This is a genomic window from Prevotella vespertina (genome assembly GCF_009728485.1).
GTDB lineage: Bacteria > Bacteroidota > Bacteroidia > Bacteroidales > Bacteroidaceae > Prevotella > Prevotella vespertina.
On sequence record NZ_VVIQ01000003.1, the window covers coordinates 1 to 115343 of the forward strand.

The 115343-nt window shown below is 41.8% G+C and carries 97 protein-coding genes, 1 tRNA gene, 1 pseudogene and 1 riboswitch (1 of these 100 running past the window's edge); of the genes and pseudogenes, 58 read left to right on the forward strand and 41 right to left on the reverse strand.

All coding sequences use genetic code 11. The features are described 5' to 3' along the window. Positions 1 to 101 precede the first annotated feature (101 nt). From F0475_RS03260 to F0475_RS03275, 4 genes are read left to right on the forward strand one after another with little or no spacing between them, the layout of a single operon-like run. Entirely contained in the window at positions 102 to 1205 is a 1104-nt protein-coding gene (locus F0475_RS03260) for a 3'-5' exonuclease (protein ID WP_155715350.1), read from the forward strand. A gap of 12 nt (positions 1206 to 1217) precedes the next feature. Next, complete coding sequence (locus F0475_RS03265; RefSeq protein WP_155715351.1) at positions 1218 to 2699, forward strand: hypothetical protein; 1482 nt, start codon at positions 1218 to 1220, stop codon at positions 2697 to 2699. 2 nt (positions 2700 to 2701) lie between these two features. Continuing rightward, positions 2702 to 3046: a hypothetical protein gene (locus tag F0475_RS03270; RefSeq protein WP_155715352.1), complete on the forward strand. Its 345-nt coding sequence runs from the start codon at positions 2702 to 2704 to the stop codon at positions 3044 to 3046. After that, positions 3046 to 3300 carry a zinc-finger-containing protein gene (locus F0475_RS03275; protein ID WP_234422944.1) on the forward strand — a complete coding sequence of 85 codons (255 nt, stop codon included), beginning with the start codon at positions 3046 to 3048 and terminating at the stop codon, positions 3298 to 3300. Before F0475_RS03270 ends, F0475_RS03275 begins: the two co-directional genes overlap by 1 nt. A 329-nt stretch (positions 3301 to 3629) precedes the next feature. On the opposite strand, the gene F0475_RS03280 is transcribed toward F0475_RS03275, so the two are convergent. Beyond that, a complete protein-coding gene (locus F0475_RS03280; RefSeq protein ID WP_155715353.1) occupies positions 3630 to 4121 on the reverse strand; it encodes a 3'-5' exonuclease in 492 nt (163 codons plus the stop codon). Between the two features lie 126 nt (positions 4122 to 4247). Between F0475_RS03280 and F0475_RS03285 the strand changes: the two genes are divergently transcribed. The 6 genes from F0475_RS03285 (at position 4248) to F0475_RS03310 (ending at position 11978) form a co-directional block, all read left to right on the forward strand. Continuing rightward, positions 4248 to 6938: a 3'-5' exonuclease gene (locus F0475_RS03285; protein ID WP_155715354.1), complete on the forward strand. Its 2691-nt coding sequence runs from the start codon at positions 4248 to 4250 to the stop codon at positions 6936 to 6938. A 104-nt stretch (positions 6939 to 7042) separates the two neighbouring features. Beyond that, positions 7043 to 7357, forward strand: a complete 315-nt coding sequence (locus F0475_RS03290; protein ID WP_008822231.1) for a hypothetical protein — start codon at positions 7043 to 7045, stop codon at positions 7355 to 7357. A 67-nt stretch (positions 7358 to 7424) separates the two neighbouring features. Continuing rightward, positions 7425 to 7685, forward strand: a complete 261-nt coding sequence (locus F0475_RS03295; RefSeq protein ID WP_008822230.1) for a membrane protein — start codon at positions 7425 to 7427, stop codon at positions 7683 to 7685. Between the two features lie 160 nt (positions 7686 to 7845). Continuing rightward, the gene (locus tag F0475_RS03300) at positions 7846 to 8418 is read left to right on the forward strand and encodes a GNAT family N-acetyltransferase (protein WP_040559369.1); all 573 of its coding nucleotides are present in this window, start codon (positions 7846 to 7848) and stop codon (positions 8416 to 8418) included. Positions 8419 to 8647: 229 nt separating this feature from the next. Further along, positions 8648 to 8840: riboswitch (cobalamin riboswitch) on the forward strand. Positions 8841 to 8871: 31 nt separating this feature from the next. Next, positions 8872 to 10848, forward strand: a complete 1977-nt coding sequence (locus F0475_RS03305; protein WP_155715355.1) for a TonB-dependent receptor plug domain-containing protein — start codon at positions 8872 to 8874, stop codon at positions 10846 to 10848. A 65-nt stretch (positions 10849 to 10913) separates the two neighbouring features. Then, positions 10914 to 11978 (forward strand): YncE family protein, encoded by a 1065-nt coding sequence (locus F0475_RS03310; protein WP_025791601.1) that lies wholly within the window; start codon positions 10914 to 10916, stop codon positions 11976 to 11978. Positions 11979 to 12075: 97 nt separating this feature from the next. Here F0475_RS03310 and nhaD read toward each other — a convergent pair whose 3' ends face one another. Beyond that, a complete protein-coding gene (gene nhaD, locus F0475_RS03315) occupies positions 12076 to 13461 on the reverse strand; it encodes a sodium:proton antiporter NhaD (protein WP_155715356.1) in 1386 nt (461 codons plus the stop codon). 146 nt (positions 13462 to 13607) lie between these two features. Between nhaD and ligA the strand changes: the two genes are divergently transcribed. The 4 genes from ligA to F0475_RS03335 all read left to right on the forward strand — a co-directional run bounded on the left by ligA (position 13608) and on the right by F0475_RS03335 (position 18394). Then, positions 13608 to 15638 carry an NAD-dependent DNA ligase LigA gene (gene ligA, locus F0475_RS03320; RefSeq protein ID WP_155715357.1) on the forward strand — a complete coding sequence of 677 codons (2031 nt, stop codon included), beginning with the start codon at positions 13608 to 13610 and terminating at the stop codon, positions 15636 to 15638. Between the two features lie 66 nt (positions 15639 to 15704). Continuing rightward, on the forward strand, positions 15705 to 16562 hold the full coding sequence (locus tag F0475_RS03325) for a hypothetical protein (RefSeq protein ID WP_155715358.1): 858 nt from the start codon (positions 15705 to 15707) through the stop codon (positions 16560 to 16562). 43 nt (positions 16563 to 16605) lie between these two features. Continuing rightward, the gene (locus F0475_RS03330) at positions 16606 to 17736 is read left to right on the forward strand and encodes a hypothetical protein (RefSeq protein ID WP_155715359.1); all 1131 of its coding nucleotides are present in this window, start codon (positions 16606 to 16608) and stop codon (positions 17734 to 17736) included. Positions 17737 to 17752: 16 nt separating this feature from the next. Beyond that, complete coding sequence (locus F0475_RS03335; protein WP_009434955.1) at positions 17753 to 18394, forward strand: flavodoxin; 642 nt, start codon at positions 17753 to 17755, stop codon at positions 18392 to 18394. Between the two features lie 203 nt (positions 18395 to 18597). On the opposite strand, the gene F0475_RS03340 is transcribed toward F0475_RS03335, so the two are convergent. Further along, the gene (locus F0475_RS03340; RefSeq protein WP_009434950.1) at positions 18598 to 19347 is read right to left on the reverse strand and encodes a nucleoside-specific channel-forming Tsx family protein; all 750 of its coding nucleotides are present in this window, start codon (positions 19345 to 19347) and stop codon (positions 18598 to 18600) included. A gap of 98 nt (positions 19348 to 19445) precedes the next feature. On the opposite strand from F0475_RS03340, the gene trmD reads away from it, so the two are divergent. Further along, positions 19446 to 20132: a tRNA (guanosine(37)-N1)-methyltransferase TrmD gene (trmD, locus tag F0475_RS03345; protein ID WP_155715360.1), complete on the forward strand. Its 687-nt coding sequence runs from the start codon at positions 19446 to 19448 to the stop codon at positions 20130 to 20132. A 472-nt stretch (positions 20133 to 20604) separates the two neighbouring features. Here trmD and F0475_RS03350 read toward each other — a convergent pair whose 3' ends face one another. Then, entirely contained in the window at positions 20605 to 21063 is a 459-nt protein-coding gene (locus tag F0475_RS03350) for a DUF6078 family protein (RefSeq protein WP_004382677.1), read from the reverse strand. Between the two features lie 139 nt (positions 21064 to 21202). Further along, positions 21203 to 22060 carry a patatin-like phospholipase family protein gene (locus tag F0475_RS03355; protein WP_155715361.1) on the reverse strand — a complete coding sequence of 286 codons (858 nt, stop codon included), beginning with the start codon at positions 22058 to 22060 and terminating at the stop codon, positions 21203 to 21205. Positions 22061 to 22148: 88 nt separating this feature from the next. On the opposite strand from F0475_RS03355, the gene F0475_RS03360 reads away from it, so the two are divergent. The 4 genes from F0475_RS03360 (at position 22149) to F0475_RS03375 (ending at position 29202) form a co-directional block, all read left to right on the forward strand. After that, a complete protein-coding gene (locus tag F0475_RS03360; RefSeq protein WP_155715362.1) occupies positions 22149 to 23555 on the forward strand; it encodes an aminopeptidase P family protein in 1407 nt (468 codons plus the stop codon). Positions 23556 to 23641: 86 nt separating this feature from the next. Continuing rightward, positions 23642 to 24844 (forward strand): C1 family peptidase, encoded by a 1203-nt coding sequence (locus F0475_RS03365; protein ID WP_155715363.1) that lies wholly within the window; start codon positions 23642 to 23644, stop codon positions 24842 to 24844. 655 nt (positions 24845 to 25499) lie between these two features. Continuing rightward, on the forward strand, positions 25500 to 27221 hold the full coding sequence (gene recJ / locus F0475_RS03370) for a single-stranded-DNA-specific exonuclease RecJ (protein WP_009436120.1): 1722 nt from the start codon (positions 25500 to 25502) through the stop codon (positions 27219 to 27221). Positions 27222 to 27303: 82 nt separating this feature from the next. Then, positions 27304 to 29202, forward strand: coding sequence for a RecQ family ATP-dependent DNA helicase (locus F0475_RS03375; RefSeq protein ID WP_155715364.1), 1899 nt, complete (start codon positions 27304 to 27306; stop codon positions 29200 to 29202). Here F0475_RS03375 and F0475_RS03380 read toward each other — a convergent pair. The 10 genes from F0475_RS03380 to F0475_RS03425 form a co-directional block, all read right to left on the reverse strand. Beyond that, complete coding sequence (locus F0475_RS03380; protein ID WP_155715366.1) at positions 29191 to 29955, reverse strand: acyl-[acyl-carrier-protein] thioesterase; 765 nt, start codon at positions 29953 to 29955, stop codon at positions 29191 to 29193. The two genes, F0475_RS03375 and F0475_RS03380, sit on opposite strands and share 12 nt — an antisense overlap. Positions 29956 to 30142: 187 nt before the next feature. Beyond that, positions 30143 to 31273, reverse strand: coding sequence for an OmpA family protein (locus F0475_RS03385; RefSeq protein ID WP_155715367.1), 1131 nt, complete (start codon positions 31271 to 31273; stop codon positions 30143 to 30145). Between the two features lie 308 nt (positions 31274 to 31581). Then, a complete protein-coding gene (locus F0475_RS03390) occupies positions 31582 to 32124 on the reverse strand; it encodes a 2-oxoacid:acceptor oxidoreductase family protein (RefSeq protein WP_009436094.1) in 543 nt (180 codons plus the stop codon). Between the two features lie 29 nt (positions 32125 to 32153). Continuing rightward, positions 32154 to 32921: a thiamine pyrophosphate-dependent enzyme gene (locus F0475_RS03395; protein WP_009436127.1), complete on the reverse strand. Its 768-nt coding sequence runs from the start codon at positions 32919 to 32921 to the stop codon at positions 32154 to 32156. 20 nt (positions 32922 to 32941) lie between these two features. Further along, the gene (locus tag F0475_RS03400) at positions 32942 to 34027 is read right to left on the reverse strand and encodes a 3-methyl-2-oxobutanoate dehydrogenase subunit VorB (protein WP_155715369.1); all 1086 of its coding nucleotides are present in this window, start codon (positions 34025 to 34027) and stop codon (positions 32942 to 32944) included. Positions 34028 to 34030: 3 nt separating this feature from the next. Beyond that, positions 34031 to 34264, reverse strand: a complete 234-nt coding sequence (locus F0475_RS03405) for a 4Fe-4S dicluster domain-containing protein (protein WP_004382635.1) — start codon at positions 34262 to 34264, stop codon at positions 34031 to 34033. Between the two features lie 12 nt (positions 34265 to 34276). Continuing rightward, positions 34277 to 34456 carry a tetratricopeptide repeat protein gene (locus tag F0475_RS03410; RefSeq protein ID WP_004382634.1) on the reverse strand — a complete coding sequence of 60 codons (180 nt, stop codon included), beginning with the start codon at positions 34454 to 34456 and terminating at the stop codon, positions 34277 to 34279. Then, positions 34456 to 35340 carry a bifunctional methylenetetrahydrofolate dehydrogenase/methenyltetrahydrofolate cyclohydrolase FolD gene (gene folD, locus F0475_RS03415; protein ID WP_155715371.1) on the reverse strand — a complete coding sequence of 295 codons (885 nt, stop codon included), beginning with the start codon at positions 35338 to 35340 and terminating at the stop codon, positions 34456 to 34458. Before folD ends, F0475_RS03410 begins: the two co-directional genes overlap by 1 nt. A 34-nt stretch (positions 35341 to 35374) precedes the next feature. After that, positions 35375 to 36730, reverse strand: coding sequence for a signal recognition particle protein (ffh, locus tag F0475_RS03420; protein WP_155715373.1), 1356 nt, complete (start codon positions 36728 to 36730; stop codon positions 35375 to 35377). 610 nt (positions 36731 to 37340) lie between these two features. Next, positions 37341 to 38051: a DUF421 domain-containing protein gene (locus F0475_RS03425; RefSeq protein WP_155715375.1), complete on the reverse strand. Its 711-nt coding sequence runs from the start codon at positions 38049 to 38051 to the stop codon at positions 37341 to 37343. A gap of 250 nt (positions 38052 to 38301) precedes the next feature. Here F0475_RS03425 and F0475_RS03430 point away from each other — a divergent pair, with 250 nt between their 5' ends. The 3 genes from F0475_RS03430 to F0475_RS03440 all read left to right on the forward strand — a co-directional run bounded on the left by F0475_RS03430 (position 38302) and on the right by F0475_RS03440 (position 40552). Continuing rightward, positions 38302 to 39168, forward strand: a complete 867-nt coding sequence (locus tag F0475_RS03430; RefSeq protein ID WP_155715377.1) for a GYF domain-containing protein — start codon at positions 38302 to 38304, stop codon at positions 39166 to 39168. Positions 39169 to 39264: 96 nt separating this feature from the next. Then, a complete protein-coding gene (locus F0475_RS03435; protein ID WP_155715379.1) occupies positions 39265 to 39681 on the forward strand; it encodes a hypothetical protein in 417 nt (138 codons plus the stop codon). 88 nt (positions 39682 to 39769) lie between these two features. Next, the gene (locus tag F0475_RS03440) at positions 39770 to 40552 is read left to right on the forward strand and encodes a DUF481 domain-containing protein (RefSeq protein WP_155715380.1); all 783 of its coding nucleotides are present in this window, start codon (positions 39770 to 39772) and stop codon (positions 40550 to 40552) included. A gap of 28 nt (positions 40553 to 40580) precedes the next feature. Here F0475_RS03440 and F0475_RS03445 read toward each other — a convergent pair whose 3' ends face one another. Then, positions 40581 to 41561 (reverse strand): endonuclease/exonuclease/phosphatase family protein, encoded by a 981-nt coding sequence (locus F0475_RS03445; RefSeq protein ID WP_155715382.1) that lies wholly within the window; start codon positions 41559 to 41561, stop codon positions 40581 to 40583. Positions 41562 to 41588: 27 nt separating this feature from the next. Then, positions 41589 to 42656 carry a bifunctional 3-deoxy-7-phosphoheptulonate synthase/chorismate mutase type II gene (locus F0475_RS03450; protein WP_155715384.1) on the reverse strand — a complete coding sequence of 356 codons (1068 nt, stop codon included), beginning with the start codon at positions 42654 to 42656 and terminating at the stop codon, positions 41589 to 41591. A 220-nt stretch (positions 42657 to 42876) separates the two neighbouring features. Here F0475_RS03450 and F0475_RS03455 point away from each other — a divergent pair, with 220 nt between their 5' ends. Together F0475_RS03455 and F0475_RS03460 are read left to right on the forward strand one after the other, a co-directional pair. Continuing rightward, on the forward strand, positions 42877 to 43827 hold the full coding sequence (locus F0475_RS03455; RefSeq protein ID WP_155715386.1) for an aldose epimerase family protein: 951 nt from the start codon (positions 42877 to 42879) through the stop codon (positions 43825 to 43827). A gap of 78 nt (positions 43828 to 43905) precedes the next feature. Continuing rightward, positions 43906 to 44754 carry a hypothetical protein gene (locus F0475_RS03460; RefSeq protein ID WP_155715388.1) on the forward strand — a complete coding sequence of 283 codons (849 nt, stop codon included), beginning with the start codon at positions 43906 to 43908 and terminating at the stop codon, positions 44752 to 44754. A 257-nt stretch (positions 44755 to 45011) separates the two neighbouring features. Here F0475_RS03460 and F0475_RS03465 read toward each other — a convergent pair whose 3' ends face one another. The 5 genes from F0475_RS03465 to F0475_RS03485 all read right to left on the reverse strand — a co-directional run bounded on the left by F0475_RS03465 (position 45012) and on the right by F0475_RS03485 (position 50075). Beyond that, positions 45012 to 45476: an HU family DNA-binding protein gene (locus F0475_RS03465; protein ID WP_155715390.1), complete on the reverse strand. Its 465-nt coding sequence runs from the start codon at positions 45474 to 45476 to the stop codon at positions 45012 to 45014. Between the two features lie 275 nt (positions 45477 to 45751). Next, complete coding sequence (locus tag F0475_RS03470) at positions 45752 to 47338, reverse strand: hypothetical protein (protein WP_155715391.1); 1587 nt, start codon at positions 47336 to 47338, stop codon at positions 45752 to 45754. A gap of 31 nt (positions 47339 to 47369) precedes the next feature. Next, complete coding sequence (locus F0475_RS03475) at positions 47370 to 47573, reverse strand: hypothetical protein (RefSeq protein ID WP_234422945.1); 204 nt, start codon at positions 47571 to 47573, stop codon at positions 47370 to 47372. A gap of 359 nt (positions 47574 to 47932) precedes the next feature. Further along, a complete protein-coding gene (locus F0475_RS03480; RefSeq protein WP_155715395.1) occupies positions 47933 to 49852 on the reverse strand; it encodes a heavy metal translocating P-type ATPase in 1920 nt (639 codons plus the stop codon). Between the two features lie 10 nt (positions 49853 to 49862). Further along, the gene (locus F0475_RS03485) at positions 49863 to 50075 is read right to left on the reverse strand and encodes a cation transporter (protein WP_004382618.1); all 213 of its coding nucleotides are present in this window, start codon (positions 50073 to 50075) and stop codon (positions 49863 to 49865) included. Between the two features lie 215 nt (positions 50076 to 50290). Between F0475_RS03485 and F0475_RS03490 the strand changes: the two genes are divergently transcribed. Then, positions 50291 to 50809, forward strand: coding sequence for an HD domain-containing protein (locus tag F0475_RS03490; protein ID WP_155715702.1), 519 nt, complete (start codon positions 50291 to 50293; stop codon positions 50807 to 50809). 4 nt (positions 50810 to 50813) lie between these two features. Here F0475_RS03490 and F0475_RS03495 read toward each other — a convergent pair whose 3' ends face one another. From F0475_RS03495 to F0475_RS03530, 8 genes are all read right to left on the reverse strand, one after another. Then, positions 50814 to 51377 carry a helix-turn-helix domain-containing protein gene (locus F0475_RS03495; protein ID WP_155715396.1) on the reverse strand — a complete coding sequence of 188 codons (564 nt, stop codon included), beginning with the start codon at positions 51375 to 51377 and terminating at the stop codon, positions 50814 to 50816. Next, positions 51374 to 52738, reverse strand: coding sequence for an MATE family efflux transporter (locus F0475_RS03500; RefSeq protein ID WP_155715398.1), 1365 nt, complete (start codon positions 52736 to 52738; stop codon positions 51374 to 51376). Before F0475_RS03500 ends, F0475_RS03495 begins: the two co-directional genes overlap by 4 nt. Before the next feature lie 206 nt (positions 52739 to 52944). Next, complete coding sequence (locus tag F0475_RS03505; RefSeq protein ID WP_155715400.1) at positions 52945 to 54081, reverse strand: UDP-N-acetyl glucosamine 2-epimerase; 1137 nt, start codon at positions 54079 to 54081, stop codon at positions 52945 to 52947. A gap of 6 nt (positions 54082 to 54087) precedes the next feature. Beyond that, positions 54088 to 55044 carry an SPFH domain-containing protein gene (locus F0475_RS03510; RefSeq protein ID WP_371520126.1) on the reverse strand — a complete coding sequence of 319 codons (957 nt, stop codon included), beginning with the start codon at positions 55042 to 55044 and terminating at the stop codon, positions 54088 to 54090. Positions 55045 to 55145: 101 nt separating this feature from the next. Continuing rightward, complete coding sequence (locus F0475_RS03515; RefSeq protein ID WP_155715402.1) at positions 55146 to 55595, reverse strand: NfeD family protein; 450 nt, start codon at positions 55593 to 55595, stop codon at positions 55146 to 55148. Positions 55596 to 55805: 210 nt separating this feature from the next. Continuing rightward, positions 55806 to 56699 (reverse strand): M48 family metallopeptidase, encoded by an 894-nt coding sequence (locus F0475_RS03520; protein ID WP_155715403.1) that lies wholly within the window; start codon positions 56697 to 56699, stop codon positions 55806 to 55808. A gap of 135 nt (positions 56700 to 56834) precedes the next feature. After that, positions 56835 to 58148: an MFS transporter gene (locus tag F0475_RS03525; RefSeq protein WP_155715405.1), complete on the reverse strand. Its 1314-nt coding sequence runs from the start codon at positions 58146 to 58148 to the stop codon at positions 56835 to 56837. Positions 58149 to 58165: 17 nt separating this feature from the next. Continuing rightward, positions 58166 to 61900 carry a DUF4922 domain-containing protein gene (locus F0475_RS03530; RefSeq protein WP_155715407.1) on the reverse strand — a complete coding sequence of 1245 codons (3735 nt, stop codon included), beginning with the start codon at positions 61898 to 61900 and terminating at the stop codon, positions 58166 to 58168. 139 nt (positions 61901 to 62039) lie between these two features. Here F0475_RS03530 and F0475_RS03535 point away from each other — a divergent pair, with 139 nt between their 5' ends. Together F0475_RS03535 and F0475_RS03540 are read left to right on the forward strand one after the other, a co-directional pair. Further along, positions 62040 to 62309 (forward strand): hypothetical protein, encoded by a 270-nt coding sequence (locus F0475_RS03535; RefSeq protein ID WP_009436135.1) that lies wholly within the window; start codon positions 62040 to 62042, stop codon positions 62307 to 62309. Positions 62310 to 62321: 12 nt separating this feature from the next. Then, the gene (locus tag F0475_RS03540) at positions 62322 to 63272 is read left to right on the forward strand and encodes a cation diffusion facilitator family transporter (RefSeq protein WP_155715409.1); all 951 of its coding nucleotides are present in this window, start codon (positions 62322 to 62324) and stop codon (positions 63270 to 63272) included. Between the two features lie 42 nt (positions 63273 to 63314). Here F0475_RS03540 and F0475_RS03545 read toward each other — a convergent pair whose 3' ends face one another. Both F0475_RS03545 and F0475_RS03550 read right to left on the reverse strand, forming a co-directional pair. Continuing rightward, the gene (locus F0475_RS03545) at positions 63315 to 63626 is read right to left on the reverse strand and encodes an MGMT family protein (RefSeq protein ID WP_155715411.1); all 312 of its coding nucleotides are present in this window, start codon (positions 63624 to 63626) and stop codon (positions 63315 to 63317) included. A gap of 99 nt (positions 63627 to 63725) precedes the next feature. Next, positions 63726 to 64274 carry a glutathione peroxidase gene (locus tag F0475_RS03550; RefSeq protein WP_009436142.1) on the reverse strand — a complete coding sequence of 183 codons (549 nt, stop codon included), beginning with the start codon at positions 64272 to 64274 and terminating at the stop codon, positions 63726 to 63728. 426 nt (positions 64275 to 64700) lie between these two features. Between F0475_RS03550 and F0475_RS03555 the strand changes: the two genes are divergently transcribed. The 12 genes from F0475_RS03555 (at position 64701) to F0475_RS03610 (ending at position 77948) form a co-directional block, all read left to right on the forward strand. Further along, positions 64701 to 65129 (forward strand): DUF6078 family protein, encoded by a 429-nt coding sequence (locus F0475_RS03555; RefSeq protein WP_155715413.1) that lies wholly within the window; start codon positions 64701 to 64703, stop codon positions 65127 to 65129. Between the two features lie 360 nt (positions 65130 to 65489). Continuing rightward, entirely contained in the window at positions 65490 to 66530 is a 1041-nt protein-coding gene (gene rlmN, locus F0475_RS03560) for a 23S rRNA (adenine(2503)-C(2))-methyltransferase RlmN (protein WP_155715703.1), read from the forward strand. 41 nt (positions 66531 to 66571) lie between these two features. Then, positions 66572 to 67702 carry a PdxA family dehydrogenase gene (locus F0475_RS03565; RefSeq protein ID WP_009436095.1) on the forward strand — a complete coding sequence of 377 codons (1131 nt, stop codon included), beginning with the start codon at positions 66572 to 66574 and terminating at the stop codon, positions 67700 to 67702. Positions 67703 to 67738: 36 nt separating this feature from the next. Continuing rightward, positions 67739 to 68737, forward strand: a complete 999-nt coding sequence (locus tag F0475_RS03570; protein WP_004382596.1) for a lysylphosphatidylglycerol synthase transmembrane domain-containing protein — start codon at positions 67739 to 67741, stop codon at positions 68735 to 68737. Between the two features lie 73 nt (positions 68738 to 68810). Further along, complete coding sequence (locus F0475_RS03575) at positions 68811 to 69380, forward strand: metallophosphatase domain-containing protein (RefSeq protein ID WP_155715415.1); 570 nt, start codon at positions 68811 to 68813, stop codon at positions 69378 to 69380. Positions 69381 to 69392: 12 nt separating this feature from the next. Continuing rightward, positions 69393 to 70322, forward strand: coding sequence for a hypothetical protein (locus F0475_RS03580; protein ID WP_234422946.1), 930 nt, complete (start codon positions 69393 to 69395; stop codon positions 70320 to 70322). Positions 70323 to 70382: 60 nt separating this feature from the next. Further along, a complete protein-coding gene (locus tag F0475_RS03585; protein WP_155715417.1) occupies positions 70383 to 71633 on the forward strand; it encodes an MBL fold metallo-hydrolase in 1251 nt (416 codons plus the stop codon). A gap of 1476 nt (positions 71634 to 73109) precedes the next feature. After that, positions 73110 to 73547 carry a DUF6078 family protein gene (locus F0475_RS03590; RefSeq protein ID WP_155715419.1) on the forward strand — a complete coding sequence of 146 codons (438 nt, stop codon included), beginning with the start codon at positions 73110 to 73112 and terminating at the stop codon, positions 73545 to 73547. 222 nt (positions 73548 to 73769) lie between these two features. Then, positions 73770 to 74117 (forward strand): hypothetical protein, encoded by a 348-nt coding sequence (locus F0475_RS03595; protein WP_155715421.1) that lies wholly within the window; start codon positions 73770 to 73772, stop codon positions 74115 to 74117. Between the two features lie 153 nt (positions 74118 to 74270). Next, positions 74271 to 75098, forward strand: coding sequence for a hypothetical protein (locus F0475_RS03600; protein ID WP_155715423.1), 828 nt, complete (start codon positions 74271 to 74273; stop codon positions 75096 to 75098). A gap of 102 nt (positions 75099 to 75200) precedes the next feature. After that, a complete protein-coding gene (locus F0475_RS03605) occupies positions 75201 to 77486 on the forward strand; it encodes an RHS repeat-associated core domain-containing protein (protein ID WP_234422959.1) in 2286 nt (761 codons plus the stop codon). Positions 77487 to 77489: 3 nt separating this feature from the next. Continuing rightward, positions 77490 to 77948 (forward strand): hypothetical protein, encoded by a 459-nt coding sequence (locus F0475_RS03610; RefSeq protein ID WP_155715424.1) that lies wholly within the window; start codon positions 77490 to 77492, stop codon positions 77946 to 77948. Between the two features lie 609 nt (positions 77949 to 78557). Here F0475_RS03610 and F0475_RS11815 read toward each other — a convergent pair. Next, complete coding sequence (locus F0475_RS11815) at positions 78558 to 78719, reverse strand: hypothetical protein (RefSeq protein ID WP_234422947.1); 162 nt, start codon at positions 78717 to 78719, stop codon at positions 78558 to 78560. Positions 78720 to 79893: 1174 nt separating this feature from the next. Here F0475_RS11815 and F0475_RS03620 point away from each other — a divergent pair. From F0475_RS03620 to F0475_RS03675, 12 genes and pseudogenes are all read left to right on the forward strand, one after another. Then, entirely contained in the window at positions 79894 to 82383 is a 2490-nt protein-coding gene (locus F0475_RS03620; protein WP_449421265.1) for an RHS repeat-associated core domain-containing protein, read from the forward strand. After that, entirely contained in the window at positions 82380 to 82802 is a 423-nt protein-coding gene (locus F0475_RS03625) for a hypothetical protein (protein ID WP_089367363.1), read from the forward strand. Before F0475_RS03620 ends, F0475_RS03625 begins: the two co-directional genes overlap by 4 nt. 618 nt (positions 82803 to 83420) lie before the next feature. Next, on the forward strand, positions 83421 to 85787 hold the full coding sequence (locus F0475_RS03630) for an RHS repeat-associated core domain-containing protein (RefSeq protein ID WP_199879783.1): 2367 nt from the start codon (positions 83421 to 83423) through the stop codon (positions 85785 to 85787). A gap of 6 nt (positions 85788 to 85793) precedes the next feature. Then, on the forward strand, positions 85794 to 86336 hold the full coding sequence (locus F0475_RS03635) for a hypothetical protein (protein ID WP_089366010.1): 543 nt from the start codon (positions 85794 to 85796) through the stop codon (positions 86334 to 86336). A gap of 34 nt (positions 86337 to 86370) precedes the next feature. Further along, a pseudogene (locus F0475_RS03640) lies at positions 86371 to 87927 on the forward strand (RHS repeat domain-containing protein); the annotation flags it as partial. After that, complete coding sequence (locus tag F0475_RS03645) at positions 87928 to 88296, forward strand: hypothetical protein (RefSeq protein WP_155715428.1); 369 nt, start codon at positions 87928 to 87930, stop codon at positions 88294 to 88296. Positions 88297 to 88670: 374 nt separating this feature from the next. Further along, on the forward strand, positions 88671 to 89222 hold the full coding sequence (locus tag F0475_RS03650) for a hypothetical protein (protein WP_155715430.1): 552 nt from the start codon (positions 88671 to 88673) through the stop codon (positions 89220 to 89222). Between the two features lie 161 nt (positions 89223 to 89383). Then, positions 89384 to 90631: a sigma-54 interaction domain-containing protein gene (locus F0475_RS03655; protein ID WP_155715432.1), complete on the forward strand. Its 1248-nt coding sequence runs from the start codon at positions 89384 to 89386 to the stop codon at positions 90629 to 90631. A gap of 55 nt (positions 90632 to 90686) precedes the next feature. Then, positions 90687 to 91196 carry an LptE family protein gene (locus F0475_RS03660; RefSeq protein ID WP_009434796.1) on the forward strand — a complete coding sequence of 170 codons (510 nt, stop codon included), beginning with the start codon at positions 90687 to 90689 and terminating at the stop codon, positions 91194 to 91196. Positions 91197 to 91246: 50 nt separating this feature from the next. Continuing rightward, positions 91247 to 92020, forward strand: a complete 774-nt coding sequence (locus F0475_RS03665; protein WP_155715433.1) for a tetratricopeptide repeat protein — start codon at positions 91247 to 91249, stop codon at positions 92018 to 92020. 9 nt (positions 92021 to 92029) lie between these two features. Then, complete coding sequence (gene secG / locus F0475_RS03670) at positions 92030 to 92413, forward strand: preprotein translocase subunit SecG (protein WP_155715435.1); 384 nt, start codon at positions 92030 to 92032, stop codon at positions 92411 to 92413. An 88-nt stretch (positions 92414 to 92501) separates the two neighbouring features. Further along, a tRNA-His gene (locus F0475_RS03675) sits at positions 92502 to 92577 on the forward strand. A gap of 652 nt (positions 92578 to 93229) precedes the next feature. On the opposite strand, the gene F0475_RS03680 is transcribed toward F0475_RS03675, so the two are convergent. The 4 genes from F0475_RS03680 to F0475_RS03695 form a co-directional block, all read right to left on the reverse strand. Beyond that, entirely contained in the window at positions 93230 to 94780 is a 1551-nt protein-coding gene (locus F0475_RS03680) for a RagB/SusD family nutrient uptake outer membrane protein (protein WP_155715437.1), read from the reverse strand. Between the two features lie 12 nt (positions 94781 to 94792). Further along, a complete protein-coding gene (locus F0475_RS03685; protein WP_155715439.1) occupies positions 94793 to 97867 on the reverse strand; it encodes a SusC/RagA family TonB-linked outer membrane protein in 3075 nt (1024 codons plus the stop codon). Positions 97868 to 98363: 496 nt separating this feature from the next. Then, entirely contained in the window at positions 98364 to 99755 is a 1392-nt protein-coding gene (glmM, locus tag F0475_RS03690; protein ID WP_155715441.1) for a phosphoglucosamine mutase, read from the reverse strand. A 60-nt stretch (positions 99756 to 99815) separates the two neighbouring features. Beyond that, complete coding sequence (locus tag F0475_RS03695; protein ID WP_009434835.1) at positions 99816 to 100454, reverse strand: DUF4827 domain-containing protein; 639 nt, start codon at positions 100452 to 100454, stop codon at positions 99816 to 99818. Positions 100455 to 100694: 240 nt separating this feature from the next. Between F0475_RS03695 and F0475_RS03700 the strand changes: the two genes are divergently transcribed. From F0475_RS03700 to F0475_RS03710, 3 genes are all read left to right on the forward strand, one after another. After that, positions 100695 to 102752: a TonB-dependent receptor gene (locus F0475_RS03700; RefSeq protein WP_155715443.1), complete on the forward strand. Its 2058-nt coding sequence runs from the start codon at positions 100695 to 100697 to the stop codon at positions 102750 to 102752. A gap of 28 nt (positions 102753 to 102780) precedes the next feature. Further along, on the forward strand, positions 102781 to 103989 hold the full coding sequence (locus F0475_RS03705; RefSeq protein ID WP_155715445.1) for an MFS transporter: 1209 nt from the start codon (positions 102781 to 102783) through the stop codon (positions 103987 to 103989). A 224-nt stretch (positions 103990 to 104213) separates the two neighbouring features. Next, on the forward strand, positions 104214 to 106523 hold the full coding sequence (locus F0475_RS03710) for a TonB-dependent siderophore receptor (protein WP_155715447.1): 2310 nt from the start codon (positions 104214 to 104216) through the stop codon (positions 106521 to 106523). Positions 106524 to 106630: 107 nt separating this feature from the next. Here F0475_RS03710 and hemG read toward each other — a convergent pair whose 3' ends face one another. Together hemG and hemN are read right to left on the reverse strand one after the other, a co-directional pair. Beyond that, positions 106631 to 107992, reverse strand: a complete 1362-nt coding sequence (gene hemG / locus F0475_RS03715; RefSeq protein WP_155715449.1) for a protoporphyrinogen oxidase — start codon at positions 107990 to 107992, stop codon at positions 106631 to 106633. Positions 107993 to 108063: 71 nt separating this feature from the next. Further along, positions 108064 to 109428 carry an oxygen-independent coproporphyrinogen III oxidase gene (gene hemN / locus F0475_RS03720; RefSeq protein WP_155715451.1) on the reverse strand — a complete coding sequence of 455 codons (1365 nt, stop codon included), beginning with the start codon at positions 109426 to 109428 and terminating at the stop codon, positions 108064 to 108066. A gap of 202 nt (positions 109429 to 109630) precedes the next feature. Between hemN and F0475_RS03725 the strand changes: the two genes are divergently transcribed. Continuing rightward, positions 109631 to 110305, forward strand: coding sequence for an MgtC/SapB family protein (locus tag F0475_RS03725; RefSeq protein ID WP_009434867.1), 675 nt, complete (start codon positions 109631 to 109633; stop codon positions 110303 to 110305). 175 nt (positions 110306 to 110480) lie between these two features. Here the strand turns inward: F0475_RS03725 and F0475_RS03730 are convergent, their stop codons facing one another. Continuing rightward, complete coding sequence (locus F0475_RS03730; protein WP_155715453.1) at positions 110481 to 111011, reverse strand: N-acetyltransferase; 531 nt, start codon at positions 111009 to 111011, stop codon at positions 110481 to 110483. A 129-nt stretch (positions 111012 to 111140) separates the two neighbouring features. Between F0475_RS03730 and F0475_RS03735 the strand changes: the two genes are divergently transcribed. The 3 genes from F0475_RS03735 to F0475_RS03745 all read left to right on the forward strand — a co-directional run bounded on the left by F0475_RS03735 (position 111141) and on the right by F0475_RS03745 (position 114916). Further along, the gene (locus tag F0475_RS03735) at positions 111141 to 112646 is read left to right on the forward strand and encodes a glutamine synthetase family protein (RefSeq protein ID WP_155715455.1); all 1506 of its coding nucleotides are present in this window, start codon (positions 111141 to 111143) and stop codon (positions 112644 to 112646) included. A 179-nt stretch (positions 112647 to 112825) separates the two neighbouring features. Further along, positions 112826 to 113551 carry a nitroreductase family protein gene (locus tag F0475_RS03740; protein WP_155715457.1) on the forward strand — a complete coding sequence of 242 codons (726 nt, stop codon included), beginning with the start codon at positions 112826 to 112828 and terminating at the stop codon, positions 113549 to 113551. 105 nt (positions 113552 to 113656) lie between these two features. Next, entirely contained in the window at positions 113657 to 114916 is a 1260-nt protein-coding gene (locus tag F0475_RS03745) for a nucleotide sugar dehydrogenase (protein WP_155715459.1), read from the forward strand. 326 nt (positions 114917 to 115242) lie between these two features. Here the strand turns inward: F0475_RS03745 and F0475_RS03750 are convergent, their stop codons facing one another. Further along, positions 115243 to 115343: the final stretch of a DUF2023 family protein gene (locus F0475_RS03750; protein WP_199879784.1), read on the reverse strand. The gene runs 259 nt beyond the window's last position; 101 of the gene's 360 nt are visible here — the last part of the coding sequence; its start codon lies beyond the right edge, outside the window; it ends in the stop codon at positions 115243 to 115245.

A 115343-nucleotide genomic window follows, 5' to 3' on the forward strand; every position in this document is an offset into this window, starting at 1 on the left:
TATAACTGCAATGGTCAGAACTGGTTGTATGTATCAACCTGACAATATCTGTTTGGCAACACAAAGTGTAATTGTTAAATAAATAGTTAAAATAAGAAATATTGGAGGTTTTTGACATAGAAAGCATTTGGATAAAAGGATTTGCTGGTTCAGGTAAGTCTGTCCTTTTGGTTTATACCGTTAAGAAGATTCGGTCGCGTTCTTCTCACTCTCGTATTATGCTGATAGTCTTTACTAAGTCCTTGGTGGAGATGTTTAAAGCCGCATTCAAAGAACTCGGACTGAACATAGATATTGACACTTATTATGGATTCATGAAAAGTGGCAATCACTATGACTATATCCTATGTGATGAGGTTCAAGACCTTACACCAAGAGTGATTTCCGAAATGAATTCAAGATGTTCACACATCATTGTTGCAGGAGATTCTAATCAGTCTATTTACGAAAGCGATCCACAATGGCACGAGGCTACAGTTTCTGCATCAGAGATTGGGCACCTTATTCATGGAGATGCCTTTGAGCTTGGTGTTATACATCGCTTGTCACGATCTATCATTGATGCTGTACAGCGTTTCCTCCCACGTATGAAGATTTTCTCTGCAAAAAGAGATATGACTAAGAGTGATACTCAGATACGCTTATGCGAAGCGCCATCTGAGCAGAAGGAAGTTTCTTATATTATTGAGAATGCCACTAAGGCTGTTAACCAAGGATATACAACTGCGGTGCTTATTCCGACTCAACGAGAAATTGTTAACTTTGTCAATAAAGCTTTGGTAAGTCAGGGTAAGTCACCATGGCCTGCGACAACGAACAAGTGGGGAAAGTTAGACTTTGGAGCGATGAATCGCTATCTTCAATCTAATGGCATCAAACTCCAGTATGTGGGTAATGGATATGGTCAGTTCTCAGAATCAGACCACCGCATTATTCTGATGACATTCCACAGTGCTAAAGGACTGGATTTCGACCAAGTTTTCATTCCTTTCGCAAACTCACGCATGTATATCAGTCCTAACGAGAGTATTGCAAAAACCTTATTTATGGTTGCAATGACTCGCTGTCGCGAAGACTTGTATATAAGCTATTATGGTTATCCAAGTGATTATCTTGACGCATTTAAATCAAATTGTTCCCATATTGACATTGGTTCTGCAAGTGTAAAATCTGCAGGAAACGCTAGAAATCCATGGGGATTCTAAAAGGAGGTGTATATGCAATATCTTACAATCATCCGCAAGGCGGAATTTGTTGACCTTTTCAAGTACGGACATCTATATGTTCGTAGAGTCACTGCGTTTGACGGCGACATACAAAATTTGAAAGATGACGTGGCGAAGTTCAAAGAGGTTACATCTGATATGAATCTCTTTGAATACTCGTTTGAGTATCTGATGCTTCACATATCTGTAGAACAAGAAATCTCGTGCAATCCGGAAATAGAACTGAGCGATGTTCGTGGAGTCTATGTGTTCAATGAAGAGGCAAAAAAAGAGATGTCTATCTCATTTGATTCTCGAATTCAGATACATGTATCTCCATGGGCTCCCATGTTTGACAAACTTCAGGAGATATTGCTCCAGAAGCAGAGCATGCGTGGCATAGATAATTTATGGAAAATTTTTGGACTTGAAGAAACAGATAAGACAAAGTGCGCAGAAGTTATAGATGAGCAAATTATCTCAGAGACGTTTAGGGAGCTATATGCCTATGAGCGTCCTCAAGGAGAGTTGTCTCCATGGGTCTACCTGTTAAGATATGAACGTCATAGCTTATATCCTAGGACAATGAGCGGCTTCTTCTGTGATTTTATCCATGTTTATATCAACTGGATGCAACAGAAAGAGCTTCATGGAGATGTTGCAGAATCTACAGAGCTTTATAATCAACTGAATAAGGATAAATTCTTCGATTTAGTTCGTGTGGTAAAACAATCGTCGCTGTCTCAGAAATGTAAGAATGATATTCCCGATTGTAATTTCTATGTAGTAGCTCCGCTTTATCTCTATCTGAAATCATTATCGGGTGACAATTTGGAATGGGGTGACAATTTGAAAAAAATTGTTGTAAACTCAAAAAAATATCTGGGATTTGACTTCATACTGGCAACTTATCTGCTCGGAATTACTTTGGGATATGATGGAACATACGATTGCCTATATAATCATGTAGGCTTAAGTATTTTCAAGGCAAAAGTACTTCCTTCCGACTCCATATCAGAACCTGAAGATACACCTGTCTGTATTGGGACGGAGAATGAAATCCCTGGGAATAGCGAAACTAACTTACAGGAAGAAGTTCAAGACATTGTTCCAGAAGATAGCGGGGACTCTACTATACCTTCTACGGAGGAACCATCCGTAACATCTGAGGAAGTTGAGACAATTGCCACCTCAAATAATGATGACAGTCCAATCACATCCGATGGGAATGCAGATATATCAAAAGACCAGTTGCCAAGCGAAAACGAGGAAACGCCATGTAAAGAAGATACAAATGGAACTCTAATTGCTAGCAAAATTAATGCCGTTAAACCAACAGCAGATTCTGTAAACTTGTTTGGTGAAGAAGAAACTGTTCTCATGAACAATGGTAAGCGCAAGAAAGCCAAGAATTTTGAGGAAAGACAGATTCCTCTAAGTCAAGTAGAAGAATATAAAGAACAAGGTTGGAGAAAAACCAGAAACAAAAAGTAATTATGCAACAGTTTAATTATCAGCAAAAAATAGCAATGATGCGCATACTGCTTGATGTCATTCATGCAGATGGTAAAATTGATGCGCGTGAAATGTTTTATTTCAATGAACTCAAAAAAGAATTAGAAGTTCCAGATGACTCTCAAAAAGATGTAGAAGAGAAGAATTCTCTTTTAGCTTTAGTTCAAATTAAATTGTTTGATGATGAGCAAAAAGAGTTTTTCTCAAAGCTGATGAGCAACATGATAGTTGTTGACGAAGATGTCAATGTAAATGAAGTCGCCATTTATGATGTCGTAAAAGAATTTGCAAAGATATCGCAGAAGTTTCAAGGAAAGATTGATTAATGAAAAGCAGCAATTTCATATCTGAAGAGCAAAAGAGAATCTTTGATGGAAAGCTATGTCCTTATTGCGACCAAGCAACAGAGCTTATAGATAGTTCTGAGATTTATCAAGGAGTCTCATATGGCTGGATGTACATCTGCAGACCATGTAATGCATATGTCGGCTGTTATACAGGTAGCAAGAAATCTTTAGGTATGGTTGCAAATGCAGAACTGCGTTATGCAAAACGAAGAGCACATCATTATTTTGATTAACTCTGGAAAGGGAAAATACCATTCGTAAGCCGTTTCGTGTGCTATAATTAGATATCGAAGCAACTAGGCATCCCAAGACAATGCACCCATATTGGAATGTCAGATATGGCTCAATGTAAAAAAATATTGATATAAGTATCAAGAAATTAGGTTCTTCAGGAATTTGGAGTGATAAAACAGATAAAATAAAAAAGAAACCGCTGTAAATATTGTATATTTGAATATCCACAAACAAATGTACAAAGTTTTCTCTGCTTATCCTATAAGATGGGCTATGTGTGTGTTTCGCTTTTGTAAGGTATTAGTTTCAACGAGCGACGGGCAGAATCTTACAATATCTCCTTGGCTATCCAAGCGCACGCCTCCGCATCGGCAAGGGCATGATGATGATTGGTTAAATCGTAACCGCATGCAGCCGCAACGGTCTGTAGTTGGTGATTCGGGAGATGAGGGAGAATACTTCGTGCCGCCTTCAACGTATCGAAGAACTCATAGTCGAGGTAATCCATTTGATAAGTCATAAGGCATGCTCGCAGGCATCCTTTGTCGAATGGGGCGTTATGTGCCACCAATGGTAAGCCTTCAATCAATGGCGCTATCTGCTTCCATACCTCACTAAACACTGGTGCTTCATCCGTATCTTCACGCGTAAGCCCGTGCACCTGCGTACATCGCCATTGGTAATAATTCGGTTCGGGCTGTATGAGAGAATAGAAACTATCCACTATTTCACCACCTCTAACAATCACAACGCCCACGGAACAGACACTGCTCCGTTCAAAGTTCGCTGTTTCGAAATCAATTGCTGCAAAGTCCTGCATAGTTTAATCCTTAAATCTGCTTGCAAAGATACCACTTTACTTTTATTCCTTAAGCTGATCGTAAGTTATTTCCAATCTTTTTCTTACTTTTGCAAAGGCTTCTAACGCCCATAAAGATAAGAACCTATGGAACCCAACAATTCGTTTACGTTATTAGATAAGTATCAAATACCCGTAGTAGAGGCAAGTCATGGATACCATCTTGTACTGGCTTCACCGGGCTGTGGTAAGACACATATACTGGCAGAGAGGATAAGATATGCGAGGGAAAAGGGTGTGAGATACGAGGATATGCTCTGTCTTACGTTCACAAATCGTGCTGCAAGAGAGATGACGAATCGTATTCAGAAGGTTGTTGGAGGCGATAGCACAGAGCTGATGGTGGGTAATGTACATCGGTTCTGCTCTAAGTTCCTTTTCGAGCAAGATAAGATTCCTGCAGACTCCGCTATTATTGACGATGAGGAAGCCGTGAGTATCATTGCAGACTATCGTAACGAAGATGAGGAAGGAGTAACAAGAGACTTCAATAGATATAAAGGCTATCAGACGATTATCTTCTTCCAGCACTTCATCTATCAGATGGAACATCAGCATCCGTGGAAGTATTACCTCCACCCAGAGAGTTTCACGGATGATGACCGAGAGGCTATCAAGCAGATATGCAAGTCGCAGAAGAGAGAATATAACGAACAAGCGGTGATTGACATCTATCATCATGCACAGCAATACATGGACGAGCCCAACGTGCTAGGACTTGATGCAAAGACTGCCGATAGGATTCGTGTGTTGCTTTGGAAGATGTATTATGCTGCTTGTTATGCTCAATACAAAGAAGAGAACCATCTGCTCGACTTCGAAGACTTGTTACTAAAGACTTACGACATCTACAGTACCGATGATACATGTAAGCGTTATAAGTGGATTCAGGTAGATGAAGTGCAGGACCTCAATGGTATGCAGCTCGCTATCATTGACCTGCTCACTGTCAAAGATAATCCTATGGTGATGTATCTAGGAGACGAACAACAAGCAATATTCTCTTTTATGGGTGCCAAAGTGGAGACCCTCACATTGCTCAAGATGCGGTGTAAGGGCAATATTCATCACCTACAACGAAACCATCGTTCACCAAAGTACCTGCTTGATGTCTTTAACGATTACGCAGAAAAACAACTGAAGATAGATCGTGAGTTGCTTCCTGCCTCTGACAATGATGTGAAAGCTAAGCCCGAAGATTTACGAATCATCCATAGTAGTACGATTGACTCGGAACGACAAGAGGTTACAGATGTAGCTCGTAACCTTTATGAACAAAACAAAGAAGAACGAACGGCAGTGATAGTCAGTTCTAATTCAGATGCAGATCATATTAGCGAGACAATGGACAAAGTAGGACTGACACACTTTAAGGTGTCTGGGCGCGACCTCTTTGATACACCCGATGTTAAGCTCTTACTGTCTCATCTCAGTGTTCTTGCCAACGAACATAACTCTATTGCATGGACACGTATAATGAAAGGTGTGCGTGCTTTTCCTTCACATGCTTTGGCACGACGCTTCAATTGGAAACTGAAGCAACTCGCACTTTCGCCTTCCGACTTCCTTCTTTATCCTGATACTTGCTACACAGCAGAGTTTCTTAAAGCCTACGATGAAGAAGAAATGGTTGTATTCGATACTGAAACAACAGGCTTAGACGTATTTGCTGATGACATTATAGAGATTGCAGCCATGAAGATTAAGGGTGGAGAAATCGTTGGAGAGCCGCTCGACCTTTATATAAAGACAGACAAACCTATCTTACCAAAGCTAGGCGACAAAGATAATCCTATGTATGCTATCTATAATGAGAAGCTCGCTGCAGAGGAACTTATCACTCCTCAAGAAGCCTTGCAACGCTTTCTATCCTACATTGGAGCACGTCCTATACTTGGACATAACGCCAATTACGATTACAATATCATTGATAATTGTCTGCAAAGATATTGCAACGACACACTGAAAGCCCACATGAACCCATGCTTCGACTCGCTAAAACTGATACGACTTCTTTCTCCGAGCCTTCATTCTTATAAGTTAGAGGCGCTCTTAGAGACGTTCCACCTAACAGGAAAGAATAGTCATCAGGCTATTGATGACGTGGGAGCAACGGTGAGCCTCGTCCGTCTTTGTGCCGAAAAGGCACGTGAGAAACAACCAGAGCAACTGTCTTTTCTCCAACATCCAAAGGTAAAACCATTCATAAATACCCTTCGTAACAACTATGGAGAACTTTATTTGAATGGTGTCCAACATCTTTATGTATTAGCTACGAACGAAGAACCTGCCCTCGTTCAGGAACTATCGTCTGCTTACAACGCCTTGCATGCAGATGGATTAATCAATAAGATTTCTCGATTAGATTATGTTTTGCGTTATCTACGTATAGATATGCTGACGGACAATGCAATAGGAAATGCGCTTGTTCAGCAACTCGCCCAATATATTATGGATATCAACACACTGAAAGAAGCTGATTTCTGCAATAGTAAGAGTATCCGTGAGCGTGTTTATGTAACGACAGTGCATAAGGCAAAGGGACTGGAGTTTGATAATGTTATTGTGTTTGATGCTGCCGACGGACGTTATCCCAACGCCTTCAATAAGAGTAAAAAGCAAGACGAAGAAGATGCTCGCAAATTCTATGTAGCTATGTCGCGTGCCAAGCGCCGTCTCTACATTGCTTATTCTCTACAAATGATTGACCGCTATGGTCGCGTGCATAACCGCGAATTGACACCATTTATGGATGCAATACAGAAACATTTCAATTAGACGAAATATATCGTAGACTCTACAATATAATTTTTTTCAGATAAAAAGAGAGGGCATTACATAAAAAGCATTACCTTTGCGCCATTAATTATTAGAATATTAAGATGATAAAATCAAAGAGATTAATCGCAACGTGCTTATCTGTATTAATGGTAATTTCTGCCATTGCTGCTAATAGCACTGAGGTTCAAGACCCTGTATCAAGTCTTCTAGGAGGGACTTTTGCCCTTGCTACACTCATTATATTTGCTGTACTTTATTTTATTTGGTATATCTTCGTTGCTATTATGGCGCGAAACAGAAATAGAAATGTAGCTTTATGGATCCTCTTTAGTTTGTTAGGGACTCCATTATTGATGATGCTTATACTCTTTTGCATTGGCAAAGATAAGTCTGAAGACAAGCGATATAACGATTAACAACGAACAAAGGTAATAAATAAGAAACAATAAATTAACTACATAGTTACAGATAACAATTACAATTATGACAAAAGAAAAGTTCTTCACCGCAATGGGATGGGTTGGTATGGTGACAGCAGTTTTAATGTATGTTTTCTACCTGCCACAGATAGAAAGTAACCTCGCAGGTAACAAGGGATCTTTTATTCAGCCATTTATGGCAGGTGTGAACTGCACCTTATGGGTTGCTTACGGATTGTTTAAGGAGAAGCGTGATTGGCCAGTAGCGATTGCTAACACACCAGGTATCATCTTTGGTTTCGTAGCTGCATTCACAGCACTATAAAATAAGGCAAAAGCTAAACATATTACCCTCTCCAATCACATGATTAGAGAGGGTAATTGCATTTATACAGATTAGGAATGACTATGAGAAACAATAATAAAAGCTAAAGAATAATACAAATAGAATCATGAAATACCATTTCTCTCCTTACCTTTGCACCATGATTAAGATTACAGAAGCACGAAAAGAACAGGCGGCAGTGATAGCACGAATGATTATGGAGGCTATGAACCACGAGTGCTGCCAGTGGTTTGCAGGACCAGAGCATACGTTAGATGAGTTCCATCAGTTGATGACTAAGTTAGTTGAACGAGAGGATTCGCAATATTCCTATCGTAACACACTGGTAGCTATGACGGAGAACAACGAAATAGCAGGCGTATGTGTAAGCTATGATGGGGCAAATCTTCACGAATTACGTCAAGCATTTATAGACGAGGCAAAGCAGACTTTCGGTAGAGACTATTCTAACATGGAGGACGAGACGACTGCTGGTGAACTTTATATCGACTCTCTCTGCGTTAGCAACAGCCATAGAGGTCGAGGCATTGCAACACAACTTCTCCGTGCTACTATCGAGAAGGGACAACGCATGAACCTACCGACAGGACTATTAGTAGACACAGGGAATCCACAAGCCGAGCGTCTCTACAAACGCATAGGCTTCACTTTTGTAGGTGAGAACACATGGGGCGGACACCCAATGCGACATCTACAGATACATAACTCATAAAACTTTCTCTCATTACCACTGGTTGGTAAGATAATGAACAGGATTGGACACGTTTGTCCAGCCTATTGGACACGCGTGTCCAACTAATTGGATCAACGTGTCCAATTAGTTGGATTAACTTATCCAATATCGTAGGAACTATCTCAAGCAAACATCATCCCTTCCTATAGCAAGAGCTGTATGAACCATGAAATCACATTATTTATTTGCCTATCTCTACCCTTTATAGTATCTTTGTATGCGCAATAGGTTCATTAACATTACATGATTAAAAAGGGAAAACGGTGAGATTCCGCTACTGTCCCGCAGCTGTAAGTTGTCTGTCACAGGTAAACATAAGCCACTGATAACGAATGATTGGGAAGGCGTTTACCTTCTTTTGGATAACAAGTCAGAAGACCTGCCATTGCAAGTCATTGCATCCCTCGAGGAAGGGCACTGCATAGAACCATTATGATACATTATAAGAAGATGAGGCAACTGGCTTCTTTCTTACTGTTGTTATGTCCTTTGAGTATGGCAGCACAAACCATAACCAATGATTCCACACAGACAATAGACGAGGTTGTGGTTAAAGGCTTCCGTATTCCTAGGAATGTATTGGCAAGTACACCGATACAGACTCTGTCACACACGGATATGGAGCGTCTCGGCATACACGACATGGGCGATGCGCTGAAACGGTTTGCTGGTGTACAGGTGAAGGACTATGGCGGTGTAGGCGGTATGAAGACGGTTAATATTCGAGGCTTAGGGGCTGGACACACGGGCGTCACGTATGATGGAGTGCAGGTAGGTGACTGCCAGAGTGGACAGGTAGACCTCTCCCGCTTCACGCTTGACAACGTCTCACTCGTCAGTTTGCAGATTGGACAAGAGGACAATATCTATCAGAGTGCAAAGGCTTATACCTCAGCAGGACTCATCAATATCAGTACGTTACAAGGCGTATCCGACCGCAAACCACACCTCACAACAACACTGCGCACGGGTAGCTATGGCCTCTTTTCGCCCTCCCTACTCTATCATCAACAGTTCTCACGTTTGGGGATTGGCGCATACACAAGCTACGAAAGGGCTGACGGAGTTTATTGGTTCACGCTAAAGAATGGTATCAAAACCATCCATGAGCGTAGAAACAACAGTGACATACAGACGTGGCGAGGTGAAGTGAATATGAACTATCAGCTCACGGATAAGCAGACATTGCAGTGGAAGGCTTACGGCTTCACATCCAACAGAGGATTGCCAGGAGCTGTCATCTATGACAATACTTATTCGGCAGAACGTCTGAAAGATAAGAATGTCTTTACGCAAATGCTCTATGAGAACCGATTTAGCAATCGTATCAAGATGAAAGCGGCTGCTAAATGGAATTACGCTTGGTCACGCTACTCTGATATACCTGCCAGTGGATACAAAGAAGATACCTACCGACAGAACGAGACTTACCTAACAGCGACGCTGTGGACAAATCCGTTGCAGGGATTAAACCTTTCTTTCGCACAGGATTATGCGCATAACCATCTATCCATGACGCTGCCGAAAGCTGCTAACCCAACCCGCAACTCACTGTGGACAGCCTTAGCAGCCAACTATCAGATAGGTTCTTTCAGTATCAATGCATCTCTTCTCGCAACGAATATCTACGAACGTGTAAAACAAGGGAACGCTTCGAACGGATTTCACAGACTGTCGCCTGCCTTCAGTATGCAGTGGCGTTGCCTGCAAGACTTCCGCCTCCGCTTTGGATATAAGGACATTTTCCGTACTCCAACACTCAATGAACTTTATTATACGGGTATTGGTAACCGCCATCTGAACCCAGAGAAGTCACGCATGTGGAACCTTGGTGCCACTTACTCGCACACCTTTAATCGTACACTCCAGCTTTCCTTGACCGCTGATGGGTATTTCGGCAACGTCACCGATAAGATTATTGCGGTACCAAAGATGTTCTATTGGCAGATGATGAACGCTGGGAAGGTGCGCCAATTAGGGCTGGATGTATCAGCAAACATTGAGAAGAAATGGGGTAATGATTGGTCCGTGAGTGCGACAGGTAGCTATAGTCTGATGAAGGCAACTGATATCAGCAACCCAACAGCCGTCTATTATTGTAATCAGATAGCTTATACCCCACGCCATTCGGGTTCAGCAAGCGTCTTACTACATACTCCTTGGCTCGATTTCAGTTATAATGTTTTGTTCATGGGCGAACGATATACGCTGAGTTATAACATTCCAGACAATCGTATGAAACCATTTACTGACCATAGCATAACGCTCTCGCGGGAGTTCAAACTCAATAAGCAGCAATTACGAGTACAGTTTGATGCGCGCAATCTTGGCAATAAGAACTATGAGGTCGTACGTTTCTATCCAATGCCAGGCACCAACTGGCGACTGTCTGTAAGCTGGGAACTTTAAGCAAGAAACATAACCACAATAAAAGGATTAAACCAAAATTAATTATAAACAAAACAATGAAGACAATGAAAAAGAATCTACTTGCGTTAGGCATTATCCTCATGTCTGCGCTCACTTTCACCGCTTGTAGCGATGATGACGACATTAATGTTGGTAAACAACCAGAGGTATCAACCACAGACGTCTATGTTTCTTGTGCCGGTAACTGGGGCGCAAACAATGGTACTGTTGGTATTCTTGATTACAATATTCAAGCTCGTCCAACAGCACCTTTCGTATTCCAAGATGCTTATAAGGCACAGAATGGTATTGGTATCGGTGATGCACAAGACTTAATCGTATTCCATGATAAAGTAGTTGTTGCTTGTACGACATCATCAAAAATAGAAGTTTTGAACCGACAAGGGAAAGTTGAACAGACCATTAAGCTCCACAACGTTGAGCCACGTTACTTGGCTACAGATGGCAAGTATGTTTACTTCTCTGCCTATAGCGGTAAAGTATATAAGATGAATCCTAACGACAAAGTGAAGCCACTGGTCGACTCTGTTGTTGTGGGTGACCACCCAGAGGCAATATCAATTACGAATGGTAAGCTATATGCAAACCTTTCAAACCGTAGTATAGCAAACACTGGTAAGTACTTAGCAGTAGTAGACCTCAACACATTCCGTAATCCAAAGAATATTGAGGTTGGGCTTAATCCTTACAATCAGAACATTGCTGCCGGTAATGACGTGTTTATCGTGTCTATGTTTGATTATACAGAGAAGCCATTAGTACAGAAGATTGACACAAAGACCAACAAAGTGACACAACTCTTTAATGCTACTGCCATTGCATACAGTGCTAAGAAGAATGCGCTTGTCTGCCTCTATGCTCCTTACGGAAGCGATGATAAGAGTTTCTTCTTCTATGACTTAGCTACAGGTCAGAAGACTAATCTCGATACGACAGGGCTTCACAGTCCTCAACAAGTTAATGTTGACAAGTGGGGTAACATCTATGTTATAGACACTCCAGATTATAATTCTCCAAGCGAGGTCTTCTACTATTCACCAGAGGGCAAGCTTATCCAGGGTAACATCATCGTTGGAATGAGTGCACAGAATGTACGCTTTGCCAACTAAACAAGTACAATAACAAAACCGGGTGATTCCAAATATTGGAGTCACCCGATTTTTTATAATATAAAACTCGTATAAGTCTTCTTTATACTGATAAATATTACAGTGGAGTTGTGAATATAAACGTACGGATAACCCAATAAGAGAGAATACCACAGAGATAACCCAAGAAAGCTATCCACGAAATCTTCTTCATGTACCAACCAAAGGTTATCTTCTCCAATCCCATTACGACAACACCTGCTGCAGAACCAATGATAAGGATAGAACCACCTACGCCAGCACAATAAGCCAATAACTGCCAGAAGATGCCATCAACAGCCATGTCGCCTGTTGCCTGAATTGGATACATACCCATACTACCTGCAACAAGTGGGACATTGTCAACAATAGACGATAATACTCCAATGATACCCGTCACTGCATAATGATTACCTTGGAAGAAACTGTTTAATCCTCCACCGAGTTCGTGTAATATACCCACTTCTTCAAGACAGGCAACAGCCATCAAAATACCAAGGAAGAAGAGGATTGTTGACATATCAATACGACTCAACAGGTTGGTGACACGCTTAGAGAAGTCTTCGCTATCGCCCTTAGCACGATGTAGATTGCGATAGAATATCTCTGTAATCGTCCAAAGAATACCTAATACAAAGAGGATACCAACGAATGGAGGAAGGTCTGTGAAGTAATGGAATACTGGTACGAAGCAGAGTCCACCCACACCAATAGCAAAGATTATCTTGCGTTGTGAGCCATTGAACTCTAATAGTTCAGTATCACCAGAGTGATCCGTCTCTAACATATCACCACCTAACTTGCCCTTTAATAAGAACTGAAGAACAAAGGCAGGGATAATCATTGATATAAGAGATGGTATGAAGATCTCGCTTATCACGCCACCAGCTGTTATCATTCCCGCATTCCACAACATGATAGTTGTCACATCACCGATTGGCGAGAAAGCACCACCCGAGTTGGCGGCAATGATAACCAATGACGCATAAATCATACGATCCTTATGATCTTGAACGAGCTTGCGAAGAATCATAATCATCACAATACTTGTTGTCAAGTTGTCCAAGATAGCTGAAAGGAAGAACGTCATGAAGGCTATCTTCCATAATAAACTACGCTTTGACTTAGAACGCATCACGTCTTTAACCCAATTAAAGCCGCCATTCTGATCGACAATCTCAACGATTGTCATAGCTCCCATAAGGAAGAAAAGCGTGGTTGCAGTGTCACCAAGATGCTCGGTTATCAACTTGTTGGCAAATGTGACGAGCTGATCTCCAATACCCTTAAACTCTGGGTGCATCAGTTGCACAAATGGTGAAGGGTCAACCATATAGAGAACCCAACAGAAAACAAACATCAACAAAGCAACTGCAGCTTTGTTGATTTTCGTCAGACTTTCCATCGCTATGAGTGCATAACCCAAGACGAAAACGACGATAATAGCAATTGTTAGTGTAGACATAAATAAAATTGATTCGATTATTCTTTGGCGCAAAGGTAAGCAAAAGAAGTGAGTTGGCAACATAAACTATTCAAATTAATTCAGCGAATGAATGTCAGATTCATCAAATTGTAGTATCTTTGCCAATATTCAAACACTCAACACGAATGAACGACGAAATACAATCCCTTGTTGAACAACTCAACGCTGCCTCTGATGCTTATTATAATGGTCGAGAAGAAATCATGACCAACTATGAGTGGGATGCAGCCTTTGACCGATTAAAGAAGTTAGAAGAGGAAACGGGAATTATCTTACCTGATTCTCCTACACAAAATGTATCTGCTGATAATGTTGCCGGTAAAAAAGAAGAACATGAGTTCCCTGCACTATCCTTGGCAAAAACTAAGAAGATAGAAGACCTTACTAAATGGGCAGAGAATAGACCTATATGGCTCTCATGGAAGTTGGATGGATTGACACTTGTTGTTACATACGATAATGGTAAACTAACAAAGGTTGTCACACGTGGTAATGGTCATATTGGCACCAATATTACTCATCTTTCTACGGCTATTGATGGTATCTTACAAACCATTCCTTATAAAGGACACCTCGTTATTCGTGGCGAGGCTGTTATCAGTTATCCTGACTTCGAGCAATTCAATATGGAATCAGAAGAGGAATATGCTAATCCTCGTAACCTTGCATCAGGTTCATTGACGTTGAAGAACATCAATGAAGTGAAAGAACGTCATATCCGTTGGATTCCGTTTACCCTTGTCTATGAAGAAGAAGAGATTATCTCATGGGGCAATCGTATGGCATGGCTAGAACAACAAGGCTTTAAGCCAGTAGACAGAGAACTCATTGAGCAACCCACAGAGGTAAATATCCAAGCTGTCATTGATCGCTGGACAGAACGGGTAACAGGCAAGAGTTCCTCACCTTTCCCCTATCCTGTTGATGGCTTAGTCATCACATACGATGATACTGCCTACGCCGCAACAGGTTCGGTAACAGGTCATCATGCGGCACGTGCTGGTTATGCTTTCAAATGGCAGGATGAGAGTGCGGAAACAGAACTAGAATATATAGAATGGTCTTGTGCTGCCTCAACCATATCTCCCGTTGCCGTATTCAAGCCCGTTGAACTAGAAGGAACAACTGTAAAGCGTGCCTCGCTCTGTAATATCTCTGAATGTGAGCGACTGGGGATTGGCGATAAGGGAACAAAGATAGCTGTTATCAAAGCAAATAAGATTATCCCAAAGGTAATCAATGTTGTTGAGCGATTGGGCGTATTTCATATACCTGAGGTATGCCCTGTATGCCAATCAGCAACAGAGGTAACAGAGAGTGAGAGTAGTGGAACAAAGACGTTGCATTGCACCAACACGCATTGTCCTGCAAAGCAACTCAAGAAGTTCGGACGCTTTGTTTCAAAGGAAGGAATCAATATTGATGGACTATCCGAACAGACGATACAGAAGTTTATCAATCTTGGTTGGGTACGTGAATATGCAGACTTATTCCATCTCAACAACCATGCTTCAGAACTACGAACAATGGAGGGATTTGGAGACAAGAGCGTTAGCAAGTTACTTACAGCCATTGAGAAAGCTCGTAACGTGGAAGCGCATCGCTTACTCTTTGCATTAAATATACCACTTATCGGGCGTGATGTTTGCAATCGTTTGTTATCAGCTTATCAAATCGCAGACCTATTCCATACAGCTACTGAAGCTACCACCGAAGATGTCTTTGCTACTATTGCAGGCATTGGACCAGAGAAGAGTGCCAGCTTTGTTAGATGGATGAAGGATAAAGATAACTATTCTATGCTGCAACAGCTATTAGTAGAACTCAATATTAGTCAGTCTTCATCTGCGCCAACTGGTAATAGTTGCGAAGGACTAACGTTTGTTATCACTGGCGATGTGCATCATTATAAGAATCGTAATGAGCTGAAGGCTTACATTGAGAGTCAAGGGGGCAAAGTAACAGGTTCTGTCTCTAAATCAACCAGTTTCCTTATTAACAACGATGTAGAAAGTTCTTCTGGCAAAAATAAAAAGGCAAAGGAACTCTCTATTCCAATTATCTCTGAGGAAGAATTCATTGCTCGATTTGTACAGATGGACGAGAATAAACTCGCCTTAGAATCCTCTCCAATCACCGAAGGATCACTATTCTAAAACATCTTCTTTTTGATATGATCTCTATTACATAACAATTTAATAACTTCTTACAACCTTACCAACATGAAGATTAATCGACGGAAAATAGTCTTATTGATGGCTTCGCTCATTTGTACAATACTCTCTGCACAAACCAAAGGAGAGTATATCTCTACACATTTCAAAAAGGGAGATACTCTCCAATACACCTATAAGCTATCGATTAAAGCAGAGGACCCAACTACAAAAAAGCCCATAGAGATTCCTTATGATATCTATGAGAATTTATCTTTCTGTCCAGCATCGTCTTACTATCTACTCTATGAAAATAGAAAATCCTACGAATCAACATTTACATTAACTGTACGGGAAGTGACACCTTATACTTATACCATGCGGTTACTGGTTCAACAGAGCCCTTATGGGGATAATATCAATGGTAACCCAGATTTAATTACTCCTAAGTTCACTACTAGATTACTAAAAGAAAAAGGTATCTTAATCACCTTTAACGAAAATATGAGTAATTATATGCCCACCAATTCGAACGAAACAATAAATGATCTTATAGACTACCTCTACGCACACAGAGAAGAGAACGAACTTATTAAAAAATTTACTGATGTAGTGCTAAAGGAGGAATTTAAGCAAGAATTCACCCAATCAGAAGATGTCAATTCTTTTATATCATTAATTATAAACCTCTCAGCTCCAGGGCTTGGTGTGCTACCTGAGATTTATAGACGTAAGTACACACCAGAAATGGTACATTATAAAGAGATACCATCAGATAAGAAAGGCTCTAATCCTCTCAAGATAGAAGAAACAACTTCTTTCAACTCGGAAGGCTGGCTAAATGAATACAATAGGACTGTTACCTTTAAACAACCAAGGTCACTTATTGTTGCACATGAATCGATTATTAGGCAGGTTAAACAATAAAGTAAATCAGCACCATTTTCATCAACCATTAACAAGATAAGGTATGCGCACATCACAATCCATTCTTCATAATAATTTATCCAACGCAGGACATAAATCATACATAAGTATTTGGCTTGGATTATGTCTCTTGCTTATTTCTTTACCTACTTCTGCTCAGAATGCAATAGAAATAGGTGATGAAATTACTTATGAGTTCTCCAACTCGTGGTCCTATTCAGCCAAAGGAGATTCTACTGATAATGAGGATAGAATATTCCAGCCCACAAAACAACAACAACTTATCTATCCTTACGCTCCATTGTATAAATCAACTCCTGACAGCGTTTACTCTAGCTTCACCCTTACAGCACTTAACTCTTCTACCTATGGAAGAGTTTTCCGATTGCATATCAATCAACCCTGTTGTACCCCTAACAGATATGGAATACCTCTCGATTCTATCTTACAAATCATAATGGAACATGATGTTATCCTAGCCTATTCTTCCTTATTAGACCAATACATCATTTGTAACATGCATGACTTCTATCCTTCATTAGACAAGATTCTTCAGCATGGGATTCCTAACGAGTTCTTATTACAAACAGAGGATTATAAGTTAAGTCAACCTTCTCTCAATATGGTTTCTATCAATGTTTTAAAATATGCAATCAATGCTTTTTGCCCAGGACTAAGTCTTGCTATTATGGCACAGAGTATTCCTTGGCAAGACAAGGTAACCATCACCGGGAAACCATTAGATGGGAGTAGTCGGACAATGAACTACTGCAACACAACCGATAAGGTTTCAGATGAGAATTTCTACAGGGACATAAAGAGTGAAGAATATGTCAGCGATTATATGTTTAATTATGTCAATGAAAATTCAGAAGAAGAGATAGATTCCGTAGAAGTAGACTCTATATCAGATGATAGTATTGACTATGAAGCGGTTTGTGATACAGCCATAGCAGAAGTAGTGGATGATGACACAGACTCTGTTGTCATAGACACGACCGAAATTGACAATGATTGTGATTTGCTAACCGAAGATTTTCATCCGCTCTATAATAAGATAAAGATACATATCACCCCTGATGGGTTTGTGGCTGAATACAATATAACTAGCACTATCAAATTTGGAACGGCTCTATGGGAACGCCGAATAAGATTACGCAGAAAGAACAACTAACTAAAAACAATAAATTATGAAACAGTTAACAGGAATATTTGCCATTATCGTGGCTGTATTATGCCTTGTCATGCTACCAAAGACAAGTAGAGCGCAAAGTTGTAAGACGAGTAACAATGAGAAGAAAGATGCTGAGAAAAAGAAAGGTAAGGTTCTTATTGTTTTCTTCTCTCACACAGGAGAGAATTATGCTGTGGGGAATATCGAAGTGGGCAACACAAAGATGGTGGCTGACTACATTCGAGATGTGACCGGTGGTGATGAGTTTGAAGTGGTAAGAGAAACTCCTTATCCTAAGACTTACAAGGAAGTAGTTGAGGTTGCAAAGAAGGAGAGATACGGCAAAGAATATCCTCCGTTCAAAGGAAAGGTCAACAATATTGACGACTATGATGTTGTGTTCCTTGGTGGTCCAGTCTGGATTCATAGCTATCCGCAGGTTATGTTCACCTTTATGAAACAGTATGACTTGAGTAATAAGACGCTCATTCCTTTCCTCACGCACGAAGGAAGTGGACTAGGTTATGCCGTTCGAGACATCAAAGAGATTTATCCTAATGCCAATATCCTTAGTCCCGAAGCCTTTTATGGTCATGAGGTTCGTACAGACATGAGTAAGGTTAAAGCGTGGTTAGAGGCTCTAGGCTATAAGAAATAGAGAGATTGACGAAATATACTTTCGTACCCCACAACTTATACTTCCGTGCCCCACGAAATGTACTTTCGTCAATTACATGATAGCAACTTTGTAAGGTTGATTATTAAAAGGATCATAAAAAAGACTCACAACAATTATTGTGAGCCTTTTTAAGTTTACTATTCAACGACCTCGTTTATTTCGTCAACTCCTTTCCGTTCTCCCTAGAACGTCCACTTAGCAGCAATGGTTGGGATAGCATAGAAGCGGTTATTCTTACCCTCATCGTTATAAACGAAGTTGTTGCTAAGCTCAACCTCAGAACCTAAGGACAGATTCACATTCTTCATTCCCTTTAGTGTGTTAAGGTTAAACCAGAACTGTGGCTCTGAAATCATGATTAACTTGCCCTTTACATTCGGATTATACCAGACATCGCAGAAACCATCAAATGTGCAAAGTCCCTTTGCAAAGGTAGTACTCCATACTTCTGTCAACTGGAAACCACTAAAGGGATGCCAACCTTTATTAGCGTTCTTGAAATAATACTTATACATTAACTGAACGCTGAAGGTCTTAGAGAAATCCTTTGAAGCCCAGTTCCAAGCACCACCAAGGAGAACTGCATGCTGATAACGATTACCTACATAAGCACCATCTTTCAAGTTAGTTCCAGCACCACCATTATACTCTACATGGGCTGCCCACTGCTTGTTCTTTGAGAGATTAAACTCACGAGAAATCTCCCAATAAGCACCGATAGCACCATCGCGTTTATAGTCGATATCGGTGAACATGAAGGTAGAACCCCAGGTATCAGGTTTAAACATCTCAACAGTAGTCGTTACCGACATGCGTGATGAGAGATCTTTGTAAAGACTATGTCCTAAGTCGTAATGAACTTGAACATCCTGTGCCATAGCACTGCCAAAAGCTGCCATCAAAAGGATAGCGAGGGAAAAGAATCTTTTCATTTCGTTTTTAGTTTATTATTAGAAAACTGCTGCAAAGTTACAAAAAAAACTTAAAGTCTCAACGCAATAATAAAATAATACTTAACTTTGTAACACTTATGAGAATAGATATTATCACCGTTTTACCAGAAATGCTGGAAGGATTCGTGCATGAGAGCATCCTTGCCAGAGCCGAAAAGAAAGGACTTGCAGAGATTAGGCTTCATAACCTTCGTGATTATACAAAGGATAAGTGGCGCAGAGTGGACGATTACCCATTCGGCGGACAGGCTGGAATGGTTATGCAGATTGAACCTATTGATAATTGTATTAGTGCTTTAAAGGAAGAGAGAGATTATGACGACGTTATCTTCACCTCTCCCGATGGCGAACAATTCAATCAGAAGATAGCCAATGACTTATCAATGGGGGGTAATATCATCATTCTTGCAGGTCACTATAAGGGGATTGATCAGCGAGTACGTGACCATCTCATTACACGTGAGATATCTATAGGCGACTTCGTGCTTACGGGTGGCGAACTACCTGCTGCTATCATTGCCGACGCTGTGGTTCGACTCGTTCCAGGCGTTATCAGTGACGACCAAAGTGCGCTCTCTGATTGTTTTATGGACGATATGCTTTCCGCTCCAATCTATACACGCCCACGCAGTTATAAAGGATGGGATGTACCAGAGATATTGCTAAGCGGTAATGAAGCTAAGATCAAGCAATGGGAGTTCGATCAAGCAATGGAGCGCACAAAGCGGTTACGTCCTGATTTACTAAAAGGCGACAAAGACTAAGCGAACGATATTGGTCTAACCCACAATAGAAAAAGCTTTCTCTTTGAATTTATAGATTCAATTCAGTTATAAGGATTCCTCACAGCAATATACCTGTGAGGAATCCTTTATTTTTACCCATATAGACAGAGAAGATAGCATCATCTTCCACCATCCAATTAGACTACAATCTTACTCCTAATACCCATGTAATGCACCTATAAGTTAATGTACGATTGCACTTATACTTGACATCGCATCCTCCTTAGCCTTTATCAACCGAATTATACAAGTTTGTATAACGAGTTATACACGTCTGTATAATCAGTTATACACGTTTGTATAATTAGTTATACACGCCTGTATAATTCGCTATACAAACGTGTAGAACTCAATAGGTCTTATAGGAATACGATTGTACTGCTTATATAAGTATCATCGTATTACCTATATAAGCAGAAAAGAACTTATAATTGAAAGGCGAAGACTGTACTTACTTATAACGTTTCATGCGCATAAGCACGGGATAATGCTCTTCATAGCGATCGAACTCAATGCTCTGCCCGTCATAACCATTCTCGGTAAAGGCATCACGGACGTCTTGTTGTTCTTCTTCGGTGATGGCACGGAGCTGTTCCTTAACATGATAATAGGTAGCTGCACCGAAGCATTGCATAACGCTCAGTCGGACGCCACGCAAATCGGAGGCACGCACGTTGTCAAAGATGTGTGAGATTCCCCAAGCATAGCGTTCCTTGCGGTTAGATATAAAGAGCGGACAATTAGGCTTGCCCGTTATCACGTTCGGATTGGTTACCATATAACGATCTCGTGTGCAATTTGCAAGCATCTGATAGGCTACGTGGCGGAAGCATTCATTTGCTTTTCCACAATGAGAGCCAGGGCAATGAGCAAAATCAATGTCTAAAAGGTTATATTCCTCTTGTGTCATAATATTATTATTTCAAAATGTAATGGTTAGTTATTAACAGATACAAAGGTAATGATAATTTCTTACATAATGGCAAATAACTCGGACTGATAATGTGATGTGAAGCGCTTCCCATAGTTATTCGATTATATTTATCCCATTACTCGACATGTTCATTGATAAAGTCTTCGCCTAAGCGGAATCCTTCTTCATAAAGAGCTTCGAGCTTGTTGACATCCTTCTCCATTCTACCAACAACAACGGGCTTCTCTGGACGAATGACAAGTATCTTTCCTTGTTCTTCTAACTCGTCAATCAAATCTAACTGACGATTATACGCCTCTATACGATGACTTAATGCAACGCGTAGGCGGGGGTAATTACGATAGATAAACTTAGGTTGCTTATAGTCTTTACCCTTATCCCGCCATCCTTTATTACGTGTGCAAATCACTACGTTGGTTTCGTGCCCTGTCTCAATAGCGTGTTGAACAGGAATAGAATCAACGATACCACCATCCAACAAAGGTTTGCCATCTATGGTGACAATCTTACTTACATAAGGCAAACTAGAGGATGCCCGTGCTAACTCATTTAATCTCTTCGCATTGCCCTCAGTTTCAGTAAGATATTCAGCTAACCCAGTCTCACAATTCGTTACAACCATCTCATAAACTTCGCCTAACTTACTTTGACGGAAGTACTCATCATAATCGAAGGGAACAAGCTCAAATGGGAACTGCTTATACAACAACTCTGGATTAAAAATGCAGCCCTGTGTTACCAAATGACGCAAGCCTATATAATCATACTTAGCAAGCATATCTATGTTAGAAATACGTGCACGGCGAGGCTGTCTGCTCATATATGACAAGCCGTTACAGGCACCAGCCGATACAGCTACGACATACTTAAAACGAAGATTATACTTCATAAAAGCATCCAATACACCCGAGGTAAATACTCCGCGCATGCCACCTCCTTCTAATACTAAGCCCGTATTCCTATCAATTTGCATAAAAACTCGTTAAAAAACAACTGCAAAGTTAATAACTTTCAACCAAAAATAACTATCTTTGCAATCAAACCATCTAATTTATTGAAATATGTTTAGCAAAGAAACTTATGTAAACCGCCGAGCAGAGCTAAAGAAGCTCGTAAAGAGTGGTATCATCATTCTCTTTGGCAATAACGAATCACCTGCAAACTTCCCTGCAAATGGTTATTATCCGTTTCGCCAAGACTCGTCTTTCCTCTATTACTTCGGTATGAAGCGTGATGGGCTTGTTGGTGTGATTGATGCTGATAACGACACCGAGACACTCGTTGGTGACGACATCGACATTGATGACATTGTTTGGTATGGAAGTGTTGATTCAGTTAGAGACATGGCCAATGCCGTTGGCGTGGCTAACACAGTAGACATGAAAGGACTCAAGACGATTTGCAACAACGCATTGCGTGAGCACCGTAAAGTCCATTTCCTTCCCCCTTATCGTGCCGATATAAAGATTCAGATCTTTGACCTCTTCGGTATTCATCCTAACCAGCAGAAAGAATCAGCAAGCATGGATCTCATCCGTGCCATCGTAAAGATGCGTTCTGTGAAGACGCAAGAAGAAATCGAAGAACTGGAGCGTGCTGCCGTTATTGGTTATAAGATGCACACAACAGCTATGATCATTGCTAAACCTGGCGTAACGGAGAAGTACGTTGGTGGACAGGTTAGCGGTATCGCCAGTTCATACGGTGCAATGGTTTCTTTCCCAACCATCTTCTCGCAACATGGTGAGATTATGCACGGTATCCCATCAATGGCTGTATTGGAATCAGGTCGACTTGCATTATGTGATGCTGGTGCCGAGACCATCAACCACTATTGCTCGGATAACACACGTACTTTCCCCGTAAATGGCAAGTTTACGCAGAGACAATTAGAGATATACAAGGTTGTTGAGGAATGTCATGACGCTGCTTTGAAGTATGCGAAACCAGGAGTCAAGTATGCCGATGTTCACTTTGCTATTTGTCGTATTCTCTTCGATCGCATGAAAGAATTAGGCTTAGCAAAGGGCGATACAGACGCTGCTATTGCTGCTGGCGCACACGCAATGTTCCTGCCTCACGGATTAGGTCACATGATGGGTATGGACGTTCATGATATGGAATCATTCGACCAGATTAACGTAGGATTCGATGAGGAAACACGCCCTAACCTAGAGCAATTTGGAACGAACTGCTTACGTATGGGTCGCCGTCTGGAGGAAGGATTCGTGGTAACTGATGAGCCGGGTATCTACTTCATCCCTGCTCTCATTGACGAATGGAGAGCAAAGAAACACTGCGCTGACTTCTTGAACTTCGATAAGCTCGACGAGTATAAAGACTTCGGTGGAATACGTCTTGAGGACGATATCCTCATCACCAAGGAGGGATGTCGCTTTATTGGTAAAGACCTCATCCCTTACCATCCAAAGGATGTTGAAGAGTTTATCGCAGCCAACAGAAAGTAATTGATAACATATAATTAATAATTTCATCCAAGGCTGCCACTCAATGCAAAAGCTAACAATGGCAGCCTACTTTTATTTACAACTTTATGAAGAAAACATTAGTAGTAGCACTGCTCGCTTTGGTAGCGATAGGCGCTAACGCTGCAGACAAGAAAGAAGCACCCGCTTCTAACAAGCCTGTCTTTACGGTAGTAAAGCAGAATCCAATTACAAGTATTAAAGACCAGAACCGCTCAGGTACGTGCTGGGATTACTCCACACTTAGCTACTTCGAGGCGGAGATTCTCAAGAAGACTGGTAAGACTTACGACCTCTGCGAGAGCTTCGTAGCTAACAAGACCTACATGGATCGTGCCGTTCAAGTTGTTCGTCTGCATGGCGATTGCCAGTTTGCACAAGGCGGTTCTGCATACGACGTACTTTACACCATTCAGCACCATGGTATCGTACCAGAGAGCGCAATGCCTTTCCCAGGTTCACTCTATGGCGACTCATTGAATAACTTCAACGAGTTCTTCTCATTGATGGAACCATACGTAAACGCAGTTGCACGCAACAAGGCTAACAAGATTTCAGGTCAATGGAAGGTAGGATTGCAAGGCATTCTCGATGCTTACCTCGGCAAGTGCCCAGATAAGTTCACATACGAAGGCAAGCAATACACTCCAGAGACTTTCGCTGCAAGCCTCGGTGTGAATTGGGACGATTACGTAACCATTACCTCTTACACACACCATCCATTCTACACGACATTCGCTGTAGAAGTACAGGACAACTGGCGTTACCCACAATCTTACAACCTTCCAATGGATGAGATGATGCGTGTCATCGACAATGCCGTAATGAACGGTTACACCGTTGCTTGGGGTGGCGATGTTAGTGAGCCTGGTTTCTCACGCAAGGGACTCGCTTACATGGTTGATGGCAAGAAAGTTGAGAGCATGAAGGGCAGTGACATGGCTCACTGGCTAGGTCTATCTACTGCGAAGAAGAAGGACTTGATCGACTCTCTCGGCGTAAACGTACCAGAGATTACACCTACACAGAAGCAGCGTCAAGAGCGTTTCGACAACTGGGAGCTAACCGATGACCATGGTATGCTCATATTTGGTATTGCAAAGGATCAGAATGGTAAGGAGTACTACATGGTAAAGAACTCTTGGGGTGAGACTGGTGACTACAAGGGTATCTGGTACATGACAAAGGACTTCATTGCTGCTAACACCATGGATTACATGATTAACAAGAATGCAATTCCTAAGGATATTCGCAAGAAGATGGGACTCTAATTACTTAGATTCCAATCACAAATAACTCTTCCCGTTCCATAGCTATGGAGCGGGATTTTTTATGTCCTAAGCCTCTAAACAAATCAATCTTCCCCACTTTCACACATCAACAACACATCGTGCAAAACACCCTATACAATAGTATAAAGCACCCATAACCGTCCGTAAAACATAAGCAAAGAGGAAGAAAAGCATACGTATTGCATTTCATTTTCCCCGCATTCGCTTTCTTTTCTCAGGTGTTCTGCATTGTTTTGATACGTATATAATTACATTATCTAAGCGTGATAAAGTATTATCTAAGTCTGATAATTAATTATCTAAGTGTGATAATTAATTATCAGACTTAGATAATATAATAACATACGCATTGCGCAAATACAGAATAAGCACGGAAATAATACAAGATGCGTATAAAACAAACACGGAAACCGCAAGTGAGCGTAGTACATAAGGCTACTAAACAGATTCTTAGCCGTTCCTGAATATGCCATTCCCCTACCCTTTCACCTGCAAATACCTATCATAAAATCATACAAATAGCGGAAGAAACGAATCGGAGACATATCCTATCTAATACAAATATTCATCTTAGCCATCACGGCGGTTGGCTTTTTTTTTGTACCTTTACGGGCAGAAATAAAAATAAATTAAGATGCATTTTAAATGGAACTATACACCACCGACAACCGAACAGAGTAATGCTGCTAAGGAATTAGGTGATAAGTTAGGCATGAGCCCTACACTTGCATCTCTGCTTATACGTCGCGGGATAACGACGGAGAGTGCTGCGAAGAGATTCTTCCGACCACAGCTGGCTGACCTCATCAACCCCTTCTTAATGAAAGATATGGATGCCGCCGTTGACAGGTTGAACGACGCAATGGGGCATAAGGAGCGTATCCTTGTTTACGGAGATTACGACGTAGATGGGTGCACGGCTGTTGCACTGGTCTATAAATTCTTACGACAGTTTTATTCTAACATTGATTACTATATCCCCGACCGATATGATGAGGGTTATGGGGTGAGTAAGAAGGGAATTGATTATGCCGCTGAAACGGGTGTGAAACTTATTATCATCCTTGATTGCGGTATTAAAGCCATAGAAGAGATTACCTATGCTAAGCAGCGAGGAATTGATTTCATCATCTGTGATCATCATGTGCCTGACGAGACTATGCCGCCCGCAGTGGCGATATTAAACCCCAAAAGACCAGATGACTCTTATCCTTTTAAGAGCCTATGTGGCTGTGGTGTGGGCTTCAAGTTCATGCAAGCCTTTGCTAAGAATAATAATATTCCGTTCTCACGCCTCGTTCCCCTACTCGACTTCTGTGCCGTTAGTATAGCCGCCGACCTTGTGCCAGTGATTGACGAGAATCGTATCCTTGCCTTCCACGGATTGAAACAGCTCAACCAGAATCCCAGCTTAGGACTTAAAGCGATTATTGACATCTGTGGGCTGAATGGCCGGGAACTATCCATGAGTGATATTATCTTCAAGATAGGACCGCGCATTAACGCCAGCGGAAGAATGGAGAATGGTAAGAAGAGTGTGGATCTATTAGTTGAACGCGAGTATAGCCTAGCGCTCAATCAGGCAAAACATATCGATGAATATAACGAACAACGCAAGGACGTCGATAGGCAGATGACGGAAGAGGCGAACCAAATTGTGGCTCGCCTAGAGAGTCAGAAGCACCAATCCAGTATCGTACTATATGACGAACACTGGAAGAAAGGTGTCATCGGTATCGTTGCCTCCCGCCTCACTGAGATATATTTCCGCCCGACAGTTGTACTAACCCGTGACGAGAATCTTGCTACTGGTTCTGCCCGTAGCGTAGCTGGTTTTGATGTCTATGCGGCTATCAAGAGTTGCCGTGATTTACTTCTAAACTTCGGTGGACATACTTATGCGGCTGGCCTAACGATGAAGTGGTCGGATGTTAAGGAGTTCCGTAAGCGGTTCCAAGCATACGTAGAGGAGCATATTGAACCTGAACAGCGGGAAGCCATACTAGACATTGATGCCGTCATAGACTTCAAAGATATTACGAAGAAACTGCATAGCGACCTGAAGCGATTCGCACCTTTCGGACCTGCAAATCCTAAACCTATCTTCTGTACGTTGGATGTGTACGATTTCGGAACAAGTAAAGTCGTTGGACGTGAGCAAGAGCATATCAAGCTGGAACTCGTTGATTCGAAATCAAACAATGTTATGAATGGTATTGCTTTCGGACAGAGTGCGTCGGCACGATACATCAAATCCAAGCGTTCGTTTGATATTGCTTATACCATCGAGGACAATGTCTTCAAACGTGGAGCTGTGCAACTGCAGATTGAGGATATAAGACCTACAGAGGAGTGATAATCGTTGACGAATGTAGGGTGGTCAAGAGCGAACACCCAAGTTCAAAGTTACTAGGTCAAAGCTCAAAGTAGCAAGTCCAATGTCCTATCTTGACATTCTTCATAAGTACTGGGGGTATCCCGACTTTCGTGGTATTCAAAGAGAAATTATCGAGAGTATCGGTGCAGGGAAGGATACCTTAGGCCTAATGCCAACAGGAGGAGGAAAATCACTAACCTTCCAAGTACCAGCATTAGCCCAAGAGGGCGTGTGCATTGTCATTACTCCGCTTATCGCATTGATGAAAGACCAAGTGGAGCACCTTCGACACAAAGGAATAGCCGCAGCAGCTATCTACTCTGGGATGAGTAGAGATGCGATTGTAACAACATTGGAGAATTGTATCTTTGGTGGCGTTAAGTTATTGTACATCTCACCCGAGCGCATTAGTTCCGATCTCTTCCAAATCAAACTAAAACACATGAAAGTGAGTTTCATCACGGTTGATGAGGCTCATTGCATTAGTCAATGGGGTTACGACTTCCGCCCATCCTATTTGCAAATAGCAGTGATACGAAAGCTCGTACCCAACGTACCTATCCTTGCGTTAACTGCCACTGCCACACCTGACGCTATTGACGATATACAGGAACGACTCGGTTTCACAGAGAAGAATGTCTTCCGTATGAGCTTCGAGCGAAAGAATCTTGTGTATGTTGTCAGACAGGCAGAAGATAAAGAGGCGGAGATGGTTCATATCCTTCAATCAATACCAAAGACGGCTATTGTTTACTGCCGTAGTAGGAAGCGAACGAAAGAGGTTGCGCAACTGCTTATGCAGTATGGTATATCTGCAACATGGTATCATGCAGGACTGGAGCCAGCCGTGAAGGATCAACGTCAAAGTGAATGGCAACATAACAAGGTGCGTGTTATGGTTGCGACGAATGCCTTTGGTATGGGAATTGACAAAGCCGACGTGCGTGTGGTGGTACACATGGATTGCCCTAGTTCGCTCGAGGCTTATTTCCAAGAAGCGGGACGCGCAGGGCGTGATGGGCAGAAGGCTTATGCGGTTTTACTCTATAATGGGCATGACAACCGAACGCTACAAAAGAGAATCGAGGACACGTTCCCACCGAAAGAATCTGTACAACAGGTCTACGAGCACTTAGCTTATTTCTATCAAATAGGCGTGAATAGCGGTGAAGGCTGTACGTTTGAGTTCCCTATTGATAAGTTCTGTGCAACATTTAAACACTTCCCTATTCGAGCCAACGCTGCGTTGATTCTATTACAACGAGCTGGTTATATTGACTACGAACCGAACCCAGATAATAATGCACGTGTGCGGTTCTTGTTAAGACGGGATGACCTTTATCGACTTGATTCATTAAGCGAGAAAGAGAATGATGTCGTCATATCTCTACTTAGGAACTATGGTGGATTATTCACGGACTATGGTTATGTCGATGAGAGTTACATAGCGCAAGAGGCTGGTCTTGACCGCAATCAAACTTATATGGTGCTCGTAAATCTAAGCAAGAAACGCATCATAGATTTCATTCCTCGCAAGAGTATTCCACTCATTAGTTATAAGAGAGATCGTGTTGATGGTAGCGATGTCATACTGGATAAAAGCGTTTACGAAGAGCGGAAGGAGCAATTCCAGAAGAGCATTAATTCTGTTATTAATTATGCACAGAACGATAGGGTTTGTAGAAGTAGACAGCTGCTCTATTATTTCGGAGAGAAGAAATCAGTAGATTGTGAGCAGTGTGATGTATGTCTCTCTCATACTCATCACGATGATCACGACCAGCAAGAGGAGATAAAAGAAAAGCTCCTCGCAATGGTAGCTGATGGCGAGAGACATCTTGTGACAGAGGTTAGACTGCTTAATGAGGATTGGGATATGGTCACCAAGGTTATGAAGGAACTTATGGACGAGGAACAATTATTAATGGATGGGAGTTACCTCATTCTATCAGACAAATAACACCCTGCACCTACAAGTCTCTGTTTCTTCACAAAGTTCATTGCTCTTTGTTATTCTCACATTAAAGTCTAAATCTGAATCACGCTGCTCACGATAGAAATGTAAGCGATCGCCTTGATGAGACTCAGCTACGTATGCAATCTCAAGACGCTTAATTGTATGCTGACAATACCAATCTAAATCCCACAAGTCAAATATATGTTCAATATACTTAACAGAGTTGATGTGCCCATTCACATCCACATCACTATAATAGGTATCAATAGAACGAATAAGTGAAGCCTTATCTGTTATCTTCACACGTGAAGACTTACCAATCGGACAAATATAGTCTTTCTCTATGTATTCATTAATAAGACCTTCACGGATAGCAAAGATATCTGAAGGCTCACGAGTACCCGTGTCGATGAGTGCCCAAACGCTCTTACCATATCCATAAATGTGTCCTGACTCACTAACGACCTTAAAGTTGCGACTTGTAAAATACTTCATAGCATCATCAACCCATGTCTCAACATAAAACTTGTCGTATGCTTTAGGCATATCCTCCATTTCGATAGCGAGACGACTCAACACCCATGTTTTGTTGATAGTATTAAGATAATTCATGCCATAACCCCGCTCATTACTATGAAAATCAGCTGCATTAAGCATATGATTACCTAAATGTCCCATGAATAGATGATTAGAGAAATCGCAATGAAAAGGTTCTGTCATAAACTCATATCTCCCTATCTTTGATAACTTTTCCATCTCTCCCATATTTAATAAACAATGTATCAATACGAATCAATCCCAACTATTGGACAATCATTCTACAACCAAATCACTCAACAGAACTTAAACCCCATTCATCTAGAATAAGAAAAAGGGATGCACCCCTTGAGGTACATCCCATATTACTTTATAGAAGGTTTAACTTCTTAATTTGTATGACTGATTACTTTACGTAAACAACAGCCAAACGGTTAGAAGTTACACCCTGTACACCCTTACCAGTTGCCTCGTCAACGATAACGCCACGACCCTTGAGGTAGTTAGCAACTACGTCAGCACGAGCCTGTGAGAGACGATCGTTAAGTTCCTTAGAACCCTCTGGAGAAGCTGTACCAACAACCTGAACGTGAACACCCTCCTTAACGTTGTTAAGAGCAGCCTTAGCGTCGTTTGTAAGAGCAGACTTACCCTGAGCGAATGTTACGAATACGAGGTCAGATACAGTGAACTCCTTAACCTTAACAGCAGGAACCTCCTTAACAACCTCCTTAGTGATAACCTCTGGCTTACGGTTGCGGAGCTCGTTAATCTGTGCGTTCAATGCATCGATCTCAGCCTGGTCACGTGGAACAACGATTGTGAAGTTGTGTGTACCATTAGAGTTCTTGAATTTGTAAACAACACCTGCGTTCAACTGAACGAATGAGTTGTTGATGTTGTAAGCTGGCTGACCATCCTGTGCAACTGCCTTGTAACCATAGTTTACATCATGGTTAGCAACACCAGCTGCTGTAGGAACCTTAGAATAAGCCTTACCTAGGAAAGCGAAGTTGATAGAAGGCTCAACATAAACCTGCCACTGCTTCTGTGAACCGAAGTTGTAGGCGAAGTCTAAAGCAGCCTTAGAAGTCATGCGGTTACGCTGACCAGAAGTAAGATTCTCTACAGCCTTGTTGTTTGTAAATACGTGCATCCAACCAAGACCATAAAGTGCGCTAACCTCAAATGCACGAGGCTCACCCTTGTAACCACCAAAGAGGTTGCTCAAGTTTACAGTACCTAACAAGCTAACATTTGTAGCGCGAACTGCTGTACCTGTTGAGTGCCAAGGCTTGTTTGAGAAGTAAGCATTACCTTCAACTGCCAAACCAAAGACTGGAGTGAAGTAACGACCAATACGAAGACCAGCATTTGGATCGAGGTCGCTCAACCACTTGTGACCAGTAGTCTTAGTAGCAACACCACCATTAATACCAACGTAAACGTTGTCAAAAGCCTTGCTCTCTGCTACAGTCTGAGCAGAAACTGAAGCTGCCATAGACGCAGCAGCTAACATCAAAACTAACTTTTTCATTGTCTCTCTGAATTAATTAATATTTATAAATTATATAGTATCAACACTTTAATTGGCTGCAAAGTAATAAAAAAATAATGAAACAGCCAAATCTTTTCCATAAAAAGTTTACCATAATAGGGGTATAGTGAACAAATTAAACTATATTAGTGGAATAATAGAACAATCTAATATACGAAAAACTTAATAAGGTGTGCTTAAATGGACACAATCTTTTATAAATAGATTAAGGAGCCCATAGCATCACTGCTGGAGCCCCTTAAACAAATTAGAGAGTTATAAAAAATCAGGTTGCTTTGTATATCATTTTACTGCTGAACGATTATCTTCATTCCTTCTTCCACAGCTTGCATATTCAATGGAATTAAGTTATGATGACGTTCTGGCAGACTCTTATAGAGTGCTTTCTTCAAGCCGTCAGTACTTACAACAGGACAAACCTTAAGCAATCCGCCTAGGACTATCATATTGAAGACTTTGGCATTCTTCATCTCAGCAGCCTTGTCCATCGCATTGATTCGATAAACTATGATATCCTTACGAGCTGGTGGATTCATGACACCATAACCATCATATATAAGGATACCACCCGGCTTTACCTTTGGTTCGAACTTATCTAACGAAGGCTGATTTAGTACAATAGCAACATCGTACTTACTTAAGATAGGCGAAGATATGCGCTCATCACTGATGATAACAGTCACATTAGCTGTACCACCACGCTGCTCTGGACCATAAGCAGGCATCCATGTTATCTCTTTATCTTCCATTAGTCCTGAGTAAGCAAGAATCTTACCCATAGAGAGTACACCTTGTCCACCAAAGCCACTAATAATTATCTCTTTTTTCATATTACACCTTTATTATATATAGAGAAAGACTAAAGATTGGTTGTATCTTTTAGATCGCCCTTCTCATATTCAGGGAACATATTCTCACGCATCCACTCATTCGCCTTTACTGGAGAGAGTTTCCAACCACTATTACATGTTGCAACAATCTCTATCAAGGAACTACCTTTCCCTTGCATACTTGCCTCGAAAGCTTTGCGAATAGCACGCTTTGCCTTGTTAATAGAGGCAACTGTATCTACACTCTGACGCGTTACATAGCAAGTTCCTTTCAAATGACTAGCAAGTTCGGTGATATTTAAGTTGTAACCATGTAGTTCTGGTTCACGACCATAAGGACAAGTTGCTGTTTTCTGCCCCATCAATGTTGTTGGTGCCATCTGACCACCAGTCATACCATAAATAGCATTATTGATGAAGATGATTGGAATATTCTCACCACGATTCAACGCATGAATTGTCTCAGCAGTACCTATACATGCCAAGTCACCATCACCCTGATAAGTGAACACTAGACGATCAGGCCATACACGCTTAATACCAGTTGCCACAGCTGGAGCACGACCATGAGGCGCTTCCTGCCAATCAATATCAAGATAGCGATAAGCAAATACAGCGCAACCAACAGGACATACACCAATAGCCTTATCGGTCATCCCCATCTCTTCGATTACCTCTGCAACTAATTTATGAACCACACCATGTGAACATCCAGGACAATAATGCATTGTCGTATCATTCATCAAGGTCGGCTTCTTATACACCAAATTCTCAGGTGAAATTATATCATTTGCCATAATATATACGCCCTCCTCTCTTACTTTACTAACTTTTCTTTGAGTGCATTCACAATCTCTTCTGGATCAGGAACGATACCACCCAAACGCCCAAAATGTTCTACTGGCAAAGCGCCATCAATCGCAAGACGAACATCCTGTACCATCTGACCAGCGTTAATCTCACTAACCAAGATTCCTTTCTTGCCTTTGCAAAGATCAGCAAGCTGCTTACTTGGGAAAGGCCAGAGTGTGATAGGACGGAAGAGTCCAACCTTCAAGCCTTGCTCACGAGCTAGCTCGACAGCCTTCTCACCGATACGTGCAGCACTACCAAAACTTACGATTACATAATCTGCATCCTCACATTGCTGTGTTTCGAAGCGCACTTCATTCTCACGAATCTGACGATACTTCTCCTGTAAGTGGAGGTTTCTTTCTTCCATTATCTCTGGCTTCAATTCCAAAGAGGTAATGATATTAGGATTACGATCAGCTGTACGACCCATTGAAGCCCAAGGGCACTCCTTACGGATTTCCTCCTCTGTACGACGTGGCTTCTGTGGAGGAAGTACAACCTTCTCCATCATCTGACCAATCACACCGTCAGAAAGAATCATTGCAGGGTTACGATACTTGAATGCTAACTCGAAAGCCAAGTCAACAAAATCAGCCATCTCCTGTACAGAATTTGGCGCCAATACAATCACATTGTAATCGCCATTACCGCCACCACGTGTCGCCTGGAAGTAATCACTCTGACTTGGCTGTATCGTTCCAAGTCCAGGACCACCACGTTGTACATTTACAAATACACCAGGGAGCTCTGCACCTGCCATATAACTGATACCCTCTTGCATTAAGGCGACGCCTGGTGAAGAAGAACTTGTCAATACACGCTTACCAGCACCAGCACCACCATAAATCATATTGATGGATGCCACTTCACTTTCAGCCTGTAGGACAACCATTCCCGTGGTCTCCCAAGGCTTCAAAGCAGCTAGGGTTTCTATAATTTCACTCTGTGGAGTGATAGGATAACCGAAGTATCCGTCCGCACCACAACGAATTGCAGCATGGGCGATTGCCTCGTTACCTTTCATCAATTTTACTTCTTGTTCTGCCATAAATTACCCCTCCACTTTTTTACGATAGACTGTAATACAGCCATCAGGACACACTGTTGCACAAGCTGCACAACCGATACAATCATCTGGTTTAGCAGACTCAACAAACGGATATCCGTGGACATTTACTTGTTTCTGAGCCAAGGCAATCACATCTTTCGGGCATGCAACGATACACAACTGGCATCCTTTGCAGCGATCAGTGTTCACTACGATGGCACCTTTCATCTTGCTCATAGTTTTTGTATTTTAAGGATTATACGCATCCTTGTTATAGAAGTTTAGAATATTCTCTAGCATCTCTTTTGCAACTACTGCCGGCGAATTAGGATCCAGTTCGATGGCTTCCATATAATTGGCTAAGGCATTCTGCCAGTCTCCTCGTTGCCGACACTCATTGCCGAGTTGTAGATATTCTTCTGCTGTCATCACTTATAATATTCTTTCTTGCCTGCTGCAAGTGTATTCTTCATCAAAGAACAAATCGTCATCGGACCAACGCCGCCTGGTACTGGTGTGATGAATGAGCATAACGGAGCTACCTCATCAAACTTCACGTCGCCATTCAAGCGATAGCCACTCTTACGTGTTGCATCGGGTACACGCGTCGTACCAACGTCGATAACTACTGCACCTGGTTTAACCATATCGGCTGTTAAGAAATCGGGACGTCCAATAGCTGCAATAATAATATCAGCTTCCTGACATTCTTTCTTCAATGTCGCTGAATGCGAGTGGCAAATTGTTACGGTTGCATCTCCATATTGCTTCTGCATCATGAGCTGTGCCATAGGCTTACCAACGATGTTACTTCTACCTAAGATAACGCACTTCTTGCCAGAAGTTGGAATATGGTAATGCTGTAACAATGTTAGGATTCCTAATGGTGTTGCCGATATAAAGCATGGTAAACCGATTGCCATTCGCCCCACATTGACAGGATGGAAGCCATCCACGTCTTTGCGATAATCAATAGCCATGATGATCTTCTGCTCATCAATATGCTTTGGTAATGGGAGTTGCACGATGAATCCATCAACGTCATCATCCTTATTTAACTTGTCTACACAAGTCAACAACTCCTCCTCGGTAACATCAGTCTCGTAACGGATAAGCGTAGACTTAAAGCCACACTGCTCACAAGCAATAACCTTGTTCTTTACGTAAGTCTCACTTCCCCCATCGTGTCCTACTAATATAGCGACCAAATGAGGTTGTTTTCCACCTGCCTTTGTAATGGCTTTTACCTCTTCCGCAATCTGCTGTTTGATGGCTGTTGCGGTTGCTTTACCATCGATTAACTGATATTCCATAGCTTATATTATTATTGTTTGTTGATGATTCATCTTACAAGCCTTTCGGCATAGAGGGCATACCAGGCATACCTTTCATCTTGCTCATCATACCAGCCATCTTAGAACCTGTAACCATCTTCATCATCTTACGCGTTTGGTCAAACTGCTTAATGAGTCGGTTTACTTCCTGCAAGCTAGTACCTGAACCCTTCGCTATTCGCTGGCGACGTGAGTTATTCAATACCTCTGGATTCGTGCGTTCCTTTGGTGTCATACTCTGTATGATAGCCTCAATACCCTTGAAGGCATTATCGTCTATATCTACATCGCGGATAGCTTTACCCACACCAGGAATCATTGATGCGAGGTCTTTCAGGTTACCCATCTTCTTTATTTGTTGTATCTGGTTGTAGAAGTCATTGAAGTCGAATTGGTTCTTCTGTATCTTCTTCTGCAAGCGTTTCGCCTCTTCCTCATCGAACTGCTCTTGTGCTCGTTCCACCAAAGAGACTACGTCACCCATACCTAAGATACGATCTGCCATACGTCCTGGATGGAACACATCAATAGCTTCCATCTTCTCGCCAGTACCTATGAACTTGATTGGCTTGGTTACGACTGTGCGAATTGACAAAGCAGCACCACCACGTGTATCACCATCGAGTTTCGTTAGTACTACGCCGTTGAAATCCAATCTATCATTGAACTCCTTTGCGGTGTTAACAGCGTCCTGACCTGTCATGGAGTCTACAACGAACAGCGTTTCATCAGGGTTTACATGATTCTTGAGACTCTCTATCTCATTCATCATCTCCTCATCAACTGCCAATCGACCTGCGGTATCGATAATTACCACATCATAGCCTTTCGCCTTTGCTTCTGCGAGGGCGTGATCAGCTATCTCATTAACGTTCTTGCTCTCTGGCTCTGAATATACTGGAACGCCCACCTGTTCGCCAACAACCTTTAATTGGTCGATAGCTGCAGGGCGATATACGTCACAAGCAACCAACAAAGGGTTCTTATGTTCCTTTGTCTTCAGCATGTTTGCTAACTTACCAGAGAATGTGGTCTTACCAGAACCCTGCAAACCACTCATTAAGATAATGGCTGGACGGCTTGTAAGATTTAGCCCTACTGACTCGCCACCCATGAGTTCTGCTAACTCATCATGCACTATCTTCACCATCAACTGACCTGGTTTAACGGCTGTAAGCACGTTCATACCAAGCGCCTTTTGCTTTACTGTATCGGTAAATGACTTAGCTACCTTATAGTTGACATCGGCGTCGAGTAATGCTCTACGAACATCCTTTAGGGTCTCTGCTACATTGATCTCAGTTATCTTTCCCTCGCCTTTAAGGATCTTAAAGGAGCGTTCTAGACGATCACTTAAATTCTCAAACATTGCTTTAAAGTGTACTTATTATTCTATTTCTATCATACAAAGATAGCAAAAAGAGACATAAAACAGCAAGCCAGTGAGTAGTATTTTAAAATATTTTAAAACACTTGTTACACTTTCATGCGCACATAAATAGGCTTTGTGCAGAAATATATCTGCAATCGAGCTGGAATATGTTTGACAGCTGTAAGGTTACTTAGGCTAAATACAACGTTAGTGGTATGTAATACATTCTGGGCGTAATATATATAAAAAAGGTGATGAAATAGATCCCATTTCATCGCCTTATATCATGGACGAAATTGACACGTATGTGTGAACGAAATAACACGTATGTGTCAAGTGGCATAACACATACGTGTCATTGCGCTGACTCGTATGTGTCAATTTATCGCTACATATCAGAGACTAAAACCCGCTCATAAATGCAAGTGATAACAGCTAATAACAGGAATGAACGCTCTTCTATATGCGAAAGGGGCGTTCCCTTGTTACGAGAAGAGCCTCTCGTTCATACAAGGAAACGCCACTATTGAATTGTACTATTATGTTCTAACTAATCTTTGTCAACTCTCCTCCCCTTTTTAGAAGGCTTGGAGGCACTTGATTGGACTTACACCTGTGCGTTATCAGGGTCTATGCTTTCAGAGTCGAACTCTGCTTTACCACGCTTCACATCCCCGTTGAAGGTTACGAAATAGAACCCTCTTCGAGGTGTCCACTCCATACAGAACAACTCAGAAGGTCCACGGAATCCATTGCGTTTGATTGCTTTCATCACCCATTCCTGTGTGTGGTTAAACTGTGCTAGGCTGCTTTCCACAATCTCTCCATTATTCACCAACAATACGGAATAGGCCGTCTGACCAGGTGAGAGAACCGTCACTGAGCCGTTAGCTTCAAACAGTACATCCTCTACATCGAACATGGAGAAGATACCTTTCTGCCTTAGCATGAGGCGGAACTGCTCCATCTCAAGACTATTACGCTTGAAGTTCTTAAATTTGATAACGCCGTCTTTCACCAAGAAGACGCTCTCGCCTTTGATAAGATGGCGCAAATAGGCAGAGTGCATGGCGAAACGAACAAGCATATTAAAGCCTGTCCATACGGCTAGGGCGAAGACGAGATGCCAGATGGTCATATCTGGATTGTACAATACACCACCGACTAACGCACCAATAACGAATGCACTTACCGTGTCAAGGGGAGTCAACTGACCCATTTGCGCCTTACCCGTAATGCGCAAAAAGGTTAGAATGCCAATCATACCAACGATTAGCTTTACCGCAATGCCCACATAGGGCTGGATTAATTCCATCATTTCTTATTATGAATTATAGGGTTATCTTCTTTAGTTTGATGGTGCAAATATACATCTTTTCCATGACTACTCAAGCATAAATGAACCTTAAATCGAAAAAAACAGGTAAGTGATAAGTAAAATAGATGATGTTTCTTTGTCATATCAGAATTTATGTCTAATTTCGCACACAATTATGAGAATAAGGCGTAAACGATAACATATAACTTTTATACGCCACATATCTCAACTATATAATAAAGGTAAACAAATGGAATATTACATAGAAATTGATAACGAAAAGCAGGGACCTTACAGCCTCAAAGAGTTAAGTCAGAGGAAGATTATAGCAACTACTCTCGTCATGCCTACCGATACGCAGCAATGGATTCCAGCATGGCAAATTGAGGAGTTACGCCCAATTTTGGAAGGGAAAGATCCTATTGACGACGAGACAACGGCGCAAGATTTACCTTACGTTGAAGCTACGCCCGTTGAACCTGCAACTCAACAGGCAGCAGCCCCACAGACGGTAGTTATTCAAAAGAAGAGCCATACGGGATGTTTGTTAGGCACATTGATAGTCTTGGTGGCTTTCATCATCGTGCTGATTCTCACATGCCCAAAGCCCGAACAGCACAAGGATGTATTGTCTGACGTCATTACCAATACGGTGAACGACGCTGTAAATGATACGACCAACACAACGGGCAATGAACTTGTCGATAACGCTTTCCGTTCTATCAGCAATGCCTTTGCAGGGAAAGTGATAAGATCTGCTGTAGATAACCTCGTTACCGTGGATAATCACATTATATACTCTACAGGCAAGGTGCATTACGCAGGACAAAATCACACTGTATCAGTAGGACTCTTAGGGCATATCTTTACGATTGACGAAGATGACTTGCAGGAAGCAGCAAGACAATATTATAAGAATTCGGAAGTGAACCTCAAAGAGCAAATAAGGCAAAAGGCGCAGAAGATGATACAAGATAATATTGTAGAGCCTGCCACATCTACGATTGAAGATATGGTTGATGGGGCATTGAACGGGTTATTAGATAATATTGGCTTAGGCAATAGCAAGGCTGATATTAAAAGGCAAATACAACAGTCGACAGACTCAATTCTATAACGGAACATACAAAGACGAGTCTAGAAGCAAAGGCAAAGGCTAACAGAGAAAAGGATAGTATTTATTTATTGTAAGACTAATTTATAAGAAAGAAGTATGAGAAAATTATTATTAATGGGTGCTATGGCACTTATGACCACATTCGCTTTCGCACAAGATGCAACAGTAGTAAAGAACCTAAAAGAACAGCAGAAGCTACTCGAACTGACCACTAAGTTAAATAAGGCGCAGCTTGATTACGAGAAAGAGAAAGCCGACTATAATGAGTTAACGGAGAAGGCGGCTAATGCTAACGCTGACGCTAACATAGCAACAACCGACTTCACTGCAACAAGTCCTTCTAGCACAGTAAAGGATGCAAAGGACACTATCAAGAAATTGAAAGAGGCAAAAGCCACAAATAAGAAGTTGGCTAAGAGTAAGAAAAAATTGGATAAGATGGGTAAGAAGATAGCTAAACTTCAGTCCAAAATTGACAAGTTGAATAAGACACTTAAGATTTCTGATAAGTAATAGCAACTAATAAACAGGGACGCACACTAACATTTGTACGTCCCTTATTTTTTATCTTACATACCATCATTAGAACTCATCAATGCGCATGAAAAAAACTCTTACACTAGTTCTATTGGCTTTGTTACTCTCTATCCCATCGTATGCTCAGATGTTATTCACAGAGAATCTCACCCTAAGCATTGATAGTGCGAAGACTATACAAGGATCTCTCTTACCAGTAGTAGACTTCAAGACGGAACAACAGAATATACTCACTGTTAAGAATACCGCCAATCTCAATGTGTTAATCAAGCATAAGCGTGTTATCAACTTAATCAATAAACTAGAGTTCTCAACCTATGGTAAACAGGTGACGGTAAGCGGCGGACACGTACACATGGAGTATCGCTATTTATTGAGCCGTGCCTTTGAAGTCTATCCTTATGCCGAATCGCAATGGGCAGGGAGCAGAGGCTTAGAGTTTAAGGTATCTACGGGTTTGCAATCACGTTATCGACTCGTGAATAAGGAGAGATTCCTTATGTTTGCTGCTGCGGGTGTGTTCTATGAGTTCGAGAAGTGGAAAGATCCAACCTCATCTGCACCCACGCTCTACGCTTGTAGCCGTAGCATTAAGACGCATATAGCCTTGAGTTTCCAGCATCACATCAGTGACCATTGGTCATTAACAGCTACTGCTATCCATCAAGGGAAGCCTGATAGCTATTTCAAGAAAGCTAGATTCGGTGGTGCCGTAGATCTTCTATATAAGATAACACCAGCCATTGGGATTAATGGTGCTTATCGCCTCATCTATGACACGGCTCCTATTGTACCTATAAGGAAGTCATATACATCTGTTGAAGCAGGACTTGCAATTAACTTCTAACGGCTGTTCTTTCCTTTCACTCCTTTTCTTAGGGAATAGACAACCGTAATACTAATGGCAGATGATCGCTGAAGCCGTTGTTATAACGCATCCCATTATAATGGCGGCGAGGCTTTAATCCGCCGTACTTCATATCTTCTTCCAGAAGGAAAGGAGCATCATTGACATAGCATGAAAGCACGTAAGGATGGAGGTTATCACTTATGAAAATATGATCCAAACTACCCCACTCTCCATGATAACGATAGGTGCCTTCTGCACCATTCTTCCCCTTTGCTTGTGCCGAGACATTCAATAAGTTACGTTCGTACAAAGGCTTTAATGAAGGGCTATCAGCATAGTCATTGAAGTCGCCCATCACGATTACCTTCGCATCAGAGTGGCGTCTCTGAATAGAGTCAACAACATTACTTACTTGCATCATCACGTGCTTTCGGAAAGGTTGCGACTGCATTTCTCCACCCCTTCTACTCGGTGCATGAAGCAATAGAACATGTAGGGTGTCACCATTAATAATAGCCCCCTTGACATAGAGAATATCACGAGTTGGTTGCATGTTGGCTATCAAACTAACCCTGATAGTATCGGCTTTCAACAAGCGGAAAGAGAAGGGAGAATAGAGCAAAGCCACGTCTATACCACGCATATCAAGCGATGATGTCATAACGTATTCATAGCGTGCATTGCGCAATAAAGAGCGTTTCGTAAGATCAAAAAGCACGCTGTCATTCTCCACTTCACATAATCCCACAAGGTCAGGTAATTGCCATCCACTGCTATCTTCACCGCAGGAAATGATGGTCTGCCCCGTCCTATTCAACTTCTCCCAATACTTTGTTCGAGTCCAATGACGTGGTGAAGTGGGTAAGAACTCATAGTCATTCTTCAACGTATCATGCCGTGCATCAAAGAGATTCTCAGCGTTTAGCTCCACAATAGTCAATCGGTTTTGTGCGACTGAGTATAGGGACATGAGACTCAGAAGAAAGGTTAACAATAAGCGTGTCATAGATGATATTTTTAGGAAGAGAGAGGCTTAAGATTGCGTCACAATAGCCAACTGCTGTCGTACACTCTCCTCATGGATAAGCTCGAAGATATGTGCTGCAAACTTTGGATTCATACCACATAATCCTGCTTGCGTACCACGTTTCTCGAGTATCTCATTATATCTCCTCGTCTGTAAGATAGTCATGTTATGTTCCTTCTTAAAGGTTCCAATCTCCCTACATAAGCGAAAACGCTTCGCAAGGAGTTCCATCAATGAGTTGTCTAACTCATCTATCTGCGCACGTAACGAACGGATATCTTCAGTTGTGAAGGTGTCATCACGGATCACAAGTAACGACAGAATATAATCCAGAATATCAGGAGTTACCTGCTGCTTGGCGTCACTCCATGCTTCTTTTGGGTTGCAATGGCTCTCTACGATGAGTCCATCAAAGCCTAAATCCATTGCTTGCTGACAAAGAGGAGCTATCAAGTCACGGCGTCCACCAATATGACTAGGGTCACAAATAATGGGTAATCCAGGAATACGACGGCGCAATTCAATAGGGATTTGCCACATCGGTAGGTTGCGATATATCTTCTTATCATAGCTAGAGAAGCCTCTATGGATTACACCCAAACGCTTTATCCCTGCGTGATTCAACCGTTGTAAGCCACCAATCCATAGTTCTAAATCAGGATTGACAGGATTCTTCACCAATACTGGTATTTGAAGTCCTTGCATTGAGTCTGCCAATGCCTGCATTGCAAAAGGATTAGCGGATGTACGTGCGCCAACCCATAGTACGTCCATATCATACCGCATTGCTAATTCGACATGATCAGGGGTCGCCACCTCTGTAGAAATCATCATCCCAGTCTCTTCCTTGACTTCTTTCAACCAAGGTAAGGCTTTCTCTCCATTTCCTTCAAATCCTCCTGGCTTAGTTCGTGGCTTCCATACGCCTGCACGAAAGATGTGACATCCTTTATTTGCCAGCATACGTGCCGTACTCATGACCTGCTCTTCGGTTTCGGCGGAGCAGGGTCCTGCTATGACGATGGGGCGTTTCTTATCACAAGGAAGGCATAAGGGTTCTAATTCTAACTCCATAATCCTGTATCTTTTGCTATCTCTTTGCTCTTTCCTGACATTCTTTTATCTTATAAACACGCATAGGCTGTAGAAGATAAAAGCAACGGAAAGAAACAGAAGACTTCTTCTTTAATTCTAAAATAGTTGTATTTGGATACGAAAGTATAACATTTATTTCTACCACACAAGCATTTCTAAAGTTTTTTACTAACTTTGCAATATACAGAAAGGATACATTATGAAGCAGGTACATGCACTAATAACAATGGTTTTATTGAGCCTTGTTATGAACATAAATGCACAGGAAGCAAGACTCGTCAAGCTCACTAACAGCAATGGTATGGAGGCTATTGTGAGTAATTACGGAGCGCGGCTTGTTTCGTTGACAGCCCATAACTGGAACGGACGATTGGAACCTGTGGTCAAAGGGTACAATCAGCTGGAAGACTACAAGCAATACTCTACATTAGGAGCAACGCTTATCTACATCGGTAAGGATCATACAGAAACGCTCTCATCAAAGGTTTGGGAGGTTGTTAGCTCTGATAACCAATCGGTCTCCCTACGCTATATTACGACTGAAGGAGAGAACAAGCTCAATGGTAAACTGAATGCAACTGTTACCTATACTCTATCCGATCAGAATGCACTCGACATTGATTATCGTATCACGACGACTGCTCCAACAACATTGCAAGTAACCAATGGAATTTGTTTCAATCTATCTGGTGACATGCACCGATCTATCCTTAAACAACATCTGTGGCTAGATACGCACTATACGAATAAGTTGGATAAGGAGCAATTCCCTACTAATGAACTACAGAAAACACGCCTTACTCCATTCGACTTTACCCAACCAAGAGAGATTGGAGAACGAATAAAAGCAACGATCAATGGCTATTATCATGCTTTCCAACTGCGACATCCTGACAATATGCAAAAGCCTGCCGCTATCTTGTTCGATGCACAAAGTGGGCGTGCAATGACCATCTACTCTAGTGAACCCACCCTACTCATCAATACGCATGGGGCGCAAAGTAGCGGCATAACACTACAACCCTTGCATGCTGGATACAATAGTGGTATGGAAAAAGTAGACAATAGCTTACAGCCAGGACAGGTTTTCCATGGTGCAACCGTATTTCTCTTTACAACAGATCCACCGCTCATCATGAAAACTAAGTAGTACCAACAACTTGAAAAAACACTAATAACTTTTAAAATACTTGGCTGTTGATAGACGATTATTTATATTTGCAAGCAAATGAAGAAATATGCTTTCATAATAACAGCTATCTTGTGCCTGCCATTGCAGGCGCAAACAATAGCGGGGCAGCACAACGTTGATACATCGGTTGTGAAGCCTATTGAGTCATCGCGCCTGAAAGGACCAAGGGAAGCAACTGAGGCTGAGAAAGAATATGCTAGGCGTATGGCAGAGGATCGTGAACAGCAATCTCAAATAGACAATAACCTCCCTGTCATAACAGAAAGCGGTCAGACTGTTACTCCCAATAGTTTCTATTACCCCGAGTGGGGCTATGGCTTAGGTCCATGGAGACTGCATAAAGGATTGAACATAAACCTTAGTGCATCGGCATTTGCCAACCTTGGACATGGATATAACCATGGCGCAGGATTCTCGCAAGATGTGTCATTGATGTATGTAACCAACCTTTCAAAGAAGGCGACCCTAGCTGTTGGTGGCTATGTAAACCATCTGACTTATCAAGGAAACAACTACTTCGTTGGCGGAGTCAATGCTGTTCTCGGCTATCAATTCGATGAGCATTGGAGTGCTTACGCCTTTGTTCAGAAGGCATTCACCTCTAATAACGTCGGAAATGCTTTCGGTTACGCAGGTTATGGGTACCCTGCTTGGGGCGGATATGGCATGTTGGGCTATAGTCCCTTTGGTTACGGTTATGGTGCAATGGGCTTCGGTTATGGCGCAATGGCTAGTCGATTCATGGATAGAATTGGTGGTGGCGTAACCTATCAATGGGGTTCTCACAATCAAAACGCTATTTCTATCAACGTAGAATTCGATCATGTTCCATCACAACAAACAGGATTTTACAACACAAACAGATATGATTATCCTGTACATTAAGGCTTAATTCTTGTCCATCGAACAGATATCTACTACAGGTAATAAAGATTAATAGGACTTATCATCATCCATAAGAAGATATGATAAGTCCTATTTCTGTGTGAGAAGAGATAAAACTTCCCTATTTAATTCCATTGGGCACATCCCCGCCTCCAAGAGGGGCTTGAGGAGGCTTTCCGTGTCACGTTCCCTAACTAGCCCCCGTAGGCACATCCCCTCCTTCGGAGGGGCTTGGGGAGGCTTCTTTGGGGAGGCTTCTACCCTACCTGCGGTCCAGGATTCTCTTCACTCCCCTCTCCTTTCGGCTTGGGGGCGGGGGTGAGGCTTTCCTTCCACTCTTCCCAATGAATGTCATCCGAAACCAATGATCGAGTGGCAACCTTATTGCTCTGTGTGCGCGAAGTCTCGGGGATGAAGCGGACACGGACGTTCTTTATCTGCTTTGCCGTCACTTCTTCTGCCTTCGCGATGCCCTTATCGGCGTTGATGGTGTAGTAAAACGTACCCACGCCTTCCAGTTTCACCGTGCGACCCTCGGCCATAAAAGATGCCATCACTTCGCCTAAGTCTTTCAACACTGCATACGTGTCACCACGACTCACCGTCGAAATCAATGCCAAGCGGTCAGCCACTTGGTCGGTTGTTACGGGCTTCCCTACGGTTATCGCTTCTGGATACCATAGTCCCGTCAACTTCTTCTTTACTTTCTTAAAAAATGCCATAATCTCAATGTTTTAAAGTTAGCAAATACGACATGTAAATTATTTTCTTATTCGAGCCACCCTCGGTATGGGACTAAGGGTACCTAAGTATCATACTTAGGGTACCTGAGTATCATACTTAGACCCCCTAAGTATCATACTTTGGTGCCCTGTTTATAATCCCTTGATTATCAGCCACTTACAAAGGGTCTATTTTTACCCTCTTTTGTCATGTTTTTTCGCATTAATCCTCTCCTTTTCAAAGGGTGACACCTATAAAAGGGCAATCGCGAGGGCTACTGGAACGACCCGACTCTAGCCCCAATTACACGAGGCATGTAGTCGTTCATCTCGACAGTCAAATTATCGAATTTCAGTTCGTATGAACCGCTCGAAGATGAGGCAGTAGACGACCAATAGTGACCATAAATTCCAACTTTGTTCAGAGTTCCATTTCCGTAGAGCCCCAAGGCGGGCAGGTAGAAATATTTGTCTGCATCGGCTGGAGAAGGAAGACCTCCGTTAGCGATACTGCCGGCGCTGTTTTCGTATGCCCTACTACTTGTTGTACGTAAGTCGGTTGAACGATCAGCGGATTTCTCTGTGCTGTAATTACCCTCTGCCTGTAGTACTGACTTCTTCTTAAACCACATGCCACCTTTATATAAATGTCCCATAGTAGTCCACAATTCGTCACCGTCCCAACGTGGATTACCCTTTACAGCATACCAAGACATCTCATTAGCATTGGGAAGTCCTGCGCATGACTGAGTGGCTTGGAACATACTTTGACCCTCGTGACACCAACGAGACACATCGCTGTTGTTCTGGGCGTAGTTGCCTGCTGGCTGACCTTTAAGTGTCGGCTGACCTATTCCTACTGGCAAGTTCTTTGTCCATTCGTAACCATACCAATATTGTTCCTTTGCATCCCACATGTAATAATGGTCGCCGTCATAATCCTTTACGTCAAGCTGTGCTGTCATGTCGTAGTAGGTGTTGGAAGCGTAAGCTGTAGAAGGAAGCAACTTCGTAATAGTACCAGATACTCCTGTAGCTACGTCTTTTACCCAATAACGCACTCTTAAAGTATGAGTGCCTGGTTTAATCACCATGTAAGCACCGTTTGTGGCTAAACTGGCTGAATTATTGGTCAGTGGGAAGCCGTTTGGATTGCTACCACCTTTTGTTGTCAAGACAATCTTCTTGCCACCAGTTGAACTTGTAAGGGCACCCGTACTTGTGTTGACTATATAGGTCTCGGCAATATCGTTATCAGAATTTACCTCTACCCCTGTCAAGTAACAGTTATGGAGAATTGTGTTACTTGTATAAGGCTGGAAGACTAAGTAAGCTGGTTGATGCTCTAACTCGAATGCAAACTGTTGTTTGTTTGGCACCTTGTTTGCCGTTGCAGTACCATAGTCGCCTGCTGTGCCGAAGTGCTCGGTATTATCTGGCTTTGTTTGTGTTTGAGCAGTAGAAATCGTTACTTGGCTGCCGTTACTATTCTTACCCAAGTAATAAACCTTATAACTCGTATGTGCTGAAAACTTGCCTGGAACTTTATACTTAAAAGAAGCTACCTTACTTGTTGGAGCATTACTACTCTTCTGCAATACGTTATTATCATCCTTTACGTAGATATAATCGCCTGCTTGCCAATAGAAGTCACTGCTGTTATAATCTAGTGATGTGCGAGTCTTTGCCTCATCACCTGCTACGAAAGTCGTTAGGTTCTTATCGTTATCATCATTTGGGTTTGTCGGGTTCTGTGCTACATCCTCGTTAGCACAGGATGCAAAAGTCAAGGCTATGCCGAATACAAGTGCCAAGGACTTTAGCTGTGATGTGAATGAATGTCGTTTCATTGTTTTCTTCATTTTCTTTGTTCTCTTTGTTAATAACTCTCTGTTAGTCTTCCCATGAAGATGTGCTCTCATCTTCTAAGTCTTCATCATTCCATTGACTTGCCTTAGCAGCAGCTGGACCAGTAGCCTTGTGAGCCTTCTTATGCTGACTTGGGAAAGACGTTTGCATTAAATTAGTGGCTTCGTTGACTTGAATTATCATGCACGCTGGTGCAGAGTAACTCTTCTTTACTTGCTTTTTTCTCATTACTTCATTGATTAAAATAGTTGTTATTTCGTTCTTATTTTGCTCTAAATCTACTTCACAAAAGGGCATAAAAAAGCGAACAAAGGAAACTCCTAGAAGTCCTTTGTTTACAGGGGTTACGGCACGCTTCGCGCGCGCGTATGCGAGAAGAAAAAATGTGTTATTGTACGCTAGGTGCGCATAGTGTGTGTGTGTGTTAGCAAATTATTTGGATTGACCAAAGATAAAGTGCAAAAAGATGCAAAGAATCGAATAATTCTTTGCAGTACTTCGTTCACTTGATATGTCATTGCTAATTGTTTCACGGCGGCAAAGGTAAGAAGATTAATTGAAAGGAGCAAGGAAAATAAAGAAAAAAACTATTTCATCCAACGCAGGCGAAGGCTATTCAAAACGACACTAACGCTTGAGAATGCCATTAGGGCACTTGCCCAAGAAGGTGTAATCTGCCAGTTAATGCCGAAGACATATAATAGTCCAGCCGCCAAAGGAATACAAACAAGGTTATAGATGAACGCCCAGAAAAGATTCTCCCATATCATTCTAACGGTGTTCTTACTTAGTCGGATTGCCTCTGGAAGGGTAGCTAAATCATCGCCCATGAGCGTCACTTGCGCTACATCCATTGCAACATCTGTACCCTTGGCAATCGCTATACTGACATCTGCCAACGCCAACGCTTGGGTATCATTAATGCCATCTCCTACCATTGCAACGCGCTTTCCTTCAGATTGCAAACACTTAACAAGGTTCTCTTTGTCCTGCGGTAAAGCCTTACTAAAGTAGTGCTTTATACCCACTTTATCAGCCCAATAGTGTGCAGCCTCATCTTTGTCACCACTCATCATATAGACCTCTATCCCACTCTTCTGCAATTCTTCCATCGCCTCACGAGCATTTGGCTTCAGTTGTTCCCGCTTCTCAAAAGGAAGATTGTCAGCCTTGGTGAAGTCTACCTCCTTATTAGGTATCGTCAACGTTCCCGTCTTATCGGTTACAAGTGCATCCACCTTACGTAAGCTCTCCAATGCTGCTGCATCCTTGATGAGTATCTGCTTTTGTGCTGCCTTACCAATTCCTACCATCAAGGCAGTCGGTGTAGCCAATCCCATGGCACATGGGCAAGCGATGACCAAAACGGCTACGGCAGAGATAATCGCTTGTGGTAAGTAAGCCTCGCCACCTATCAGCCACCATAGAAGAAAGGTTAGCAAGGCAATGAGCGTAACGACTGGAACAAACACTAAAGCAGCCTTATCGATAATGCGTTGCACAGGTGCTTTAGAGCCTTGCGCCTCTTGCACCATCCGAATAATATGCGCTAATGCCGTGTTCTCACCTATCTCATTTGCCTTCATGCGGAATACTCCTTGACTAGGAATAGTGCCTGCTAACACCTTTGAACCCTTCTTTTTCTCGGCAGGGGTAGGCTCGCCTGTGATCATACTCTCATCAACATAGGCGGCATCGGGGGTCATAAAGCTCTCGGCAGAGATAACTTCTCCATCGACAGGAACCTTCTCGCCAGGGTGAACCTCTAGAATATCTCCTACTTCAATCGTCGATATTGGCACTTCTTCTATTCGGTCACCATCAACAATATGTGCCGTCTTTGGAGCCATACCCATCATGTGCCTAATAGAGGAGGCAGTGCCGTCCTTTGCCTTTTCTTCTAACATTCGTCCTGTCAAGACAAAGGTAATGATCATTACAGCCGCATCATAGTATGTATGCCAAACGATACCTCGGCTCGCCCATACAGCATCCCCCCAGAAGGTGTTGAAAGCACTGAACAGGAATGATATTGCCGTGGATAAGGTTACGAGGGTATCCATGTTTGCAGTGCCATGAAGGAGTTGTTTCCATGCTGAAACATAGAACTGTCGACCGCAATAAACAATGTTTGCTAAGGCAATCAATAGAGAAACTTGATTGGCAATGGTGCGTGAATGGAGGTCAATCCATCCCATCGAAACGCTCATTACGGCAATGGAGAATATCCAAGAAAGGATGGTTTTCCGACGTAATAACGTGTATTCGCGCTTCTCAATCTCCTCAACTGAAGTCTCTTTATCAATAACTAAGTCATAACCAATCCCATTGATCGCAGCTTTCATCTGCTCCAGTGAGATGGTTTCGGGGTCATAATCGACCAAAGCGGAACGACCAGGCAATGATACCGATGCGGTATTAATGCCTTTAAGCTCGTTCAGTTTCTTCTCTACATTGGCAGAACATGCAGAACATGCCATGCCGATAACAGGAATTGTTTGCTTCATACTTATCTCCTTATAGGCTCAACTCATAGCGCCCACTATTGTCTACTGCCTCCTTGAGTTGTGCTGGAGTAACAACAGACTCATCATATTCAACATTTACATTGGCTTTCTCTAGATTAGCTTCTGCACTCTTTACACCATTTAAGGACTTTAGCGCATTCTCTACGTTAGCCTTACAATGTACACACTTCATACCGCTTACTGCAAAAATATCACTTTTCATAACTTCATTTTATTATATTAGTTGTTTGCAAGAAGACTTTCTCCTTGTCGCTTGCAAAGGTACACTTATATTGAGGAAAGCGTGTTACAGAATTATGGATAAAGGTTATAACATTCCTACAAAATGCTTCCTTTCATATTATTTCACGCTTATCTTACTTCTTTCTAAATGCAATGACTTACTTTTGCAATACGTTATTATAAAGGTATTAGATGATGAATAGAAAACACGCAAAGCTCATTGCTGCAATGACGGAATATGATAAAGGGGATGCAAGACGTATCCATCATTTCTTAAAGGTACATAACTTAGCTGCTACCATTGGTACGCTAGAAGGATTGGAGGCTGAGACACAAGACATACTAGAGTCTGCTGCTATTCTTCATGACATTGGGATTCATCTCAGCGAACGCAAGTATGGTTCTAGCAATGGTAAGTATCAAGAGATTGAAGGACCTCAAGAGGCTCGTAATCTAATGGTGCGTTTGGGTGGATTCACTGATCATGAGATGGATAGGATATGCTTCCTTATTGGGCATCATCATACTTATAACCACATCGATGGATTAGATTATCAGATTCTTGTAGAGGCGGACTTCCTTGTTAACTTGTATGAGGATAATTGCTCTCAACACGCCATTGACACTGCTTGCAAGAATATTTTTAAGACGCAAGCAGGTATTAGCTTATTGAGAGATATGTATGATAAGGATGCTTACCAGAAGCCAGAATAAGATATTAAAGTTGGTCTAAAGGCATACGAGTATTCGTCTTCATCCCTCGGAATTGAGATGGAGTCATTCCCGTAACTGCCTTAAACTGACTGGAGAGATAGGCTACCGAAGAATAATTCATACGCTGCGCTATCTGTGTAAGAGTAAGTTCGTCATAACGAATTAGCTCTTTCACACGCTCGATACGAAGCTCTATATAATAGCGTTCGATGGTCTTTCCTTCTACTTCCGAAAAGAGTTTTGAAAGCGAACTATAATCTTGATGGAGTTGAGAGACGAGATAATCACTCAGAGTTGTTGCAGACTGGTTATCTTGATAATGTACCAGTTTTATCAAAGAGGACTTTATGAGGTCTATTGTCTGCTGTCTTCTATCTCCGAGAAGTTCAAAACCTAATTCTTTTAAAGCCGTTCGAAGTGCTAAGAGTTGTGTTTCCGTCAATTCTTCCTCGACGATAGCTTCGCCCAAATCAACCTTTATTGAATGTAGATTCTGACGTTGTAAGGTCTGCTCTACAGCCATCTTACAACGATCACAAACCATGTTCTTTATATAAATCTTACTCATTCTGTAACCCTCCTAGCCGCAGCTTCCTTATTAAACTCTTTGAAGGTATAAACAACAATAGGCACTGATAATGTGAAAGAGAATACATCGCTGACCGCTTGACACATCTCAACGCCTAGTAAACCAAAATGAGCTGGAAGGATAAAGATGAGTGGGATGAAGAATAAACCTTGTCTTGCAGCTGCAAGCACATTAGCTCGTAAAGGCTTACGGCAGGTTTGTGCCATCATATTACTTGCTAAGATAAAGGCATTGAGAGGGAAGGTACAGAGCTGCCAACGCAATGCAACCACTCCTATCTCAATTACTTTAGGATCGTCACGGAACACTCCTATAAGGGAATCACTCACTATCCAGCCTCCAATAGCAAGTAGAATGAGGAAACTAGTGCCAAGAACTACCGTAAAGTGATAGGCTTTCTTCAATCGAGTATAGAGTCCCGCCCCATAGCAAAAGCCACAAACTGGCTGGAAGCCTTGCCCTAATCCAATCACAACAGCAAATGACAACATAGCAATTCTACCGACAATACTCATCGCAGCAATAGCCGAGTCACCATAAACACCAGCTGCAAGATTGAGGGACATAGTGGCTACGCACGCCAGACCTTGACGCATTAATGATGGACTACCACCGTAGAATATCTCCTTATAAGCCGCCCATGAGGGTGAAAAGTGCCGAAAGTGAATGGCAATATTCTCCCCTCTTCGAGTCATAAAGAATAAGATAACGAACGAAACGAACTGTCCTATCACAGTCGCTAGGGCTGCTCCACTAACTCCCATACCGCATGTAAAGATAAGTAAAGGGTCTAAGGCAACATTCAAGATAGCACCTGTTACAATGCCATACATGGCGAAGTTCGCATTACCTTGCAATCGCATCTGATTGTTCAGCGTAAGGGATGAGGTCAAGAAAGGTGCTCCCAAGAGGATAAGACGCATATAACTCTCTGTGTAAGGGAGGATGGTTGGTGTACTACCCAGCATTAATGAGAGTGGAGTAAGGAATATCTCACCCAGAACAAGGATAACTAGTCCAAAGAAGAAAGAGCTAAAGAAGCCTGTTGATGCCATCTTTATAGCATTGCCATGACGCTTTGCTCCTAACTCACGAGATATGTAATTACCTGAACCATGCCCAAAGAAGAACCCCATCGCCTGGACAAAGAACATCATAGAAAACGACACCCCGACAGCTGCAGTGGCTTGTGTATCGATCTTGCCAACGAAGAATGTGTCTGCAATGTTGTACAGTCCGGTCACAAGCATAGATATAATTGTGGGTACAGCCATCGTTAGTATGACACGATGTATCGGTCCTTGCGTCAAGAAAGTGTAGTTATCTGTATGTCCGTGCATAATCTTATCACCTTTTAAATATCAGTGCAAAGGTACGAAATTAATGAAAACTAAGTTCTTCTCTACACTATTTATAAATGGTAATAATAGATAAAAAAGAAGGAGAAACAGCCTCTTCTGCATTATCAATCCAACTGAATAGATTGCTAGAAGAGGGTGTTTATCCTTCTATATAAGTTCTTCGAAGATTCTAAAAGAACGTACCTTTAATGGTGCTCAAGCAATATCTGTAAGATACGTTCAGCCGATCTGCCATCCCATCTATCAGGTATTCCACTCTTCTTCCACGTTCCTACGACCATATCTGATAGTGCCGAACGAAGCAACTCAGCGTCTTCACCAACAAGAACATTACTTCCGACCTTCACAGTCTCTATGTGTTCGGTGTAACTGTTGAGTGTTATACAAGGAATACTATTGAATGTTGCCTCCTCAGCAACGTTCCCCGAGTCGGTCACGATGCCCAGTGCATGAGCAGTAAGATAGGCAAACTCTAAGTAACCAAGCGGTTTAACGATATGCAGATTATGCAAGTTTATATTCTTCTTTAGGCTTAGAGACATGATAACCTGTACCGCAGAGTCACGCAAAGGAGCAATGATTGGTAAATCGCCAGCAGTCTCGCTCAAGACACGGAGCATCTTCTCCAGATTGTCCTGATCAGCAAGTAAGGCCTTACGATTCAATGTAAAGACAAGATAATTACCTTCTTTTATAGGTAAACCAGCCAACGCATCAATGTCAGCAAGGCTCATTCCCTCAATGCGCTCACGGTTATAACGGATATTGTCAATAAGGATGTTGCCCACCATATATACCTTTGAAAGTTCGGCCCCTTCCTTGTTTGCAATACTATTATTGCTGAATCCTGCTGTAAAGAGGATGTCCGACAGTCCATCAATGACCAATCTATTGATCTCCTTAGGCATTGTTATGTCGAAAGAACGCGTCCCCGCGGCAATATGCGCAAGTGTAATTGCTTGCTTCTTAGTGACTATTGCGGCTGCCATTGTCGATGCCAAGTCATCAACAACGATAACTACATCACTGCTATTAGCCTGTAAGTACTGTTCAAACTTCGACATTACCTGCCCCGTGAGTTCGTTAAGATTCTCACAATCAACACCGAGGTAAGCATCTGGACGATGGATTGACAACTCCTCAAAGAGCTTATCTTCTAACGTCGGGTCATCCTCGCTACCAGCATATACAAGTGAATAGCCCACCTTATGAGCATTATCACTTTCTGATAACTTATTTATTACTCTAATAATAGGTGCCACCTTTATAAAGTTAGGACGTGCACCACAAAAAATACAAAGATTTATGTCCTGTGTTGTCATTATCTATTATCCCTTAAACATATCCTTAATACCACCGATAGAACCCATAAGATTTGATGCCTCAAATGGTAAGTAAACAGTCTTTTGGTTGTTATTATGAGCGAGATCGGTAAGCATTTGGATGTATTTCTGTGCAATGAGATAGTTGGCAGGGTTAGTACTTTGCCCCACAGCATCAGTTATCTTCTGAATAGCTATCGCCTCTGCTTCTGCCTTGCGAATGCGTGCTTGTGCTTGACCTTCAGCTATTAAGATTTGCTGTTGTTTGTCAGCTTCAGCACGATTGATGGCAGCTTGCTTCTCACCCTCCGACTGAAGAATAGCCGACTGCTTCTGTCCTTCACTCGTAAGGATGGTTGCACGCTTGTTACGTTCAGCCTGCATCTGCTTCTCCATAGCCTGAGAAACACTTGCAGGAGGCGTTATATCTTGTAGTTCTACACGATTCACCTTGATTCCCCACTTGTTTGTTGCATCATCAAGAACCGATCTTAGCTTCGTATTTATCGTATCTCGAGAGGTAAGCGTTTGGTCAAGTTCCATCTCACCTATGATGTTTCGGAGTGTTGTCTGCGTCAGTTTCTCAATGGCGTTAGGTAAGTTATTGATTTCATAAACCGCTTTAAACGGATCAACAATCTGAAAGTAGAGCAGCGCATTAATCTGCATTTGGATGTTATCTTTGGTTATCACGTTCTGACGATCAAAGTCATACACCTGCTCGCGTAGGTCAATTGAACTGGTATAAGCGTATCGGCCAGCTCTCATCACTACTATATCCTTAGCATGATCGATGAAAGGTATGATGATGTTAATGCCCGGTCGGAGTGTAGCATGGTACTTTCCCAATCGTTCAATAATCTTAGTTTCACTCTGAGATATGATGACTATTGACATCTTGGCAAAGATAATTACCAAGATAATAGCCGCAACAAACACACAAGCAATAATATTCATAAGCATAAGTTTTAGGTTCTCTCACCCACTGTTTCATAATGAGAACTACTCTAAAAAGGCAAGAGAAGGGTTATTTAATATCGTTTCTTCTAGTTGTCACACATATTTCAACATTTCTCAACAGTTGCGATGATAGAGTCGAGACGAAGTATTCGAACATCATCTCCAACGCCTATCTCTTGTCCATCTACTGACTTTGCTTTCCACGAGTCACCATCTATCTTCACTCGTCCATAGCCTCCCGATTCTATTTTGTCGGTTACTTTTCCTTCACGACCAATCAGAGCATCGGTATTACTCAACCGCTGATTCTCGCCTTTATGAAAGTATTTCAAGGCAATAGGACGCACATAGAAAATGCTTAATAAGCTGAAGATAACAAACACAATGACCTGTACAACAATACTATCTATCCCCAATGAGATTAATGAAGCACACAAGCTACCAATGGCAAAGCACATGATGAAGAAGTCATTACTCATCATCTCAAGGATTAGACATACTATCCCAGCTAGCAACCATACCAACCAAAGGTTCTGTATTATACTATCTATCATAGCAGTAAAGGTTTGATTTCGTTTGTAAAGATAGTGATAAAAAATGAATCTATCAAATGTTTACATAAAAATATGTGCCTATTTAAATACGAAGAGACGCTCTTCTCATATTGAGAAAGGCGTCTCTTTGCATCAAAGAGGGCGTCTCCTTAATATAAAAGAGGCGTCTCTTGAATATGAACAGCATGTTGTTTCTATTTCAACTAGGCTTTAACGGCGCTTCTTTGAAGTCTTCTTTGACGAACCGATATATAATGTTCCTGCTGTCGAGCTTGTGCTTGTGCGAACATTAGAAGAGTCTCTCTGACGATAGTACTTCTCTGCTTCTGGTAGCCACTTCTCAATGTTTTGAATACGACGAGCATCTGATGGGTGATCACTAAGAATCTCAGATGTATTGCTATTAGTACCTGCTGCCATACGTTTCCAGAATGTTACAGCATTCGCGGGGTCGTATCCTGCCATCGCAGCAAATATCAATCCCATGTAATCGGCCTCACTTTCATTGTCACGACTGTACTTTAGATTACGGAAGGAGAAGTATCCTCCAGCTACTTGAGCAGCTATATCACCAACACCACTACCCACAGCAGAGTTCAAGACAGTACCTAGGATGTTTGTTCCCATCTGCTGATTCATCTGCTTAGTAAGCTGTTCTGCACTGTGTTTAGCCACTGCGTGCGCAATCTCATGCCCTAAAACGATAGCTAAACTTGCCTCATTTTGAGTATAAGGAAGTAATCCCTCATAAACAACAATCTTACCTCCAGGCATACAGAAAGCATTTGCTTGCTTGTCTTGAACAAGGTTGAACTCCCATTGGAAGTTCTTTACTTCATTGGCATAACCATTATTTCGCAAGTAAGTCTCTACTGCATTTGCAAGGTTACGACCAACTCGTTGAACCATAGCAGTGTTCTTTGCATCCGTTGAACGCTTTGCAGATGCCATGAACTTTGTGTACTCTTGGTTACTAAGACTTAGTAGTTGAGCATCCGAAACACTAAGTCTATGGGTGCGCCCAGTCAATGGTACCTTAGAAGCAGTACCACATGCTGTCATCAAAGCAACGACAGCTACCATTAAAAAATACTTGATTTTCATATCTTTCTAATTACCTTTTATAACTTTCCGAGCACGAAAGTACTACTTTTTCCATTACTATCAAACGATTTAAATACCTTTTTTAAAAAGGTTAACAAGTAACAAATCATTTTGAAAGAAGTAGTTCCTACAGGATTAAATAAGCCTTTCACGCTTACCAATGTCCTTTGTTATCGGTATAAAATAAGCCACAATGAAACTGATAATACCTGATATTGCAACCATAAGAAAGAACTTTCGATAACCTACATACTCTTGTAAGAAGCCTGTAAACCATCCAGACATCACCATAGAAAAGGCTGTTATTGCTGTTCCTAATGAATAAGTGAAGGTGGAATGCTTACCTTTTGTACAAAAGCCTAGCCATACGATGTAAGTTGTTAAGCCCAAGCCCGCCCCAAAGTAATCAATAATAATACAAATATTAATGATGGATAAGGTGGAAACAAAATAATAACTTAGGTAGACAAAGAGGAACTTTGGTAAAGTGAGGGTCATGACAAAAGGCCATAACCAGCGTTGTAAACCATCCCGACGGACAAGACTTATACCTAAGCCACATCCTGCTATAAAGGCAAAAGTTCCCACTGTGCCTTGCACCAAACCTAATTCTTGAGGCGATAGAGCTAATCCGCCATTGCTTCCGGGGTCAATCAGAAAGAGTGGAGCAACCCTTATAAACATTCCTTCTGGTATCAAAAAGCAAAAGAGAAAGACGAGATTTGCAACGTAATGAGGTCTTCTTATGAAGGCAGCTGTCACATCATGCCACCATTGGCGAGTAACACCACTCCATATAGGGAGCTTTGCGCGAATAACAGCCTTTGGCAGGATAAGGGCATGCAATAAGGTCAGTGCAATCATCAAAACGGCTAAAGCCCAGAAAAGAGTAGCCCAGGCTGGACGAACAGTTCTATTAATCACCTCCAAGTTACCTGCTAATGTGATGGGAATAGCCATCCCTACGATGATAGAAAGCAGATAAGAGACAGCTCGAAGACCAAAGAATGCAGGTCGTTTCAGCAATAATGCCTCGCGATTATAGAGTCTTTCAATAGCTACATCATGCAAGGCTGCAGCTATCGCAATGACCATAAAGGCTGCAACAGAGTATGAAAACCAATTATCAAGGCGCACCGAAAGGGCTGAAGCAACAAGACTTAACGCCATAACACACTCTGTAAGGACTATCCAAAAACGCTTACTTTCATAACCAACAACGATTCGTCCCAGTAGAGGACGTAGGATAAAGGGAAGGAAGAACCATGATGTTGTAAGAGTAATAGCACCATTCGACAACCCCATCCGATTATAATAAACCAACGAAGTCATCAATAAGATAACATAAGGTAAACCACGTGTAAGATAGAGCGTAGGTATCCATAACCAATGACTAGACCATTGGCTTGTTATAGGAACCCCCTTTCGTATTTGTTGTCCGTCGTTCATCTCTTACTCTTTACGCCTTATATATATAAGGTGTCTATTATTGCTTGCTGGTAATAATGGTGGAGAATCTTATCATACTTATAGCCCTTCTCCCCCATTACAGCAGCCCCTATCTGGCACAAGCCAACGCCATGTCCCCAGCCCGCACCAATGAGTTGGAAGTGTTGTGGCACTCCGTTCTCTATGTCACTACGCTTTACAACGAAGGCAGAACTATACAAATGAGTTTCACTCAACGTGCGTCTTATCTCTAACTCTTTACCAATAATACGACTATACTTAGTCCCAACAATCTTTAAACGACAGATTCTCCCACTCTTTCCACGCTCTAATGGTTGCAAATCAACGATCTTTCCAAAGTCAATACCCGTCTTTCTGCGTATTAACTCAGCAAGTTCTGTTTGACAGAAGTCCACCTTCCAACGATAAAAGTCGTGCGTCTCTTGGTCATAGTTGTTGAGTACTTGACTCAAAACTGCAGTATCGTGCGTATTACAGAATGCTTCTGGAGAAGACAAGATCCATTCTCGTGCATGAGTTTCATTGGTTAAGTCTATACTTGGAGTAGCACCTAAAAGTGCTTTGTCACTAACGGAAAGCAGATAAGACTTACTTAGATTCTCCCAACAATACTGATACTCTTCTGTTACTCCACCACAACATTTGCTGAAACGGGCATCACATATCTCGTTACCAGCCATCAATACTTGTCCACGAGTTGCCTTGATGGCTTCCTCCACATGTGGACTCGTAGCTTTCGTAATACCTTGGTAACGTTGACAATGGTCATCGGCACAAACATCAAAGAGCTTATGGTCTTCCCTATCAAACCATCTTACCAGCTCTTCGGGTGTTTCGATCATAGCCGAAGTGGCACTCTTTCGATTGTTAGCAATATCTTTCCGCTTCTCTATCTGCGCCAACAACCAACTACGAGAAATAACTGCATGTGCCTTCAAAAGCTCTAATGAGGAGGTAGCACTCATCTCACTGGATATAACACTGGCTAAGTAACGCTCAACGGGGAGCTTGTTTATTGCCACAATCTTACCTTCATCAATGATAAGATGCAGCTGCCCGAGGAATGTCTGAGCCTCTTTTCGTTCCCAATGGAAGTTTACACCAATAGTAACATCTGCCAATGTAAAGGATGACTCCGCACTCTTTGGAGTGAAAAGGAGTTCTTCGTAATAGGCACCCTTCCATCTTATCTTACCTTGAGAATACTCAACAAGCTGTTCACCAATCGCCTCCTGACCATCAAGAGTATATTCATTATTTAATTGAAAATGTATCTTTTCTGCACTGACAATACCTACAGAAACTTCTGGTTCTGCTTTCTGATTAGCCAATGATATGTTCTTAACAACCTTATCCATCGCCTCTTTTGATAAAGAAACCTCCTGCAAGATGGCTTCGGCACGTTCTGCAGTCATTCTTTCAAAGTCTGTTTGACGTGGAAGAATGAGTAAACCACCCATATCCAAACTACCGGGACTCACCAAGTATTGGGCATCTCCCTCTGCAGAATAGCATGCTGGACGATGCTTCTGACGTGGGAAAACAACAGAGATAAAGCGTTCCTCATCTCGCCAAGACACGATGTTCATCATCGGTTCGGACTCATCTTCTTTCAAAGGGAGGGCATTATAGACTGTTTGGAACAACTGTGTATCATGTTCCTCATCGTGACTCACAATAGCAAGAGCTGGACAGATATAATCTTCTATCGCATAGATTCCATCCTTGTTATCCAATGTCAACAATGGTTTAGATGTCCTCCACAATGCTTTCCAATGCTTCTGTATGGGTAAGATACCGCTTGTCCCTGCCTGGAAATGCAAATGATCAGGAGCACTGGCACCACACTTTGGACCATTATAAAATACCATCAGGTGTGGATATAAGCTCAACAAGCGATGCACCTGACCATAGTTTGCGGCTATAGACTGTGCTTGGTGCTTGCAAGCAGGTATTGTGAAGTGGATAGGAAGGATGGGGAAAGGATTGACTAAGATGTCGAAATCATGATGAAAAGGCAATCCTATCTGTACAGAAGGGCGGTTCTTAGCACAAAGGAAACAAGGACGTTTCGCAAGGGAGGCCTTATCTATCTTCGCCCCAGTGCTTACCATGCGTGCAGGATTGTATTGCGCGAGGGCTGAACCCACCTCACGTGTCTGCACGTTAGCCAACTCCTCAAACCGAGTCTGTACTTCTTTCCATTGGTTCAGCTGCTTATGAAAAAAATCGTAAAGCCCTTTCTCTATGTTATCGTTCTGTTGTTTGCGTGCAAGCAACTCCATTGTACGCAGTTGATCCTTGTATGTATTGTTGGCATTAAGCCTCTCTAAGCTCAGAACAGCATCACTATTCCCACCCCAACGACGGCAGAGATAAAGTTCATCATAGATTCTTCCAATACGAAAAGAGCGACTGAAAGCCAATCCCATGGCGTAATCTTCACCATAACTAGTGTTTGGGAACTGCACTTGTCGGGCTAGTGGCGTAAAGAAAGCACGCGGAGCTCCAAGTCCATTGATACGTAATGCATTGTTACAACCATTGTTTTCTGTCCACTCACTATGGCTTATCAAGCCCGGAGGTAAGGTGTTTAAATCGAAGTCACACATACGATATGCCCCCACAATCATTGCTGCTTTCTGGTCATGAAAGGCGTTAACTATGGTTTGCAATGTACGTTCTGACGAATAGAGATCATCACTATCCAGCTGTACTGCAAAGCGTCCACAATGTTCGTCATTGATAGCATAATTCCAGCAACCACCTATCCCGAGGTCTGTTCTTGAGGGTATGAGGTGTACCAATCGGTCATCCGTTGCCAAAGAATTAAGTATCTCTGTAGTCTTATCTGTTGAATGATTATCCACTACAATGACGTTAAACGGGAAATCAGTAACCTGTGAGAGAGCTGAAACAACAGCATCTTTCACAGTCTTCTCACGATTATAAACAGGGATAATCACCGAAGCCTCAACAGGGAAATCACCTTTTGTGAAGTCGGGTTGAGCATAACGTTGCGTGTCAACCAAGGCTCCGATGGCTGCAAGATGGCGTGTTGCAGCTTGCTCCATCTCAATCTGTACCTCTCGATTGCGTGGGTTCACATAGTCAAACTGCTTCTCCCCACTGGCACGAAGATCGTCTTCCTCTTCTGTATATAGGTATTCATTCAGGTGGAAAATACTTCCTTGTCGACTCAAGAACAGGCGCAAGTCATACCAACCTGCATATTTATAATGTTCTGATTGACGCTCTTCTGCATATTTCCGCAGCATCTTTCCATTTAGAAGAACTACTGATCCAAAGTCGAAATCATCCCTAATACTACCCAACTGATAGTCGATTACAGGATGTTTCTGCGTCTTTCCATCCTCAACGGAATAATGATCTGCATAAACCATAGCCGCCCCTGTCTGTTCAGCCACTTGTATCATGCGTTCCAAAGCATGGTAACCTAAGGTCAAAGGACTTGACTTCATATAGAACAAAACATAGTCTACTTCTGTGGACTTAGCCATCAACAGCATCATGTCTGACGCCAGTAAGCCTGTTCCCTGCAATACTTTTGCCTGCTCAGGTATGCCTTCTACAGCAACAGACTGTGCCGCTAAGAAAAACACTTGATCAACTATCTCTCCTTTTCCCATAGGCAGTTGAGCCATCAATGAAGCCATTGTTTCACTCGAACTATAGGCTAAGAAGCAACTTATCTTTTTGTTCTTTTCCATCTGAATGTATTGTTTTCTAGTATGCAAAGATAATACAAAATCCTTTATTACACCTATATTCAATCTTTTAAAAGCAATATTTATCCATCTTTTTACGTAACTTTGCGACCATTAAACATGACATATAATAATAGAAAGAATGGATAAGGAGAATCATATTGATCGTGCATTAGCATTCATGGAGCAGCTTGAGAAGTTAGGAAATCAGTTGCATCAAGCTGAAGAACATCAGAAAGTTATGTTGCAACAAATGCTAACAATGAGTAAACTCAACCTAACGGACACAGAGGAATACTATACACTGGAACAGCGAAGTAAAGACCTTCAGGCTATGATTAACAAGTGGCGTCCTTACTACGAGGAGCGTTTGAAGATGGTAAAAGAGGCGCAAAAGGCTGCGAAGAAATAATCAATAAGGATAATGGAAAAGGATAATAACAAGGGAGGAATGATGAGTGTTATCGCTGCTTTGGGTGCAAATGTACTCGTGGCGATATCTAAGTTCGTTGGTTTTGCAGTCTCTGGATCGGCCGCAATGCTAAATGAATCGATCCACAGTATCGTGGATTGCGGTAATGAAATACTCTTACTCGTAGGTAATAAACAAGCAGAAGCAGAGCAAACAGACCAACATCCGTTTGGACAAGCACGTGCAAAGTACTTCTATAGCATGGTAGTTGCGATGATGTTGTTCTTTGCGGGAGGTGCTTTAGGTATCATGGAGGCTATGGAAAAGCTGTTTCATCCAGAGCATAGTGTGGAGAACACATGGTTAGTCATGGGTATTCTCGTCTTCGGATTGATAGTGGAAAGTATCAGCCTGCGCGTTGCCTTCAAGGAAATCAACGAACTAAACAAAGACAATCTGCCCCTTTATCGCTTCTTGAGAGAGAGCCGTCACAGTGAAATTCTCATCATCTTTGCCGAGGATATGTGTGCTGTTGTGGGCTTGTTGATTGCTTTGATGGGTACACTTCTTAGTCATTTCACAGGCAATCCATTCTATGATGCACTCTCGGGTGTGCTTATCGGTGTGCTACTCTGCCTTGCAGCGCTCTTATTGGCACGTGAGTTTTATAGTCTGTTGATTGGCGAGAGCGTTACAAAAAAGGATCTTGCTCGTATCAATGAGGCTTTTAATAGAGATGACATCAGCAAGCTCATCAATATAAAAACAATCCATCTCAGTCCGACAGACATACTTGTGACGGCAAAGGTGGATATCAAAGACGAGTGTGAAGCGCAATCGCCTGAGATTATCAACGACATTGAGCGCACCATACGTGCAGCCTTTCCAAACTATAAGATTTATATTTATATCGAAACTGACAACTATCAAGAGGATTACGACAGCGCACACCCTACTCGCTAAAACATCAACTTTTCGGCCATAAAAAAGCAATGGCAATGAGAACTATTCATCTAGTTTCCATTGCCATTTCTTCATATCTACACATCCATTCGACCGAAAGGTAACACCTTCTGACTCGAGTAACTGCCGTTGTTCCGCCCAATCAGGAGCAGTCCTCCCAGCACTATTCACCACCCTATGACAAGGTAGTTTCTCCGCTTCGCCAGCATTATGTAGCATCCTTCCCACCAATCGTGCATGATGAGGATAACCCAAGAGCCATGCAATCTTACCATAGCTTAACACTCTTCCTGACGGAATTGATGCCACAACCCCATATACTCCTTTGCGAAAATCAGCGATGTCTACTGCCATTCCTAACTATTGAGAATAAGAATAAAGCACAAGAAGGATGACTAACGGAGTCTCTCCGCCAGCTCATCCTTCTCTATATTAACTTACGTGTCAGTATGTTTAGAGTTCTGCTTCAACAGCTTTCTGAACCTCTTTGCAATCAACAGTTGGCTCGAAACGAGCAACAACCTCGCCGTTACGATTTACCAAGAACTTAGTGAAGTTCCACTGAATATCGTTCTGTTTACGTGGTTCCGAGTTAGCCTTGTTGTACAAGTCTTCCATGATAGCAGCCAACTTCTCCTCGTAAGCACCACCATCATAACCCTTTTGACTCTTCAACCATGTGTAAAGAGGAAGTTCGTTTGCTCCGTTTACATCACTCTTCTTGAACTGAGGAAAGTCAGTCCCGAACTTAGCTGTACAGAACTCATGTATCTCTTCATCAGTACCTGGTGCCTGGTGACCAAACTGATCGCAAGGAACATCAAGGATTTCCAAGCCCTTATCCTTCAAGCTGCGATACATAGCTTCTAGGTCTTCATATTGTGGGGTGAAGCCACAGCCAGTAGCAGTATTAACGATAAGAAGAACCTTACCCTTATATGTTTCGAGGCTCACCTCATTACCTTTTTTATCTTTCAAATTGAAGTCATAAACTGTTGCCATAACTTTTCTATTTTATAGTTTATAATGTTGTTTCTTCTAAAAAGTCGGTTTATCGTTAGAAGAAGCATGTCACCTCTTGTGGCTCCCACCATCGTCAGTGTCATGCTCCATTCCATCTAACGTAATCACTTATCATCAAATAAAATTTACATCATGAGAGTTTCTTATTCTCATTACGATTGCAAAGATAAAAAGAAAAGTTTATATCGTAGGCGATTAGGCTTTATCTTTAACATAATTTCGCATGATCTCTATCTTAGAACAGGCTCTTTAAGTCGACTTAACAAAGCAAATTCCGATTGAGAAAATTATTATTACGAATGCAGTTCATACTGAATAGAATTTATTACCTTTGCATTCAGCATATCTGATAACCAATTAGAAAGCTACAAACAAAGAATTAGTTTGATCCTAACAACTGATGAAATGAAGAACAAGAATTATTATCAAGGGGCACCAAAGCATTATCTCTTATGTTATAACACTCATTGTGAGAAGGGCAAAACCTGCTTACATCGACTCGTGGCAAGCGCAGAGGTATGCAGAGATAAAATCGTTAAGTGTGTCAATCCAGCTGTAAATAAGACGGACAACTGCACTTATTACCAGCCAGAAAAGGTCGTTCGCATGGCGTATGGCATGAGATATACATTCGACAAAGTGCTTGCCACAGATGTAGCAAGTATTCGTCGCCAACTCATTTCGCACTATGGTAATGGTTCCTATTACCTTAGGAGGAACGGAGAAAAGCCTATTCCGCCTGCCGAACAAGCGTTTATTAACAACGTGTTCAAGGACTTTGGCTATGAAGATGGAGCCATTTTCGATAGCTATAAGGATGAATTCGACTGGTAGATCAAGTCGTTTACTCGTAAACTTCTCCACTCGTTTACTTGCAGTTCCGCATTTACAGGATTATTACAAAAGGCTTGTAGAACCATTACAAAGCACTTGGAGAGGTATTACAAAGCACTTGGAGGAATCCTGTAGATGCCTTTCTTCATTTGAGAATAGGCTTTTTTTCGTTACTCTTCCTTGATTTTTGCTAACGAGACAGAGCCTCCTTGCACTGGACTTCATTATCCGTTTCGTACTACATCACATCATTTTCAATCGAAGTAGATTGTAGAGAGATAGACAACTTATGCACAAAAAGAACACGGATTTAGCCTTTTTTTCGTTATCTTTGCAGGCAATAAAACATTGAGAACAAGGATGGGAACAGCAAAGAAGTATCTGTTAGGAATGACACTTGGCGAACTGAAAGAGGTTGCGAAGTCGTTGGGGATGCCTGCATTTACAGGTGGTCAGATGGCGAAATGGCTTTATTCACAACATGTGAAGAGCATTGACGAGATGACAAATATCTCTAAGGCAAACCGCGAGAAACTAGCTGCTGAATATGAGATAGGCTGTAAAGAACCTATTGATGCTCAACATTCTAAGGACGGAACAATCAAGTATTTATTCCCTACGGATAGTGGGAAATTTGTTGAAACAGTATATATCCCAGAAGAAGATCGTGCCACATTGTGTGTTTCTTCACAGATTGGTTGTAAGATGAATTGCCTCTTCTGCCAAACAGGTAAGCAGGGCTTTGAAGGGAATTTGAGTGCAACTGATATCCTAAACCAAATATATTCCCTCCCAGAACGTGACAAACTGACCAACATAGTGTTCATGGGTCAGGGCGAACCAATGGACAATCTCGATAACGTTTTACGTACTACTGAGGTGCTGACTGCTGACTTTGGTTATGCGTGGTCGCCTAAGAGAATCACCGTAAGTAGTGTAGGAATCAAGGGGAAGTTAAAGCGATTCTTGGAAGAAAGTAATTGTCATGTGGCAATCAGCATGCACTCTCCTCTGCATGAACAACGGTCGGAATTGATGCCTGCCGAGCGGGGAATGTCGATTGAGAGTATCGTTGAATTGCTAAGTAACTATGACTTTTCGCACCAGCGTCGGTTGTCTTTTGAATACATAGTATTTAAGGGAGTCAATGACTCTGAAGAGCATGCTAAGGAGATTGTGAAGCTCGTTAGGGGGCTAGAATGTAGGGTAAATCTGATTCGATTCCACCCTATTCCCAACATACCTTTGCATGGAGTTGAAGACCACAAGATGGAACAATTCAGGAACTATCTAACGCAACATGGAGTCTTTACGACTATTCGTGCGAGTCGTGGTCAAGACATCTTTGCCGCCTGTGGGTTACTTTCTACAGCCAAGAAGATTGCTGAAGAGAGACGATAAAGTTGAATAAGACAGTATCAAACTATACAAGATATACATATATGAACGAGAATAAAAGAGTCCGCGTAGCTATCACACACGGAGATACAAATGGTGTTGGATATGAGTTGATATTCAAGACCTTTTCTGAACCAGATATGCTTGAGCTATGCACACCCATTATCTATGGATCGCCAAAAGTAGCCACCTATCATCGTAATGCATTGGAGATGGAGGCAAACTTCACGATTATCAACGATGCAAGTGAGGCTAAAGAAGGACGATTAAACTTGCTCCCTGTCTTTGACGAAGAGATAAAGGTTGAGCTAGGTGTTGCTTCAGAGGAATCGGGCGAGGCTGGATTGAAGGCGATAGATAAGGCGCTGGAGGATTATCGTCAAGGCTTATTCGACGTGTTAGTGACTGCTCCTATTGACAATAATGACAAGTTCCATTTCTGTGGGCAAAGCCGTTATATTGAAGATCACTTAGAGACTGAAGGGAACGGATTATCTATCTTTATCCACGAAGGACTGCGTGTGGCATTGGCAACACGTAATCTTCCTCTCCGTCAAGTGGCTGATTCTATCTCGAAAGAAAGTATTGAGAACAAGACAAAAGAACTCTTCCAGAGCTTACGACGCGACTTCCGAATCTCTTGTCCACGCATTGCCATATTAGGATTGAACCCTAAGGCGGGCGATAATGGCTTATTGGGTTCCGAAGAAGAAGAGGTTATCATGCCTGCTATCAACGAACTCGTGGAAAAGGAGATACAAGTCTTTGGTCCGTATGCTGCCGATACCTTCTTCAGTAACGGCGATTATCAAGAGTTTGATGGGGTTTTGGCTATGTATTACGAACAAGGTTTATCCCCCTTCCGCACACTCTCTGACTTCCAAGGAATCAACTATACATCAGGAATGTCACTCGTTCGTACAGCCGCAGAGATACCTAATAGCCTTGCGATTGCAGGGCAAGGCGTTGCCAACGAGCAGGCTTTCCGCCATGCCATCTACCTTGCTATCGACATCTTCCGCAATCGTGCAGAATATGACGAGGCTCTAGTTCATCCGCTACCAAAGCTCTATAAGGAGAAGCGTGATGAGAGTGATAAAGTGCGTTTCGCTATCCCTCATAAGCGGGAAGACCGCACTCCACATAGCGAGCGACACGAAGAGAAGCGAGGATAATATCTATCCAACAGATAGAACTCCATCCATAGACTCATGAGTAAAAAGCATCAGAATATATTCTTTGGGTTCGGCTTAGTCGTGTTAGTCATTATGATTACTCAACTCGACTTTGCTGATGTCTGGCGTAATCTACAGCATGCTGGTTACTGGTTCTTTGCCGTCATTGCACTATGGGCTGTTCTATATCTGTTTAACACATCGGCATGGTATGTCATCATAAAAAGCCAAACGAAAGGAAATACGGAACAGCAACGTGTTTCCTTTCATTGGCTTTACAAAGTGACGGTATCTGGCTTTGCACTTAACTATGCAACGCCTGGCGGATTGATGGGAGGCGAACCTTATCGTATCATGGAACTAACACCGAAGATAGGAGTTGAGCGTGCCACATCATCTGTTGTGCTATATGCTATGACACACATATTCAGTCACTTCTGGTTTTGGTTCCTATCGATATTCCTTTACTTGTTCACTCAACCCGTCAACCTATTGATGGGCACAATGCTAAGCGTTACTGGAATCTTTTGTATAGCAGCGATATGGTTCTTCTTGACAGGCTATAAGAAAGGACTTGCCGTGCGTGTGATGAGTATCGTGCGACACATCCCGTTCATTAAGAAGTGGGCAGAGCCTTTCATTCATCAGCATAAAGAAGAACTCGATAACATCGACCGACAGATTGCATCACTTCATAACCAAAACCCACGTATGTTCTTTACAGCGGTTCTATTGGAGCTGTCCTGCAGAATCTGTAGTGCCTTAGAGATCTTCTTCATTCTATTGGTTCTCATGCCAAGCGTCAATTACTTCGATTGCATCCTCATCCTTGCTTTCACCTCGTTATTTGCCAACATGCTCTTCTTTATGCCTTTGCAACTGGGCGGACGCGAAGGCGGATTCCTCATGTCAGTTACTGGCTTAGGACTTAGTTCAAGTGCGGGTATCTTCGTCGCACTGATTGTCCGCATCCGAGAGTTGATATGGACTGCTATCGGCTTATTGCTGATCAAGATTGAAAAGCGAAAAGAATAAAAGAGCAGTCTTATGAAGAGTACTTAACCAAAATACTATTAACTTATCCTATTAAATATTCATCTAAACAATAATGAAGATTCTTCATATATCTGACACACACAACAGGCACCATTTATTGACAAATCTACCTATGGCTGACATCATCGTTCACTGCGGAGATTTCACTGACATGGGAACAGAAAAAGAAGTTCTAGATTTCCTTAATTGGTTCATAACCCTACCCTATAGATATAAAATCTTCATAACAGGTAACCATGACCTATGCTTATGGGATGCGGATAATATAGAGGATTTACCTAATAACGTATTCTTCTTGCAAGATAAGAGTATTACACTAGAAGGCATTACACTCTTTGGATTGGGTTACAATCATAATGAAAAGAAAATCCCAACTAAGGCGGATATTATCATCACCCACGAACCACCATTAATGATTCTTGACGAATCAGCAGGGAGACACTGGGGGAATAAGGCTATTCGTGACAGAATATTTAGCACCAAGCCCTATGCCCATCTATTCGGACATGCTCATGAGTCTGTAGGTAAAATTCTAATAAGTAACACCTTATATGCTAATGGAGCAGTATTAGATGATCAGTACCAATTATACCAGACACAACCATTATTACATAACATTTAATCATTCAGTATTATGAGCAACCATTATAAAAGAGGATTTCATGTAGATAAATCAGGCGAAACTCTCCGAAAGAGTCTATTAGAAGGACCATTAAACAAATTCTTGGAATGTGTCAACAAAAACCCAGATTTAACCTTTCAAATTAGAGACAACTACTTTAATATTTATTATTGGGGAGGTAACATAGCACGGGTCTATTCCGATAAGAGAATAGAGATTGACAGGAACTACTTCAGAAAACATTCTAAAAAAGAAGAAAAAGATCAACTTGAAATCATAGAAAAGGAAAATCATTGTCTACAGCTTTTCAAAGAGGGGAAATATGAGGCTTATATAGCATACATTAGTGCTGCTATGGAGCACTATTGGCAGAATATTCTAAATGGTAAAGGCGTTGAAGAGAAAAAGGCACAACATCTTTTGTGTCTACGTAATCAGTACAAATTATCAGACTATACAATTATCGACTTAGAATATCAGGTCAGTAAAAGATCTGAATTCAAATATTGTGGGAATAAAAGAACCCCTGCAGGAAAGATTCCATCACCACGCTTTGATATCATAGCCATAAGAAACAGCGATCATTGTCTATGCATCATAGAACTAAAGAAGGGAACCAAGGCGCTTAAAGGCACATCTGGACTCAAAGATCATGCCCATTCGTATGCTTACTCTATTGGAGCTAATACCAAGACAGAAGAGGCATTTACTAAGGAAATGGATGAAATTGTAGAGCAGAAGAAACAACTGGGGTTATTACCCAAAGATATCAAGATAGACTGCAGTCACAAACCTGAATTTATCTTTTGTTATCAATTCAAAGAAGATGGAACTAGTTTTGAGTCCCAAAAGGAGGTTTTCAGAAAGGAACAGAAAGGAGAAGCTAAAGGGATAAGAGTTATATGGCTAAACAAAGAAGAGTATCAGCTTTATGATAGATAAGCCCCAATTATCTTCATCCTATAACAACCTTTCAATATCACCAAAGAGCGTATATATAATATGATAAACATAACCATACATCGTGGAGCTAATCAAATTGGTGGATGTATTACTGAAATTGCAACTACAAAAGCCAAAATTATCATTGATCTTGGTAGTAATCTACCAGGAAATAGGGTAAAGGAACTAACAGTAGAACAAGTTACTCAAATTACAGCGGATGCGGATGCAATATTCTACACCCACTATCATGGAGATCATATAGGTCTATTTCATCTTGTTCCAAACGACATTCCACAATACGTTGGTAAAGGAGCTTTGGAGGTTATCAAGTGCAAATATGATACACTTTCCAAACATATAGATACAAAGGAAGAGCAGAATACTATCAATCATATGCGTACATACTTTGCCAACGAACCTATACAAATCAAAGATATCCGAATTACCCCTTACTTCTGCAGTCATTCTGCCTTTGATGCTTATATGTTTAAGATTGAATCTGAAGGGAAAGTTATATTACATACAGGTGACTTTCGAAATCATGGCTATCTAGGAAAAGGGTTAGACCGCATTCTGAAATATTATATCGGGCAAATAGACCTTCTCATAACCGAAGGAACTATGTTGGGACGGACGCAAGAGAAAGTATTACATGAAATGGATATCTTGTCTAATACCATAAAAGTTCTAAAACGGCATAAGTATGTTTTCGCACTCTGTTCTTCTACGGACTTAGAACGATTAGCCTCTTTTAAAGAAGCATGCAAATTAACACACAGAGTATTTTGTTGTGACCATTTCCTATCATCAATACTGGATATATTCACAAAATACACGAAGAGTAGTATCTTTAATTTTTCTAACAAATTCCTATTAAATCAATATAATGAACCAAAGGTTAGGGAATTTCTAATGAAGAGAGGTTTCTTAATACCTGTTAGAAGCAGCCAGATTGAACGTATAAAGAAACTGATAAATACTTACAATGACGCCCCTCCTTACCTGATTTACTCGATGTGGCAAGGATACCATAATGGGGAAAAAGAACACCTTAACCCACAAATCATTGCAATGCGGGAGCTCTTCAACGGAAGGATTTATGATGGGACTAGAGATGGTTTTCATACCAGCGGACATGCAGATCTTAAAACCCTTCGTAATGTATGTATAAGAACAAATCCTCATACTGGAATTATATTCATCCACAAAGATTTTAGTTCTTCAATAGAAGCTTTGCATCTTCCTACAAGAATCCATTTAATAAGAGCAAATACAATAAGAGACAATTTTGCGATTCGCATCTATTAGATAGTAGCAAATATCCAGTTGTATATACCCATATAGTAAAAACAAGAAATAACCATAAAGACTAACTAACGGCGATTACTTGTCTCCACTTCTATCAAGCTAACAAGCGAGAGCATGGCTATCAACACATTAATTATTCCCAAGCTCTCTCTTTATTATATCATAGGATTCGATACATTCACTTCCACAAATATTGCCGACCGCACATGAGCATTGGATACAAGGTTCCACAGAACGCTCACTTCGAGCAAGGCACACAGAAAAGAGTGTGGAAGAAGAAAGTTTATCCTCAAAAAGATAGCAGGAATGAAAACAATCCACTATCTTTGCCAAGCCAGACAACAAATCGCTAGTGAAGGTGTATGTCAACCAGCATAAAACAGAATGATCCATTGAGGAGCATCCAGTATTGCAACACAAGCGAAGCCACAAGCTCTGCATATCCAATAAAGACCAAGTGTCTAGCTTTCCAGTAGACTTACAAAAAGGCTGTCTACTTATTCAGCTAATATAACAAAAAAGTGTCTAGCTAAATGAGGAAAAATCAATCCTCACAAGGAGGTTGATTCAAATAATAAATAAATTGAAGCAATGGGATTATATAGTATATCTGGTTTTTTGACTATAAGTTTAGTTTGCTATCTATTCTATCGCTTAAGGCAATCGCAATGCAAAAAGTCTTTAATGTATTCAGTTGCCTATATAGTTTTATGTACTCTTCTTATTTCAGGCGTCATCGGGTTGTTTTATAGAGCACTAGAGGGCATGAACTATATAATAGTAGGCATTATTATGATATGGATTTGCTCTAAGTCGCATCATTCTGGGGGAGGCGGTGAGTATATGTACATAAAAGGCTGGATTGGTGCAATCGCATCATTAATATATGGAATATTAAAAATATTAGACATGATATAAACAAGATGAAAGTCACAAAAAACTATAAAGTTCTATCTTATATGATCAAACTAATTCTGTATGAAAGTGTATAAAATCTTATCTTACATGTTTTTTAGTATATATACTATATCGAAGTATTCAGTTCTTTGGATGAAATATCCAAGAAGACGGTATCGATATGCAGAGTGGTATTTAATAGATATAATCTTAAATGTTATAGGGGGAGTATTTCTCTGTATTTATTTAACTTTACAGTCTGTATCTATTCTGGCTTGGACGAAAACAGATAAGATAGGTTTGCTTCTTTTAATTATATTTCTCATACCTGTTATAAGCAAATTCTGTGAAAATAAAGTTTGTAATTCTCTTTCAAAGTATTACAAGACATACAAAAGTTTAAATAAAAACGTGAAGTGTCTGTATATGATACTTTCTTTGTGTACATGGTTGTTATCTTTAATTTTATTCATTGCTAGTATTATAATCTCCTTAGCAACCCTTTAGCCCCCAATAAATTGATTCATTCAAACTAAAATGAAAGAACTTGCAAAGTTCTCGTAAAAATTAAATCATAATATGGAACAACTACCCTTCAACTTCGCTTCCGTTCCCCCTACATGGGAACTCTGTTTTAACAAAGACTGTCCACGCAAAGACACTTGTATGCGTTATTTTGTTGGTCAGCATCTACCAGACGATAAAACCGTGGGCTATGCCATCTATCCTAATGCGCTGCAAAAAGGCAAATGCAAGTTTTACGTGGAAAAACGGGTGATACGAGCAGCATGGGGATTTCACAATTTATTCCTCAACGTAAAACGCGTGGACGACACTCCGATACGCAGAGAAATTCAGCAATATCTCGGTAGTCGCCCCACCTACTACCGCTACATGAACGGACAACTCACCCTCACACCCGAGCAGCAAGAGGGTATTATGAACATCTTCCGCTCGTATGGTTACACCGAAGAGTTAAGCTTCGACAACTACTTTACCCGTTATGCTTATGAATAAAATAGAGTATCATAATAGTCTCAAAGAATGAGACTCACAGTTTCATCCTATGAAACGCACCGTTCCATCCTATGAAACCCACCGTTTCACCCTATGGAACGCACCGTTTCATTGCTTGAAACTCTATGGACATTCGTAAATGGTAAGTACATACCTAAGACTGGTGCAAAGCCGTATGGCTTTTCCTTCTATCTTTGGTTTTTCTAACACAAGAGGTAATACATGGATTCCATTCTATTTAAAAAAGTACTATATTGGGGAGCTGGAGGTATCCTTTGCCTTTTAGCATTTGTCTTTAATATTAAGGAACTCAACAATTTTGAGCCTTATAAGCAAGTATGCTACACATGTGCGTTTAATGTAAAAGTAACAAAAATAAAGAAGAGCCGCGATTATTATATCACTGGGGAAAATTTTAAGGGGAAAAGCATAGAGTTTGAAGTGTACGATGTTTGGGACTTAAAAGAACTTCAGGTTGGTGACAGTATTATTAAACAAAATGGGGAGTGGAAAATAAAAATAGTAAAAAGGGATACAACTCTTTTTATTAAACCAGAATTTCCTGTATAGTGATATAGAACTGTATTTTCAAAATATACAGTCTATACAAAGTTAAATAAGGGCACGGAGACGACCTATATATATACGACAAGCAGCGTGAACGTCTGCAGGTGATGAACCCTTACATTGGATATTGAATTATGACGAGGAGTATAGTAAGAAATGATTAAATATTACTTTAATAAATTGGGAATATATATTAGCGTAATACAGTCTTTAGTGTTACTTTTTTCCATTCTTTGTTCTATTGATTATTACCATAAACAAGAAGTTATTGCTTCCACCCATCCTTTCTTTATTAAAAGAGAACAAATTATATCTCGAGGAGGTAACAGAAATGGTGTAAATATAAACATATTATATAACAATAAAGAGTATTACATAGGAATATCCCATAGCCAAGAATCAGACATAGAAAGTACTCCTCTATACTATGATGTAGACAGAGATCAAATTTTCACAAATAGCGAAACGATTTATGGGATAATTGTTTCTTGGATCACTTTTCTTTTGTCTTTTTTCTTATGGAAAGCAGTAAGACCGAAAAAGAAATATATTTGGGCTATTGACTCTAAGAACAAAAGACCTCAAGAAATGTCTTACAAAGGTATGATAACATGGTTGGATGGGAAACCATTCAAACTATGGTATAATTGTTCTTATTATAAGCTTACAAAGCAGGAGTACAGGACATTTGAAACAATTCTGAAGAAGGAGATGGACTGTAGCAACAATACATTGCCATATAACCATTATTTTGTACAATATTTCGGATATCAGAAAATGTATATGAAATATGTCTTTGCTAATTTGTATGCTTACGAAATCCACAATGAGCAAGGGATAATAAGAAGTAGGTATCGAACTATCTTTAATTCTGCAGATGGCGACCAAGGAGGACGGGACTTTGTTCAAGCTCACATAAATATAACCAATAAGAAAGTGGAACTTCTTAGTATAAACAGAGGAACAGAAATCAGCTATAAATAGACAGCTAAGATATAATGAGGGACACTATGTATAACGAGCGTGGCGGACATCAGGACTTATGTCTATGGTGCTACCTATGACAGCTGGAACCGTGTGCAGACGATGACTTATCCTGACGGTGAAGTGGTGACTTATCACTACAATGCTGCAGGACAGGTTGAGAGTCTTACGAGCAATAAACAGGGACGTCAGAGCGTTATTGTTGACAGGATAGGTTACGACAAAGAGGGTCATACGGTCTATACGAAGCTCGGTAACGGCACGGAGACTACCTATACCTACGACAAGCAGCGTGAACGTCTGCAGGTGATGAACCTTACAGCGGACGGTCAGGCTGTGATGGAAAACAGGTACCAGTATGATGCTGTGGATAATATCCTCGGTATCACGAATGCTGCCAACCCAACGTCGCTTACAAAACTCAACAAGGCGAAGCTGGGAGGAAGGAGTTCGCATACGTATGAGTATGATGAGCTGAACCGCCTTGTTCATGCAAACGGTAAGGCAAAGCGTGCATCGTATGACATGGCGATGTCGTTCGGACGGATGAGTGAACCGCTGACCAAGGTACAGAAGGTGGACTCAACGACAACTGCTAAGTCTTATAACTTCGCTTATAAATATGAGGACAGTAACCACCCGACGGCTCCAACACAGATTGGTCACGATCATTACACGTATGATGCCAACGGTAATCCAACACTGGTAACGAACGATTCGGCGAATACTACCCGTGAGATGTATTGGGATGAGGATAACCGCCTGATGGTCTTAAGCGATAATGGCAAGACGAGTCGTTATACCTACAATGCTGCTGGCGAACGCATCATGAAAAGTTACGGTACGATGGAGGGTGTGTATATCAATGGTGCACCGCAGGGTATCACATTCCACGAGACGGACAACTTCACACTTTATCCGGCAAGTATCCTCTCTGTTAACAAGAATAGATTCACGAAGCATTACTTTATCGGTGACAAGCGAATTGCCAGCCGTATCGGTACAGGATTGTTTAACAACGTTTACGGACGCAACGGCTCATACGTAACGGCTGGTCAGCAGGACTATGCTGAACGTATGAATCAGATCCAGACACAGAAGGAAGCATACTATAAGAAGGTGGGTGTAGCTCCAGGTGTACCGACAGAGAAGGGTGCGTATGGTGATCCGGAGAACACGGGTGTTGGTTATAATGCCGTCCTCACAGAACTCGGCAACCATGATGTGCCACAGGGTTGGATTCAGACTCCACGCCCCAACACCACACCGAATACTAACCCCGGTCCACCTGTAAGCTGGAATGACCCGAGTAATCCTGATGACCCACAGGCTGGTTATGGTTATATTCCTAATGACACTACGAAAGAAGAAACCTTCTTCTATCACAGTGACCACCTCGGCTCAACGTCCTACATCACAGATGATAAAGCCAACATCACACAGTATGGTGCTTACCTGCCATACGGTGAACTGTTGGTTGACGAGCATAGTAGCAGTGAAGAACTGCCGTATAAGTTCAACGGCAAACAGTTTGATGAAGAGACTGGCTTGTATTATTATGGTGCAAGATACATGAATCCTATGGCAAGTCTGTGGTATGGAGTGGATCCGTTAGCAGAAAAGTATGTTCAAACTATCCCTTATCTATATGGTGGTGGGAATCCTATTAGGATCATTGACCCTAACGGAAAGGGATGGGTCGAAACAAAAGATAAGAAAACTTATTGGGATGAGAGGGTTAACTCAGCTAAGGATACAAAGTTTATTCCTAAGGGTGGTAAATTCTTGGGAAATACAGCAGATATGTTTGATGATCAGGGACAATATAAATTTGGAGACGAACAAGGCAATATCCTTTCGTCTCATCCAATGGACGATGTTGTTGTTATTGGTGATAAGGACTACAAATTCCATCATAGTTTCGGCTATCAACTCTTCGGTGATACAAGAAACTCAGATGGAGGTTTAGGACCTTGGAATCCAAGAAAAGTATACTTAGGGTTCACTTTCGATGCAACTGCAATGGCTATCAACTTAAGTTTTGAGATGGGATTTGCCTTGACTCCTGGACATCTCAGTACTTATGGTGATTTATCTGCTGGATATTCTCCCTCATATATCGATATGGGCTTGGCAATGACTGCTGGATTTGATGATACTCCTACTGATTATAAGGGGCGAACTTGGTCCATGAGTTTACCTACTATTGACGGATTAGGAGTATCTTTTGGCGGGACATACAACAAGACAGAAGGATTTAATTTCTCATCTGGAGCTATAAATTTTGGAACAAAGACTATAGTTCCAAGAATAGGTGTGACACAATTAGAAGGTGTTAGTATAAAATTTATTAATTTAGGATTTGAAAAAAATATAATTGGCAAATAGATTATGAATATAAAATATAAGATCTCTAAAGAGTCACTTGTTTTACAAGCCATAACAAGTTTCTTGCCATTAGGAGCATCTATGTTCTGCTTATTGAATATTAGTAAAAACTCACCAATACTTTATATTGTATTTAGTTGGCTTTTTCTTTTAGTATTATTAGTATGTTCTATTAGTTTTTATTTTATATTCCAACGGTTATGGAATAAAGACTTCTTATATACTCAAAAGGATAGAATATATTTTTATGATTGTTTAAGAGCTAAGTATGTTGATGTGAAAATAGCCGATATAGCTGGAATTAATGATTATGGTCTTCCTATATATCCTTATACTATTCTTATCATTTATACAATTTATGGTAGAATATTTACATGTCCAGACCTTGCAGAAGGGGGTAAAGATAAAATCTCTGAAAGAATCTATGACATTATATATAAGACAGGGAATAATAGCGATTGATATTATGAACCTTATAGTGAGTGATTTTTTGATGTTAGGTAATAAAAAAGTTAGGTTTTGACAATGACAAATAGCCTTCTTGGGAGTCTTTTACAGCTTGTGATAGGTAAATAAGTGCTATGAATATATTCTAATATTTGATTAGATGTCCCACAACTAGTCTAAAAACCCCAAGTTAGTTTTTGTTTTTAGTTGCTGTCACTTTTAACACTCTACGTAGACCGCTTGTTATCAATGCGTTGTGACATGGGGAGGAGTGACAGGAGTGACAGGAAAATTGAAAAACAGGTGTTTTTATGATGTTCGACTAACTATGCAGGGGGAGAGGTACTCGCTTGTTATGAAAGGGAAAAGAGCATAAGAAAGGTTGTAATAAAGATTCATAAATTGAGAATAACAGGTGGACTTTGACACGGTAAAAGATGCCCTTTTGCATGGTAAAAGGTGCTCTTTTGAGGTGTAAAAGACGCCCTTTTGCAGCGTAAAAGGGCACCTTTTAGAACGGCATTTGTAAGTCTTTGGTAAACAACGGACTACAAGTCTGTCTTCTTGGTATATCTCGTGATTTTATAGACATGTAGCTTGATTTTCCTGTAAACATATTTCAGATTAGTCTGTAATGGCACGGTGGTATGCATCGGGACGGCTAATCTTACGAGGACCTGCGCTGGAGCGTTTTACCATGAGCAGGCATATCCCATAACTATCAGTTCCCCTTTCTCCACTCAAACGCAAAAGCCGATTACATCGCATTTCCGATTTTGCTGTCATTTCTGTCACTCTCTTTTTGCTTTTAACCGTCTGTATATAAGCTTATTACGCGAAGTGTTAAAAGTGACAGCAACTAAAAATTAAACTTAATTAGGGGTTTTGATGCTTTTCTCTTGGTTACATTTACGCACACAACGTCCTTCATCTTTCTCCTGTTTTCTCATATCCTAAAGACGCATTTACAAAATAAAGTTGTATATTTGCAGTTGTACACTTCCGTTTGACAACGTATAACGGTGACAAACCTTCTGTCTATAACATGACTTACGATGGCTATGGCAACATCACACGGATGACGAAGCCGGAGAACTACAATCATCAGCGTATGTTCTATGCTTATACGTATGATGACCTCTATCACAGTCTTGTGACAAGTGTCAAGGATGCCTACGGCTATAGCTCCAGTACGGCTTATGATGCTCTTTGGAATGCTCCGTCTGTAACGACCGACCTTAACGGACAGAAGATGGAATACACCTACGATGCACTGGGCAGACAACAGACAATCCGTGCTCCGTATGAGATTGAAAGCGGTCAGCCATTTACTATCCGCTTTGAGTACTTCCCTGCAGAACGCAAGGCACATACCATTCATTATTCTAAGGAAGGCAACATAGATACCTATACCTTTGCCGACTCGCTGATGCGTGCTGTCCAGACAAAGCAGACGGGTGTAGTGTGGTCTGGTGGAAGCAATCAAAAAGTCTCTATCGTCAGTGGAAGGGCTGTCATCGATGCCTTCGGACGTAACATTACAGCTTATTACCCAATGACGGAGAGCCATGGTAATATTGGTACTTACAACCACGCGACGGGTGATCTGCAGGCAAAGACAGAGTATGATGCGCACGACCGCACTATGAGTGTTACGCTTGCTGACGGCAGTGTGACACGTACGGCTTACTCTATCGGCAGCCATGACGGTGAACCGATGCTCCAGACAACAGTCACGGATGCACTGGGACGACATGCGGAGAGCTATACGGATGCCAAGGGGCGCAACCGTGAAACGGTGCAGCATGCTCGTGGTGAGGATATCACGGTGAAGTACAGCTATGACCCTGTTGGTCAGGTGATGACAGTTCAGCATCCTAACGGTAGGGAGACGAAATATGCCTACGACCTACTTGGTCGCAAACTGATGGTGAACCATCCTGATGCTGGTGAAACGGATATGACCTATGATGCGGCAGGTAACCTCCTGACGAAACTCACGGCAGAGCTTAGGAAGTCGATATCTGACAAGGGTTACATCTCTTACACCTACGATTTCGAGCGACTCCATGAGGTACTTTATCCAGAAAATCTCTTTAATCGTGTTACTTATACCTATGGTAAGTCTGGCGATAAGTATAACCGTGCCGGTCGTCTTGCCCTCGTTGAGGATGCTTCGGGCGGTGAAGCGTATTACTACGGCAGACAGGGCGAAGTTGTTAAGACTGTCCGAACGGTCATGGCGAGCGTGGCAGACATCAGGACTTATGTCTATGGTGCTACGTATGATAGCTGGAACCGTGTGCAGACGATGACTTATCCTGATGGTGAAGTGGTGACTTATCACTATAATGCTGCAGGACAGGTGGAGAGCCTTACGAGCAATAAACAGGGACATCAGAGCGTTATTGTTGACAGGATAGGTTACGACAAGGAGGGTCATACGGTCTATACGAAACTTGGTAATGGCACGGAGACTACCTATACCTACGACAAGCAGCGTGAGCGTCTGCAGGTGATGAACCTTACAGCGGATGGTCAGACTGTGATGGAGAACAGGTATCGTTATGATGCTGTGGACAATATCCTCGGTATCACGAATGCTGCCAACCCAACGTCGCTGACGAAACTCAATAGGGCGAAGCTGGGAGGAAGGAGTTCGCATACGTATGAGTATGATGAGCTGAACCGCCTTATTCATGCCAGCGGTAAGGCAAAAAGTGCAAGTTACGACATGGTGATGTCGTTCGGACGGATGAGTGAGCCGCTGACTAAGGTGCAGAAGGTGGACTCAACAACAACTGCCAAGTCTTATAACTTTGCTTATAAGTATGAGGACAGTAACCATCCGACGGCTCCAACGCAGATTGGTCACGACCATTACACATACGATGCCAACGGTAATCCTACACTGGTAACGAACGACTCAACGAACACTACCCGTGAGATGTATTGGGATGAAGACAATCGTCTGATGGTACTCTCTGACAACGGCAAGACGAGTCGTTATACTTACAATGCTGCTGGTGAACGCATCATGAAGAGTTACGGTACGATGGAGGGTGTGTATATCAATGGTGCACCGCAGGGTATTACTTTCCACGAGACGGATAACTTCACGCTTTATCCTGCAAGTATCCTCTCTGTAAATAAGAATCGCTTTACAAAGCATTACTTCCTTGGTGACAAACGAGTTGCTTCAAGGATAGGAACAGGTCTGTTTAACAATGTCTATGGACGTAACGGCTCATATGTAACCGCTGGTCAGCAGGACTACGCTGAACGTATGAATCAAATCCAACGTCAGAAGGAAGCGTATTATAAACAGCAGGGCATTGCACCTGGTGTACCTACAATGAAGGGTGCGTATGGTGATCCAGAGAACACGGGTGTAGGGTATAATGCCGTCCTCACCGAACTCGGCAACCATGATGTGCCACAGGGTTGGATTCAGACTCCACATCCTAACACCACACCAAATACCAACCCCGGTCCTCCTGTAAGCTGGAACGACCCGAGTAACCCTGATGACCCGCAGGCTGGTTATGGCTATGTTCCTAATGATACTACACGTGAAGAAACCTTCTTCTATCACAGTGACCACCTCGGTAGTACATCTTACATCACAGATGATAAAGCCAACATCACACAGTATGATGCCTACCTGCCTTATGGTGAGCTGTTAGTGGATGAACATAGTAGTAGCAAGGACATGCCGTATAAGTTCAATGGCAAGGAACTTGACGAAGAAACGGGGCTGTACTATTACGGAGCCAGGTACATGGACCCCAAAATCTCCATGTGGTTAGGGGTAGACCCGTTGAGGGAGAAGTATCCAAGTGTTACCGGATATTGTTATACGATGGATAACCCCATCGGCTTGATGGATCCAACAGGAATGGCTCCCAAATATCCTACAATAAAAGAGACAATTGTATATGGAATGAAACATAGTAGAACTTTTAAGAAACTATTATCACTTGCGGGTATTACTCTGAAAAACTATGACCAGAATATCTCATTTGGTAGATATACAGCGACAGATGGAGAAACAGGTAAGATAACATTAACAAAAGGAACAAATAAGAAATATCAGATTGTTAAACTGGCACATGAGTTGTCTAATCGGATAAATGTCAAAGCTTTTAAGTCATATAGAAGGCAGGTCGAGATGGGTAAGATTACTGCCGCTAAATATGCAAATCTAGTTGCAGGAGTGGAAGTTGACGGTGAAATTAATCAAATAAAAGTTGCAGCAGACTTACACTTTCACTACCCTGAAAAACGATATGAAAACGTTAACTCTTTAATTGATAAATATATAGGAGATAGGAAAACCAAACTCAAAGATTATATTATTCCCTCAACCCAACATATAAAGGAATATACAAGTATTGGGAGAGGTTATAGAAGTGCATATTTGATAAAAAACAAAAAAAAGAGGCAATGATGAAAAATATAAAATTTCCACTTATTATATTTTTAATAATGTTTATATCATCCTGTAATGCTCAAAAGATAAAACAGAATGATATCCATAATACGAATAAGTATTCTTTTATTGACAATAAAAAAATCAAATTCAAGATATTGAAGATAGCTGACGAATCTACTTTTCCCATAACTGATATTGGATATCGGGTTATTATCGATTTAGATTCTAAAGAAAATCGCATTCTTGAAGGAGTGAAAAAAGAAGAATGGATACAAATGTTAAGGAACAATAAGAAAGATTACGCTGCAAATATTTTATTATATTATCTTTATAAGCGTGAAGCTGCTGTTCTTTTAGTGCATATCGGCATTCGAGAATGGCGGATTAGTATGAAAGATGATGATATTTCATATTGGAAACAAACATTAAAATAGTATTATATCTGGTATCCTATGTCATATTCTAAGAGGAGCATATTTGTATCTTATCTCTTGCTTATTTGCTTAGGAGCAAATGCACAAGTAAAACTTGATATGATATATAATGATGCTGTGATTCATCTATATGAAGAGTTGTAAAATTAAAACTTAATTAGGGATTTTGATGCTTTTCGCTTGGTTACATTTGCACGCACAACGCACCCTATCCTTCCCCGTTTTCGCATGATCTAAAGACACATTTATAAAATAAAGTTGTATATTTGCAGTTGGTATACCTATGACTTGCTTGGTCGCAAACTGATGGTGAACCATCCTGATGCAGGTGAGACGGATATGACCTATGATGCGGCGGGTAACCTCCTGACGAAGCTTACGGCAGAGCTTAGGAAGTCGATATCTGACAAGGGTTACATCTCTTACACCTACGACTTCGAACGACTCCATGAGGTACTTTATCCAGAAAACCTCTTTAATCGCGTTACTTATACCTATGGTAAAGCTGGCGATAAGTATAATCGCGCTGGTCGTCTTGCCCTTGTAGAGGATGCGAGTGGCGGTGAAGCCTACTACTACGGTCGACAGGGTGAAGTGACGAAGACTGTACGTACAGTGATGGCGAGCGTGGCAGATATTAGGACTTATGTCTATGGTGCTACGTATGATAGCTGGAACCGTGTGCAGACGATGACTTATCCTGATGGTGAAATGGTGACCTACCATTACAATGCTGCTGGACAGTTTGAGCGTCTTACGAGCAATAAACAGGGACGTCAGAGCGTTATTGTTGACAGGATAGGTTACGACAAGGAGGGTCATACGGTCTATACGAAGCTCGGTAATGGCACGGAGACTACCTATACCTACGACAAGCAACGTGAACGTCTGCAGGTGATGAACCTTACAGCGGACGGTCAGACTGTGATGGAAAACAGGTATCGTTATGATGCTGTGGACAATATCCTCGGTATTACGAATGCCGCCAACCCAACGTCGCTGACGAAACTCAACAAGGCGAAGCTGGGAGGAAGGAGTTCGCATACGTATGAGTATGATGAGCTGAACCGTCTTATTCATGCAAGCGGTAAGGCAAAGCGTGCATCGTATGATATGATGATGTCGTTCGGACGGATGAGTGAACCGCTGACAAAGGTGCAGAAGGTGGATTCAACGACAACTGCTAAGTCTTATAACTTCGCTTATAAATATGAGGACAGTAACCACCCGACGGCTCCAACACAGATTGGTCACGATCATTACACGTATGATGCCAACGGTAATCCAACATTAGTAACGAACGATTCGGCGAATACTACCCGTGAGATGTATTGGGATGAGGATAACCGCCTGATGGTCTTAAGCGATAACGGCAAGACGAGTCGTTATACTTACAACGCTGCTGGTGAACGTATTATGAAGAGCTATGGAACAATGGAAGGTGTGTATATCAATGGTGCACCGCAGGGTATCACATTCCACGAGACGGATAACTTCACGCTTTATCCAGCAAGTATCCTCTCTGTCAACAAGAATCGCTTTACGAAGCATTACTTCATTGGTGACAAACGAATCGCTTCAAGAATAGGAACAGGTCTGTTTAATAATGTCTATGGGCGTAATGGCTCATATGTAACGGCTGGTCAGCAGGACTACGCTGAACGCATGAATCAGATTCAGAAGCAGAAAGAAACATACTATAAACAGCAGGGCATTGCCCCTGGTGTACCTACAATGAAGGGTGCGTATGGGGATCCTGAAAATACAGGTGTGGGCTATAACACTGTGATTACCGAGCTGGGCGACCATAGTGTACCAGAGGGCTGGATACAGACTCCGAAACACAACACTACTGAAGGAAATGAGCCTGGTGCTCCAATTAGCTGGAACGATCCAACGAACCCAGAGAATCCACAGCCTGGCTATGGCTACGTGGACAATGACACAACGAAGGAAGAGACTTTCTTCTATCACAGCGATCACCTTGGTAGTACAAGTTATATCACAGACAATAAAGGCAATATCACTCAGTACGATGCTTATTTGCCGTACGGTGAATTGCTTGTTGATGAACATAGTAGTAGTGAGGATATGCCGTATAAGTTCAATGGCAAGGAGATGGATGCAGAAACTGGCTTGTACTACTATGGTGCAAGGTACTTGAACCCTGTTACCTGTCTGTGGTATGGGGTGGATCCGCTGGCAGAGAAGTATAAAGAAATAGGTTCTTATGTTTATTGTGCAGACAATCCAATAAATTTATTTGATCCTGATGGTCAGAAGTTTATATACAATGCTCAAGGAAAATTCTTAAGGAAAGAAGGAAAAGATAATCTTGTATATATTGAACGAGATGGTAAATTGACTCAGTTAATTGATCATGGAAATGGTATGACAGATGAACAGTTTAATATTGCTGCTCATATTGTAGATGTAGAATCGAGTGATGCCCCAAATGAAAGCTTGTGGATTGCACATGCAGCTAATAATGCAGTTGATGGTAAAGATGTGAATTACGCACATGTAAGAGTAAAAGGAGGGCCTAGAGTAAAGAACCATTCTTTATATGAACAACTGAATGATCAAAATTATTCGACTACTCCTGCATCAGCAAGAGTTGCTTATGATAAAGATTATCTTACAAGTTCTACAAGAACTACTGCAAGAGCAGGTATAATAGATGCATTACAATCAGATATTGATCCAACTCATGGTGCAACGTTGTGGGACGGAACAGATTTTGCAACTAAAGGGCTTAGCCATCCAAAATTTAGACAGTATAATAAAATAACAATACCAGATAATATCAGAAAAGATTATGTTTATCGAAATGAAAGCTATTTACAGAGGATAAAATCAAAGATGCAGGTGTCACCCGTTTTTGAGAGGAATGGAATTTTTATTCATGATGGCAAAAGTACAGCAAAATTCTCTCTAATAGCGACAGGTACATTTGGTAGAACTATATTTTGGCATAAAAAATAATTTTATATGAAAAAGTTTATTCTTATTTTATTCATTATTATTTTTTCAGCTCCTAGTATAAATGGGAAAGCTCAAAGAAAATGGCAAGGATATTTAATTCCACAAGGGTATGTTATTGTTGATAGCCTTACCTTAAATGGACAGAATACCCAAATAGCTATATTTAGCCCTTATAGTATGACAGCTGACGGTTGTGAAAAATACGTTGATAAAGGGGAAAATAGGATTCTTTTGATTAAGCGTGATTCTCACTTTTATAGATTTGATAATGTTATATCTAATGACGTTTATGGTTATATTGATGGGAACGAAAGTCTTAAAGAAAATGGGAATGGATTTGAATTGTGGTTTGAAAAAGGGCAGAGTTGTACTTTTGAGTATCACATTTATATTGGATTTTTTAATTCAAAAATTAAAATAACGCACATTACATTAATTACTTTATGTAATGATAAAAAGAAGGTAAAAAATATAAGATATAAAAACTTTTTACTTAAGAATTTTCATCGGAATTTAATCGATAAATTAAAAAATAAATATAGCATGTAATTTATTAGAAAGATATTTATCTTATGATCATATGCTATACTGGGAGGAGGAGAACCGCCTGATGGTGTTGAAAGACAACAACGGCATCAACCGCTATACCTACAATGCTGCTGGTGAGCGTATCATGAAGAGTTACGGTACGATGGAGGGTGTGTATATCAATGGTGCGCCGCAGGGAATCACGTTCCACGAGACGGATAACTTCACGCTCTACCCTGCTTCGATAATCAGCATCAACAAGAACCGCTTCACAAAACATTACTTCCTTGGTGACAAACGAGTTGCTTCAAGAATAGGAACAGGTCTGTTTAACAACGTTTATGGAAGAAACGGCTCATACGTAACCGCTGGTCAGCAGGACTATGCAGAACGTATGAATCAGATTCAGACACAGAAGGAGGCATACTATAAGCAGCAGGGCATCGCCCCTGGTGTACCTACAATGAAGGGTGCGTGCGGTGATCCGGAGAACACGGGTGTTGGTTATAATGCTGTCCTTACAGAACTCGGCAACCACAATGTGCCACAGGGTTGGATTCAGACTCCACATCCTAACACGACACCAGGCACCAACCCCGGTGCCCCTGTCTCATGGAATGACCCGAGCAATCCTGATGACCCGCAGGCTGGTTATGGTTATATTCCAAACGACACTACGAAAGAGGAGACCTTCTTCTATCACAGTGACCACTTAGGCAGCACGTCTTACATCACAGACGATAAAGCCAACATCACCCAGTATGATGCCTACTTGCCATACGGCGAACTGTTGGTTGATGAACATAGTAGCAGTGAAGACCTGCCGTATAAGTTCAATGGCAAACAGTTCGATAACGAAACTGGTCTGTACTATTACGGTGCAAGATATATGAATCCTATCACGAGTTTATGGTATGGAGTGGATCCTCGTATAGGAGAAATGCCATTTAGTAGTTCTTACTCTTATTGTGACAACCATCCCATTAATTTTATAGATAAAAAAGGTGATAAGAAACTTAATTGGTTTATATTGACAAAAGGTATTCCTCCACAAAATGATATTAGAAATAATTCTGCATATTTTAGAAACAATTATGATAATAATGTTGTAAATATATGGGCTCATGGACTAAAAGACCCTTCGGATAAAAAATATCGTCAACAAGCATGGGGGATAGGTATATCTAAACTTAGTTCAGGAGAGCGGTGGATGGAAGTTGCTTCATACTTATCTAGGGATGTTTCTTTATTTGCAAGGCGTATAGACATTGCCGATAAGGGATGGCGGAAAAGGAACAATGGTCATCCTATATTGGTCTTACATAGTTGTGCTTCATCTACCTTTGCACAAGAAATCTCTGCATCTAAAGAATTTAAAGGGGTTATCATTATTGCCCCAGATGTAACATTACATACCACAAAAGAAAAAGGAGAATGGCTTAATTCTTTAGTTTACGGGAAGCACTATGAGAAGAAACGTTCAGGATTATGGCATGTATATATGAATGGATCTCCTCTTAAAGATGCAGCGGGGAAAGAAATTATATATGGTGCAAAAGCACAACCTGGTACAAGAGGATTTGATTATAGACTCAATACAAAAAAGAAATAAATGATGTATAAATTAAGTAATCTCTTAGTTATAGCTTTTTGTTTTACATTTGTAGGTTGTACTTGTAATGATAAACAACCAAAAACAAAAGAATTTAATGTGTTACAACAGAAAATATATGCTACAGAGGTTTCAAAAGAGGATCTTGATATTCCGATGATAGCAACTGCTATATATAGCAATGGAACACATTTTTATGGGACGGATAAGGTTTATTATGAACTATCAGAAGGAGAGTTGACAAAAATTAGAAGTATTTTAAGCAAACAATTACCAAAGATGATACCAGTCAATACAATTGGATCTAAATACTTATTTCAAACAATACCTTGCATATATGTATCGGGGGCGTATCTATGTATTAGTTAATCTTTATAAGTATTATTATATATACTATTCAACAAACCCCAACAAGGGTGTATCCTCTCCTGCGAAAGGTCTACACATAATCTCTTTAAGACATGAACAGAATAGAAGTAAATATGACAATCTAATGATTCTTTTAAATTTATCTAAAAGTCGTATTTTAAGGATAGAGACTATTTAATTTCCTTCTTAGACTCTCAGTGAATGAGACTCACAGTTTCATCCTATGAAACCCACCGTTTCACCCTATGGAACGCTGTGTTTCATTGCTTGAAACTCTATGGACATTCGTTAATGGTAAGTACATACCTAAGACTGGTGCAAAGTTGTATGGCTTTTCCTTCTATCTTTGGTTTTTCTAACACGAGAGGTAATACATGGATTCCATTCTATTTAAGATAGTATTATTAAACAAAAAAGTAAATTTAAAAACACCTTTGATCATGTCTTTAAAGAATATAAAAAGAATTATTAATTATTGCGTGTTGATTATAGGGATTGGTGTGTGGGGGGCATGTAATTCTAAAACTCAACATGTTTTAGTCCCTGTAGATAATGTCAGATCTTATAAACTAAGCGAGAATCATGACACAACAACTATTATCGAAGAAAGAAAAGAAGACTCTCAAGAAGTAATTAAATTTTATCAAGAGGGTCGTGAGGTCTTTACTTCCAGCTATGGTGGACATAAAGAATTACTGATGTCCACAACCGAGATGTTGGATACCATATATTCTGGAGACACTTATTATAGGGAGCATCGGATTCAGATAAAAAAAGAAAATTCCAATCTGTTTTCTACATCTATATACCATATTGATGTAAAACCTGTATTGGTCTTAACGATTTATTATGACCATTCATATAATATAAAAGCTATTCGTAATTGGTTAGTATATACAACTTACAAATCGGAACATGCCGAATGATTGACTTTTCCTGATTTGGCTAGACTCTTTTTTATTATATTAGCTGAATAAATAGAGTGCCTCATACAAGTTAGTAAAGCCTAAAAGCCAGCTGAAAGGAGTTGTTAAAGTCTGCCAATATTGCAGCTTATTCAAATTAAATAGGTAATTTTGTCAGTCGAATGAATACAAGAGAATTACAACAAACCAAGCAGAGATATAACATCGTAGGTAACAGCGATGGGCTGAATCACGCCTTAGACGTAGCACTTCAAGTTGCGCCTACGGATTTGTCTGTACTGATTATCGGTGAGAGTGGTGTCGGTAAGGAGATTATCCCACGCGTAATTCACGATAACTCACCACGTAGAAGGGAGAAATACTTCGCAATTAACTGTGGTTCTATCCCTGAAGGAACTATCGATAGCGAACTCTTTGGTCACGAGAAAGGCTCTTTTACGGGTGCTATCGGTGAGAGCGAGGGATATTTCGGTATAGCTAATAAGGGTACGATCTTCCTTGATGAGGTGGGCGAATTGCCTATCGCAACACAAGCACGACTGTTGCGTGTGCTGGAGACGGGAGAATATATACGTGTGGGCGGACAGGAGATTCGTAAGACAGACGTGCGCATTGTTGCCGCAACGAATGTCAATATGCGTAAGGCGATCAGCGAAGGTAAGTTCAGAGAGGACTTGTTTTACCGCTTAAATACGATTCCTATTCAGATGCCACCACTTAGAGAACGTGGGGAAGATATTATCTTGCTCTTCCGTCTGTTCGCTATGCAAATGGCGGAGAAGTATCGCCTTCCGAAGATTACTCTGAATGAGGAGGCACGCCAAATAATGCTACAATACAAGTGGCCGGGTAATGTTCGGCAGTTGAAGAACATTACGGAACAGATGTCTGTGCTGAGTGAGAAGCGGGAGATTGACGCAGAGACCTTGCTCCACTTCATTCCCCGAGATCAGGATAGTACGCAGTTGGCAACTATTCCAAACGGCAACGGTTCGCCGAGTTATGAGAGCGAACGAGAGATATTGTATAAGATTCTATACGAGCTAAGGGGCAACGTGAGTGACTTGCGTCGTGACCTTAACAATGTTAGGAAGCAGTTAGAAGAGAGTAGACAACTCAATGGTGCAAGTGGGTTCCAACCAGCACCTATAGCAACACCCAATCTACCTACTGCTCCTGACAAACAGCCTATTCAGACCCCGTTACAACAAGTTGAGGATGCGGTAGCAGAGGAAATATCAGAGCCAGAGACACTCAATCTTAACGATATTGGAAAGCAATTAGTGGAGAAAGCACTAGAGCGCAATCATGGGAATAGGAAGAAGGCAGCACAAGAGCTCGGTATCAGTGACCGCACACTCTATCGCCGTATCAAACAGTATGGATTGGATAAAGATTCTATAGAATAAGAACCTCACAGAGCGATTCTAACATAAGATGAATAATAGAAAGAGATTTAAGTCAATGCACCCAGCCAAATGGGGATTTGCTATTATTTGCATACTTCTATTGGCGGCATGCAGTGTTTCCTATAAGTTTAATGGTGCAAGTATCAATTATGACAAAGTGCACACGATACAGATAGCTGACTTCCCTATCAGATCTGCTTACGTATGGGGGCCAATGGGACCAATGTTCAACAATCAACTGAAGGATGTCTTTGCTAACCATACACGTTTGCAACAAGTAAAGCGGAATGGTGATATGAAGATAGAAGGCGAGATAACGCAGTACCAACAACGCAATAAGAGTGTGTCTAGCGAGGGTTACTCGGCTCAGACGGAACTTTCGATAACGGTGAATGTGCGCTTTACGAATAATACAAACCATAAGGAAGATTTCGAACGCCAGTTTACTGCAACGTCTAGTTACTCTACTACGCAAAACCTAAACTCCGTACAAGAGAAGTTGGTTACGGATATGATAAAGGATTTAACTGACCAGATTTTCAATGCAACAGTAGCTAACTGGTAATCCGAAAAAACGCTATTCACGAATAATCATCGTCTATCACACATCAACCAATGGATATTGCCAACCTCATTAAACATCCAGAGAAACTGAACAAGGAGACCTTATACAACCTTAGGAGTCTGCTTGCGCTATATCCTTACTATCAGCCAGCACGCATCCTTCTGTTGCAGAATCTCTTCTTAATGCATGACCCTACGTTTGATGATGAATTGCGGCGGGCAGCTGTCTATATCTCCGATTGTCGCATACTCTTTAACCTTGTTGAGGGTATTCACTATCAACTGGCAACGCAAGAGAAGCAGGCAGAAACTAATCAGAAAACTATTTCTGACGACAAGCAACCTACACAACAAGCAGAAGAAGATCGTACTCGCTCGCTCATTGACTCCTTCCTTGATCAGATTCCAGAAGATAATAGCGAAGAAACGGCAACACCTCATCGAAAGCCAACACCTGCTGATGCTACTGTTGATTACGTAGCTTACTTACTTGAAAGCGAAAGTGAGCAGAAGCAAGATCGAACGCCGCAGCTGAAAGGACAAGAGCTAATTGATGACTTCATCAATAACGAGGGTGGTAAAATTACCCTACAAGAGGAAACAGAATACGAACCCGAGGATAACAACGATGATGAAGCGGCTGAAACAGAGGATACTGGTTACTTCACCGAGACTTTGGCACGTATATACATCAAACAGGGTAGATATTCCAAGGCACTGGAAATTATTAAGCGATTAAATTTGGTATATCCGAAAAAAAATCGTTACTTTGCAGATCAAATACGTTTCTTAGAGAAATTGATAATAAATAACAATATTAAATAAGACAAGAAAATGTACACGTTATTCGTAATCCTTATTGTGATTGCTGCTCTCTTGATGATAGGAGTTGTCTTGATTCAAGAGTCAAAGGGAGGTGGTTTATCGTCTAACTTCTCTTCATCTAATGCCATCATGGGAGTTCGCAAGACTACTGATTTCGTAGAGAAAGCTACATGGGGTTTGGCAATTGCAATGGTCGTTATCAGTATTGCAAGCGCATATGTTGCTCCAACAGCAAACACAGATGAGAGCGTTATAGAGAAGGCTGCAACGGGCAATAACGCAACAAATCCTAACAACTTACCTAACTTTGGCGCAAGTCAGCAAAAGCAAGCTACCCCAGCACAAGGTGCGCAGGGCAACGCTCCACAGGCTTCAGCTGCGCCTGCTAAGTAAGGAATTATATTAAAAAAGTACGGGAAATATTTGGTCAGTTCAAATAAAAGCCGTACTTTTGCACACGCTAAAGAGAAATAGCCAACACGGTGGATGTAGTTCAGTTGGTTAGAGCGTCAGATTGTGGTTCTGAATGTCGTGGGTTCGAGTCCCACCCTCCACCCTTAAAAACGGAAGACTTTATATAAGGTCTTCCGTTTTTCGTTATAGTCTATTGAATAAGGGGAGCTAGAAAAGCGAATAGGAAGAAATAGGACGACTGATAACGGAAGCTAGGGCTGACTAATAAGGAAAATCGGAAGAATGGATGAGGGGTTGCTGATAATGCGCAGATAAGACTACTATAAAGGCTTAATCCCCATCCGAATAGCTCTATAAGACGTGAAGAGCAATGTGACAATAGTATCTACGGCACTAATATAAGCCATGAAAAGGACTTACTCTTAGCAATAATCATCAGCTAACAGCCTCTACCCTCTTTCCACGGAATAAGTGAGATTCCACCTTGAGAATAAGTAGGAGGCTTCTTGAGAATAAATAAGATTCCACCTTGAGAATAAGTGAGAATTATCTTGAAACTAATAAGTTCAAATACAGACACATGAGACCCATGTTTTTTAATACATACGTGTCAGCGTGATGACACATACGATTCAGCTCAATAACACGTATGTGTCAGTGGCGTTAACACATATGTGTCAGAACGCTTACTCGTATGTATCGATTTTAGTAGATCATAAACAGCTATAATGCGAGAAAGCCGTGTTACGATTCATTACTCGTAGCACGGCTTTCTCTATGAGGTATCAGGGGGACTTAATCCCAATTAGGATTCTGCTTTAGAACTCCCTTTGAGAGATCGACTTCAGTCAATGGGATAGCCCACAGATAATCGCGATTAGGATTGAACTTACGCTGTTCTACAAGGAACTTCGTGCCGTCAGGGCGCATACCATAAACGGGTTTCTTCACGTCAGCCTCCGTCGTCTTATAGCTACGGGTATCGAACAAGTGTATGCCTTCAAAGGCAAACTCTAGGCGACGCTCAAGCCTAATTGCCGCACGCATCTCATCCTTTGTCATACCAGAAGCTAATGCTGGGAGATTCACGCTAGGGCGTTGACGAATAGCGTTCACCGCATCATAGACCTGGTTATCAGGTGAGGCAAGCTGCTCGTTACGCGCCTCAGCATAAGTGAGTAGCACCTCTGCATAGCGGATATAAATGAAGTTTGTCCAGTCGTAATTATTGATACCGTCGTTCTCTGGATTCATATATTTACGCATACAATAGCCCGTGCGTGTGTGGTTGCCATCACCAATACTATTCGTCGTGTACTCATGTCCTGCAATCATCGAACCATTCCATAGGATAGAGGCTGCTAAGCGGGGATCTCTGTGCTCAAACGGATGATTAGGGTCATAGAGTGGCGACTCTTGGATGGACTTTCCATCAGTGCAAGGATAGGCATCCACTAAGTCTTGCGTTGGCGACAAGGCTTCCCAACCACCCATTACAATAGGTGCAAAGAACAGTCCTATCATGCTTCCCTCGCTGGAGTTCTTAGGATTCGACAGGTATTCGCGGTCGAATATAATCTCGTTACAGTCCTCAGCAACAGGCTGGAAGAGGTTTGCATAATTGTTATATAAGCCATATACTCCCATGTCCATCACCTTCTTAGCGGCTTGCTCAGCCACGTCATACTTATGGGCATAGAGCGCCAATCGTGCTTTGAGCGCATAGCAAGCACCCGCACTAGGTTTGCCGTGATCGCTACTCTGACGGATATCAGGCAATGCTGGTGCAGCCTTGTCAAGTAGACTTACAATGTAATTATAAGTAGCTTCTTCCGTAGCACGCTCTGGCATGGGTTCATTCAGTGACAACGGGTGATCAAGGATAGGCACCCCTCCCATAAACTTCATCAATGTTGAATAGAAGAAGGCTTCTAGGAACTGCACTTCCCCCGTAAGTCTTGCCTTATCAGCAGCCGCCATGGGCACATTATCTATATGTTGATAGAACACCAGACAGCGTCGGATACCCTCATAGGCAGCATCCCAAACCTGTTGGAAATGCCTATTCGTTGACACCGCCGTACCAGCTGACAGCGATCCTTGCTCTGCTCCCACGTGCACAGGGACGGCATTATCAGTGTAACAATCCGTCATAATGGTGTGGTTCTCGGGGGCTACCAGATATAGATTTATACCAGTCACGTATTTCTCTGCCTCCGCTGGAGTCTTCCAGAAAGAGACATCCGAATATTTATCTTTAGGGTCACGCTGCAAGAAACTATCATTACAAGAAGTAAAGAAAGACAGCGCAAACAAGCAAGCAGCAATACTATATTTTGTTCTCATGATTATAATCTTTTAGAATGTTATGTTAAGCCCTATAGTATAATTACGCGTCAATGGGTAGTAGCTACCAGAAACTAATTCTGGGTCTACACTATCGAAGCTAGAGATGGTAAAGAGGTTATCTATGCTACCATAAATACGCATCCTACTAACTCCATACTTGCTCATTAGCTTTGCAGGGAGCGTATATCCGAGTTGGATATTGCGCATCTTCAAGTAAGAAGCATCCTGTACCCAGAAGCTCGAGATGAGCCTGTTCTTCTTGTCAGTCATAGATAGTCGTGGCATCGAAGCGTTAGGGTTATCCTCTATCCAACTATCGAGGTACTTGTTTGTCACCTTACCACCATTATAGAAGGCATAGCGTATCTCGGGCACTGGTAAGCCTTTCACGTCGGCCGCACCTTGTAGCACTGCACTGAGATCGAAGCCCTTATACTGCAAGTTGATATTAATGCCATAGTTGATCTTAGGGAAGTATGAACCTAGAATCTTACGGTCGTTGCTGTCCACCTTATCGTCATCATTGAGATTACGATACTTCAAGTCACCTGGTACGGGATCGCCCATCGACTGCCTAACATGATTGGTTATCTCCTGTTGTGAACGGAATATTCCATCGCACACATAGCCATAGTACGCCCAAAGTGGGTCACCTACTGACTGCCCTGGTACATCGCCTCCACTAAGGTCAACTATCTTATTATGCACATAACTGAAGTTTCCTGTTATAGAATAGACGAAGTCGCCGACATGATTGTTGTAACTCGTTTGAAGTTCGAAACCTGTGTTACGCACCTTACCAGCATTCTGCATAGGAGGATCAACGCCCAAGATACCAGGAACAGGGAGCTGCAAAAGAATATCACGAGTATCCTTACGGAACACATCCAACGTGAAGTTCAAGCGGTTACTGAAGAGAGTAGCGTCAATACCAAAGTTCCACTGCGCTGTCTTCTCCCATGTAATATTAGGGTTTGCCATACGTGATGAGATGGAGATACCCGACTGCAACTGGTCGTTGTAACTGTAATCGTAACCGTAACTGTAAGTGTTCTGGTAAGGATAATAGTTGACGGAACCATCAGAATTAACGGTCTCTTGATTACCAAGTAATCCCCATGACAGGCGCAACTTCAAGTTGTTAAGCCACGAGTGAGTAGACTGCATGAAAGCTTCTTCAGATACTCTCCAACCTAAAGAGAAGGATGGGAATGCACCGAATCGCTTATTCTTTGGAAAGCGTGAAGTACCATCATAACGCAAGTTAGCCTCGAAGAGATACTTATCAGCATATACATAATTCAAGCGGCCAAAGGCTGAACGCAGTGCATACTCAACCTCATTACCATCTGTACTCTGCCCTTTTACTTCACCAGCACTCAACTGGCTGAGGCTATTGGGTAAGTTCTTGCGCATCGCATAGAGGTAACGTGTTTGCTGATAGATCTGAGATAAGCCTAGTAAACCACTAATGCTGTGCTTCCCGAAGGTCTTGTTATAATCGAGATAAGCCTGTAGGTTCGTCTCAAAATACTTGATATCGTACTCTGAGATATAGCTTTGTGTGGTCTTCACCAACGATTCGCCACCCGCATTGATACCATAGAATGGCATTGACATACTATGTACGGGATTGTCAGAAAGGCTGAATGAAGAAGCGGCAATACCACGGAATTTCAAGCCATCAACTATGTCTACCGTCAATCCAAGATTACCTTGAACACTCGTCACAACGTTTGTACTCGTTCCACCCATTCGAGCGGAAGCAACCGAGTTATGCTCGTTTTTGAAGAGAGGATAGTGCCCATTTGCATATTGGATGGCTGTTGTAGGCGCCTCTCTAAAGGCATAATGCATCAAGTTGCTCACCCCTTCTGCAGGAGATGTTTGCTTACTACGATAGAGCGAGAGATTCGTTGACAACTTAACACGCTTATTTATTTGTGCATCAAGGTTGGTTAAGATATTAAACTTCTTGTAGTTTGTGTTATAAATCAAGCCATCCTTATCAAAATAGTTCATCGCCAAAGAGTAGACAACGCGGTCACCTCCGCCCTTTATACCCACGTGATGGTTATGGAAGAAGCCCTTTTCACTTAGCAAAGCACCCAACCAATCAGAGTTTGGATAGCGGTCGGGATCGCTACCATCTTTGAACTTCTGTAGGGCAGAATCACTATAAGGTGCGGCTTGCCCATCATTCTTATAAGCAAGATTCATCAGTTTCGCATAGTCATAAGAACCAACATATTTAGGCATACGAGTGGCTTGTTGCCAACCAACATAGCCATCATAAGTGACGGTTGTACGCCCTTTCTGTCCGTGTTTCGTTGTAATGAGGACTACACCATTAGCTGCTCGAACGCCATAGATGGCAGAGGCTGCAGCATCTTTCAATACCGATATATTCTCTATATCGTTAGGGTTTACAGCACTCAAACTGGACTCTACTCCATCGACTATTACCATAGCACTGGAGTTACCCATGGTGCCTAATCCACGTACACGAAGGATTCCTTGGTCAGCACCTGGCATACTGGAGTTCTGAATAATAGTAACGCCAGGCATGAGACCTGTCAACATGTTCGATACGTCACTACCCGTACGATTCACCAACTTATCGGCTGATACGGTCGCTATAGAGCCCGTTAAGTTTACCTTCTTTTGAGTTCCATAGCCAACAACAACCACATCATCTAGCACTTTATTATCAGCTTCTAGCGTGATGGAATAGTCTGCTTTGCCCGCTTTCACTACGAAGGTCTTAGACTGGAAGCCCACATAACTCACGACTAATTCGGTTCCATCCGTCGCATCTATCGTAAACTTACCATCCACATCAGTGACAGCTCCACTGCGTTCGCCCTTCTTCACGACGTAAGCTCCTATAATGGCTTCACCATTATTGTCCATCACCATACCATGAATTACATTGCTCTTCTGCTGCACAACCATGACAGCATTATCCGCTGGAGATGCTAGGCTAATCATTGGGAGCATGCAACACGATGTAGCAAATAGGCTCACCATGAATAGTCTCTCGCCCCTCCTTGCAGACTTGAGGTCATTCTTTGTTTTTCTCATAAGATCACATTGTTAGATTAGTATATTGCTTTTATGATTTAGGATCGCGTAGGTATCACGCGTCAAATATAGGTAATTCTTAGATATTAAGCAACTAATTGAGACATTTTCTGATAACTTTTTTATACGACATAGTTATCTTTAGGAATAGTCATGGGCTATATCTCTACAAGAGACTATCCAAAGCTAGTAGGACAAATGCCTTCAACTGTACTACTTAGCACCATCACTTTCAATGAAGAGGGCTAATGAATGGAAATAAAGAGGGCGTCTCCTCGTGACCAAGAGAGCCTCTCGTCATCATAAGGAAACGCCTTCTAACTGCCGAAGAAACGCCCTCTTCCTTTCAAAGGAATATATCCTCTATATATAAACAACGCTATCTACTTCCCTTACGGAATGGAGAGAGGTTGGGAGATAGCCTTTTATAAAAAAGAAAAGGACGCCTTAGAATAGTTCTAAAGCATCCTTTCTCTTATATAATATAAGGTGAGTACTACTGCATATCGTAAACTACTTGCATGAGCTTCTTGCCTAATGCATCTGCAGCCTCCATCGTGTTAGCCTCGCTGTAGACGCGAATAATAGGCTCAGTGTTTGACTTGCGGAGATGAACCCATGCGTCTGGGAAGTCGAGCTTCACACCATCAATGTCCGTAACATGCACGTCTTTCTCTTGACCGTACAACTCCTTTACACGAACAAGGATTGCGTCTACATCGGTCTCTGGCGTAAGGTCGATACGATTCTTTGCTATGAAATACTCTGGGAAAGTCTTGCGTAACTCGCTTGCCTTCATTCCCTTTTGTGCCAATGAGCTAAGGAATAAAGCTATACCAACGAGTGCATCACGTCCATAATGGCTCTCTGGGTAAATAACTCCACCATTACCTTCACCACCGATAACGGCTCCCACTTCCTTCATCTTTGTGGTTACGTTGACCTCCCCGACCGCTGATGCATAATACTTGCAGCCATGCTTCTCGGTTACATCACGTAGAGCACGCGTTGAAGAGAGGTTGCTAACGGTACTACCCTTCACATGGTCGAGGATATAGTCAGCCACAGTGACGAGTGTGTACTCCTCTCCATACATCTTACCATCCTCTTGGATGAATGCTAAACGATCCACATCAGGGTCAACAACGATACCAAGATCATAGCCACCTTTGGCTACCTCATCCATAATACCCGTCAAGTTCTTCTCAATAGGCTCTGGGTTATGAGCGAAGTCACCTGTTGGTTCACCATTAAGGAACTTATATTCAACGCCTAGACGATCTAGCAACTTAGGGAGAATAACGCCACCAACAGAATTGATAGAGTCTACAACCACACGGAACTTACGCTTCTTAACTGCCTCAAGGTCGAGCAATTCAAGCTTCATAACCGCTTCTATGTGACGTTCATCAAATGAGTTATCATCCGTATAACTCCCTACTCCATCTACATCAGCATACTCGAAGTCTTCACGTGCAGCTATATCGAGTACCTCAGCACCATCAGCAGCAGTCAAGAACTCTCCTTCCTCGTTCAGAAGTTTCAGTGCATTCCAGTGACGAGGATTGTGAGAAGCAGTGATAATAATACCTCCATCAGCACCACTCATACGCACTGCAAGCTCTGTGGTAGGCGTTGTAGCAAGCCCAATGTTGATTACATCTGCTCCAATACCCATCAACGTGCCACATACCACATTCTTAACCATAGGTCCAGAGATACGAGCATCACGCCCAACAACTATCTTTAGCTTCTTTCCTGGGTGCTTACGAGCAATGAAAGTAGCGTAGGCTGATGTGAACTTAACGATATCCAGCGGGTTTAAAGTATCCCCCGCACGACCTCCGATAGTACCACGGATGCCGGAAATAGATTTTATAAGAGTCATGCTTGAATATCTTTATGAGGGCAGTTGGCTACCCTCTATTATATATTAATGTGCTGGATGTTAGAAACCGCGCTGATAAGTTATATCATAGAAACATGGATAAACATTGCTAGAAGCATCTATCTGCCCTTGTTGTGATGGGACAATTAACTTCACATGAGCTAGTGTTGATGTTGCCGAAGTGATACGTCCTATCTTAATATAAGGTAATGGTACGAGCCAACCAGCAGGTACAGATGCCGTCTTATAAACATCATACATCACACTAGAAGATGGATCAAACGAAGCCGTATAAGTACCACTTGTGTTTGTCACAGACATCTTATCGACCTTACCTCCAAAGTATAATACATTGTTCGTAAGCTGTAAGGTGTCTTTTAAGAGATTGTCTTCACGGAAGCGACAAAGCACAGTAGCGGTCTCACCTTGCTGAATAGCCCTACCTGTCCCTTTATCTACTATCTGCATATACACGCCTGTGTTCTTAAAGAGCACATACTGGTTCTTGGTGACATCAGTCGTGAAGCCCTGCTTCTCAAACATCTCTTCCGTGATGACATTAATGCTATGCTTGATGATATAGTCGTTCATCGCTTTCTTCTCTCTATCGAGTTGATTGGCATAAGTCTCACTCTTACTACATGAACCAAAAGCGAGTATTACCGCCAACATCGCTATGAGAAATGATATCTTCTTCATCCTTCTTATTTCGTTTCTATCGTTTAAATATACCTTGCAAAGGTAAGAAAAGTATTTTAGATAGGGCTTATCCTATATTAGAAAATATATTAAATAGCGTTTGCCAGCCTGCTGTAATCTCATTCCTTTTGCTTGTTAGCACGAGTTAGACGACTTAATTTCCTTATAAATGAGGATTGTCAGGATAAGTCATCATCCGTACCTTTGCAGCACAAAAACATTTAAATTAAGCCATCTTATATGTTAAATGCCTTATTATTTGCGTCCCTAACTATCAGTGGGGCAGCTGGGATAAACCCTGACTCAACAGCGAACAAGAACGTATCACTTGATGAGATCGTAGTAACTGACTTTAAGCAAAACAAGAGAAACCTAACCTCTACGGCTGTATCAACCATTAGCACTCAGCAATTACAGAACCAGCAGATTGTGAATCTAAAGGAGTTAACGGCTGTGATGCCTAACTTCTATATGCCTGACTATGGTTCGTATGCCAATACACCGGTATATATCCGTGGTATAGGTTCGAAGAGTAAGGGCTCTGCGGTGGGATTCTATGTTGATGGTGTGCCCCACTTTGAGTCATCAGCATTCAACATTGACCTCAGTGATATTGCCGCCGTGGATGTGTTCCGAGGTCCACAAGGCACTTTATACGGACGTAACTCTATTGCAGGCATTATTAATGTTTACACACATAACCCTCTTGACTATCAAAAGACACGCATCAAAGTTGGTTATGGAAGGTTTAACGACTTCGTTGCACAGGCTTCTAACTATTCGAAAGTGAGTGATCAATTCGGTTTCTCTACCTCTATCTCCTATCATCACAACAATGGTATGTTTACCAATCACTTCCTAAATGAGAAGGCTGACAAGCTGAATGAAGGCGAAGGACGCATAGGACTCTATTGGAGACCCAACACGAATTGGCTCATCCATCTCAATAGTACGCTCACACTTAGTAAGCAGAATGGGTATCCTTATGCACCTTATGATATTGTAAAAGATGAGCTGTCGCCTATCAGTTATAACCGCAATAGCCCTTACAAACGTCTTATCTCTTCTACAGGTTTCAATGTACGATATGAGAACGGACATATTAGTTTCAATAGTCAGACATCTTATCAATTCATCAAATCACACCAAGGACTTGACCAGGACTTCACCCCGAAGGACATATTCTTCACTGATAATAGCTATCATCAGAATATGTTATCACAGGACATCACCTTGAAGTCGAATGACAAGGGGCGTTACCAATGGATTATTGGCGTGTTTGGTATGTTGCTACATTCCAACCAATTCGCTGAAACGAGCTATTACACGAGGAATTTCTCAACGCCTACTACCTATAAGAACCCCACTACGGGCTATGCAATCTATCATCAAAGCTCATATAATATATGGAGAGGCTTATCAGCAACAGCGGGTTTACGCTTTGATTACGAGCACGCAAAGACGAGTTACAACCAGGAGAAGGTGACGCTTACAACAGGCGCAACAGCTCATGTAAGGGACTTTATTAGTAGTGCTAGCTTCCGCCAATTCACACCTAAGTTCACGCTTCAATATCTCACAAACAAGGATAACCTCTACTATGCGAGTGTCACTAGGGGTTATAAGCCAGGCGGATTTAACACGATATTCAAAACTGATGCCGAGCGTACTTACGCTCCAGAATACAGCTGGAACTATGAGGTTGGAACACGATTGAAGTTCTTGAATGGGCGAATGACAGCCGAGGCTGATTTATTCTACATTGACTGGCGACACATGCAAACGACTTACACTGTCCCTGGTGTGGGTAACGTGATTGCTAATGCAGGGCACACCGATAGCAAGGGTTTCGAGCTTTCAATGGCTTATCATCCAATCAAGAGTTTACAGCTCACAATGAACTATGGATACACCCATGCTCGTTACTTGGAATACAAGAAGAGTGCTAACGAGGACTTCTCAGGTAATAGACTTCCTATGGTGCCTAACCACACGCTATCCTTAGATGGTACTTACACCATTATGCAGGCTGGATGGTTTGATAAGGTGGTATTTAATGCTGGTTTAACAGGTCTCGGTCGTATCTATTGGGCTGATGATAACATCGTCCGACAGAACTTCTATGCAACGCTCAATGCGAAAGTTAGTATCACAAAGGGTATAGTTACATGGGATCTATGGGGTAAGAATCTAACGGGAACTGACTATATGGCGTATGGCTTCAAGATGTCAACGGGTAACTACGCACAGAAGGGTAAGCCTCTATCCTTCGGTACTTCTGTCAGCGTGACATTCTAGAATTAGGGCAGAAAAACCAACTAATCATATGTTCAATAGTATATCTTCAAAGAAACTAAGTCTCGGTACGTTCTTCTGTCTATACATCGCACAGATGGTACCTTCATCCTTTCTCATGACAGCCTTACAGGTAATCATGAGGGAAGGGCAATATAGTCTTGCAACCATCGGACTGCTAAACCTCGTCCGACTACCATGGACGATTAAGTTCCTCTGGTCGCCCTTCATTGACCGACATTGCGTAACAGTGGGCGACTACAAACGAACGATTGTCACCACGGAACTGATATATGCCGTTGCACTCTTAGCCACTGGGCTCATCAACGTGCACTCGGAAATTACGCTCGTCATCATCCTTACTTGCATCTCCATGCTCGCCTCTGCAACACAAGACATAGCTACTGATGCGCTTGCCATACTCGCCTTCAAGAAATACGATCATAGTATGCTGAACAGTATGCAATCTATGGGAGCTTTCGGAGGCGCTGTCATTGGTGGAGGGCTATTGCTCATCTTACTTAAAAGCTATGGTTGGAATGTCGTAGTGCCCTGCCTAGCCTTATTTGTTACGATGATGATCATTCCCTTACTGCTCAATACTCATATCAGAATAGAGAATGAGAAGCCACGAGAGCGTGCCAAGTGGACGGATATCTTTCGCTTCTTTACACGTAAGCAAATATGGCCACAGATAGGATTCCTAATGCTCTATTACATGGGCATAATAGGTATTCTATCCATGTTACGCCCTTACCTCGTTGATAAGGGTTACGACATGAAGGAGATTGGCTTCCTTACGGGAATCGTTGGTACCACTGCCTCCTTTATTATGGCATGGTTCTCTGGAGTACTCATACGCCGAATCGGAATACATAAAGCACGTATCATCATTGCAGGGCTCATCATTCTGGCACCCGTATATTTCCTTGCAATGACCTTCACCGACTTCAATAAGGTAGCATTCGTCATGGGCATCATTTACATTCAGGCTTGTTACGGACTAGCTACCGTGGTTCTCTACACCTCAGCCATGCGATGTGTTCGCCCTGGCAGAGAGGGTACAGACTTCACGATACAGATTGTAATCAGTCATATAAGCGGGTTACTCGTTGCCGTACTAGCGGGAACCGTGGCACACCTCTTCGCTTATCGCGGTCTCTACATAGCCGAAACTGCGGTCGCTATCATTAGCCTCATCTATGTACTTATAGCCTTTAGACGGGAGAAGAACTCATAATTGTAACCGAAAATGACACGTACGTGTTACCGAAATGACACATACGTGTAAATGAAATGACTCGTATGTGTTACAGGTGGTAACACATATGTGTCACTGAGCTGACTCGTATGTGTCGCTAAAACGCACTATATTACCTATTCTTAGGTATTGCCGTATTCACCTGTTTTATATACTTTTGCACAGCGAAATATATAACGTTTCAGGATTAATACAAATATCACATGTTAACAAGACTACATTCTTATTTATTGTTGACGGGTACCTTATTATATAGTGCTGCCCTTCCTATTCATGCGCAAGCGCACTCACAAGGAGAACTGCAAAGAGATAGCCTAATGCAAGACTCGCTATCGAGCACCCCGTTCTTACATGACCAGACATTGCAAACCGTGGAGGTTATCGGACGTAACGAAAGGTCATACAAGAACACAAATTCATTCATTGGAACTAAGACGGAAACACCGCTGAAGGACATTCCGCAGTCCATAGGCTACGTAACAAAGGAACTTGTGCGCGACCAAGGTGCAACGACTGTCAACGACGTGGTGAAGAATATCAGTGGCGTAAGCCCTTACACCTTCTATAACGACTTCTCTATCCGTGGATTTCGAACAACAGGTAACCGAAATTCAGGTAACCTCGTCAATGGTATGCGTGCACAAACTAGCCTTTGGAAACAGCAGTCATTGGCTAACATCGAACGTGTAGAAGTTATCAAAGGACCTGCTTCAGCCCTCTTTGGAAACGCAGCACCAGGAGGTGTCATCAACCGTGTTACTAAGAAGCCGTTGCCCTATAACCGCAATACAGTATCGACAACTGTCGGCAGTTTCAACACCTTGAACACCTATGCCGACTTCACCGGACCGCTGGATAAGAAGCATACCTTGCTCTATCGACTCAACCTAGGTTACGAGCATACCGACTCCTATCGTGACCTACAAGAGAACACGAATTATATCATCGCACCTTCTTTCTCATTCCTACCAACACACAGAACACGCTTCAATGTCGATGTTGTATATCAGCGTACAGATGGCAAAGTGGACCGTGGTCAGCCAATCTTTGGTGATGGTGACTTGCGTTCAGTGCCTATCAGCCGTTCGCTATCAGCTACGAATGACTACCTGAAAGAGAACCTTGTAAACATCACGCTTGGCGTGACTCACAAGTTCACAGATAACCTCTCACTCAATGCCACTTACCTGAATTCATCCTACGATGAGGACTTACGTGAGCACAACCAAGCTAACGCTTACGTGAAGTTAGCAGATGGTTCACAAAGCCCATCACGTATTCTCATGCAATGTCTGATACGTCAGCGCCACTTCCGTAACAATAGTTTTAATACCTATTTCAACTATAATGTGACAACAGGTATGCTGCGTCATCGCATCCTGCTGGGCTATGATTACTTCCAAATGGCACAGCAGGCTGGCTCATCTGCTATGACTGCTGGCGGATACCTACTCAAGGATGGAACGACAACAACAGCCTTTAAACCCGCAAACATTGCACGTTACATACTAGACAAGGATGGTAATCCAAAGACCAACGTCCCCTATTATGACTTAACAAGTAATAATAACAACGTGGAGCGTGACTACTCTAAATACGTCTTCGTAACAACGGTTCTCTCGCCTTATTTGCAATATTCTCACGGCATCTACCTGCAGGAACAACTTGAGGCAGGACCCGTTAAACTGCTCTTGGGTATCCGCCAGGAATACTTCACAGATATCTTGAATTACAAGACTAACAAGGAGACACGCACCACACAACACGCCTTCATACCACGTATTGGTGCAGTCGTTGCCATTAATCAGAACTTAAATGTATATGGCACTTGGGTAAAGGGGTTTGAGCCACAGAGTGCGTCTGTACAGGGAAATCCTAATACAGGTGGACCTTTCGACCCAGAATATAGCCAACTGTTTGAGGCAGGACTCAAGGGAGAATGGTTCGACAAACGGCTCAGTACGACGCTCTCCTTCTTCCATCTTCAGAAGCGTAACACGCTCTATAATGCAAATGATCCAGCCAATCCAGAACGACTGGAACAGGTGGGTGAAGAAACATCAAAGGGTATAGAAATGGATATAGCAGGCTTCATCTTACCAAACTGGAGTATCGTTGCTAACTATGCTTATACACATGCAGCAATCACTAAGACTGCGACTGACTCAGAAAAGGACTTTGGTATGCAACGTCCTAATACTCCACGAAATGCCTTCAATATATGGTCGAAGTATATCGTTCCTACTGGTGCGCTACGTAACTTTGGTTTCGGACTCGGCTTGAATGCTGTAACAAAACGATATGGACAGGTCGGAAGACGTGAGAATACGATTGTTTATCCTGGATATGGCTTGGTGAATGCGGCTTTATACTATCGTCTGCGCAACCTACAAGTACAACTGAATCTTGATAATGTGATGAATAAAGTATACTGGGTAGGCGGTTACGACAAGCTCCGCTCATTCCCTGGAGCACCACGAAACATCAAGGCTACGGTGACTTATCGCTTCTAACAAATAGGCAACTAGTATTCTCTGAAATAACAAAAGGGCTGAATCACAATAGGTGATTCAGCCCTTCCCGTATATTCATAAGGCTGTCTAACAGTCCTTTTAACTCCTTATATCGAACTAATCCTATCTGCCATATCCACAGCTTGCTTAATCCTGTCGCCCATCCCGATACCATCTTTCAGATTACCTATGATATGTAAGCCAGGGTGCGCTTGTTCTATGGTGTCAATAGCATGGAGCCTAGCATCTGTTTCGGGCATATATTGTGGGATAGCATGGCTATGTCGATAAATGCGAATAACGTCTGCACGCGTACCTTCGGGGTATCCTAACATCGTATGAAGAGACTTATTCACCAATTCCGTAAGCTCTTCATCCGTCTTATTGAGATATTCTGGATGGCGAGCACCGCCAATGAAGAACGCATAATTGGCTCCTTCTTTAGGTGAACGACCTTCGAAGCAAGCGGAAGGCATAAGGATTCCCAATACATTCTGGCGTTCTTTAGAAGGTACCAAACCACCAAAAGCATTCCAATGTACACGCCCCGTATTCCTCATTCCCACTCCAATCTCTATTACAGGAGCATAATAAAGGTTGCTTAAATCATTGAGCTGTTCCTTAGGTAAAAACTCCAATAACTCGGGTAAAGCATAGGCTGGACAAGTGGTAATGACTTGCTCAGCTATTATAGTATTCTCGCCCCAAACTAGTTTCCACTTATCTCCTAACGGCTCTATTCTTAACTCCTTGCAACTCGTTATGATTCTATCCTCACCTATGACTCTCCCTAACGCAGAAACTAGGTTGCGGAATCCTCCACACGTTGAGAAAACATCCTTCGTCGCACGCTTGTCTCTGGCTGTCTTAGGCTGTTTAGCCAGTGCTATAGAGCCTTTAATAAAGCTACCATACTGCTGTTCTAGAGCATAGAGCTTAGGCAAGGCGAGGCGAGTAGGTAGCTTATAGGGATCGCCAGCATACACACCAGAGAGGAAAGGGTCGACTGCATAGTCCACAAATGACCGCCCTAAGCGTCGTTCAGCAAGGCTTCCAACACTCTCATTAGGGTCTGTTCCCTTCTTACGCCATGGTTCACCAAGGATGCGGAACTTATCCTTCAAGGTGAAGAGCGGGGTTGTGATAGCTGACCAAAGTCCAGAAGGCAGTGCACGAAAGCGCCCATCTTTCCATATCAAACGGCACTTAGCAGAACGCTGTGCCACCTCTAGCGCACAATCATCGCCTAACATATCGAAGAGTTCAGCCACCTCTGGATATTTAATAGTACCCGTACTCGGTCCTTGTTCCATAATGAATCCGTCTATCTCTTCCGTCTGCATGAGTCCACCGATACGCTCAGTCGCCTCCAGTACCACAACATCCTGACCTTTATGACGCAGGTGGGCGGCACAAGTAAGACCAGTAAGTCCGGCGCCAACCACAACTATCTTTCTTTGTTGTTCCATATTATTTATGTTATATAGAAGCCTCTCGCCCGCTCTTCTCTCAATAAAGCAAGGCTGAGATATAAGGCTTTTTATATCGGTTTTGAGAACTTCTTATCAGTGTCTATCATCATTGGGTCAAGTGCTGCAGCCACTGTTCTAACAAAGGGATTGCCCTCTCCTGTCATCTCCAACGTATGTTCTGTCAAACGAAGAATACCATCACGTTCCATCTCTTGCAGGCGTTCTACATCATAATTGATAGCCCTTTTCACCTCAGCAACAGATATTACTAAATCCTCTGCAAGATGTGTCCAATCAAGATGATAGTTACACATCAAACGCTCTATGACCTCACGTACAATTCGTTCTCTAGGCGTTAGTTGGTAACCTTTGCGAATAGGTAATGTGCCCATTGTGACCTCTGCAATATATTCATCTATAGACTTTGTATTCTGGGCATAGGCTGTATCTAACTGACTAATACCTGTTACACCAAAGGCATACACTTGTCCTGTTGTGCGACGAGTACAATAACCTTGGAAGTTACGATGTAATCTATGCGACCGCAAAGCCTCAGATAGTTCATCATTAGGGAGCACAAAATGATCCAGACCAACACTAAGATAACCTGCCTCATGCAGTACCTCTTTAGCCTTTTGGAACATCAATGCCTTCTCTTCCGCACTAGGGAGACCAGCCTTCTCAAGTATCATCTGGCGCTTAAATATCCATGGGCAGTGACCATAACTAAAGGTTGTAACTCGGTCGGGGCGCATTGCTACTGCACGTTCTATTGTAGTCTTGAAGCTATCCGACGTCTGAAGCGGTAAACCAAAAAGGAAGTCCATGTTAAGACTAACGCCTGCGTTACGAAGAATAGCCACTATCTCTTCCGTTGGTAATTCAGAAGGTGTGCGATTAACGAGCCTTAGTACATCCTCATTGAAGTCCTGAATACCCAGACTAAAACGATTAAATCGTGCATCCAACAAGCCTTGCCAGTCCTTTGACGTTAGATAACCAGGGTGACATTCTATGGCGATTTCGGGCTGCTCTATCGTTGAGAACAGAGATAGTAAATGCTCATTTAGTTCCTTCAAAACACTCACTGGCATAGCAGTTGGACTACCACCACCATAATGAATCTGCGATATACGCCTACTCTTATCCAAGTGGGCTGCCACGAGATCTATCTCTTTATGCAACGCTTGCACATATTCTGCAACCCGCTCTTCCTTAGCCATTGGATAGGAATTACAGCCACAATAATGGCAAAGACGGCGACAGAAAGGCATGTGGAAATAGAAGGAAAGGTTCTTTTCACGCACCTCATTGCTATAATCAACCTCTTTCAGATACTCTTCTCCTGTAAAAGGACGGAAGAAGTTAGCGGGTGGATAACTCGTATAACGAGGTACAGACACATTGTATTTATCAATTAGTTCTTGCTTCATTCGTCGAAATAAATTATCCGACAAAGGTACGGATAAGCCTTAACATAAACAATCCTCATTTATGAGGAAAGCGTTTTACACTTCAATCCTAGGATAACCCGACAAGGGTTAAAGGCGTATTTTTTCGCAAAGAAAGGCGTAGGTTACATTATTATTTTTGTATTTTTGTGCCGAAGACCTATTTACTTAAAAGATAAACATCATGAATATAACAACTTCTGAGTTCATATTACGGCTGTTTATAGCAGCTATGTTGGGTGGAGCTATCGGACTGGAACGTGAATATCGTGCGAAAGAAGCAGGCTTTCGAACGCATTTCTTAGTGGCGTTGGGCAGTGGTTTGTTTATGGTTCTATCCCAATTCGGATTCAGTGACGCTCTAAGTATGCACGAGCATGTATCACTCGACCCCAGTCGTATTGCGTCACAGGTAGTCACAGGAATTGGTTTCATTGGCGCAGGTACGATTATCTTTCAGAAACATGTAGTGAGAGGACTCACCACAGCGGCTGGTTTATGGGTGACATCTGCCATTGGTATGACCGCTGGAGCTGGTATGTACGTGCTCTCTATCGCAACAACTATCCTCGTTATCCTATGTTTGGAAGCCCTTTATTTCATCTTACAACACTTCGGAACACGCAATATTAGTGTTACGTTCAGCACTCCGAAAGAGCAGAATATAAAGCTTGTTCTACAGCAATTACGTGAGAAAGAGGTAATAATAGACTCTTATGAGATGAATCGCAAAGACACTTCGTCGGGTCATTACTACCTAGTTACGATGGAGATGAAGGTGAAGCGAAACCATTACCAAAGTCATTTGCTCAACTTTATGGCAGAGTTTAAGGACGTGACGGTAGAAACAATGGAATAGAGAAGAAGCCTCACCCCCACCCCTCTCCGAATGAAGAGGGGAGTAAATAGCCTCATTTCAAATAGAACAAACAACCCGTTTACTTGTCAACTCGTAAACTTGTTAACCTAAAACCACCATCTCCAGAATCTGTACAAGAGGCTTGTAATACCATTACAAAGCACTTGGAGAAGTATTACAAAGCACTTGTAATCTTCTGGAATGCCATTCGGCTGTCCCCACTTTGTAAGTAAATGACACCACAATAAGCAAAACCTAGCCGAGACAAAGCCTTTTGCATGGGGCGATTATCAGCATGAGTATCTATGCGAAGAGCATGAGCTACGGAAGAACAATAGGCGATGATGTCCACCATAATACCATGAACTCCATCCATAGAAGCCACTCGATGGATAACATAATACGGACTATCATCCAACCAATGACCACCCTCTATATAAGAATAGGTGGGCTCTGGTCCTGGCAAGAAAGCAAAAGTTGCAATAGGAATATCATTCTCACAAAGCAAGAAAGAGCCGTTTCGCTGTATATCCTGCTCTATTGTCTGTTGCGCAGGATAGCCCCTTCTCCACTGACAAAGATTACCAGCTGCTATCATCTTCTCCCTTCCCTGCCGCAGAAAATCCATAATAATTGGTAAGTCATCCAGGCTTGCTTTGCGAATAGTTCGCCTATAAGAATGGTGCTCAAAATCTATATTCTGCATACGATTATGTCACTTTTATAAAACGTTAATACAAAGATATGAAGAAAACATCAAAGATAATTGCGAATGAGAGAATTAATATGTATTTTTGTCCACAGAATCGAATACTAACTTTAACAAGCATAGACAATGGAGAATAACCTTACTTTGCGTTCAGCTAATAGGCTGGAGGCGCACCTTAAAAAGAATGCACACGAGTTTACAAAAGATGACATCAAGCAGGTTGTAAGTGACTTGAACATCAGAATGATAAACTTTATGTATCCCGCTGGTGATGGTCGATTGAAGACCTTAAACTTTATGCTTCACTCACCAGAGTACTTAGAGACAATCCTAACTAGTGGTGAACGTGTGGACGGATCGTCACTTTTCAGCTTTATAGCTGCGGCTAGTAGTGACCTTTATGTTATGCCTCGTTTCTCAACGGCATTCATTGATCCGTTCTCAGAAATACCTACTCTTTGTATGCTCTGCTCATTCTTTGATCGTGACGGAAACCCTCTCGCATCATCACCCGAGCACACTCTTTGCAAGGCAATGGCTGCCTTTAAGAAGGTTACAGGCATGGAGTTCCATGCAATGGGAGAGTTGGAATACTATGTTATCCGCGATGATGAAGGTGTCTTCCCGGCTGATGATCAACATGGATATCACGAGAGTTCACCCTTCTCTAAGGGTAATGACTTCCGTATGCGTGCGATGCAGTTGATTGCAGAATGTGGTGGAAAGATCAAATACGGGCACTCCGAAGTGGGCAACTTCGTTGAGAATGGACGCTGTTATGAGCAGAACGAGATTGAGTTCTTGCCTGTTCCTGCCAATGAATGTGCCGAACAGTTGCTCATTGCTAAGTGGATTATCCGTAGTCTTGGCTATGAAGAAGGACTCGATGTAACCTTTGCTCCGAAGATAACTGTGGGTAAGGCTGGCTCAGGAATGCACATCCACATGCGCATAATGAAGGATGGAAAGAACATGATGTTAGACAATGGTAAGTTGTCATTGGACGCTCGCAAGGCTATTGCTGGTATGATGGATCTGGCAGAGAGTATCACTGCCTTCGGCAATAAGAACCCAACATCTTACTTCCGCCTCGTGCCACATCAGGAAGCTCCAACGAATGTTTGCTGGGGTATGAGCAATCGTTCTGTACTGGTTCGTGTGCCTTTAGGCTGGACTTCTGGCGAAGATATGTGTCATAAAGCCAATGAGATTGAGCCACTCACAAAGCGTGATTACTCTGGTAAACAAACTGTTGAGATGCGTTCACCAGACGCTTCTGCTGATATCTATCAGCTCTTGGCAGGTCTTTGTGTTGCTTGTCGTCATGGTTTCGAGATGGCAAATGCAGAAGAAGAAGCCGAAAGGACCTTCGCAGATGGTGATATTCACGATCCAAAGAATGCCGAGCGTTATGCCACCTTAGCGCAATTACCTGATAGTTGTGCGGCGTCAGCTGATTGCTTAGAGCGTCAACGTAAGGTTTATGAAGAGCATGATGTATTCTCTCCTGCTATGATTGATGGTATCATCAAACAACTTCGTTCCTTCAACGATCGCACTTTGCGCCAGGATATTGAAGGTAAAGAAATGATGATGGAAAAGCTTGTTCGTCAGTACTTCCACTGCGGATAATATCCATAAATAGGTCTTTCCCTATAGAACGAGTCCCAGATAACAAATAAGTTACCTGGGATTCTCTTTTATTCTAAACGCCTTTATCTTCTCTTGACACATAGACATAAGACTGCAATATATGCTTAACATTGGCACATACTTTGCCTTTCTATATGCAAATCAAAGTTTAAAAGATAATGAGTTTACTGGATATTTTGAATCACAGAAGGGCTGTTAGACATTATGATGCTGATAAGCCAATTGATAAAGAAGTAGTAAGAAATTGTATAGAACAGGCAACCTTAGCTCCAACAAGTTCTAACATGCAACTTTGGGAGGCTTATCATGTCACAGATAAGAATGTTTTGAAGGAGTTATCCCATGCTTGTTTGGATCAGTTATCGGCACGTTCAGCACAACAGATGGTTGTGTTTGTTACTCGTCAAGATCAATATAAAGAGCATGCGCAAGCTGCACTTGCATTTGAAAGAAACAATATCAAGAGTTATAGTCCCGCCGAAAAGCAAGAGAATCGCATAAAGAAACAGGAGATGTCTTACACAAAATTAATACCTTTTCTTTACTCTCGTTGCTTTGGATTGTGGGGACTTGTCCGTAAGACATTGGCTCAATGTGTTGGATTATTCCGCCCTATGATGCGACAAGTAAGCGAAGGCGATATGAGAGTTAGTGTACACAAGAGTTGTGCCTTGGCTGTCCAGACATTCATGTTGGCTATGAGTGAGGCTGGCTATGACACCTGTCCACTTGAAGGTTTCGATAGTCTTTTGGTGAAGAAAGCATTAAATCTTCCTTACAACGCAGAGATTAATATGGTTATTACCTGTGGTATCCGTGCATCTGATGGCATATGGGGTGCCCGTTATCGTCGTCCTTTCAAAGAAACATATCACCACGTTTAAGGATTTATTCGATACATGTCTATAACGGAAGAATAAGTTTTTATCATCTTCTTTTATGCTTTCCAGAGAAAAGAAGTATCTTTGCAAATAATCTGAACAATAGACATGGATAAAGATATAAAGGACTTAAAGATTGCTGTTGCTGGGACTGGTTATGTCGGTCTCAGCATTGCAACGTTATTGAGCCAGCACCATCAAGTAATGGCTGTTGACGTAATAAAGGAGAAGGTTGAGCTGATTAACAATCGTCGTTCACCCATTCAAGATGATTATATTGAGCAGTATTTGGCTGAAAAGGAACTGAATCTTACAGCTACGATGGATGCAGAGACGGCTTATAAAGATGCCGACTTTGTAGTCATCGCCACACCAACAAACTATGATCCTGTCAAGAATTACTTTGATACACGTCATGTGGAAGAAGTCATAGAAGTGGTGAAGAAGGTAAATCCTAATGCCATCATGGTGATTAAGTCTACCATTCCTGTGGGCTACACCGAGAACATTCGAACGAAATATAACTGCGAGAATATTCTCTTTGCACCAGAGTTTCTGCGTGAGAGTAAGGCTTTGTATGATAATCTTTATCCTAGTCGTATCATCGTTGGACGCCCAGAAGGTAACGAGCGACTCGATCACGCAGCTCATCTTTTTGCTCAATTATTACAAGAAGGAGCTATCGAAGAGAATATCCCTACCCTCTTCATGGGGCTTACTGAGGCTGAAGCCGTGAAGCTATTTGCCAATACTTACCTCGCACTGCGTGTAAGTTATTTCAACGAGTTGGACACTTATGCAGAAGTGAAAGGACTTGACACATCGAACATTATCCAAGGAGTTTGCCTCGATCCACGCATCGGCTCTTTCTATAACAATCCATCATTTGGATATGGTGGGTATTGTTTACCAAAGGATACGAAGCAGTTGCTAGCCAATTACGCAGATGTTCCCGAGAATCTTATCCAGGCTATCGTAGAAAGCAATCGCACACGTAAGGACTTTATTGCTGACCAAGTATTACACACAGCTGGTTACTATGATTATTATGATCGAGGCGATTATAACCCCGATGAAGAGAAGGAATGTGTTATTGGAGTATACCGACTAACGATGAAGTCGAATAGTGATAACTTCCGCCAAAGTTCTATTCAAGGAGTCATGAAACGCATTAAAGCAAAGGGAGCACAGGTCATTATCTATGAGCCAACACTAGAAGATGGCGCCACATTCTTTGGTAGTTTGGTAGTCAATAGTCTTGATGATTTCAAGCAACGTTGCCATGCAATCATTGCGAATCGATATGACAAATGCTTGGATGACGTAAAAGAAAAAGTCTATACAAGAGATATCTTCAGACGGGATTAATACTCCTTTCTCCCCCGAAATAGCAAGCACCAAGTGAGTAATCATTTGGTGTTTTTTTCATTTTTGCAGTCACGCTTATCACACACAATAGTCTAATTTCATCCTAAAGAACCATGATTTAAACACAAATTCTTATATATACGAATGGGAAATACCATTCCTACAAAGGTATCCAATCCCTAGATATTCATTTATTCGATCTTTCAAAGGAGAGATAAAAGCCTTAAATACTAAAAGGGCTTATCTCACGACAAGCCCATTTATAATACAAAAACATTATGAAATAATTTATTTCGCGAACAAGATTATCACTTAATAATTATGGCTTATGTCGCACATTTACAAGTACGACACTTGCGCTCGCAGTACCGCTCGCACTGCACACGTATGTCATAACCCAACATTGCACCGAGAATAAAGTCTTCTT

Bases quoted from the DNA above. Each gene is read 5' to 3' on its own strand.
- F0475_RS03365 (WP_155715363.1), top strand. From the start codon at position 23,642: ATGAAGAAAACATTAGTAGTAGCACTGCTCGCTTTGGTAGCGATAGGC.
- F0475_RS03295 (WP_008822230.1), top strand. From the start codon at position 7,425: ATGACAAAAGAAAAGTTCTTCACCGCAATGGGATGGGTTGGTATGGTG.
- F0475_RS03335 (WP_009434955.1), top strand. From the start codon at position 17,753: ATGAAACAGTTAACAGGAATATTTGCCATTATCGTGGCTGTATTATGC.
- F0475_RS03465 (WP_155715390.1), bottom strand. From the start codon at position 45,476: ATGGCATTTTTTAAGAAAGTAAAGAAGAAGTTGACGGGACTATGGTAT.
- folD (WP_155715371.1), bottom strand. From the start codon at position 35,340: ATGGAATATCAGTTAATCGATGGTAAAGCAACCGCAACAGCCATCAAA.
- F0475_RS03510 (WP_371520126.1), bottom strand. From the start codon at position 55,044: ATGCTTATGAATATTATTGCTTGTGTGTTTGTTGCGGCTATTATCTTG.
- F0475_RS03725 (WP_009434867.1), top strand. From the start codon at position 109,631: ATGAATATAACAACTTCTGAGTTCATATTACGGCTGTTTATAGCAGCT.
- F0475_RS03580 (WP_234422946.1), top strand. From the start codon at position 69,393: ATGAGCAACCATTATAAAAGAGGATTTCATGTAGATAAATCAGGCGAA.
- F0475_RS03545 (WP_155715411.1), bottom strand. From the start codon at position 63,626: ATGGCAGTAGACATCGCTGATTTTCGCAAAGGAGTATATGGGGTTGTG.
- F0475_RS03450 (WP_155715384.1), bottom strand. From the start codon at position 42,656: ATGGAGTTAGAATTAGAACCCTTATGCCTTCCTTGTGATAAGAAACGC.
- F0475_RS03445 (WP_155715382.1), bottom strand. From the start codon at position 41,561: ATGACACGCTTATTGTTAACCTTTCTTCTGAGTCTCATGTCCCTATAC.
- F0475_RS03460 (WP_155715388.1), top strand. From the start codon at position 43,906: ATGAAGAAATATGCTTTCATAATAACAGCTATCTTGTGCCTGCCATTG.
- F0475_RS03525 (WP_155715405.1), bottom strand. From the start codon at position 58,148: ATGAACGACGGACAACAAATACGAAAGGGGGTTCCTATAACAAGCCAA.
- ligA (WP_155715357.1), top strand. From the start codon at position 13,608: ATGAACGACGAAATACAATCCCTTGTTGAACAACTCAACGCTGCCTCT.
- F0475_RS03395 (WP_009436127.1), bottom strand. From the start codon at position 32,921: ATGGCAAATGATATAATTTCACCTGAGAATTTGGTGTATAAGAAGCCG.
- F0475_RS03515 (WP_155715402.1), bottom strand. From the start codon at position 55,595: ATGATAGATAGTATAATACAGAACCTTTGGTTGGTATGGTTGCTAGCT.
- trmD (WP_155715360.1), top strand. From the start codon at position 19,446: ATGAGAATAGATATTATCACCGTTTTACCAGAAATGCTGGAAGGATTC.
- F0475_RS03665 (WP_155715433.1), top strand. From the start codon at position 91,247: ATGGATATTGCCAACCTCATTAAACATCCAGAGAAACTGAACAAGGAG.
- F0475_RS03695 (WP_009434835.1), bottom strand. From the start codon at position 100,454: ATGAAGAAGATATCATTTCTCATAGCGATGTTGGCGGTAATACTCGCT.
- F0475_RS03270 (WP_155715352.1), top strand. From the start codon at position 2,702: ATGCAACAGTTTAATTATCAGCAAAAAATAGCAATGATGCGCATACTG.
- F0475_RS03290 (WP_008822231.1), top strand. From the start codon at position 7,043: ATGATAAAATCAAAGAGATTAATCGCAACGTGCTTATCTGTATTAATG.
- F0475_RS03405 (WP_004382635.1), bottom strand. From the start codon at position 34,264: ATGAGCAAGATGAAAGGTGCCATCGTAGTGAACACTGATCGCTGCAAA.
- F0475_RS03475 (WP_234422945.1), bottom strand. From the start codon at position 47,573: ATGAGAAAAAAGCAAGTAAAGAAGAGTTACTCTGCACCAGCGTGCATG.
- F0475_RS03610 (WP_155715424.1), top strand. From the start codon at position 77,490: ATGAATATAAAATATAAGATCTCTAAAGAGTCACTTGTTTTACAAGCC.
- F0475_RS03645 (WP_155715428.1), top strand. From the start codon at position 87,928: ATGATGTATAAATTAAGTAATCTCTTAGTTATAGCTTTTTGTTTTACA.
- F0475_RS03530 (WP_155715407.1), bottom strand. From the start codon at position 61,900: ATGGAAAAGAACAAAAAGATAAGTTGCTTCTTAGCCTATAGTTCGAGT.
- F0475_RS03585 (WP_155715417.1), top strand. From the start codon at position 70,383: ATGATAAACATAACCATACATCGTGGAGCTAATCAAATTGGTGGATGT.
- F0475_RS03680 (WP_155715437.1), bottom strand. From the start codon at position 94,780: ATGAGAACAAAATATAGTATTGCTGCTTGCTTGTTTGCGCTGTCTTTC.
- F0475_RS03410 (WP_004382634.1), bottom strand. From the start codon at position 34,456: ATGACAGCAGAAGAATATCTACAACTCGGCAATGAGTGTCGGCAACGA.
- F0475_RS03710 (WP_155715447.1), top strand. From the start codon at position 104,214: ATGTTAACAAGACTACATTCTTATTTATTGTTGACGGGTACCTTATTA.
- secG (WP_155715435.1), top strand. From the start codon at position 92,030: ATGTACACGTTATTCGTAATCCTTATTGTGATTGCTGCTCTCTTGATG.
- nhaD (WP_155715356.1), bottom strand. From the start codon at position 13,461: ATGTCTACACTAACAATTGCTATTATCGTCGTTTTCGTCTTGGGTTAT.
- F0475_RS03500 (WP_155715398.1), bottom strand. From the start codon at position 52,738: ATGCACGGACATACAGATAACTACACTTTCTTGACGCAAGGACCGATA.
- F0475_RS03635 (WP_089366010.1), top strand. From the start codon at position 85,794: ATGAAAAAGTTTATTCTTATTTTATTCATTATTATTTTTTCAGCTCCT.
- F0475_RS03600 (WP_155715423.1), top strand. From the start codon at position 74,271: ATGATTAAATATTACTTTAATAAATTGGGAATATATATTAGCGTAATA.
- F0475_RS03485 (WP_004382618.1), bottom strand. From the start codon at position 50,075: ATGAAAAGTGATATTTTTGCAGTAAGCGGTATGAAGTGTGTACATTGT.
- F0475_RS03570 (WP_004382596.1), top strand. From the start codon at position 67,739: ATGAGTAAAAAGCATCAGAATATATTCTTTGGGTTCGGCTTAGTCGTG.
- F0475_RS03480 (WP_155715395.1), bottom strand. From the start codon at position 49,852: ATGAAGCAAACAATTCCTGTTATCGGCATGGCATGTTCTGCATGTTCT.
- recJ (WP_009436120.1), top strand. From the start codon at position 25,500: ATGCATTTTAAATGGAACTATACACCACCGACAACCGAACAGAGTAAT.
- F0475_RS03655 (WP_155715432.1), top strand. From the start codon at position 89,384: ATGAATACAAGAGAATTACAACAAACCAAGCAGAGATATAACATCGTA.
- F0475_RS03630 (WP_199879783.1), top strand. From the start codon at position 83,421: ATGGCGAGCGTGGCAGATATTAGGACTTATGTCTATGGTGCTACGTAT.
- F0475_RS03470 (WP_155715391.1), bottom strand. From the start codon at position 47,338: ATGAAGAAAACAATGAAACGACATTCATTCACATCACAGCTAAAGTCC.
- F0475_RS03520 (WP_155715403.1), bottom strand. From the start codon at position 56,699: ATGAAAATCAAGTATTTTTTAATGGTAGCTGTCGTTGCTTTGATGACA.
- ffh (WP_155715373.1), bottom strand. From the start codon at position 36,730: ATGTTTGAGAATTTAAGTGATCGTCTAGAACGCTCCTTTAAGATCCTT.
- F0475_RS03495 (WP_155715396.1), bottom strand. From the start codon at position 51,377: ATGAGTAAGATTTATATAAAGAACATGGTTTGTGATCGTTGTAAGATG.
- F0475_RS03735 (WP_155715455.1), top strand. From the start codon at position 111,141: ATGGAGAATAACCTTACTTTGCGTTCAGCTAATAGGCTGGAGGCGCAC.
- F0475_RS03490 (WP_155715702.1), top strand. From the start codon at position 50,291: ATGAATAGAAAACACGCAAAGCTCATTGCTGCAATGACGGAATATGAT.
- rlmN (WP_155715703.1), top strand. From the start codon at position 65,490: ATGGGAACAGCAAAGAAGTATCTGTTAGGAATGACACTTGGCGAACTG.
- F0475_RS03355 (WP_155715361.1), bottom strand. From the start codon at position 22,060: ATGCAAATTGATAGGAATACGGGCTTAGTATTAGAAGGAGGTGGCATG.
- F0475_RS03430 (WP_155715377.1), top strand. From the start codon at position 38,302: ATGGAATATTACATAGAAATTGATAACGAAAAGCAGGGACCTTACAGC.
- F0475_RS03535 (WP_009436135.1), top strand. From the start codon at position 62,040: ATGGATAAGGAGAATCATATTGATCGTGCATTAGCATTCATGGAGCAG.
- hemN (WP_155715451.1), bottom strand. From the start codon at position 109,428: ATGAAGCAAGAACTAATTGATAAATACAATGTGTCTGTACCTCGTTAT.
- F0475_RS03390 (WP_009436094.1), bottom strand. From the start codon at position 32,124: ATGAAAAAAGAGATAATTATTAGTGGCTTTGGTGGACAAGGTGTACTC.
- F0475_RS03595 (WP_155715421.1), top strand. From the start codon at position 73,770: ATGGATTCCATTCTATTTAAAAAAGTACTATATTGGGGAGCTGGAGGT.
- F0475_RS03385 (WP_155715367.1), bottom strand. From the start codon at position 31,273: ATGAAAAAGTTAGTTTTGATGTTAGCTGCTGCGTCTATGGCAGCTTCA.
- F0475_RS03280 (WP_155715353.1), bottom strand. From the start codon at position 4,121: ATGCAGGACTTTGCAGCAATTGATTTCGAAACAGCGAACTTTGAACGG.
- glmM (WP_155715441.1), bottom strand. From the start codon at position 99,755: ATGACTCTTATAAAATCTATTTCCGGCATCCGTGGTACTATCGGAGGT.
- F0475_RS03575 (WP_155715415.1), top strand. From the start codon at position 68,811: ATGAAGATTCTTCATATATCTGACACACACAACAGGCACCATTTATTG.
- F0475_RS03705 (WP_155715445.1), top strand. From the start codon at position 102,781: ATGTTCAATAGTATATCTTCAAAGAAACTAAGTCTCGGTACGTTCTTC.
- F0475_RS03285 (WP_155715354.1), top strand. From the start codon at position 4,248: ATGGAACCCAACAATTCGTTTACGTTATTAGATAAGTATCAAATACCC.
- F0475_RS11815 (WP_234422947.1), bottom strand. From the start codon at position 78,719: ATGACAGCAAAATCGGAAATGCGATGTAATCGGCTTTTGCGTTTGAGT.
- F0475_RS03620 (WP_449421265.1), top strand. From the start codon at position 79,894: ATGACCTATGATGCGGCAGGTAACCTCCTGACGAAACTCACGGCAGAG.
- F0475_RS03625 (WP_089367363.1), top strand. From the start codon at position 82,380: ATGATGAAAAATATAAAATTTCCACTTATTATATTTTTAATAATGTTT.
- F0475_RS03400 (WP_155715369.1), bottom strand. From the start codon at position 34,027: ATGGCAGAACAAGAAGTAAAATTGATGAAAGGTAACGAGGCAATCGCC.
- F0475_RS03275 (WP_234422944.1), top strand. From the start codon at position 3,046: ATGAAAAGCAGCAATTTCATATCTGAAGAGCAAAAGAGAATCTTTGAT.
- F0475_RS03650 (WP_155715430.1), top strand. From the start codon at position 88,671: ATGGATTCCATTCTATTTAAGATAGTATTATTAAACAAAAAAGTAAAT.
- F0475_RS03605 (WP_234422959.1), top strand. From the start codon at position 75,201: ATGACTTATCCTGACGGTGAAGTGGTGACTTATCACTACAATGCTGCA.
- F0475_RS03310 (WP_025791601.1), top strand. From the start codon at position 10,914: ATGAAAAAGAATCTACTTGCGTTAGGCATTATCCTCATGTCTGCGCTC.
- hemG (WP_155715449.1), bottom strand. From the start codon at position 107,992: ATGGAACAACAAAGAAAGATAGTTGTGGTTGGCGCCGGACTTACTGGT.
- F0475_RS03350 (WP_004382677.1), bottom strand. From the start codon at position 21,063: ATGACACAAGAGGAATATAACCTTTTAGACATTGATTTTGCTCATTGC.
- F0475_RS03325 (WP_155715358.1), top strand. From the start codon at position 15,705: ATGAAGATTAATCGACGGAAAATAGTCTTATTGATGGCTTCGCTCATT.
- F0475_RS03685 (WP_155715439.1), bottom strand. From the start codon at position 97,867: ATGAGAAAAACAAAGAATGACCTCAAGTCTGCAAGGAGGGGCGAGAGA.
- F0475_RS03740 (WP_155715457.1), top strand. From the start codon at position 112,826: ATGAGTTTACTGGATATTTTGAATCACAGAAGGGCTGTTAGACATTAT.
- F0475_RS03360 (WP_155715362.1), top strand. From the start codon at position 22,149: ATGTTTAGCAAAGAAACTTATGTAAACCGCCGAGCAGAGCTAAAGAAG.
- F0475_RS03505 (WP_155715400.1), bottom strand. From the start codon at position 54,081: ATGACAACACAGGACATAAATCTTTGTATTTTTTGTGGTGCACGTCCT.
- F0475_RS03425 (WP_155715375.1), bottom strand. From the start codon at position 38,051: ATGATGGAATTAATCCAGCCCTATGTGGGCATTGCGGTAAAGCTAATC.
- F0475_RS03590 (WP_155715419.1), top strand. From the start codon at position 73,110: ATGGAACAACTACCCTTCAACTTCGCTTCCGTTCCCCCTACATGGGAA.
- F0475_RS03745 (WP_155715459.1), top strand. From the start codon at position 113,657: ATGGATAAAGATATAAAGGACTTAAAGATTGCTGTTGCTGGGACTGGT.
- F0475_RS03700 (WP_155715443.1), top strand. From the start codon at position 100,695: ATGTTAAATGCCTTATTATTTGCGTCCCTAACTATCAGTGGGGCAGCT.
- F0475_RS03550 (WP_009436142.1), bottom strand. From the start codon at position 64,274: ATGGCAACAGTTTATGACTTCAATTTGAAAGATAAAAAAGGTAATGAG.
- F0475_RS03730 (WP_155715453.1), bottom strand. From the start codon at position 111,011: ATGCAGAATATAGATTTTGAGCACCATTCTTATAGGCGAACTATTCGC.
- F0475_RS03565 (WP_009436095.1), top strand. From the start codon at position 66,572: ATGAACGAGAATAAAAGAGTCCGCGTAGCTATCACACACGGAGATACA.
- F0475_RS03380 (WP_155715366.1), bottom strand. From the start codon at position 29,955: ATGGAAAAGTTATCAAAGATAGGGAGATATGAGTTTATGACAGAACCT.
- F0475_RS03660 (WP_009434796.1), top strand. From the start codon at position 90,687: ATGCACCCAGCCAAATGGGGATTTGCTATTATTTGCATACTTCTATTG.
- F0475_RS03340 (WP_009434950.1), bottom strand. From the start codon at position 19,347: ATGAAAAGATTCTTTTCCCTCGCTATCCTTTTGATGGCAGCTTTTGGC.
- F0475_RS03330 (WP_155715359.1), top strand. From the start codon at position 16,606: ATGCGCACATCACAATCCATTCTTCATAATAATTTATCCAACGCAGGA.
- F0475_RS03555 (WP_155715413.1), top strand. From the start codon at position 64,701: ATGAAGAACAAGAATTATTATCAAGGGGCACCAAAGCATTATCTCTTA.
- F0475_RS03375 (WP_155715364.1), top strand. From the start codon at position 27,304: ATGTCCTATCTTGACATTCTTCATAAGTACTGGGGGTATCCCGACTTT.
- F0475_RS03440 (WP_155715380.1), top strand. From the start codon at position 39,770: ATGAAAAAAACTCTTACACTAGTTCTATTGGCTTTGTTACTCTCTATC.
- F0475_RS03540 (WP_155715409.1), top strand. From the start codon at position 62,322: ATGGAAAAGGATAATAACAAGGGAGGAATGATGAGTGTTATCGCTGCT.
- F0475_RS03265 (WP_155715351.1), top strand. From the start codon at position 1,218: ATGCAATATCTTACAATCATCCGCAAGGCGGAATTTGTTGACCTTTTC.
- F0475_RS03435 (WP_155715379.1), top strand. From the start codon at position 39,265: ATGAGAAAATTATTATTAATGGGTGCTATGGCACTTATGACCACATTC.
- F0475_RS03305 (WP_155715355.1), top strand. From the start codon at position 8,872: ATGATACATTATAAGAAGATGAGGCAACTGGCTTCTTTCTTACTGTTG.
- F0475_RS03300 (WP_040559369.1), top strand. From the start codon at position 7,846: ATGATTAAGATTACAGAAGCACGAAAAGAACAGGCGGCAGTGATAGCA.
- F0475_RS03455 (WP_155715386.1), top strand. From the start codon at position 42,877: ATGAAGCAGGTACATGCACTAATAACAATGGTTTTATTGAGCCTTGTT.